This is a genomic window from Corynebacterium meridianum (genome assembly GCF_016342265.1).
Lineage (GTDB): Bacteria > Actinomycetota > Actinomycetes > Mycobacteriales > Mycobacteriaceae > Corynebacterium > Corynebacterium meridianum.
This window is the reverse complement of sequence record NZ_JAEIOS010000011.1, coordinates 288,357-403,699: the sequence shown is the minus strand read 5'-3', so window position 1 is coordinate 403,699 and position 115,343 is coordinate 288,357. Positions and strand designations below refer to the sequence as shown.

The following is a 115,343-nucleotide window of genomic DNA, read 5'->3' as shown; positions in this document are numbered from 1 at the left end:
GTTCTCCCAGTAGCTCTGGATGTCCTCCAGCTTGCGGCCCTTCGTTTCGGGGGCGTAGCGGAACACCGCGATGAAGGCGACGAAGGCCAGTACACCGAAGATCCCGAAGACTCCGGCACCACCGACGGCCTCCAGCAGCGACGGGAAGAGCTGCGCAACGATCGCGTTGGCGATCAGGTCAGCGGTCAGCACCAGTGACGCACCGAGGGCGCGGTAACGGGTGGGGAACAGCTCGCCCGCGTAGACCCAGACGATGGCACCGAAGCCACCGGTGAAGCCCATCGTGAACAGGACGATACCGATGAATCCGAGAACCAGGAAAGCGGTCGAGGAGTCCGCGCTCATGCGGTAGACCAGGACCAGCAGGATGTCGGCGAAGATCATGGTGCCGATGCCGCTGAGCAGGACCTTCCGGCGACCGAAGGAGTCGATGACGACCATGGAGACGAGGACGGCGGCCAGTCCGAAGGTCTGCACCACAGCGGGGAGCAGCAGCTGCTGCGCGGTTCCGTGGAACCCCATCTGCTCGAAGATCCGGGGTGCATAGTAGATGGTGGCGTTGATGCCGGTGATCTGGATGAAGAAGCCGAGGGCGATGGCGAAGATCGTGGCCCGGGAGATCGGTCCACGGAACATCTCGCCCAGACGTTTGAAGTCGTTTCCGCCACGGTTCTGGTTGACGGATTCGGATATGGACCGGAGCTCCTCCTCGGCTTCCTCCGGGGGATTGATGTTCAGCAGGACCGCCCGTGCTTCCGAGACCCGTCCCTTCAGGACGAGCCACTGCGGGGTCTCACTGATCTTCAACAGTGCTACGAACACGATGGCCGCCGGGATCGCGGCGGCGCCGAGCATCCAGCGCCAGCTCTCGAAGAAGGACAGGCCCCAACCGACGAGGTATCCGACGATGATACCGAGGACCGTGGTCACCTGGTAGGCGGTCAGGAGACCGCCACGGATCCGGTTGGGGGAGGATTCCGCGATGAACACGGGAACAACAGTGATAGACAAACCGATGGTCAAGCCAAGCAGTGCACGGAGGAACACCAGGATGCCGGCGGTCGGGGCGAAGGCGCTCGCCACGGAGAACACCACGTATCCGGCGGCGACGATGAGCATCGTCTTCTTTCGGCCTATGGCGTTCGCGAGCGGGCCGCCGGCGACGGCACCGAAGATCTGACCGATGACGACCGCGGTGGCCATGGTCGCCTGTCCGGTGGTATCAAGACCGAAGTCTTTCTCGAGGTACAGCAGCGCGGCGGCGATGTTGGAGATGTCGTAGCCGTAGGTGATTCCGAGGGCCGCCGCGGTGAGCGCGATGGCACGCCCGACCGGGGGAGCGGACTTTAGATCACTGATGAAGGACATGACTGACCTTTCAGGGTTCGCGTGCGGGTAACCGCAGGAAGAAGTGGTGGGTGAAGCTTGATCAGGGTGACGGCGATTGAAGATCGGATGGGCATCGAATCCGTATGGTGTCCGGCGTCGATGAACCCATCCGCCCACTGTCGCCGATTGAACCGTCCGGTTCAGGGAACGGGACGGGCGGTTTTCTAGGGGGAGAGGTGGATACCCGTGCCAGCCGACCTCGGACGGATCTCGCATCCGGAGGAGTCGAAGGCCCTCAGTGCGGCACCCCTGACCTGCGCATCGATACCGAGTTTCGCGGATTCGATGCGGCCCGGTGCGGGGACCACCCCGAGGTATCGGGTCAACGCCTCCCGGATGGGGGCGAGCAGTTTCTCACCGCGGGCGACCATGCCGCCGCTGATGACGATCGGGATAGGGCCGAGGGTCGCGACGACCGGAGCGAGGAATCTGCCGAGCGTCTCGCAGGCGTAGTCCGCGATTTCCATTGCTCTGTCATCGCCCCGGTCCACAAGTTCGAAGACCTCCCGCGAGCCGGAGCCCTCGGGGACGAGACCGAGACGTGCACCCCGCCGTCCGATACCGGCAGCGGAGCACACGTGCTCGAGCGGGACGAGGTCGCCGTCGTACCCGGGTACGAGTACCTGCCCTATCTCGCCGGCCCACTGCCAGGTGGTGGTGGGCTGGTGGCCGCTGATCACGACCGAGGAGATGCCAGTTCCGATGGCGAGGAAGAAGAAATCGGGATAGGCCACGCCCCACCGGGACTCGGCGAAGGCGCCACTGCGCACATCGTGTCCGAGAGTCACGGGTCGACGCAGAGCCTCCTCGAGCATCCCGGCGATCGGTTCGTTGCGCCAGCCGAGATTGGCCGAGAATACCGAGATACCGCGAACCTCGTCGATGATGCCGGGTATGTTGACGCCGACCGTGTCGACGAGGTCGACCCCGTTCGACCGGGCCCATCCAGTCAGTTCGGTCGCCGCTCCGGCGGCCGTGTCGGCGAGGCGGCGAGGGTCGGTGGGGGTGGGGATGTTGAGCTGATGATGGGTGTCACCGGAAGGATCGACGACCGCGGCCTTGATCGCGGTGCCCCCCACATCGATTCCCAGTGCCCATGGCGTTTTGGTATTCGCTTCGCGGGGTGTCGCTGACATTGTGGCTCCCGGGGTTGAGCTGAATCTATCTGCTGATTTGTGTGTGCCCATGTTGTCCCCGGCCACCGCAACACATCCCGGGCGGCCGCCTGTTGATCATCCCGAAGAACATCAGGGCCAAGCGCTAGAGTATTACCAACTGATTGTCTCCGGTGGTCATGCAGCGGAATTAAGGCCCTAGAACGGGGGTAGAGGCGGTGGTGAGCTGCGAAAACAGTGAATGTGAAGCATGGTGTGCTGATTGGTGGCTATGTAGGGCCGGGCGGAAATGTTTGATTTTGCTGTGGGGTCACTGAACGGTAATTCGGATGGCACGGGTCGCCCCGGGTGGGATGGGCGCGAAGTCCTTGCACCCTGGGCGGGTGGTTGCATGAGCGGTGGGGGTGGTCACACGACCAGTGTGAGAGACGTTCTCCCGGTGATCTCGACGGTGAGTCCGGTGGTCCCGGCGACGTCCGCGATCTCGTCCGCGCCGGTGCCGGGTCCGAGGTCATGCCCGGCCTGTGCGAGTGCCCGGGCGAGGATTCCCTTGTAGTGCTTGTTGAAATGGCTGACAACCTTCCGGGTTCCGTCCTCCCGCAGGGACTCCACGCGGACGGTGATGGCCCCCGGTAGGGGGCCGAGGGTGAGATACGCGCCGGACCGCAGATCCACGACCGGTCCCTCCGCCGGGGTCACACCCTTGAGGGCCGCGGTGATGTCTCCTCCCCACCGGGCCTTCATCGTCGGTGCTTTGGAGGGTCCGGGATCCGGGATCTTCGAGCCGGCCGAGAGTCGGTACCGGGGAATCGGGTCGGTGGCCCGGACGATCCCGAAGAGTGCCGATCCGACAGCGAGCCGGGACAGGGTGGTGGCATCCAGGGTGTCGGCGTCGAGGGCGTCGTAGAGCACGCCCGTGTACCGCCGGACCGCGGGCATCGTCGGGGCGTGCCACAGTTCACGGTTGGCGGCGATCTCGGCGTCCATCTTCGGGCTGATGCCCAGCGCCCCGCGCATCGTCGTGTCATCGAGTGCGAGCAGCGCATCGGCGATCGCGCGTCGGCGTGGGTTGAGTTCCGGGAAGGACAGTGAATCGAGGTCGAGCGGGGCACCGTCCCCACCATCTGCCTTGGTCTCGGAAGGGGGCAGCACAATGAGCATGGTCACCACCCTAACCTGTGGCGTCGGGCGGGTATATTGGCGCTCATGATCACACGCATGTCCACTCTGTTCCTGCGCACCCTGCGCGATGACCCGGCTGAGGCCGAGGTTCCCAGCCACAAGCTCCTGGTCCGCGCCGGTTACATCCGACGCGCGGCTCCCGGTGTGTACTCCTGGCTCCCGCTCGGACTGCGCACACTCCGGAAGATCGAGGGCATCGTCCGCGAGGAGATGGAGGCCATCGGGGGGCAGGAGATCTGTCTGCCGGCCCTTCTTCCCCGCGAGCCGTACGAGCAGACGGGCCGGTGGACCGAGTACGGGGACAACCTGTTCCGGCTCAAGGACCGCAAGGGCGGTGACTACCTGCTCGGACCGACGCACGAGGAGATGTTCACCGGACTGGTCAAGGACATGTACTCCTCGTACAAGGATTTCCCCGCGGTCCTCTTCCAGATTCAGACGAAGTACCGCGACGAGGAGCGCCCGCGTGCGGGGATTCTCCGCGGACGTGAGTTCACCATGAAGGACTCGTACTCCTTCGACATGGATGACGCAGGGCTGGACGCCGCCTACCGGAGGCACCGTCAGGCGTACATCAACTCCTTCGACCGCATGGGCATCGAGTACGTCATCTGCGCCGCCACGTCGGGCGCGATGGGGGGATCGGCCTCCGAGGAGTTCCTCGCCGTCTGCGAGAACGGCGAGGACACCTTCGTCCGTGCCACGGAGGGTGACTACGCGGCGAATGCGGAGGCCGTGATCACTCCGCGGGCCGAGGAGAGGCCCATCGACGGTCAGCCCGCAGCGCTGGAGTACGACAGTCCGGACTGCGAGACCATCGACAAGCTGGTCGACTGGGCCAACGGCGCGGGAATCAACGTCGACGGTCGTGAGGTCACCGCCGCGGACACGCTGAAGTGCATCGTGGTGAAGATCACCCGTCCGGGTGAGGAACCGGAACTGACCGGCATTCTCGTTCCTGGCGACCGCGAGGTCGACATGAAGCGGCTGGAGGCATCCGTCGAGCCGGCCGCCGTGGAACTCGCGTCCGACAGGGATTTCGCCACCACCCCGTTCCTGGTCAAGGGGTATGTCGGTCCACGTGGACTGGCCGCCAACGGGGTGCCGGTTCTCGCCGACCCGCGGGTCGTCTCCGGGACGTCCTGGATCACGGGTGCCGATGCGGAGGGGCGCCACGTGGTCAACTGTGTCGCGGGCCGGGACTTCACCCCGGACGGTCACATCGAGGCCGCCGAGATCCGCGAGGGGGATCCCGCACCGGACGGCCAGGGCTCACTGCGCCTCGCCCGGGGCATCGAGATCGGCCACATCTTCCAGCTCGGGCGCAAGTACTCCGAGGCCCTTGAGCTGCAGATCCTGGACGAGAACGGCAAGCGATCCGTACCCACCATGGGATCCTACGGAATCGGCATCTCGCGCCTGGTCGCGGTCATCGCCGAGCAGCGTTACGACGACAAGGGACTGAACTGGCCCGTGTCGGTCGCCCCGTACCAGGTGCACGTCGTCGTGGCGAACAAGAACGCCGAGGCCGCCGAGGCCGCCGAGAGGCTCGCGGGGGAGCTCTCGGATTCCGGCATCGAGGTGATCTTCGACGACCGCCCGAAGGTGAGTCCGGGTGTGAAGTTCAAGGACTCCGAGTTGCTGGGCATGCCGTTCGTCGTCGTCCTCGGGCGCAGCTTCGCCGACGGCGTGGTGGAGCTGCGGATCCGCGAGTCCGGCGAGGTCCGGGAGGTTCCCGTGGCTGACATTCTCGACGAAGTCAGGAATCTTGTCTGACAACTAGAGATCTCGTGGGACTCAAGCTGAAAAAACGGCGGAAGAATCTCTCTTCCGCCGTTTTCCTGTCTGACACGCTGGCGCTAGTGTTGAATTGAAGGGTGTCGCCACAGAGCGGCTCTTCCCACCGGTCTCCAACCGGTGATCAGGATCCCCGAGGAGAAAGGACGGCCCCCGCCATGGAGGTCATCATCCAACCGGACGCCGAGTCCGTCGCGCGCGTCGCCGCCGACGTTTTCACCGACTACGCCCGTCGCGAATCCGCCACCCTGGGGCTGGCCACCGGCTCCACGCCGCTGGCCATGTACCTGGAGCTCATCCGCAGGCACCGTGACGAAGGCCTCAGCTTCGCCCGCTGCCGCGCCTTCCTCCTCGACGAGTACGTCGGCCTGCCCCGCACCCACGAACAGAGCTACTACCGTTTCATCAGGGACAACTTCACCTCGCACATCGACATTCCGGACGATGACGTGCACAGCCCCGACGGCCTGGCCGATGATCCGACGGCGGCCGGTCTCGCCTACGACCGGGCGATCGCTGAGGCCGGGGGAGTGGATGTCCAGCTTCTCGGTATCGGCACCGACGGTCACATCGGGTTCAATGAGCCCGGTTCGTCGCTCCGTTCCCGAACCCGGTTGAAGACCCTCCATCCGCAGACCATCGCGGACAACGCCCGGTTCTTCGGTGACGACGAGAGCCAGGTTCCCCACCATGTGCTGACCCAGGGACTCGGGACGATCAGCGATGCGGGCCATCTGCTCCTGCTGGCCACCGGATCCGGCAAGGCTGACGCCGTGGCGGCGACGGTCGAGGGGCCGGTTTCCGCGCTGTGCCCCGCATCGATACTCCAGTTCCACCAGCACGCGACCGTCATCGTCGACGAGGAGGCAGGGAGCGGACTGGCAAACGCGGACTACTACCGCTACGCGTTCGAAAACAAGCCCGCCTGGCAGCACATCTGACGGCTCCGGAAAGGCGTCACCCGAGATCGAACAGCCCCGTGGAGGCGGGATCCGTCCCCGCAGCCGCCAGAAGCGGTGCCGACCGCAGCGCCGCGGTCGAACCCGCGAGGACGCACCACACGCGCCACACAGGCTGTTCGGCGGTCGTCGCATTCGCCTGCCACATGAACACGGAGTCGGTCTCGATGCTGACGGCTGTCGCGAGCGCTGAGCCCGTGTCGGTCGGCGCCTTGCCCTCAGGCATCCCGTAGCCGGCAGCGGGCACGGGTAGCCGGGACTCCGGAACCCCGGACAACAGTTCACGCAGCTGTTCCGCCAGCTCCCGGTGTCCCGCCACCGCCTCCCCGATCGATGCCGCCACCGGTGGATCGGCCCACGCCTGCGCGACTTCGAGACCGTAGATCGCAGAGTACTGCCACTCCAGCGCCCGCAGGGCCGCCTCCAGATCGGCCGAATCCGGGTCGAACTCGGCCTGATCGACGAGACCTCTGACGGTCGACGACTCCGGCTCGGGCGTCGTTCCGGTGAGCACGGCGAGTTCGCCGTGCATTCGGGCGAGTTTCAGCACCGACTCCTGCGGTACGGACGCGACCTCACGGGCGATCAGCTCCGCGGATTCCGGAAGGACGTCCGCGGCCCCGATGGTCGCTGAAACCGTCGCATCCGTCGCTTCCGGCACGGTGCAGGAATCGGGGACCGTCCCGTCCTCCAGGACACCGCACAGCCTCCGGATCTCGGCATCGAGCGCCTCGGCGTGCCGCTCCCGTACCTCCGCGCCCCGGGGATCGGTGCCGGAGAGTTTCGCCACATTCGCGTGCGCGTCGGCCGACAGCGTGGAGAGCGTCGGGTCGGCTTCCGGTGTCGGACTGATCGTGCAGGCGGCGAGCCCCCCGGCGAGAAAAAGCGTGGCGACGGGGGTGGTCATTGTGCGGCTTGGGCTGCGGAGTTTCACGGCGCATCAGTGTACCCGGGTCGGTGCCCCGGCACGGTAGGGTTGGGCCCATGGCATTTCCAACTGAACAAGTCCTGGCCGATCTGGTCGCACCGGTCGCGGAGGAACACTCTCTCGATGTCGAGCGGGTCCGGGTGAATCGGGCCGGCTCGAAGTCCTCCGTCACCGTCGCCCTCGACGGGGAGGAGCGTCCCGATCTCGACCTTCTGGAGAACGTGTCCCGGGAGATCTCCGCCGTATTCGACGCCGCGGAGGAACGGGGCGACATCGATTTCGGTGGGCAGGGATACACGCTCGAGGTTGGAACGCCCGGAGTTGACCACCCACTGACCCATCCCAGGCACTGGCGTCGCAACCGGGGCCGGCTCGTCGCACTCACCAGGAACGGAAAGACGGAGTTCGGGCGTGTCGGTGCCCTCGACGAAACGGAGAGCTCGGTCATCCTCATCCGCAGGCCGGAGAAGGGACTCAGGGACGTCCGTATCGACGTCCTACAGCTCTCGGAGATTGGAGCCGGTACCACCGCGGTGGTAGAAATTGAGTTCTCACAACCGCCGGCGGCAGAAGCCGCGCTGGCGGAACTCAGTTACGGAGACGCGCTTACCAAGCGAGAGGAAGACAAGTGAATATTGATGTAGCTGCACTGAGGAGCATCGAGAAGGAACGCGGAATCAGCGTCAACGACATGCTCACCACGATCGGCCGGGCTCTCCTGCAGGCCTATCACATGCACACCGGGGACTCCTCCGGGGAGAATACCCGGGCCCGGATCGACATCGACCCCGCCACCGGATCCGTCGCGGTCATCGTCACCGAGTTCGACGACGAGGGGGAGGTCGTGTCCGAGTTCGACGACACACCCAACAACTTCGCCCGGGTGTCTGCGGGAGCCGTTCGCGAAGCGATCATCCGCCGCATGCGTGACGCGGAGAATGAACGCGCCTTCGGGGAGTACTCGGAGTTCGAGGGCAAGGTCATCAGCGGCATCGTGCAGGCCGACGCCCGGGCCAACGAGCGGGGCATAGTCGTCGTGCGCCTCGGCACCGAGATTGACGGGCAGGATGGCGTCCTGCTGCCTGCGGAGCAGATCCCCGGGGAGAAACTGAAGCATGGTGACAGGGTGAAGTGCTACATCGTCGGGGTTACCAAGGGACAGCGCAATCTGCAGATCAACCTCTCGCGGACCCATCCTGAACTGGTCCGTCGCCTGTTCGAACTGGAGGTGCCGGAGGTCGCCGACGGTTCCGTCGAGATCACCGGGATCGCACGGGAGGCCGGGCACCGGTCCAAGATCGCCGTCCGTGCGACCGTCAAGGGGCTCAACGCCAAGGGTGCCTGCATCGGGCCCCGCGGACAACGCGTCTCCAACGTCATGGGTGAACTGGACGGCGAGAAACTCGACATAATCGATTATTCCGGGGATCCGGCGGAGTTCGTCGGTAATGCCCTCGCGCCGTCGAAGGTGGTGCGCGTCGAGGTGATAGATCCTGAAATGCAGGTCGCCCGGGTGACCGTGCCCGACTACCAGCTCTCGCTGGCGATCGGAAAAGAAGGGCAGAACGCACGTCTCGCGGCCCGCCTCACTGGTTGGAAGATCGACATCCACTCGGACGCGGACACCGACGAACGCTGAACGAAGGTCCGGTACGTCCGATCGCCCGCGGAGAAGCACATCGCTGTCGTTCAGTGGGTTCCTTTTCGCGCAGCCCGCCCGCTCGCCCCGTCCCCGGGGGAGTCGGGCGGGTTCACATTTGCGGGCGTTTTCGCGTAGGGTTGTATAAGGCCCGTGCCGACGAAGGCGCATGGCCTCGGGCTTCTCTGGTCACACCTGTCTCGAATTGAAGGCTGCGTGGCCAGGGGTTCCCGGGACATGACCATGACATTGTGACATTGTCGCATTGTCACATCGTCACCATCGGAGGATCATCACCCGATGGAAGCGTGAGGCGACACCAAAGTACGTCGTGGCAGATAGCCGGTTCCCGTCGGGTTCCGGACACCTGCCCGGCACACCGCCGGGTGACACCGACGGTGACGAAAGCAAAGAGGAGACAAATGCGGACAACCGGAAGCAGTGCCGAGGCACCGACCGGTATCCGTGTACGTACCTGTATAGCGACCCGTGACCGCAAGGCGGACACACAGTTGCTGCGGATAGTCGTCGATCCTTCCCGATCCGATCGCCTCATCCCCGATCCGGCCCGCCGGAGACAGGGACGTGGCGCCTGGCTCACCCCGAGCCTGGAGGCACTGGAGCTGGCAGAGAAGAGGCGCGCATTCAACCGCGCGCTACGGGTGTCCACCCCCGTGGACACCGAGGCGGTGCGTACCTGGATACAGGAACACGCCGCTGAACCACCTACCCCAGGAAAGACACGAACACTGATGAGCACACGATGAAGCATCAGCGATGAACGTCACACGCTACATCTTCAGGCGCTCGGAGAACCCGGCAGCCTGCTGATCTGAAGAACGCGCGGTCCGCCGGCCTTCGATCCGCCTGGAGCTAAACCTACAAGGAGAGAAGTGCCCGGAAAGCTACGTGTACATGAGCTCGCAAAGAAGCTCGGTATTACAAGCAAGGAACTGCTTGCCTCGCTCAAAGAGCAGGGCGAGTTCGTCAAGACAGCATCCTCGACCGTCGAATCGCCGGTCGTCAAGAAGATGCAGGCCTATTACGCCGAGAAGGGGATAGGTGTCGAGAAGGACGGCGGTGACAAGCCCGCCGCCGACACCAAGACCTCCACCGGCTCGAAGCCGGGTGCGAAGCCCGGCTCCGCGCCGAAGCCCGGCTCCGCCGCCGCGAAGCCCGCTGCGGAGAAGCCCGCCGACAAGAAGTCGGTGCCGACCCCCGCAGAAGCAGTCGCCAAGGCGAAGAACGAGACCCCGGCGGCCCAGGAATTCTCCAAGCCGACCCCGGCTGATGCGGCGCCCGCGGCAGCCAAGGTAACCCCGTCTTCTGCCGCGCCGAAGAAGGATGAGGCCGAAAAGCCCGCATCCGAGGGGCGCTCCCCGATGCCGCGCCCCATGGCGAAGCCCGGCCCCAAGCCCGGGGCTCGTGCCCCACGTGTCGCGAACAACCCCTTCTCCACCGGTACGGAACGCACTCAGCCGCGCCCCGGTGGCGGTCCCCGCCCCGGTGGCCCCCGTCCGGGTGGTCCCCGTCCGGGTGGCGCCCAGGGCGGTCGTGCCGGTACCGGTGGTCCGCGTCCCGGTGGTGGTCCCCGTCCGGGTGGCGCCCAGGGCGCCCGCCCCGGTGGACGTCCCGGTACCGGTTCCTCCCCCGAGCGTCAGGGCGGCGGACGTCGTCCGACCCCCGCGATGATGCCCGAACGCCCGAGCCCCGGTGCGATGCCGCAGAAGTCCGCCGGTGGCGGACGCTCCGGTGGCCCCGGCGGTCGTGGTCCCGGTGGTCCCGGCGGCTTCGGTCGCGGAGGCGGCGGTCGCGGTGGACGCCGCGGTGGCACCGCAGGTGCCTTCGGACGCCCCGGTGGCGCTCCGCGTCGTGGACGCAAGTCCAAGCGGCAGAAGCGCAACGAGTACGAGGCGATGCAGGCGCCGAACGTCGTCAGCGGCGTTCGCCTGCCGGACGGTCGCGGTGCCAAGCTGCGCCTCGCCCGTGGTGCCTCCCTCGCGGACTTCGCCGACAAGATCGACACCGATGCGTCGAGCCTGGTCCAGGTCCTGTTCAATCTCGGCGAGATGGTTACCGCGACCCAGTCCGTGTCGGACGAGATCCTGGTGCTGCTCGGCGAGGAGATGAACTTCAAGATCGAGGTCGTCTCCCCCGAAGACGAGGACCGGGAGCTGCTCGAGTCCTTCGACCTGCAGTTCGGTGAGGACGAGGGCGACGAGGAAGAACTCGCCAAGCGTCCCCCGGTGGTCACCGTCATGGGTCACGTCGACCACGGTAAGACCCGGCTGCTCGACACGATCCGCAAGACCAACGTGGGCGGTGACGAGGCCGGTGGAATCACTCAGGGCATCGGCGCCTACCAGGTGACGGTCACCCTCGAGGATCAACCGCGTACCCTGACGCTGCTGGACACCCCCGGCCACGAGGCGTTCACCGCCATGCGTGCCCGTGGTGCGAAGGCAACCGACATCGCGATCCTCGTGGTCGCGGCCGACGACGGCGTCATGCCGCAGACGGTTGAGGCGATCAACCACGCCAAGGCCGCCGATGTCCCGGTCGTCGTCGCGGTGAACAAGATCGACAAGGAGGGTGCGTCGCCGGAGAAGATCCGCGGACAGCTCACCGAGTACGGTCTCGTACCCGAGGAATACGGCGGCGACACCCAGTTCGTCGACATCTCCGCGAAGCAGGGCACGAACATCGAGGCTCTCCTCGAGGCAGTGCTGCTGACGGCCGACGCCGAACTCGAACTCGTCGCCAACCCCGACATGGACGCCCAGGGTGTCGCCATCGAGGCGCACCTCGACCGCGGCCGCGGTCCGGTCGCCACCGTGATCGTCCACCGCGGTACCCTCCGCGTCGGTGACTCCATCGTCGCCGGTGACGCCCACGGTCGTGTCCGTCGCATGGTCGACGAGTACGGCAACGACGTCGAGGAGGCCGGTCCGTCGCGGCCGGTCCAGGTGCAGGGACTCAACGCAGTCTGCGGCGCCGGGGACAACCTCCTCGTGGTCGAGGACGACCGCATGGCCCGTCAGATCGCCGACAAGCGGGCCGCCCGCAAGCGCAACGCGCTCGCCGCGCGGAGCCGCAAGCGCGTCTCCCTCGAGGATCTGGATGCGGTGCTCAAGGAGACCTCGACACTCAACCTCATTCTCAAGGGCGACAACGCCGGCTCCGTCGAGGCGCTGGAGGAGGCCCTGCTCAAGATCGAGGTCGACGACGAGGTTCAGCTGAACATCATCGACCGCGGTGTCGGTGCGATCACGCAGACCAACGTCTCGCTGGCCGCGGCGTCCGATGCCGTGATCATCGGCTTCAACGTCCGCGCCGAGGGCAAGGCCACGGAAGAAGCCAACACCGAAGGCGTCGAGATCCGCTACTACTCGGTCATCTACCGGGTAATCGAGGAGATCGAGCAGGCCCTGAAGGGCATGCTGAAGCCGGTGTACGAGGAGCGCGAGATCGGCCGTGCCGAGATCCGTGCGCTGTTCAAGGCGTCCTCCGTCGGTCTCATCGCAGGCTGCATGGTCGAGTCCGGCAAGGTCCGGCGCAATGCGTCCGTCCGTCTCATCCGTGACGGCAACGTCATCGCGGAGAAGGCGACGATCGTGTCGCTGCGTCGCGAGAAGGACGACGCCACCGAGGTGTCCGCCGGCTACGAGTGCGGCATGGTGCTGTCCTACCCGGACATCTCCGTCGGTGACATCGTCGAGGCCTACGAGCAGGTCGAGGTTCCCCGCGACTAGTCCGTAGAACCCCGTAAAAACCACCCCGGCACCGGAATCATTCCGGTGCCGGGGTGGTTTCCGTCTCTCGTCCGGGGATCTCCGGACATGTGTCGGTGGAGCCCGCGCGTTCCCTCGGGAGGCCGCATCCGTCGGGGGCGACACGGGCGCCCCGGCTCTTCCGGTCCGCGAGCGGGGCGGGAATCACCGGTGCCGGGGGCGGCGACGGACAAGTCGGTACCTACGGGTAGGATCGGGCACCGTACAACCCCGGACCGGGGATACCCGGACACCGGCAGTGATCCCCGGGACGCGACGTGTCCCTTGAAACGTGAGGAGTCCCGACCATGGTCGACCACGCCCGCGCCGCCCGCATGGCCAAGCGCATCCAGATGATCGTCGCGACCGCGATCGAGAACGAGATCAACGACCGGAAGCTGGAGCTGATCACGATCACGGACTGCAAGGTGACCGGGGACCTGCACGAGGCGACCGTCTACTACACCGTCCGTGGCGCTACCCTCGACGAGGAACCGGACGTCCCCGCGGCAGCGGAGGCACTCAAGCGCTACCGGGGACAACTCCGGAAGATCGTCGGTGATGATCTCGGCGTCCGGTTCACACCGACCCTCGTCTTCGCGCACGACACCGTGCCGCAGACAGCGAGCCACATGGAACAGCTTCTCGCCAAGGCCCGGGCGCGCGACGAGGAACTCGCGAAACTCCGCGAGAACGCGAAGCCGGTGGGCGACGAGAACCCGTACCGCACCGAGGAGGACTGACACCGTGGCGGATCCGTTCTTCACCGCCGCCGAGGAACTGATCGACCCGGAAACGGTCTCCACCGCGGTCGTGGTCGGTCACATCCGTCCCGACGCCGACGCGATCGGCAGCGTGTGTGCCACCGTCGCCATGCTCCGGCGGCGTGGTATCAGCGCGAGCGGCGTCATCGGCCAAACTGAACCCATCGCGGCGAACCTGTACACCATCCCGGGGTGTGGAGACATCCGTCTGGTGGATCGACTTCCCGTCGCGGATCTGGTGGTGACCGTCGATTGCGGTGACCTCGGACGTACCGGAACCTGTGCGGAGGACATACGTCGGCACCGACGTGTCCTCGTCGTCGACCATCACTCGTCGAACAGCGGTTTCGGGACCGTCGACCTCATCGACCCGACCGCGGAATCGACCACCGCGATCCTCCACCGGTGGTTCACCGGTTCCGGTGACCGGATCGACAGGGAGATGGCGCACGCCCTCTACGCGGGACTGGTCACGGACACCGGGAGTTTCCGCTGGGGTGGCCCCGGGATGCACCTGATGGCAGCTGATCTCATGGGCCGCGGCGTCGACACGCGGGCGATCGCCGTCGACCTCATGGACGCCACCACACCGGATTCCCTGAAGATCATCGGCCGGGTCCTGGCCGGGGTGGAGACCCACCCCGACGGTCCCGGGATGACGGTCCTCACCGCCGACCACGGGACCATCTCCCGGACGAACCCCGAGACGATCGAATCCCTCACCGAGTTCATCCGCGCCACTGGGCAGGGGGTGGGGGTGCTGCTCAAGGAGAACCACCCCGACGTCTGGTCCGTCTCTCTGCGGTCCACGGACCACGATGTGGCCTCAGTGGCGACGTCGCTCGGCGGAGGGGGACACCTGCTGGCCGCCGGCGCAACGGTCCGGGGGACCCGGGACGCGGTCCTGGCGACCGTGCGCCGTGCGGTGGCCGGACACGCGTCCGCCCTCCGCGTGGGGGACGGGGCGTGACGGAGACGGCGCCCCGGAATCTGGAGAAGGTCAGTCTCGGTCAGATACTGGGACTGGCGCTACCCGCACTCGGTGTCCTCGCCGCCACACCGCTCTATCTCCTCCTCGACACGGCGGTTGTCGGGCGGCTCGGGCAACACGAACTCGCCGCGCTCGGAGCGGCGACCACCATCCAGGCGATGGTCACCACGCAGCTGACCTTCCTGAGCTACGGGACGACCGCGCGCTCCGCCCGGCTCTACGGCGCGGGAAGGAAACCGGCGGCGATCGGTGAGGGGGTTCAGGCCACGTGGGTGGCGCTCGCCGTCGGCGCCGTGATCGCGGTCGTGATCCTCACCGGTGCACCCCGGTTGACCATGTGGCTTGCCGGCGACGCGGTCGTCGCCGCGGAAGCCACGACCTGGTTGCGGGTCGCAGGTGCGGGTATTCCCCTCATACTGGTGACCATGGCGGGGAACGGGTGGCTGCGCGGTATCCAGAACACCCGGCTGCCGTTGTGGTTCACGCTCGCGGGAGTACTGCCCTCCGCAGGACTCGTGCCCTATCTCGTCGGTTACCTCGGGATCGTTGGCTCCGCCTGGGCGAATCTCACCGGCGAGTCGATCACCGCCGTTCTCTTTCTCGTCTGCCTCGCCCGGATGCACGGAGGGGACTGGCGGCCGAACCCGGGGATCATGGCAAAACAGCTGGTCATGGGCCGGGATCTCATCGCCCGCTCCCTGTCCTTCCAGGTCGCTTTCATCTCCGCCGCGGCGGTGGCCGCCAGGTTCGGGGCGGCTTCTCTCGCCGCGCACCAGGTGCTGCTGCAGTTGTGGAACTTCATCTCCCTCGTTCTGGATTCCCTCGCGATCGCGGCCCAGGCGTTGACGGGTGCCGCCCTCGGCGCCGGAACCTCCCTGCTCGCGCGGCGGGTGGGGACCCGGGTGACCGTGTTCTCCTGCGGTCTGGCGGTTGTTCTGGCCATGGTTTTCACTCTCGGTCATTCGATCATTCCGGGGCTGTTCACCACAGACGGGGAAACCCTGGCCATCATGGTCGGGCCGTGGTGGCTGATGGTCGGAATGATCATCGCCGGAGGCGTGGTCTTCGCCCTCGACGGTGTTCTGCTGGGTGCGGGGGATGTCGCCTATCTGCGGAACGCGACGATCGCCGCGGTGCTGCTCGGGTTCGTGCCCGGGGTCTGGCTCGCGCTGTTCACGGGGACCGGGCTCACCGGCGTCTGGTGCGGACTGGCCGCCTTCATGGTTCTGCGCCTCGGATTCGTGGTGTGGCGGTTCCATTCGATGCGCTGGGCACGGGGGAGTACCCCGGCGGAGCACGACGAAGAAGGGGACCGTCCCGGCACGGGTACGGCATAATGAACCTCATGCCCCGGTCCTCCAGCACACCCGGCGCCCCTGAATCGCCGGGTAGAGTCACGCAGACGCTGTGGGCTGTCGCTGATCTGCACGGTGCGGTGAAGGACAACGCGGAGATGATTGACTCCATCCGGCCCCGCGACCCGTCTGACTGGCTGATCGTCGCCGGTGACGTGGCCGAGCGCACCGAGCTCGTGCTGCAGATCCTCAACCGGCTCCGGAAGCACTTCGCGTGCGTGATCTGGGTTCCGGGAAACCACGAGTTGTTCTGCCGCTCCACGGACAGGTACCAGGGTCGGGCCAAGTACGACGAGCTGGTCGCCGGGTGCAGGAGGATCGACGTCCTCACTCCGGAGGACCCGTACCCGGTGTTCGACGGCGTCACCGTGGTGCCCCTGTTCACCCTCTACGACTATTCGTTCCGCAAGACGGGTTACACGGTGGAACAGGCGGTGGAGGCCGCGCACGACCGCCAGGTCGTGATGACCGACCAGTTCGCCATCGCCCCCTTCGTCGATATCCGGGCCTGGTGCTGGGACCGTCTGGCGTACTCGATCAAGCGACTCAGCAAGGTCAACGGTCCGACCATCCTGATCAACCACTGGCCCCTGGTCATCGAACCGGTGAAGAAGATGGCCTTCCCCGAGCTGTCACTCTGGTGCGGTACCCGGCACACACGTACCTGGGCGCAGCGGTACGGGGCCCGGGCCGTGGTCTACGGGCACCTGCACACCCCCGGCAAGACGGTGGTCGACGGGATCCCGCACATAGAGGTCTCGCTCGGCTATCCACGGGAGTGGAACCGGCACCTGTCCGGTGGCGGGTGGACCTGGCCGTACCCGGTGATGGAGGTGCGCGATGCTTGACCGTGCCCTGTTCCCGAACTCGGCGAAATTCTGCTGGGTGAAGACCGAGATCGGGGTGAACGATCTGACCAACTTCAACGGACTGCACCCACTCGAGAAGGCACTGGTCACGCACGCCCTCGATGTCCGGAAGGCGGAGTTCGGAGATGCCCGCTGGTGCGCGCACCGCGCCCTCGAACAACTCGGAAGGGAAACGGGGACCCCGATCCTGCGTGGCGAGCGGGGGATGCCGCTCCTCCCGCCCGCGGTATCCGGCTCGCTCACGCACACCGAGGGATTCCGCGCGGCGGTGGTCGCCCCGTCCCTGCTGGTCCGTTCGATCGGAATCGACGCGGAGCCCATCGAGGCACTCCCCGAGGGGATCCTCGGCTCAATCGCACGGGAAGGTGAACTACCGCAGCTGGAGAAGTTCCGCGACGCCGGAATCGATGGCGCGGACCGTCTGCTGTTCTGTACGAAGGAAGCCACCTACAAGGCGTGGTTCCCGCTGACCCACAGGTGGCTGGGATTCGAACAGGCGGAGGTCGACCTGCGCCTCGACGGTACCTTCGTCTCCTATCTGCTGGTCCGTCCGACGCCAGTGCCGTTCATCTCCGGTAGATGGGTCATGCGGGGCGGCTACGTCATCGCGACCACCGCGATCACCTAGCCGGGGTCACAGGGTCGACGGGCGGGCGACGAACACCGTCGCCAGGCGTTTGCGGCCCTCCTTCACCAGGGCCACCGCCCGGCCGTCAGGTGTGACAGCCGCATGTACACCCGTCAGACCGCGGGGTTCCAACCATTTGCCCATCGCGAGCGCGGCCCCCTCATCGTCGGTTACCTCGAGAACCGGGAATGACGCGGCGAGAGCCTCGTCGAGGCTCAGGGACAACTTGGGCCGGTCCATGATCTCCGCCAGGGGGAGGGCACGGGAAATGTCGAACGGACCCACCGACGTGCGGCGGAGCGCGGTGAGGTGGCCCCCCACCCCGAGTGCGTCCCCGAGGTCCCGTGCCAGGGAACGAATGTAGGTACCGGAGGAACAGAGAACGTCGATGTCAAGGTCGATGTGTTCCCCACAGCGCCGCAGATCCGTGAGATCGAGTCGGTGGATGGTCACCGGACGGGCCGGTATGTCCACGGTCTCTCCCGCCCGAACCCGCTCATGTGCGCGTTTTCCGTCGATCTTGATGGCACTGACGGCACTCGGTTTCTGCATGATCTCGCCCCGCAGTTCTGCGAGCCCTGCGGCGATCGCCGCGTCATCGACTCCGGTCACGGCTCCCGGTGTCGCTGTGGAGACGATCTCACCTTCCGCATCATCCGTCGATGTCGAGGCGCCCAGCCGGATCGTGCCCGTGTAGGACTTCGTTTCCGCCACCAGGTGCGCCAGAAATCGGGTGCCACGCTCGATACCGACGACCAGCACCCCGGTGGCCATCGGATCGAGGGTGCCGGCGTGCCCGACCTTCCGTGTACCGAAGGCCCGGCGGAGGCGGGCGATCACATCGTGTGAGGTCAGACCCGCGGGCTTGTCCACGACAACGAGCCCGGATGTGGCGAGGGGATCAGTCATGCGGACAGTTTAGGCGATCACGTAACCTGTACCGGTGGACATTTGGCACGGACTGGAGCAGATACCCGCCGACCTCGAAGGCTCGGTGGTGACGATCGGTGTGTTCGACGGGGTCCACCGCGGTCACCGCAGGCTCATCGGGGCGGCGACCCGGCGTGCGCGGGAGCTGGACCTTCCCGCGGTCCTCATGACCTTCGATCCGCATCCCATGTCGGTTTTCGCCCCTGACAGACTTCCCCCGATGCTCGGTACCGTGACCACCCGCGCGGACCTGGCCAGGGAACTCGGGGTGGACCACATGCTCGTCGCCCCTTTCACCGCGGAAATGGCGAAGCTGACACCGGAGGAGTTCGTCGACGGAGTCCTCGTGGAAAAGCTCCGTGCCGCGGCCGTCGTGGTGGGGGAGAACTTCACCTTCGGACACCGCGCCGCGGGAACCACCGACACCCTCCGTGAGCTCGGTTCCGGGCGCGGTATCGAGGTGGACGTCCAGGGGCTGCTCACCGAGGACGGGACGACCATCTCATCCTCGGTCATCCGGGGCCTGCTGCGCGAGGGGGATGTAGCCAGAGCGAACTGGGCGCTCGGGCGGCCCTTCCGGCTGTCCGGTGAGGTGGTCCGGGGTGCTGGCCGGGGCGGCCGGGAACTCGGCTATCCCACCGCGAACCTCTACTTCCCGGAAACCGTCGCCGTTCCAGCTGACGGCGTGTACTGCGGTTGGTTCACGGTCACCGACGATCCCGACGCGGGTCCGCTGGAGGGCGACATGGTTCCCGGAACCCGGTACATCACCGCGATCTCAGTCGGCACTAACCCGACCTTCGGCGATGAACGGCGTAGCGTCGAGGCCTTCGTCCTGGACCGGGAGGCGGATCTCTACGGCAGGCACTGCGAGATCGAGTTCATCGAGCATCTGCGGGGCATGGAGAAGTTCGACGGAGTCGATGATCTCCTCACGGCGATGGACCGTGACGTCCGGCGGACCCGTGGGATCATGGCACCGCACCAGCCGACCGAGTGAGATCATCGGAGTTCGTGCTATAGTTTTCCGAGGTTTGCGACTGCGGTCCACAGCAGTTGCTCCCCGTGTGCGGGCCGAACCCGTGATCCGGTGGATGTCGGAGATCGTTGAGGTCGGGCACACGGAATTTTCATGTGGACTGAAATTATGTAAGAGGAGAATACTCCGTGGCACTTTCCACCGAGAAGAAGAAGTCAATCCTGGCCGAGTTTGGCCTGCACGAGTCCGACACTGGTTCGCCGGAGGCTCAGATCGCGCTGCTGACCACCCGCATCCGTGAGCTCACCGAGCACCTCAAGTTCCACAAGCACGACCACCACTCCCGCCGCGGCCTTCTCCTCATGGTCGGTCGTCGTCGTGGCCTGCTGAAGTACCTCAAGGAGAACAACGTCGATCGCTACCGTGATCTGATCTCCCGCTTGGGTCTGCGCCGCTAACAGAAGCCTCTGGGCCCACGAGGACCGCCACCCCGGATTTGTCCGGGGTGGCGGTCCTCTCACATTTCCGGGGCTTTATATTCACCGGGTCATCAACTGTCCGAACGATGGGATCCCGCGGCCCCGGTCGGTGATGAAAGAACGGGTGAAAGCAGCATGTGTGAAGGTAGGGGGACTGCTGGTGGTCTGTGTCTCACTGTCTGCAGGTTGCCCGGTGTTCGCCGGCGGGTGTTGTTCCGCGCGGGGGGGGGCGTGGAGTTTCGGTTGACGGGGTGCAGCAGCCGCTCTACGGTTGTTGTTATATCAACAAGCAGGTTTTCGCACTTCGCGAAGCCATTACCGATCCATTACCCCGGGAGATTCACCAGTGAACAACATTCACCGCATTTTCACCGGCGCCGTCGCCGTCACCATCCTCACCGGCGCTGTCGCTACGGCACCCGCCGCCTTCGGTGCCGACAATTCGAGCTCAATGTCCACCGGAATGACGACTGTCCAGAAGTTCACTCCGCTCCTTTCCGGGATGTTTGAGTCGGTCGGGGACCACGAGGTCTCCGGTGAGGCCGTCGTGGTCAGTCACGGGGATGGGACCCGTGCGCTGCACCTGAAGGGCTTTTCCTCGGACAGGGGACCGGACCTCAAGGTGGTCCTCGCCTCCGTCAAGGGTGACGCCACTGAGCTGACCCCGGAGCAGTACGTCGATCTGGGCCCGCTGAAGAGCCTCACTGGCGATCAGATCTACACCATTTCTCCGGAGGTGATCCTCGACGAGGTCGCTTCCGTGGTCATCTGGTGTGATGAGTTCGATGTCGCTTTCGGCACCGCGGAACTCAAAACCGGGGCCGAGGCCCCGCTCAGCACGTCTGTCGAGGGCAGTTCCGGGACGACCGGCACCGGTAGCCTCGGTGACATGCTCGGAAAGCTGTTCAAGAGTGGAAACCTCACCTCTGTTCTCGGTGTCTCCGCGGTCATTGCCCTGATCGCGGGAATCATCCACTACTTTCAGGCCATGATGCCCCGCTGACAGCAGCTGGGGGATCAGGTGAGCATCTGAATCCGTGAATCCGGACTGCACGAACGAGCGGGTCGACCGTCAGCGGGAGCTGCGGCCGGCTCGCTTTTTCGCGTCCGGTCCCCCGGAACCGGTTCCACGGGTGTCTGACGGTTCGTGGGAAACGGCGGGTTTCGGGGGTATCTGATCTTCTGTCCCCGGCTGTGGGGATCCCGTGCTGGTACTCTGGTGCGGAGCCTTCCACGAAGAAGACATGAACGGCGACACCGAAGATCGCCGAGCAGAAGGCTGAGAAAAGGAGAACTCGCTTGCGCGACGTTACAATCAACAATGACACCGAATTCGGAATCGTCGAGGCCACCGCCACGATCGACAACGGCGATTTCGGTACCCGCACCATTCGCCTCGAGACGGGCCAGCTGGCCCGCCAGGCAGGTGGATCAGTCACCGCGTACCTCGATGAGGGCACGATGCTGCTGGCCACCACCACCGCCTCCAGCAATCCCCGAGAGGGATTCGACTTCTTCCCCCTGACGGTCGATGTCGAGGAGCGGATGTACGCCGCCGGCCGGATCCCCGGCTCGTTCTTCCGCAGGGAGGGACGCCCCTCCACCGAGGCCGTACTCGCCTGCCGTCTGATCGACCGCCCGTTGCGCCCGACCTTCGTCAAGGGCCTGCGCAACGAGGTCCAGTGCGTCATCACAGTCCTGTCGATGGACCCGAAGGACATGTACGACGTCGTGGCGATCAACGCCGCGTCCGCCGCCACCCAGCTCTCCGGTCTGCCGGTGTCCGGGCCCGTCGGTGGCGTCCGGATGGCCCTCGTCGTCGACGAGAAGCACCCGAAGGGTCAGTGGGTCGCGTTCCCGACCCACGAGCAGCACGCCCAGGCACTGTTCGAGATCGTCGTCGCGGGACGCATCGTCCCCGGCAAGAAGGGCGGCGGTGACGACGTCGCGATCATGATGGTCGAGGCCGGTGCCACCGAGAACGTCATCGCCCGGGTCGCCGAGGGGGCACCCGCACCGACGGAGTCCGTCGTGGCCGAGGGACTCGAGGCGGCGAAGCCCTTCATCGAGAAGCTCTGCGAGGCCCAGCGCCTGCTGGCCAAGGAAGCGGCCAAGGAGACCCAGGAGTTCCCGCTCTTCCCGCCGTACGCCGACGACGTCTACGCCGCGGTGGAGAAGAAGGCTAAGTCCAAGCTGACGAAGCTGATGTCCATCGCCGGCAAGCAGGACCGCGACGACGCCACGAACGAGCACATGGCCGAGATCGAGGCCGCGCTCATCGAGGAGTTCCCGGAGCGCGGCAAGGAGATCCGCAACGCCTACAACGCCGTGATGAAGGCCGTCGTCCGGCACCGCATCCTCACGGATCACTTCCGCATCGACGGTCGCGGAATCACCGATATCCGTGATCTCGGCGTCGAGGTCGATCTCATCCCCCGCGCGCACGGATCCTCGCTCTTCGAGCGCGGTGAGACGCAGATCCTCGGTGTCACCACCCTGGACATGCTGAAGATGGAGCAGCAGATCGACTCGCTGTCGCCCGTCGACCACAAGCGCTACATGCACCACTACAACTTCCCGCCGTACTCCGTCGGTGAGACCGGTCGTGTCGGTTCCCCGAAGCGCCGCGAGATCGGCCACGGGGCGCTCGCCGAGCGCGCCGTCCTGCCGGTGCTCCCGACCCGCGAGGAGTTCCCGTACTCGATCCGCCAGGTGTCCGAGGCCCTCGGCTCCAACGGATCGACCTCCATGGGGTCCGTCTGCGCGTCGACGCTGTCGCTCTACAACGCCGGTGTCCCGCTGAAGGCCCCCGTCGCCGGTATCGCGATGGGTCTCGTGTCCGACGAGGTCGACGGAGAGACCCGCTACGTGGCGCTAACCGACATCCTCGGCGCCGAGGACGCGTTCGGCGACATGGACTTCAAGGTCGCTGGCACGGAGGACTTCATCACCGCCCTCCAGCTCGACACCAAGCTCGACGGTATCCCGTCCGAGGTCCTCGCCGGTGCGCTGTCCCAGGCCCGGGACGCCCGTCTGGCGATCCTCGAGACCATGTCCGAGGTCATCGACGGTCCCGACGAGATGAGCGCCCTCGCGCCGCGCATCGTCACGGTCACCGTGCCGCAGTCCAAGATCGGTGAGGTTATCGGCCCGAAGGGCAAGACCATCAACTCGATCACCGAGGACACCGGCGCGAACATCTCCATCGAGGATGACGGCACCATCTACGTGTCCGCGTTCTCCGGAGAGGCCGCCGATGCCGCGATCGAGAAGATCAACTCGATCGCTAACCCGCAGATGCCGAAGGTGGGGGAGCGGTTCCTCGGAACCGTCGTCAAGACCACCAACTTCGGTGCCTTCGTCTCCCTGCTGCCGGGACGTGACGGACTCGTCCACATCTCCAAGCTGGGCGGCAAGAAGCGGATCGAACGCGTCGAGGACGTCGTCAACGTCGGCGACAAGATCCAGGTCGAGATCCTGGACATCGACAACCGCGGGAAGATCTCCCTCGCGCCCGTCGATGAGGACGCTGCGGAGTAGTCCCCACCCCGGCGGGAACGCCGGCCAGAGCCACCGCCCCGGGCGGGTGGATTCCCAAGGAATCCGCTCCGCCCGGGGCGGTGGTGCGTTTCGTGCGGCATGGGGCCGACCCACACCGGCATCCCGTACCGCGGGTACCTCTCCACCCACCGGCACACACCCCGGGAGGAACCGGCCGGGAGAGGTGCCTACACTGGTCCGGGAGAACGGTGCACCGACGCCCGGGGCCCACGGCCGTGGGGCGGTATCGGTCCACCGGGAGACCCAGAGAAGGACTTGAGGAGCAGACATGACACACAGTGGATCCACGAAGGTTGGAGTTCTCGGAGCCGGCGGCCGCGTCGGGCAGGCGGTTGTCGAGGGGGTCCGTGATGCAGCGGATCTGGAACTGGTCGCGGAGATCGACCGGGACGACGATCTCGGTGCACTGGTCGAGGCCGGGACTGAGGTCATCGTCGACTTCACCGCACCCTCCGCGGTGATGGACAACCTCGAGTTCTGCATCGGTAACGGGATCTCCTGTGTCGTCGGGACGACGGGCTTCACCCCGGAGCGCCTGGATCAGGTACGCACATGGATAGCTGACTCTGGCCATGAGGGCGTCGGTGTTCTCATCGCCCCGAACTTCGCCATCTCCGCTGTGCTGACCATGCAGTTCGCGAAACAGGCGGCCAGGTTCTTCGAATCCGCAGAGGTCGTCGAATACCACCACCCGAACAAGCTCGACGCCCCCTCGGGCACCGCGATCCACACCGCGGAGGGGATCGCGGCCGCCCGCCGCGGCGCCGACATGGGGGACCAGCCGGACGCCACCGATCAGTCCCTCGACGGCGCCCGCGGTGCCGATGTCGACGGGGTCAAGGTACACGCCGTTCGGATGACCGGGATGGTCGCCCACGAGGAGGTCATCTTCGGTTCGCAGGGGCAGTCACTGACGATCCGGCAGGATTCCTATGACCGGACGAGCTTCGTCCCGGGTGTCCTGGTCGGCGTCCGACGGATCCACGAGTTCCCGGGCCTCACCGTCGGGCTGGAGAAGTACCTGGATCTCTGATCCGGAAACCGTTCACCCTGTTACCCGATTCAACCGAGGAGACACCACCCGTGGCCCGACCCGTCGACCTGAAGGTGCAGTTGATCGCGCACACCACCTTCACACCACCCGAGGACATCGACTGGGAGACCGATGCGTCGGACGGTGAGGCGCTCGCCGAATTCGCAGGGCGCGCCTGCTACGAGACCTTCGACAAGCCGAACCCACGTACCGCGTCGAACGCCGCGTACCTGCGGCACATCATGGAGGTCGGGCACACCGCGCTGTTCGAGCATTCCAGTGCGACCATGTACATCCGGGGTATTTCACGCTCCGCCACCCACGAGCTCGTGCGGCACCGGCACTTCTCCTTCTCCCAACTCTCCCAGCGGTTCGTGCACTCGGAGCAGAGCGACGTCGTGGTCCCACGTCTGATCGCCGAGGACGAGGAACTCACCCGGCTCTTCATGCAGGGGGTCGACGAGGCGCGTTTCACATTCAACGAGATGCTCGCGGCGCTGGAGGAGAAACTGGCGGAAGAACCGAACGCCCTGCTGCGCCGGAAACAGGCGCGGCAGGCGGCCCGGGCGGTCCTCCCGAACGCGACGGAGTCCCGGATCGTCGTGACCGGAAACTACCGGGCCTGGCGCCATTTCATCGGGATGCGGGCGACCGAGCACGCCGACATCGAGATCCGGACCGTCGCCGTCGAATGCCTCCGGTTGCTCAAGGGGATGGCCCCAACCATCTTCGGGGACTTCGACATCGCCACGCTCTCGGACGGGTCGGAGATGGCGGTCAGCCCGTACGTGACCGACTTCTGACCGCCGGATCAGCTGATCCAGGGGGCCGGTACCACACGCCGGAGGGGCCGCAATGCCCGGCACGGTCAGCTGACCGGGTAACCTCGTGTGACATGAGCACAGGTATGACAGTCAGCACCGGAGCCGAGCACTTCGGCACCGTAGCCGTCGCAATGGTCACCCCTTTCAACCGTGACGGTGACCTCGACATCGAAACCGGTCGCCGCCTCGCCGCGCACCTCGTCGACGAGGGCTGCGACGCCCTCGTTCTCGCCGGCACCACCGGAGAGTCCCCGACGACGACCGTCGACGAGAAGCTCACCCTGCTGCGCGAGGTCAAGGCCGAGGTCGGCGATCGGGCGAAGATCATCGCCGGGGCCGGAAGCTATGACACCGCGGCCTCGGTCGCACTCGCGAAGGCATCCGCGGACGCGGGAGCTGACTCGCTGCTCGTGGTCACACCGTACTACTCGAAACCAGTGCAGGAGGGCATCTACCGGCACTTCGTCGCCGTGGCCGACGCCACCGATCTGCCGGTGTGCCTGTACGATATTCCGCCCCGTTCGGTGATTCCGATTGAATCTGATACCATTCGACGTCTGGCTGAACACCGCACGATTGTGGCCGTCAAGGATGCCAAAGGTGACCTCGCCGCCGCCACACCCCTGATCAACGAGACCGGTCTCGCCTGGTACTCGGGAGATGATCCACTCAACCTCCCCTGGCTGTCGCTGGGGGCCACAGGCTTCATCTCGGTGATCGGGCATGTCGCCGCTCGCCAACTGCGCGAGCTGCACACGAGTTTCGTCGAAGGCGATCTCGTCCGTGCGCGGGCAATCAACAACAAACTTTCCCCGCTGACCCGCGCCCAGGCTCGCCTGGGTGGAGTCAGCTTCTCAAAGGGGGCTCTGCGACTGCAGGGCCTCGACGCCGGAGAACCCCGGCTGCCGCAGATCCCCGTGGATCAGGCGCAGCTCGAGGTACTCCGCACCGATCTAGAACAGGCTGGAGTCCTATAAATATGTCTGACACCCGTAATCGATCCCGGAAGGTGACCCGCAAGGCGGGTCCGCCGGAGGCCCCCGAGTTCAAGGCCCCCGAGCAGCCCGCACCCACGGAGGGTAACGCCGGAACCGACAACCGGGACACGAAGAAGTCCGAAACCGGTTCCCCGAACGAGGAGCGCGGCAACCGCAGGGACAACCGCGGCGGAAACAGCGACCGCAATTCCGGCGGCAACCGACGTGGCCGCAGCAGCAACTCATCCGGTGGCGGCCGGAGCGGCAACGGTGGAAACGAGCGCTCCCAGGGCAACCGGGGCAACACCCGCAACTCAGGCAACGAGAACCACGGCCGGAACGTCGTCAAGTCCATGCAGGGCGCTGACCTCTCCCGTCGTCTCCCGGAGCCCCCGAACGCGCCGAAGAACGGTCTGCGGGTCATCGCCCTCGGCGGTATCTCGGAGATCGGCCGAAACATGACGGTCTTCGAGTACAATAACCGCATCCTCATCGTGGACTGCGGCGTGCTCTTCCCGTCCTCCGGTGAACCCGGCGTCGACCTGATCCTGCCCGACTTCTCGTACCTCGAGGACAAGCTCGACCGCATCGACGCCCTCGTGATCACCCACGGGCACGAGGACCACATCGGCGCCATCCCGTGGCTGCTGAAGATGCGCCCCGATCTGCCGATCGTCGGTTCCAAGTTCACGCTCGCGCTCATCGCGGCCAAGTGCCGCGAACACCGCCTGCGCCCGAAGCTGATCGAGGTCGACCAGGCCTCGGAAAAGGATTACGGCCCCTTCAACGTCCGCTTCTTCGCGGTGAACCACTCGATCCCGGACTGCCTCGGCATCGTGCTGAAGACGAAGGCCGGTACGGTCCTTCTCACCGGCGACATCAAACTGGACCAGACGCCGACCGACGGCCGGCCGACCGATCTGCCCGCGATCTCGCGCTACGGTGACGAGGGCATCGATCTGTTCCTCTGCGATTCGACGAACGCGACGACGCCCGGCATGTCCGGCTCGGAATCCGAGATCGCCCCGACCCTGCGTCGGCTGATCAGCGAGGCGAAGCAGCGGGTCATCCTCGCGTCCTTCGCGTCGAACGTCTACCGCGTCCAGGCAGCCGTCGACGCCGCGGTCGCCTCCGGCCGCAAGGTCGCCTTCAATGGTCGTTCCATGATCCGCAACATGGAGATCGCAGAGAAGCTCGGCTACCTGAAGGCACCCAAGGGAACCTTCATAAGCATGGATGAAGCGGGCCGGATGGCCCCGCACAAGGTCATGCTGATCACCACGGGTACGCAGGGTGAGCCCATGGCGGCGCTGTCCCGCATGGCGCGTCGGGAGCACCGCCAGGTCACGGTCCGCGACGGTGACCTGATCATCCTCTCCTCGTCGCTCGTCCCCGGTAACGAGGAGGCCGTGTTCGGCGTCATCAACATGCTCGCGCAGATCGGTGCCACGGTTATCACCGGTAAGGACGCCAAGGTTCACACCTCGGGCCACGGCTATGCCGGGGAGCTGCTGTTCCTCTACAACGCCGTTCGTCCGAAGAACGCGATGCCGGTCCACGGTGAGTGGCGACACCTCCGCGCCAACAAGGAGCTCGCCGTCTCCACCGGCGTCGACCGCGAGCGTGTCATGCTCGCGCAGAACGGTGTCGTCGTCGACCTCGTCGACGGTAAGGCCGAGGTCGTCGGGCAGATCCCGATCGGTAACCTCTACGTCGACGGCGTCACCATGGGTGACATCGACGACGAGGTCCTCGCGGACCGTACCGAGATGGGCGAGGGTGGCCTCATCTCGATCACGGTCGTCATCGACAACCGAACCGGTCGCCCGCTGGAGCGCCCGACCGTCCAGGCCAAGGGCTTCTCCGAGGACGCGAAGGCGATGATGCCCGAGATCACCGAGCTGGTCGACAACACCATGCGGCAGCTCGCCGGTGAAGGGGAGAACGACCCCTACCGCATGGTCCGTCAGCTGCGCCGCAAGGTGTCGCGCTTCGTCGAGCAGAAGTGGCGTCGTAAGCCCATGGTCATCCCGACCGTCGTGCCGATGAACTCGGACAGCCACAGCCCGGTCCCGGACGAAGCCGTCCGCAAGGCCCGCGAGACCCGCTGATCCACCACGCGGATCACTGACATGGCCCCGGCCCGGTCGAATCGGTTCACTGAACCGGTACGACTAGGCTGGGGCCATGACTTTCGCCGCCACCGAGCGTGCCGAACTCGGTTCGCTCCTCCTCGAACTCGGTCCCGCCGCACCAACCCTCTGCGAGGGCTGGACCACGAAGGACCTGGCGATCCATCTCCTCGTCCGGGAGAACCGTCCCGATGCTGCCGCCGGAATGTTCCTGCCGGCACTCCGGGGGCATCTCCGCTCGGTCAGCGAGCAGGTCGGATCGCGTGACTACGCGGACATCGTGCGGGAATGGGCCTCCGGGCCACCACGTTTCAGTCCACTGCGGTTCCTCGACGCCCAGGTGAATGCCGGGGAGCACTTCGTGCATCATGAGGATGTGCGTAGGGCCCAGCCCGAATGGGAACCGCGTTCGTTCGCGGCTGAGGATGAGCGTACGCTGCTCAGCGTGTTGCACCGCATCGGTGCCCGACTTCTGCGTAACTCAGACATTCCGGTGATTATCGATCCGGACGGAGCGGCTTCTTTCGTCGCCGCCGATCGGCGGGGCGTCGCCCGTTCCGGGTCCGACGTTGTGCGGGTCGCAGGCTCGGCCGGGGAGATCCTGCTGTTCTGTTTCGGCAGGAAAGCCGCCCGGGTCACCGTCACCGGCGACCGGGACAGGATTCGGTTCACGAGCATCTGACGGTTACAACACTGCGTTGGGGGTAGAGGAGCGACAGGCTTCTCGGTCACGTGTCGGTGTGGCAGCTGTGACTGGAGTGTCGGATGCGTCTATCCTTTCAGTCATGCCAGCCAAGAGTCGCCCCGGAACAACACGACGAGACACCAAACGCCCCGGTACCTCCCGCAGTCAGCGGAGCGGTCCCAGGGCGGCTCAGACCCGTCCGGCACAGCGCGCGGCAGTGACCTCCGAGGAACGGACCGGAAGCGCCTTTCGGGCCGTCGGAGGAGGAATCCGGGGAATGTTCGGCGCGGCGGCGAGAGGAATCGGCGACGCCACCCGCTCCATGGGCTCCCGCGACGACGCGGTGGCGGACGAACCGGGCGACGATAAGACGGAGGAAATTACGGATTCGGGCAACCGGAATGGGCGGAGGAAACGCGCGGACACCGGTGGCGACACCCGGGGGAGCGAGCGTGAGACCCGCCGCAGCGACGCCGCGGCCGATGCGAACGATGCTCCGGAGCCCGGTCCCGGGGTGCCGCAGGGCTCCCCGCATGACGGGCTCGGTCTGGCGCTCATCGCGCTGGCCGTCGTTCTCGGCGGCGCGGTCTGGCTCGATGTGGCGGGGCCCGTCGGGCGTGCCGTCGACGATGGCGTCCGCTGGCTCATCGGTGCGGGCGCGCTGGTCCTTCCACTCGTTCTCATCGTCGGTGCGGTCGCCCTTATGATCGGTCGGACCGGGGAAAGGAACGGAGCGTCGTCGGCGACACCCCGCATCACTGTGGGCGCCGTACTCATCATCGTCTCCATGCTGGGGCTCATCCACATTTTCGCGGGTCTCCCCACCGACATCGCCGGCCGACGCAACGCCGGAGGAACGATCGGTGTACTCGTCGGCGATGTGGTGGCCAAGGGATTCACCCCGTACATCGCGGTGCCCCTTCTAGTCCTCCTCATCATCTACGGGGCGCTGAAGGTCACCGGTATCACGGTCCGGGAATTCACCGGTTACCTCGGTGGATTGCTCGAACGAAGCGGCAGCGAGGAACTGGCTACCGGACGTCCGTCCTTCCTCGGGGGCATAGCCACCTTCTTCGGTTTCGGTTCAGCATCGGACGGCGCTCCCGAGAGGACTGACGGAGATTACGCGGACGACGGTGACGCCGACTTCACGGAGTACGAGGAGACCTATCGCCCACCGCGGACCCGGGCTTCCCGTCGTCGCCCCGTCACCCCGATGGAAGCTTATCCGCTGCCCGATTCCGACGATGACGAGCACACGCTGTTCTCCGCGCCCACGGTCGAGCAACCCGCGCGCACCGCGCGCACGACGACTCCTTCCGCATCCGACACCAACGAGCTTCCCGTTGTGCCGGAAACAGTCCGCCCCGCGGTGAAACGGGGTTCCATCGGCCGCCCGGTTGCCGGCGCGGCAGCCGGAGGCGAGGCCGTCGCGGGTGCCGGTGCCGCCGCGCGGACGATCACCGGCGCGGCTGAAACCGCAGCGGCGACGGGCGCCGCGACCGCCGCGGCCGCCGGTGCCGCCGCCAGGGGCGTGGATGACGCCGTGTCCGCCTCGAGAAAGGCGATGCGCGACGCGATCATCGCCCGGTCGGGTGTCGACGCTGCCGCGGTACCCGCATCAGTTCCGGCCAGCGAACGGAAGACCGAACAGAAGTCAGGAACCGCACCGGAACCGCAATCCGCGGTGGCCGGATCGGACGACTACGTCATTCCGAGTGCCGACATGCTCATTCCCGGGAACCGGCCGAAGACCCGCTCCGAGGCCAACGACCGGATGATCGAGGCGATCACCGAGGTTTTCAGTGAGTTCAACGTCGATGCCTCGGTCGTCGGGTTCTCCCGCGGACCGACGGTCACCCGATACGAGGTCCAGCTCGGCCCCGGTGTGAAGGTCTCGAAGATCACCAACCTGCAGTCGAACCTCGCGTACGCCGCGGCCACGGACAACGTCCGGATCCTGGCGCCCATCCCGGGTAAGTCACTCGTCGGCATCGAGGTCCCGAACACCGACCGGGAGATGGTCCGGCTGGGTGATGTGCTCAACGCACCCGCGACCGTCGACAACCACGATCCGATGCTCATCGGACTCGGCAAGGACATCGAGGGTGAATTCGTCTCGCACTCGATGCAGAAGATGCCCCACCTCCTCGTCGCAGGTGCGACGGGTTCGGGTAAGTCCGCCTTCGTCAACTCACTGCTCGTCTCCCTGCTGACCCGGGCGACACCCGAGCAGGTGCGGCTCATCCTCGTCGACCCCAAGATGGTGGAACTCACCCCCTACGAAGGCATCCCACACCTGATCACGCCGATCATCACGCAGCCGAAGAAGGCCGCGTCGGCGCTTCAGTGGCTCGTGGAGGAGATGGAACAGCGCTACATGGACATGAAGTCCGCGCGCGTGCGGCACATCAAGGATTTCAACCGCAAGGTTCTGTCCGGGGAGGTCTCCGCCCCGCAGGGCTCCCAACGTGAGTACCGTCCGTACCCCTACATCGTGTGCGTCGTCGATGAGCTCGCCGACCTGATGATGACCGCACCGAAGGAGATCGAGGACTCGATCGTCCGGATCACCCAGAAGGCGCGTGCCGCGGGTATCCACCTCGTGCTCGCCACGCAACGTCCGTCCGTCGATGTGGTCACCGGACTGATCAAGACGAACGTTCCCTCCAGGCTCGCGTTCGCCACCTCGTCGCTCACCGATTCCCGGGTGATCCTGGACCAGGCGGGTGCGGAGAAACTGATCGGGATGGGGGACGCGCTGTTCATTCCGCAGGGCGCCGGCAAACCCCAGCGCATCCAGGGCGCCTTCGTCACCGATGAGGAGGTTCAGGCAGTCGTCGATGCAGCGAAGGCACAGGCTGAACCGGACTACACCGAGGGAGTGACCGAGGACAAGTCCGCGGAGGCGAAGAAGGACATCGACGACGACATCGGAGATGATCTCGAGGATCTGCTCCAGGCCGTTGAACTCGTCGTCACGAGCCAGTTCGGGTCCACGTCGATGCTGCAGCGCAAACTCCGTATCGGTTTCGCCAAGGCCGGCCGCCTCATGGATCTGATGGAGACCCGCGGTGTCGTCGGCCCCTCCGAGGGGTCCAAGGCCCGGGAAGTGCTCGTCAAGCCGGAGGAGCTGGACACCGTCATCTGGATGATCAAGGGAGCCGACCCGGCGGAGGCCCCCAAGGAGGACGATTTCGGTGGCGATGCGTCAGCCGACGATGGTGACGATGACCCGGCGACCGTCACCACCAATCCAGCCGGCGGAGTGTTCTGACAGCCAGCGTGAGTATCGCGCGCCGCACCGTTGGCGTCGCCGCACGGCGCCGCTGTAGAGTGGTCTCGTTCATGGAGGGGAGTACCCCACCCAACGGCACCGGTCGTCAGCACGGTGGCCGTCCCGTGCCGCCTGTGGCGGTGCCGGCACGGTCCCCGGCCGTGTCGGCTACGGCATCGACGTAGCGGGGGAGACCTCCGGTTTTCACGTCACACCCTGAGACCGGAGGTCTTTTTCCAAGTGGAAGTCAACACCCTCACCTGGGTCATCACCGTCATCGTCCTGCTCGGCTTCATCGCGTTCGACTTCGTCAGTCACGTGCGTAGTCCCCACGAGCCCACCATGAAGGAGGCCGCGGGATGGATGATCTTCTATGTGCTGCTCGCGTGCCTGTTCGGGGGCTTCCTCTGGCTCACCTGGGGCGGTCCGGACGGAAACCACCAGCACGGTATCGAGTTCTTCGCCGGGTACATCACCGAGCTCTCACTGAGCGTGGACAACCTGTTCATCTTCGCCCTGATCATCGGGTCCTTCAGGGTTCCTCGCGCGTACCAGCAGAAGGTACTGCTCATCGGCATCGCCCTGGCACTGCTCTTCCGGGGTGTATTCATCGGGCTCGGTGCGGCGGCGATCAACGCGGCCAGCTGGGTGTTCTACATCTTCGGTGTCTTCCTGCTCTACACCGCAATCAAACTCATCGTCGACGAGATCCGTGGTGCGGAGGAGACCGAGGTCGATGACATGCTCGTGGTCAGGACGGTGCGCCGGGCGGTTCCGGTGTCGAGCGGCTTCGACCGGGACAAGCTGTTCACCAGGGTGGACGGGCGCAAGATGGTGACACCACTCATGATCTGCCTGGTGTGCATCGGTTTCATCGACCTGATGTTCGCGTTCGACTCGATCCCCGCCATCTTCGGCCTGACCCAGGAGCCCTACATCGTATTCACCGCGAACGCCTTCGCGCTGATGGGACTCCGCCAGATGTACTTCCTGCTGGACGGCCTTCTGGACCGTCTCGTGTTCCTGCCCTACGGACTCGGTGCCATCCTGGCCTTCATCGGTGTGAAACTCACGCTCCACGCCATGCACGAGAACAGTCTCCCGTTCCTCAACGGGGGTGAGTCGATCCACGTCCCCGAGGTCTCGACGGCGGTCTCTCTGGTGTTCATCGTCGTCACCCTGGTCATCACCACGGTGGCATCGGTGATCAAGACGAAACGGGATGAGGCACAGGGGGCCGTCGCCCCGAAGTGGAACAGGGCGAAGGACATCCACGACGACGCAGCGGTGAACTGACCGGGCCGTCGAACCCCGGGGTTACGGAGAGACCGATCACCGGGTCACGCCGGTGATCGGTCTCCGGCTCCGATTCCGCGGAGCCACCGGGGGCATCGGTTGTGTCAGTCGCCGAAGACGTTGAGCACCGGGTTCCAGGTGTGGAAGACCCGCCCGGAGAGTGCCCCTCCGGTGTGGAACGGATCCCGGTCCATCAGCTCGCGCGCGTCGTCGATTGAGGCGGGCTCCGCCAGCCGGATCACGATGAGCGCACCGCCGTCACCGTCGGTGTAGGGACCCGATCCGATCAGCTGCCCCTTCTCCTTGAGGGCAGCCAGAAACTCACGGTGGCGCGGCCGGATCTCGGTGATCAGATCGGAATCGGGGGAATAGGAGTACTCAACGGCGAAGGTATTCATGTCCACCGATTGTAGTGACCGCGGCCTCCGACGGCGCGAGTCGCCGATGTGAGTAGTGTAGAGGACTGTGAGTGGTCCCATGAGTAAATCCAGCGGTACGGCGGAGTCGCCGTCGAATCTCAACCTGCCCAACGTGCTCACCTCGCTGCGGATCATCGCCATTCCGTTGTTCGCCTGGTTGGTGCTGCGCAGCGCCAGTGAACACGCGGGGTGGATGTGGGCTTCCTTCGCGCTGTTCATCGCGCTGATGATCACCGACAAACTCGACGGGGACATCGCCCGCGCCCGGGGGCTGGTGACGAACTTCGGGAAGATCGCCGACCCCATAGCGGACAAGGCGCTGATGATCGCCGCACTGGTCTGCCTGAACGTCACCGGAGCCCTGTGGTGGTGGGTCACCGTCGTCATCGTCGTCCGGGAGCTCGGCATCACCTTCTGGCGTATGGGCCAGCTCCGGGCCGGTCGGGTCGTACCCGCCTCCCGGGGAGGGAAACTCAAGACCGTTCTGCAGTCGGTCGCCGTCGCTCTCTACCTCGTGCCGCTGCCGGGATTCCTGCACCCTGTCGTGGTACTCGTGATGCTCGCGGCTGTGGCGGTCACCGTCGCGACCGGCGTCCAGTACCTGCTTGCCTCGCGGCGCCGGTGAAAATCCGGCCGTGAAGGAAGCTGATCTCGATGCGGTAGCCGCTGATGTGGTCGCCACGCTGGCGGCCCGGCGGCAGACGGTCGCCTTCTGTGAATCCCTGACCGCAGGCCTGGCCGCAGCCACCCTGGCCGGGGTGCCCGGCGCATCCAAGGTGCTCCGGGGCGGTCTCGTCACGTACGCCACCGACCTGAAGATCAGTCTCGCGGGGGTCGCTCCGAATCTCATCGCCCGCCACGGTGTCATCTCAGCGCACTGCGCGAAAGCCATGGCCGTAGGGGGGCGGGACCGCTGCGACTCGAGTTGGGGGGTGAGCCTGACAGGGGTGGCGGGCCCGGATTCCCAGGACGGTCACCCGGTCGGTGAGGTCTGGATCGGGCTGGCCTCACCCACAGGTGGGGTTACGGCTACCCGGGCGACCGGGGATGGGGCCGAAGGGCTGCTGCCGGGAGATCGGTGTGCAATCCGCTCCGCAGCCGTCGCCGAGGCCCTGCGCCAACTGCGCCGGGCGGTGGCCGGAGAGGACACGGGAGCTGTACCGTCCTGAAACACGAGCTCAGGCCCCATAGGGTGCGGCCCGGTGGGGCGGGGAACAAAATCGGCACCTGGGACGTTGGTTACAGTGATGGCTACTTACACTGCTCTACTCGATCAGCCGGTTCACGCACCGTCATGCGCCGACGAATCCCGTGGACCCCGCGAACCCAGGGAACCCGGGGAACCGCTGCTCCGCGAGGCACTCGGCTCGGCTCTGCGTGCGTTCCGGGCGGACCGGGGCATAACCCTCCGGGAACTGGCCGAGACTTCACGGGTCTCGCCGGGCTACCTGTCGGAACTGGAACGCGGTAGGAAGGAAGTGTCCTCCGAACTGCTCGCGGCCGTCTGCCACGCCCTCGGTGCCACTGTGTCCGACGTTCTCATCGAGGCGGCCGGATCAATGGCGGTTCACACCGCCGAGGCGGACCTCGCTGCGGTGTAGAGTCATAGCGGCTAGATTGGTAGCAGTACCGAGCCGCAACGGCCCGGAATAGGTCCGCAGTTAACCGGCACGTTTCGTGCCCCACCCCGCATCATCAGCCCACAGTCGCAGCTACCGTGGGCGTTACGTAAATGAACGGAAGGCTCGACTCTCACAATGGCTAACCCCTTCGTCAAAGCATGGAAGTACTTCATCGCGCTGTTCGACTCGAAGATCGAGGAGCACGCCGATCCCAAGATCCAGATCCAGCAGGCCATCGAGGACGCGCAGCGCCAGCACCAGGCGCTTTCCCAGCAGGCCGCGACCGTCATCGGAAACCAGCGCCAGCTGGAGATGCAGCTGAATCGGCGACTGGCGGAGATCGAGAAGCTCCAAGCGAATACGCGACAGGCCCTCCAGCTCGCGGACAAGGCGGCAGCGGAAGGCGACACCGCGAAAGCCACGGAGTACACCAACGCCGCCGAGGCCTTCTCCGCTCAGCTCGTCACCGCGGAGCAGTCCGTCGAGGACACCAAGCAGCTCCACGACCAGGCCCTTCAGCAGGCCGCACAGGCGAAGAAGGCCGTCGAGCGGAATGCGATGATGCTGCAGCAGAAGGTCGGTGAGCGCACCAAACTGCTCAGCCAGCTCGAGCAGGCGAAGATGCAGGAGAAGGTCTCAGAGTCACTCCGGTCCATGAACTCGATGACCGCCTCCGGGAGTACACCGAACCTGGATCAGGTCCGGGAGAAGATCGAACGCCGCTACGCCAACGCACTGGGCCAGGCGGAACTGGCCGAGAATTCGGTGGAGAACCGGATGGCCGAGGTCGAGCAGGCCGGGGTTCAGCTCGCCGGACACAGTCGACTCGAGCAGATCCGCGCCCAGATGGCCGCCGAGAAGCTCGAGAGCGGCAGCCCCGGCCCCGACAAGGCACTCGAGTGGGACACGCAGTCGAACACCCCGAACATCGCCGATGCCGCGGTCGAAGAGAAGATGCGTCAGCTGCGCGAGGAGAAGTAACACGTCCGGCCCCGGAACATGCGGACGGCCCCACCGGGTGGTGGGGCCGTCCGCATGTGTGTCCGTACCGTCCGTGGCACCGGCGAGACCTCAGTCGTCGACTCCCCGGGCGAGCAGTGCGTCGGAGATGCGTTGCGCCTGGCGAATGGACCTGACGATGACGGGGGTCCCGAAGGCCGCCACGGACATGGTCGCTCCCCGGGCCTTCCTCGCATCGAGGACCTCGTGCACCGTCGCCAGCTGAAGGGGGATCAGCCGGATCGTCAGTGACATCGCGAGGCTCACCTTCGCCGCGGGAACCCCGAACCGTTCCAGTGGTCGGAGGCTGTCCTCGAGTGCATCCATCATGGCGGAAACCCTGGTCGTCAGGGTCAGGAGCGTCGCCGCCATGATCGACGAGGAGATCAGCAGGAAGACCACCGCGGCGGGTTCGAAGCCCTGCTGCCACCACTGGAAGGCCGCGAAGAACCCCAGCAGGGGAAGAGCCGGCCACACCTGCCCCCACGCGACCCGAACGGGGATCCGCGCGACCGCGACGAGCGCGACGACCCCGAGTACACAGGCCACAGCCCCCGGGAGCGAATGGATGAGCAGTGTGGAAGCGATGATGTAGACGATGAGCAGGACGAACTTCCAGGTCGGGTTCAGCCGGTGGACCCGGGTATCCCCGGGAACATACACCCCCATCGGAATTGACGACATGACGACCCGTGCCATCAGTTTCCTTCCCGGAACATGAGATCGCGGTAGAAGGACACGACATCGTCGGGCGCACCGTCAGCGACTATCTTCCTGGCGTGGACACAGATCACCCGATCGAACCCGGACAGGAACCCGAGATCGTGGGTGACGACGATCAGCTGCTGCTCCAGCCGGTCGAACTCCTGTCTGATCCGTAGCCGGTTCCGCAGGTCCAGCAGGGTTGTCGGTTCATCGGCGATGATCACGTCGGGTTCCATGATGAGTACCGCCGCGAGGGCGAGGAGTTGCTTCTCCCCACCGGAGAGGACGTGCGGAGACGAATCCGCCAGATGTCCGAGACCGAACCTGTCGAGCATGGCCTCCACCCGGGAGTCCCGGTCCCGTCTGCTGAGTCCCATACGACGGAGGGAGAACGCGACATCCTCGCGGACCGTCGGCATGATGATCTGGTTCTCCGCGTCCGAGAACACGAATCCGACCCTGCGCCGGATGTCGCGGCCGTGTTTCGCGGGGTCGGTTCCGTCGACCGTGACCGTTCCTGTCGTCGGTTCACCCAGGCCGTTGATCATGCGTATGAGCGTGGATTTTCCGCCGCCGTTTGCACCTATGACACCGATCCGGGATTCGGTCAGTTCAAGTGAGACGGAATCAAGGACGATCCGACCGTCGAACACGGCCGATACCTCGTCGAAGACGATCCGGGGCATGTGGCGTCGACCTTTCGTGTGTTCCCGCAACCCCGGGAGGTGAGTGAATCAGGGGATCCGGCGGAGTACGGCGGATCACTGGACATGAGGTCCGGCGAAGGCCCAGAACGGTTCGCCGCGTTCGCCGGTGGTCCGGACCGGGGCTGCGGTGCCGGGGACCCCCGGGGGTTAGGTGTGGTGCTACCGGGGTGTCGCAGGTTCGGCGTTCTCCGGGGCTGATGTCGTGCCGGAACCGAACCTGCGGAGGTCCGGGAGTGCGGAGTGGACGCCGACGGCGATGATCACGCCCACAACCAGCTTGATGACGGCTCCCGGGATGAACGGGATCTGGACCTTCAGGGCGTCGATGAGCGTCATGTCGAGTCGCCACATGAGACCGAGCACACCGAAGAAGTACTGGACCAGCATCGCGGCGACGAATGCGAAGGTGAAGTTGACGGCCATGCCCGCGCGGTTCCGCGGGGCGCGGGCACTCAGGATACCGGCGATGAGGGGGGCGAGGAGGTAGCCGAGCAGGTAGCCGATGGTGGGGCCGCTCAGCGCGGTGAGGACGCTCTTTCCCTGGGAGAGGACCGGGAGCCCGACGATTCCGAGCAGGAACACGATCAGGAGGGCAAGGAAACCCCTCCGCGGTCCGAGGATGAGGCCGGCCAGGATGCACGCGGCATTCTGCAGGACGATGGGGACCCCTGCGCCGCCCACAGGTATGGAGATGTAACCGAGGACGATGATGAGTGCGGCGAACACCGCAGAGTAGGCGAGATCACGGACATTGAATATGCTTTTGTCATTCACAGGTGCTGACAGTACCCGGATGTGCGGCCCTTGAACAGTGTTCATGTCGGGCGGGGGGCCGGTCGTCCGGCGGGGTTGTCCGGAGGCGACTGTAGGATCGCGGTATGCGCCTGCATCAGTTCGACCGACTCATCGACGCGGAATTCGGCCACTCGCACGGTATGTGGATCATGCGGTCCCACGTTCTGTCCCGCCGGGGCCGGACGGCTGCCGCACTCATCGAGGACGGGATGGATCCGCGGGAGGTGTGGTGGGAGATCTGCCGTGATTTCGAGATCCCGGAGGAGCGTCGCCTGGGGCCGGATGAGTGACCCCGTGGGCAGGGAAACGACACCTGCGGGAAGACCCGTGCCGCGTTGATATCGAACACCTGTGCGTGTACGATCGAACCGTGTCACACACCACGGGTACCTTCCGGAGCGGATCCCGGGTGAATCCCCCGGGGTCCCGTGACGTGGTCCGGATCCAACCGGTCCCCCGGTCGTGGCGGAGAGCCGGACCATGTCGGGGGTGGCCCGGAGTCCCCGGGGATCCTTTTCGTACCGGCGGGCGGTCTCATGCTCGACGGATCCCGGCCCGCCGCGGACCGGGGCCGGGCACAGCCCCTGATAGCCCGTTCACCTGAATATTCCAGAAAAACCGAGAACAGAGCACGAGGTTCCCACCGCAATGGCAACGAAGAAGAAGACCAACGCAGCGTCCACCGGCGATGAGCGTCGCAAGGCCCTTGATGTGGCCATGTCGCGGATCGAGAAGGACTTCGGCAAGGGTGCCGTGATGCGTCTGGGGGATGACAACCGGCCACCGGTGAAGGCGATCTCCTCGGGAAACACCGCCATCGACATCGCGCTCGGTGTCGGTGGGTTCCCCCGGGGCCGCATCATCGAGATCTACGGTCCGGAATCCTCCGGTAAAACGACCGTGGCGCTCCACGCGGTGGCGCAGGCGCAGAAGGAGGGGGGCATCGCCGCGTTCATCGACGCGGAGCACGCCCTGGACCCCGACTACGCCCGCAAGCTGGGGGTCGACACGGACAACCTGCTGGTGAGTCAGCCGGATACCGGCGAACAGGCACTGGAGATCACGGACATGCTCGTCCGTTCCGGTGCGATCGACATCATCGTCATCGACTCGGTGGCCGCTCTGACCCCGAAGGCCGAGATCGAGGGCGAGATGGGTGATTCCCACGTGGGGCTCCAGGCGAGGCTTATGAGTCAGGCCCTGCGGAAGATGACAGGTGCCCTGCACAACTCGGGGACGACCGCGATCTTCATCAACCAGCTCCGCGAGAAGATCGGTGTGATGTTCGGATCCCCGGAGACCACCACGGGTGGTAAGGCACTGAAGTTCTACGCCTCGGTCCGGTGCGATGTCCGACGAATCCAGACACTCAAGGACGGACAGGACGCGATCGGCAACCGCACCCGGTTGAAGGTGGCGAAGAACAAGGTCGCTCCGCCGTTCAAGCTCGCCGAGTTCGACATCATCTACGGTGAGGGCATCTCGAGGGAGTCCTCGATCATCGATCTCGGAGTGGAAAACGGGATCGTCAAGAAATCCGGCTCATGGTTCACCTACAACGGTGATCAACTGGGCCAGGGCAAGGAGAAGGTCCGGCTCTACCTGAAGGACAATCCGGACATCTCCGACGAGATCGAGCACAAGATCTTCGCCAAGTTGGGTGTCGCGGGTCATACCGACGATGATGCGCTGAGCGATGATCCGGTGGATGTCATCCCCAACGTCGACTTCGACGACATCGACGACTCCGACGACAGTTAACCATCGGAGGTCGGTACCGGGGTGTGCGGAGGAGAGATTCAGGAACGAGATGCGAGAGCAATGCACCGCTGACGGAGACCATGGCGACCAGAGGCTCATCGTGGACAGGCTCCGGACCGCCGTCGCCGCCGTGGAATCGGAGTCGTCCGGGTTCATCGACATCGAGGCGGAGAAGGACAGGGCGAAGGTCCGGCACAGGGCGCTGCTGCTTCTCGACCACAGGTCAAGGTCGAGACACGAACTCGACCGGCGGCTACGTGACCTGGAGTTCCCCGCCGGTGTGATCTCGGATGTACTGGATGACCTGGAACGGGTGGGTCTCCTGGATGACGGGGCCTTCGCGTACGAGTGGGTGCGGCAACGCCACCTGCGGCGCGGGAAATCACGCGAGGTCCTGGACCGGGAACTACGGGAGAAGGGCGTCGACGCTGAGCTCCGCGACCGCGCGTTGGGACAGATCGAGGAATCGGACGAGCGGGCCATGGCCCTTCAATTGGCCAGAAAGAAGGCCCGCACCGCGGTGACAAGGGCGCAGCTGGACCGCGCGGACAGGGACCGCGCCCTGAGGCGTGTGCTCGGGGTGCTCGCGCGCAGGGGGTTTCCGCAGGGAATGTCGATGGAGCTGGCCCGGCTGGCGATCGAGGAGCGGATCTCCGAGATCTCCTGACCGGGGTGGGGTCGCAGTGGACGGGAGTTCGGCCGTCACCCGAACGTTGTTGTCCGGGGCGACGGGCCATTTCAAGTTCCGGGAGAGGACGACTTCACGTCGGCCCGGGGCAACCTCGGCCCCCGGGGAATCACTCTCCCTGCGTCTGCGTGCGCAGGTCGCGGTGGGATGGCTCGTGCCAGTCGACGACAGCCCGGTCCTTCGTCTCCACACCCTGATCGGGATGTTCCGGGACCTTCGCGACGATCAGCTTGCGTGCGCGTCCGGCACGCAGCTGGCGTTCGATCCGCTCGGCCAGGCGGGTCAGGGCGTAGTTGATCAGTATCATGACGACCGCGACCATGATGAGCGCCGGGAAGTAGTTCCGGTAGGCGGACGCCGACTGCAGGCCGGAGCGGACGATCTCGATGTAGCCGATCTGGTATCCGAGGGCGGCGTCCTTGAGTGCGATGACCATCTGCGAGATCAGGGCCGGCAGCATCGCCGCGACCGACTGCGGCAGGAGAATCGACCAGGTCGCCTTCCGGTGGGACAGCCCCAACGCCCGAGCGGCCTCCATCTGCCCCTTCGGCAGGGAACGGATCCCGGAACGCAGGATCTCGGCGATCACCGAGCCGTTGTACATCGTCAGGCCGAAAACCACGGCCGAGAAGGCCAGCTGGGAGGACGGTACGAGGTTGTAGAGCGCGAACATCTGGTAGGCGAAGATCATGAGGATCAGCACAGGGATCGCGCGGAAGAACTCCACGATGATTCCGCAGAACACCGAGATCAGCCGGTTGGGGGAGAGGCGCCCCAGTCCGAGCAGGGTACCGAGCACGAGTGCCAGGATGATCGAACAGAAGGCCGATTTGAGTGTTCCCCACAGACCGGGGAGGAGATAGGTCGTCCAGGTGGTCGATTTCAGGAAGGGGGTCCACTTCTCTCCTTCGAGCTGACCGTTGTCGTTGAGAACCTGGAGGATCCAGATCCCGATCGCCAGTGCCCCCAGGACCGTGATGACCGTGAGGACCCGGTTCATCCGTCGGCCCTTCGGCCCCGGAGCGTCGTAGAGAACCGTTGCGCGTACGCTGCTCATCTAGTTCTTCACCGCCAATTTCATGGAGTAGTGGCTGACCAGGAGACCCATGGGCAGCGTGAGGATGAGGAAACCGAGGGCGAAGATCCCGAATATCAGGAATCCCTGCGCGGCATGGTTCTCGATGGTCGCCTTCATCAGCAGCGAGGCTTCGGCGACACCGATCACCGAGGCGACGGTCGTGTTCTTCGTCAGGGCGATCAGGGTGTTGCCCAGCGGCACGATCGCCGCCCGCAGGGCCTGGGGGAAGATCACCGATCCGAAGATCTGGGGGAAGGTCAGGCCCAGCGACCGGGCGGCCTCCGACTGTCCGAAGTGCACGGTGTTGATACCGGACCGAAGGGACTCCGCGACGAAGGCCGAGGTGTAGAGAACGAATCCCAGGACCGCGAGGCGGAAGTTGTTCGACTCGATGAAGTGGGAGTTGTCCGGGGCGAGCGTCAGCCCGAGATTGCCGTACAGCCCTATCGAACAGAAAAGGACGATCAGCGTCAGCGGCGTGTTCCGTACCGTGTTGATGTAGAGAACGGACAGTCGGCGCATGATCGAGACCGGGGAGACCCGCATCGCGGTGAGCACCGTACCGAGCAGAAAACTGCCGATGGCCGACAGGACCGTCAGTTGAATGGTGACCCAGAACGCGGGCCAGATGGCCGGCGCGAGATCGTTCCACATGGCGTTCATAAGCGAGGCAGACTCCTTGTGGGTGTCGAGGAGGGGCCGGTGTGCGCCGGCCCCCTCCCGGTCTTCGTTCTACTTGGCGGTCAGGAAGGCGAGGTCGCCGGGGGTGCCCTCTTCGACCACGGATGCATCGTCGCCGAGATTCTTCTTCAGGAGCTTCGTGAACTCACCGGAGGAGTACATTTCGGACAGCGCCTCGTTGACGGCGTCGGTCGCGGCCGCGTCGTCCTTCATCATCCCGATGCCGTAGTACTCGTCGGTGAAGGCCTTGCCGTCGGGCTTGACCATCTCGATGACCCGGAACTGGCCGTCGTACTGGGAGGCGTAGCCGTAGAGGATCGTCGCGTCCGTGCTGACCGCGTCGACCTTGCCCTGGCTGAGTGCCTCGACACAGGATGCGTAGGTGTCATATTCCTGCAGCTGGACCCCGGGCAGAGCGTCCTTGACCTTCTGCGCGGGAGTCGAGCCGGACACGGAGCAGAGCTTTCCACCGCGATCCAGGTCCTCGAGGGACGAGATCTTGTCGTCGCCCTTGCGCACCAGGAGTGCCTGGTGGGTGATCAGGTACGGACCGGCGAAGTTCACTGCTTCGGCGCGGGAGGCGTTGATCGAGTAGGTGGCGGCGATCATGTCGACCTCGCCGTTCTTGATCATGGTCTCACGCTGCGCGGAAGGGGTCTCCTTCCAGGTGATCTCCGGGGTGTCCCAGCTGTTCTCCTCGGCGATGTGGTTGACGACGTAGGTCGCGACGTCGACATCGAGACCCGTGAAGCTACCGTCGGGCGTGCGCAGGCCGAGACCCGGCTGATCGAACTTGGTTCCGACGTTGACCTTGCCCGACTCGATGGCCCCGAGCAGGCCTGCGCTGTCGGCGTCGTTGCTGTCGCCGCACGCCGCGAGGGTGAGGGCCATGGCTCCGGCGGAGGTGATGGCGAGGGTGTTTCTGATGAACTTGTTCATGAGTGTCCTTAAATGTTCGTGGAGCGGGATTCCCGCTCCGATCCAGGGGCGTCGGTGACGCCCTCGGAAGAATGTGGGGGAGAGAAGACCCGGGGGACTCAGTGGCCGAGGATCTTCCCGAGGAAGTCCTTGGCCCGGTCTGACGCGGGGCTGTCGAAGAAGGTGGTGGGATCGGTGTCCTCGACGATTGTTCCGGCGTCCATGAACAGCACCCGGTCGGCGGCCTTGCGTGCGAAACCCATTTCGTGGGTCACGACGACCATGGTCATGCCACCACCGGCGAGGTCGGTCATGACGTCGAGGACCTCGTTGACCATCTCCGGATCGAGAGCCGAGGTCGGCTCGTCGAAGAGCATGACCTTCGGATTCATCGCCAACGCCCGCGCGATGGCGACACGCTGCTGCTGGCCTCCGGACAACTGCGCCGGGTACTTGTCGGCCTGTTCGGCGATGCCCACTCTCTCGAGCAGGCGCATCGCCTCGGCGTCCGCCTCCTCCCGCTTCATCCCGCGGACCTTCATCGGCGCAAGTGTCACGTTGCGTTTGATGGTCAGGTGGGGAAACAGGTTGAAGGACTGGAAACACATACCGACGTCCGCACGCAGACGTGCGAGCTCCTTCCCCTCCTCGGGGAGGAGTTCGCCGTCGATGTAGATTTCGCCGGAGTCGATCGTCTCCAGACGGTTGATCGTGCGGCACAGAGTGGACTTACCCGAACCGGACGGGCCCAGTACGACGACGACCTGTCCTCTGGGGACGTCGAGGTTGATGTCCTTCAACGCGTGGAAGTCATCGAAGTACTTTTCCACGTTCCGCATGCGGATCATGGTGTCGGTAGTGTTGTTCGCCATAGATGAAGCCTAATGTAATACAGGACACAATTTCCCATCGGGGGGGTGACCATCCCCTTGGTGGGTGCGGCTTTTCAGCGCTTTTGTCGTATCGGGGGTATTCTTCTTCCCCGCTGTCCAGCCCTGTTTCAGGCGTCACCCTCGACGACCGTCCGCGGTTGCATATGGGGAGTGCCGCGGGTCGGTTTACGGGGGTATGTGGGGTTATGATTGTCCATTGTGTTGCAGCAGAACCTGACATCCCAGCCCAGCCGTACCTACGAGGTCCGTACCTTCGGCTGCCAGATGAACGTCCATGATTCGGAACGGCTAGCCGGCCTCCTCGAGGAGGCCGGCTACGAACGGGCCCGGACCGGCGCCGATCCGGACCTCGTCGTATTCAACACGTGCGCGGTCCGGGAGAACGCCGACCAGCGTCTCTACGGCAGCCTCGGTGCGCTGCGCGCCGTGAAGCGCACAAAGCCGGACATGCAGATCGCGGTCGGTGGGTGCCTCGCCCAGAAGGACAAGCAGGTCGTCGTGGAGAAGGCCCCCTGGGTCGACGTAGTCTTCGGTACCCACAACATCGGCTCGCTCCCCGCCCTGCTGGACCGGGCGGCCCACAACCGGGAGGCCGCGGTCGAGATCGTCGACTCCCTGGAGCAGTTCCCCTCGGTCCTTCCCGCGAAACGGGAGTCCGCCTACGCCGGATGGGTCAGTGTCTCCGTCGGATGCAACAACACCTGCACGTTCTGCATCGTCCCCTCACTCCGCGGCAAAGAGGCCGACCGGCGTCCCGGGGACATCCTCGCCGAGGTGCAGGCCCTGGTCGACCAGGGCGTCGTCGAGGTGACGCTCCTCGGACAGAACGTCAACGCCTACGGCGTGCACTTCGCCGATCCGGAGCTCGAACGTGACCGCTCGGCGTTCTCGAAACTGCTGCGGGCCTGCGGCGGTATCGAGGGACTGGAGCGTGTGCGCTTCACCTCCCCGCACCCCGCGGAGTTCACCTCCGACGTCATCGACGCGATGGCCGAGACCCCCAACATCTGCCCGCAGCTGCACATGCCGCTACAGTCCGGTTCCGACCGGGTGCTGAAGGCCATGCGGCGCAGCTACCGGTCGAAGAAGTTCCTCGGGATCCTCGAGGAGGTCCGGTCCAAGATCCCGCACGCCGCGATCACCACCGACATCATCGTCGGATTCCCCGGGGAGACCGAGGAGGACTTCCAGGCGACCCTGGATGTGGTGGAGGCCAGCCGATTCAGTTCCGCATTCACCTTCCAGTACAGCCCCCGCCCCGGAACCCCGGCGGCCGAATACGAGGACCAGATTCCCAAGGAGATCGTCCAGGAGCGCTTCGAACGGCTCATGGCGCTCCAGGAACGCATCTGCGCAGAGGAGAACGCCGCCCTCGTCGGTACCGGGGTGGAGCTGTTGATCCAGGCCGACGGCGGCAGGAAGAACGACCGGACGAACCGGATCTCGGGACGCGCCCGGGACGGCCGTCTCGTCCACCTCAATCCCGTCGCGGCCTCGGAGGCACCCGGTGCGATCGACCGGGAGATCCGCCCCGGTGACATCGTCACCGCTACCGTGACATCCTCGGCACCGCACTACCTGATCGCGGACGCCGGTGTACTGACCCACCGTCGGACCACCGCCGGTGACATGTCCGCCGCGGGTAGGACACCCACCACCGGAGCAACGGGGGTCGGACTGGGGCTGCCCGCGTTCGGACGCCCCACCGAACGGATCACGGCGCCGTCCGACTCCGGTTGCGGGTGCTGAACCCCGCAACCGGAGTCGACAGGTGGCATAGTTGAATCTGTCCGACGCACGAAGATAACCACCGAATGAAGGAGCACCCCGACGCCGTGAGTGACAACAACCCCTCCCGGGAGCACTCCGTTGCCGGAGACCCGGAAGAATCCGCGGTCGAGAAGCGCCGACGTCTGCGGGCCGAGAAGCTCGCCCCCTACATGGACGATCTGCCGAACGCCGAGAAGCGGGCGGCACAGACCCTTTATCTCGGCCCGCAGCAGGTGTTCCTCGGACTCGGGATGCTCGGGTTCTTCATGTCGATCTTCCTGCCGCACTCGGGTCAGGTTCTCGGACTGGACGTGCTGTTCTTCTCCGACACCGCGAGAGCTTTCGTCACCACCTGGCCGGAACGCATCTACGTCTGGACCGGGGTTACCGGTGTCATCTTGCTCACCGGTGCGACAATCTTCACCCGGTCCTCGTTGATCGCCTACCTGGCCTGGTTCTGCTCCGGTGCGTCCATGTTCTATTCGCTGTTCGCCATCTGGATGCGTCAGTCACGTCCGCCGACCGAACCCGGTGTCGGACCGTCGTACGGTCTGATCCTCGGTGCGGTCAGCGTGACTGTCGTCGCGTTGACCCTGACCCGCATCGTGCTCCGGCGCTCCAGCTTTCAGAGCGCGCTCGCCGAAGCCCGGAGGCAGGCGCCCCAGGACAGCGCGGTGCACAAAATGCAGGAGGAGCTGCTCGCGGCACAGGTGGACCGCGACAGCCATGACGTCTACGCCGATGACCGACGCTCGCGCGCGGCTCAGCGTCGTCGCGCGAACCGTGACCGCGCCCGACGTGAGGGTCGGGATCGCCCGGAGGGGCCCGTCGAGGGAACCGTCTGACGCGCTCCGGACCCCGGCCCGGGGGTCAGGCGCGTTTCTGCCAGTAGACGTTGCGGGCCCGCACCTCCGCGCCGCATTCCGCGTTCAGTGCACGGATCGCCGACGCGCCGGTGGCTGTGGATGTGTGGATGCGGCGGATCCCCATGTCCCCGGCGGCCCCGAACAGGGCGTTCTTAACCGCGCGGGCGAGGCCCGAACCGTGGAGGTCGCGGTGGACCACGGTCATCATCTGCGCTGCTGTATCGGGGGAGTCCGCGGGATCCCGCGATAGGGCGGATGCCGCCACGGGTGTCCCGGATCCGTCGAGGACCACCGCCCAGACGACCGCACGCCCGGTGCAACGGGTGTCGGCGTCGACCCGCTCCAATCGGGCGCTGTCCCACCGCTGTGGCCCAGAGACGAGATCCTCCAGCGGCAGATCGGCGGAGAACATCTCGAGCAACCTGCACAGACCGTCTGTGACACGCGGTTCCGCATCCACCGGATTCATGCCGGTGAGGATCCGGGTCGAATACCCGCTCGGGAGGTCGCATCGGTGCGGTCGCGGGGGGACCGGAACCGCAGCCTGCTCCTCGACCAGTACGGGAACGAATCCACGGGCGCGGTAGAGGACATCCAGGGGATCGTCGACCGCAGGATCCGCTTCCGTCAACTGCCGTATCTGGATCACATCCCGGCCGAGAACCCCGCAGATCCGCCCGATCTCGGTGATGATCGCGTCGACCGCAGCCTCACCCTCGTCGCCCACCCGTTCACCGGGCAGAGGCAGGAACGGCACGTCGAGGGTGATCTCCACACCGCACACGGACCGGTTCTCCCGGAGCGGAACCGAGATCAACGCCCACGCGTAAACCACGGGTGCGGGATCGTCGCCGGTGGAGGGGATCAGCGGGTACCCGAGATCGGATATGTCGGCGGTCGCGATGGTCCGGGCTGTCACGGGGTCGTCATCGTCGATGACGGCTAGGCCGATCACCCGGACATCCGGGCCACCAGACAGCGTGTTCAGCAGCGAATCGACCGATATGGAGGCGTCGGTGGTCCCGGTGACCTGTTGTCCGTGGACACCCAGCATCAGTGTCCAGTTGCGGACCGAATCCGCCGCGGCGTCCGGGGAGGATCCGAGTGGGGGAGTGGTGAATTGGACGGGGCGCATGGGAGGACAGTCTATCGTCCCTCCACGCGCCCCGGGGTGTCCCGTGTCTAGCGTTCCTCGATCGCCGCTCTGGCAGCCGCGGCCCATTCGGACCACTGCGCGGCCTGGGCCCGGAGCTTCTCCGCCTTCTTCGCGTCGCCGCGGGCCTCCGCGGTCTCCGCCTGGACGGTGAAGTCGCGCACCTTCTCCTCGAACTGTGCCGCACGGGCCTGAGCCGCCGGGTCCGTACGGCGCCACCGATCATCCGCCGCGTCCGAGACCCGCCGTTCGACGGCCCCGATCTTGTCCTCGAACTCGCGGATGCGTCCACGCGGGACGAAGCCGATCTCCTCCCACTTCTCCTGGAGTTCGCGCAGTTTCGCACGCGCACCCTCGAGATCCCGGTCCGGCTGGATCTGGGGGTCGTACTCGGAGAGCAGAGCATCCTTGCGGGAGGCGTTCTCCTCGAACTCACGGTCCCGTTCCTCGTTGAGGGCGTTCCGCGCCTCGAAGAAATGGTCCTGTGCGGCCTTGAACGCGGCCCAGAGCTTGTCATCGACGTCGCGGGGTGCGCGCCCGGCGGCCTTCCATTCGGTCATGAGATCGCGGAAGGCGCGGGCCGTCTCATTCCAGTCCGTCGAATCCTTGAGCGCCTCCGCGCGCTCGACGAGTGCCTCCTTCGCGCGTCGGGCCGCGGCCCGACCACGGTCGAGTTCGGCGAAATGGGAACCCCGGCGGCGGTTGAAGGCGTCTCGGGCGCGGGAGTACCGCTTCCAGAGAGCGTCATCGGTCTTCCGGTCGATGCCCCGGATCGACTTCCATTCGGTGAGAATGTCCCGGAGCCGGTCCCCGGCGGCCTTCCACTCCGTCGAGTTCTCCCCGATGTCCTCCGCTTCGGTGGCGAGCTCCTCCTTGCGTGAGATCGCTTCTGCGCGGCGCTGTTCCTTCTCGGCCTTCGCCCGCTCGCCGGCTTCCTCGGACTCCCGGATGATCTCACCGAGTCGGCGATCGAGTCCATCGAGATCGCCGACGACCGTCGCGGTCGGCAGTCCTTCCCGGAGCTGCACCGCCGTATCCCGGATGTTCTGGGCCTCATCCGGGTGAGCCTTCAGACGGGTCTCGAGCAGCTCCACCTCGGTGGCCAGATCGTCGAACCGGACGCCGTAGTGGGCGAGTCCCTCCTCCGGGGTTCCCGCCTGCCAGGACCCGACGAGGCGTTCACCTTCACCGGTGGTGACGTACACGTTTCCACTCTCATCGACCCGACCCCACTTGCTCGGATCGCTCCGCGAGATCAAAGGCGCGGCCGGCTTCTGGGACCGGACCGCGGGCATGGCGCCGGGCCGGGGGCCCGGTCGGGGGACGGGCTTTGGAGTGGAGTTCGTGCTCATGGTCAACGTCCTTAGGGAATCATCGCCGCGCGACACGGCAGCCGTGAAAGGTGGGAGTACCAGAGATAAAGGTACCTTCCAACCGAGAATACAGCCCGCGGGTTAGCAGCGTGAAGATAAGCGTGACGATTGCTGTGGTCGGGAGCCCGCGGAACCCGTGGTTTAGTCTGGTCCCGTGACCGAAACAGCAGCCTCCGATGCCGGATCGCGGTACCGCCCCCTGATCGTCGTGCCCGCCAGCCCGGCTCTCGTTCTGTCCCGTGACGCCGACCCCGCCGGAGTCCACCTGCGGGCCGCGGTCGAGCGGACTCTCTCCCGGCACCGGAATCTTCCCGTGCATCTCGTCGGTTCCCGGGATCCCCGATGGCGGACCGGCCACCGGGGATCTTTCGCCGGATGGGGGGATGCCACGGTGAACGTCGGTGAGGGACACCATCTCCCGGAGCTGGTTCAGCGGTTTCTGCTCGGACCGGCGGGCGCGGAACGGATCGTCGATGTCCGGGGGAAACTCGGCGAACCGGCACCCGGGGTTCTCACCCTCGTCGCACTCGACGGATCCGCCGGTCTCACCGGGCGGGCGCCGTTGGCGCTGATCGACGGCGCGGATTCGGTCGACGCCTGGTGCCGGGCACTCCTCGCCGGAAATCGACCACCGGGAAAGAATCCGGACTCGTTGCGGACGGCCGGGGTCCTCGAACCGGATCTCTGGCTCGAACTCGCCGGTATCCGTCCGGCCCGGGCAGAGCTCATCGCGGCGGACGTGACGTCCGGGGTCGGGCGTTACGTCGCGGAATGGGAGGTCGGCGTATGACCGCCCGGAAACCGGTCGCCGTCGTGGGACCCACCGCCTCGGGAAAATCGGCCCTCGGACTGGCTCTGGCCCACGCGTTGGACGGCGAGGTGGTGAATGTCGATTCGATGCAGCTTTACCGGGGGATGGACATCGGCACGGCCAAACTCCCGGTCCCGGACAGGGAAGGGATCGCGCATCACCAGATCGACGTCATGGACGTGACCGAGAGTGCCAGCGTGGCCCGCTATCAGCGGGAGGCGATCGCCGATGTCGAGGGGATCCTCGCTCGGGGGAAGACCCCTGTTCTCGTCGGGGGGTCGATGCTCTATGTCCAGGCTCTCGTCGACGACTGGAGTTTTCCGCCCACGGACCAGGCGGTCCGCGAAAGGTACCGGCGACGACTCGATGAGATCGGTGTCACGGCGCTGCACGCTGAACTCGCGGCGGTGGACCCCGCTGCGGCCTCCGTGATCGAGACCAACGATCCGCGCCGGACGGTGCGGGCGCTCGAGGTCATCGAACTGACGGGGCGCCCGTTCGCCGCCTCCCAACCGCCGATCGACGCCCCACCCCGTTGGGGGACGAGAATCCTGGGCCTGGCGACGGAACCGGACTGGTTGAACCCACGGATCGAGGTGCGGACACGCGACATGTTCGACGGGGGCCTCGTCGACGAGGTCGAGCGACTGCGGGAGTCGGGACTCGTCGCCCGGTCCACGGCAGGGCGGGCGATCGGCTACGCACAGGTGTTCGCCCACCTCCGGGGAGAGCTCACGTCCGAGGAGATGGTCGAACGGACGATCACCGCCACCAGACGCTACGTGCGACGGCAGCGGAGCTGGTTCCGTCGAGATCCACGAACCATCTGGCTGGACGCGAAGGGGGACACGGTGGCCCGTGCACTCGAATCGCTAGACTCTTGAGCCATGACGAACCAGCGACGACAGCTCATCTTCGCGAAAGGCCACGGGACGGGCAACGACTTCATCATCCTCCCCGATCCCGAGGCCCGGATCGACCTCTCACCGGACCTCATCCGCGCGCTCTGTGACCGGCACCGGGGTATCGGCGCGGACGGTGTTCTGCGGGTCTGCAGGGCCGGGGACCTTGTGGCCTCCGGAGCGCTGCGGGAGCTGCCGGGCGGGGTCGCCGCCGGGGACTGGTTCATGGACTACCGGAACGCGGACGGAACAACAGCGGAGATGTGCGGCAACGGAGTGCGGGTCTTCGCGCACTGGCTCCGCTCGAGCGGGGCCACCGACTCCGACACCGTACGTGTCGGCACCCGAGCCGGACTCAGGACGGTCCGGATCAACGACTGCGTCGGCACCTCCGCGGAGATCACCGTCGAGATGGGGCTGCCGGAGGTGACGGGGGTGAGTACGTGCGCGGTATCGGACCAGCGCTTCGCAGGCATCGGTGTCGACATGGGCAACCCCCATCTCGCGTGCGTCCTTCCGGGGCTTTCAGCGGGGGAACTGGCGGAACTCCCGGTGGACCGGCTCTTCACCCTCGACCCCGAGTTCTTCCCGGAGGGGGCGAACATCGAGATCCTCACTGAGCTCGTCGACGGTCGCGTCCACATGCGGGTCCACGAACGTGGCGCAGGTGAGACACTCTCCTGCGGTACGGGAACGGTGGCTGCCGCCGTCGCTGCGCTCGCGGACGCGGGGGAGGTCACCGGCGAGGTCACCGTCGTCGTACCGGGTGGGGAACTCACCGTGGTCATCCGGGAGGACGGGGCGACCCTGACCGGGCCGTCGTTGATCGTCGCTGAAGGGACCATCGACGGCGACGCGCTCCTCGCCGACAGGTCGGTGGGCTAGTCCCCTCTGCGGGCCGGGTGCTCCGGGATTCAGTCCTGCCCCGGCACAGTCACGAACTGCTCGAGCCCCGGGATCGGGTTGCCGCCCCGGATGACGTAGAACTCCAGCCAGATGGTGAAGCACAGCATGAACAGTGAGATGAGTACAGCCGCGATCGACATCACGAGTCTGCGGCCGTGCTGGCCGCGGGGTATCTGCAGTGCCCTCCGTACCGCGAGCAGCCCCAGCAGTGCCGACAGGCTGAACAGGATCCACTGGAGGAGCGGATGCTCCTGGTAGAGCGGGAAACCCACGCCCAGAAGCCCCGCAACGCACAGGGCGAAGATCGCGACACCGTTGCCGTCCGGAATGTGGGCGAGGGCCTCGGGGGTTGAGCCTCGGGCTGGCTCGGACCCGGGGGCGGTGTGCGGACGTGGATAAACGGGATCGGACATGATGGTCATCCTAGGGGTCGTTGCGGGATCAGTCGTAGTCGACGCCGAGTCGGAGAGCCGTTCGGCGGGCCCGTGCCCAGGCGTCCCGGAGATCGAGCGCCCTCCTGTCGGTGACCCCGAGCAGGGTCTCCAGCTGAGGGATGCTCAGATCACCGGTGAGCCGCTCGTCGAGACGGCCGATGAAGCGACAGGCGGTGCCGTACTCGAAATAGAAGGTCTCGATGTCCGGGTGGGCGCAGTCCGGGTCCGCGAGCGCGGGCCGCTTCTGCGAACGGTCGGTGACCGAATCCGGGTCTGTTCCGCTTCGGAATCTCTCGAACTCATCGATGACGTCGCTGATGTCTTCGGCGGATAACCTGATCGATGTGGCGAGTGATTCGGCCTCCGCACCGTCCGGTCTGTGACGGAGCACGAAGTAGGCCATGGACATGATCAGTGCTCCGAGAATGATGCCCTCGAGTTTCAGCCATGCGGTGAGGACCATGCAGAGTAGGCCCGTGGCCACGAGTGGCCACGGGGAGACGGGACTGCCGCTGCCGGTCCGTTCCGGAAGTGCATCATCGTCCATGGTCGCTCACATCCTCACTGTTCGGGAGAGTGACGGTGAAACCGCCGTCCGTGCTCGTCCGGGTAGCGGTGTTACCCGCATCCGCCGGATCCGCAACCACAGCCGCCACCCCCGGAACCGCAGCCGGCGGGCATCTTGACCGCAGCGGTCAGCATGACGGTACCGGCGACGACCGAACCACGTTCAGGGAGCTGTGGTGAATCGGGGAGACAGAGGTCCATCGGGAACGGTGCCTCGATGGCACAGTGGATGAACCGCTGGCCGGAGAGTGCCGTCGTCCGGTACTCGGCGGATCGGACTTCAGCGGTGAGCGTCGCACCGGCGTCGGGGACGCGCGATCCGTCCCCGGCGAGGACCACCGCAGCTCCGTGACTGACCAGCATCCCGACCTCGCCGCCCTTCTCCGCGGTGAATTCCTCTGCGGAGGGGTACACGGTGGTGTCCACACCAAGGGCGGTGATGGCGAGCTGCTGCCACTGCTGGGCATTCTCGTCAACGAGGAGCGGACCCTGCGCGAGGTTCGCGGTGATGGAGGCGATCTGCTCGCCATCCCCGGTCACGACGTCACAGAACGCCAGCACATCGGTGATCATGTTGACGTGCCCGAGAGCGTCGGTGGTGGACTCGAACCCGGCCCAGGTGGCGAAGGGTTCCACCGCGAGAATGTTGATGCAGGCCCCCGAAGGGTCGGCGAACTGGATCAGCTGCCCGCCGCGGACCTCACCTGTCACGGAGAGTTGACCAGATGCGATGGCGGCTTCCACGGCGTCCTGCCAACGGTCGTAGCGGAGGCCGATGCTTGCGAGATCTTCACTCATGTCACCGATTCTAGGTGCTGATGTTCCGTTCGGTCGCGTCGGGGACCCACAGCCGCGGAGACCTGTTCGGGTGTCATCTGTGCCGGCGCCCCCTGAATCGACGCGACACCTGCCCTGGGATGGTTTGTGCCACAATGGATGACAATGACTCAGAGAAACAACGATGACCTGCTCGCCGCCGCCTTCAAGGACCATGTCGCGGGCTACGCCCCGGAGGAATCCGGTCGCGCCAACCCGGAGCATGAACTCGAGGCCGTCGGGCATGCTCCGTCCGCCGCGGAACCGGGCGATCAGGTGCACGATCCGACGACCGGTGAACTCGATCTGGAGGCACGCGCCAGTCTCCGGAAATTGACCCGTGGTGCCAACACCCACACCACCGAGCAGTCCGACGGCTACGACGTCGAGTACCGCAAGCTGCGGCTCGAGCGCGTCGTCCTCGCCGGTGTCTGGACGGAGGGCACGACCGCGGAAATCGAGGCCACGATGGCCGAGTTGAAGGCGCTCGCCGAAACGGCGGGCTCCGAGGTTGTCGAGATGATCTACCAGAAGCGGGATCGGCCGGACGCCGGCACCTACATCGGTTCCGGGAAGGTACGGGAACTCAAGGAGATCGTGACCGCCACCGGAGCCGACACCGTCGTGTGCGACGGTGAACTGTCCTCGGGACAGCTCATCGCCCTCGAGAAGGCGCTCGATGTCAAGGTCATCGACCGGACCATGCTCATCCTGGACATCTTCGCCCAGCACGCGAAATCCAAGGAGGGCAAGGCGCAGGTTTCCCTGGCGCAGATGGAGTACCTGATCACGCGGGTACGCGGCTGGGGCTCCGCACTGTCCCGGCAGGCCGGTGGCCGCGCCGGTTCCAACGGCGGGGTGGGACTGCGTGGACCCGGTGAGACGAAGATCGAGGCCGATCGTCGGCGGCTCCGCCAGGACATGGCCAGGCTTCGTCGTGAGCTCTCCGGCATGAAGACATCGCGGGACGTCAAGAGGGCCAAGCGCAGGAACTCGACCATCCCCCAGATCGCCATCGCCGGATACACCAACGCCGGCAAGTCCTCGCTGATCAACGCGATGACGGGCGCGGGCGTTCTCGTGGAGGACGCCCTGTTCGCGACCCTGGACCCCACAACGAGGCGTGCGGAACTCGCCGACGGCCGGGCGGTCGTGTTCACCGACACCGTCGGATTCGTCCGGCACCTGCCGACCCAGCTCGTCGAGGCCTTCCGCTCCACGCTCGAGGAGGTCGTGGAGGCGGATCTCGTCCTGCACGTCGTCGACGGTTCCGATCCGTTCCCGCTCAAACAGATCGAGGCCGTGAACGGGGTGATCACCGACATCGTCCGCGAACTCGATGTGCCGGCTCCGCCGGAACTCATCGTCGTCAACAAGATCGATGCCGCGGACCCGCTGGTCCTCGCGGAGCTCCGGCACGCCATCGATGATGTGGTCTTCGTCTCGGCGTTGACCGGCGAGGGGATACCCGAGCTGGAACAGCGGGTCGAGGCGTTCCTGAACTCGCTCGACGCCCACGTCCATCTCGAGATCCCCTTCAGTCGGGGTGACATCGTCGCCCGACTGCATGAACACGGGACCGTACTGTCGGAGACATACGGTGAGAGCGGTGCTCTCGTGGATGTCCGGCTACCGCAGTCGGTTGCCGCCGAACTCGCGGAATTCGCCGTCCAACCGGATCCCGTCGCCGAGTGATCCACCGGTTCCGGGGGAGTGGAACCCCGAAAATCTCCACGCCGTTTCGTCCGGACAGGTAGAAACGGTGTGGTGATGCCTGGAATGACGGTTCGACGTGTGGCGTCACCCGAACCGGACCTCTTTCCCGGCGCAGTCAACCCGTCCAAGAGAAACGAGCCGGATCATGCGCACGATAACCAGAGTCGTCACCTCGATAGTCGCCATCGGCGTCATCGCGGTCGGTGGCGTCATAACCTACAACAATCTCAGCAGCCGGGACGGGTCTCTCCATCGGCGGGTCGACGGTGACTTCACCCTCGACGAGGAGGTGAATACGTACGCCGGCCAGACGGAGATCGACTACGCGCCCTATGACGCCATTCTCGCGGATCTGAGCCCGGAGAGGCGCCATCAGATATCTGTAGCCTTCGAGGGGCGCGATCTGGCCGGGCGGGCGCAGGCGCGGCGGGAACTCGGCGTGACGAACACCGAGGCCCTGGCCTACTACGTGGCGAACATGCGGGAATCAAACAGCTACTACCGTTCGGTCCTGCAACTCGATCCCGAAGCGATCACGGTCGCCGCGAAGCTCGACGCCGGTGGTGTCGGTCCGAGCGAGGGCCAGCCTCTCCGCGGTGCCATCGTCCTCGTCAAGGGGAACATCGCCGTCGCGGGACTGCCGAACGATGCCGGCTCGAGGGCGCTGCACTCCGCTGTGGCGGAGACGGATTCGCCGCTCGTCGCCCAACTCCGGGAGGCCGGCGCGATCGTCGCGGGTAGGGCCAACCTCAGTGAACTCGCCAACTTCCTCACGGTCGACAACCCCAACGGATTCAGTGCGGTCGGGGGACAGACCCTCGACGCGCGGGATCCGTTGAACCGGGACCCCCACGGCAGTTCGACCGGATCGGCCACCGCGATAGCCCTCGACTACGCCGACCTGACCTTCGGCACCGAGACCCAGGGCTCCGTCATCGCGCCCGCCGTCGCCGCCGGGGTTTACGGTGCCAGGGCCGGCTGGGGCGAATGCGACATCAGCGGCATCGTGCCGATTGACGACCGCGTTGATTCCCCCGGCGTATTCGGGCGCAGCGCAGCCGACCTCGCGATCGGGTTCAGGTCGGCCTGCGGCATCGAACCGGTGGTCCCATCGGATACCGAGCTCACCGTCATAGGCATGGGGCTGGATCCGATTCTGGTGGCGGCGCTCGAGCGCGCCCGGATCACCGTCGTCGAGCCGACCCCGGAGCTCGAGGAGAGTATCGAGGAACTGAAGGAGGTGCCGTTCATGGACGCTCTCGTGGCCGGTGTCGGACCTTCCATGGAGACCTACTTCGCCGCCAATGCCTCCGGCCGCATCAGCAATCTCCACGATCTCGTCGAGTACTACCGGCAGCATCCGGAGGCCGCGCCCTACGGACTCACTCTCATCGAGGCGGGCCTGACACCACCGATGAGTTTCGGGGAATCGGACGAGGTCCTCGACCGCGGGCGCGAGATCGTCAGGAGGATCAGGGAGCAGATGGAGGATCAGGGGGCTGTGGCCCTGGTCGGCAGATCCGAGGGTCTGCCGCAGATCACCACGGGCGGTTCCGCGCGGGCTACCGTACCGCTGATCCCGGTGACCCAGAATCTCGCGGTTGACGTGTTCGGAAAGTACGCCGTCACCATCGAAACCGCGAACGGTGATACGTCGGCGGTGGTCGAGATAGCACGTCGGGTCGAGGCAGCCCGTCCCTTCGACGGATAGATGACAACCCGGCACTCCAGCGCCTGAAAGCACCCTGAATGGCCTCTCCGGGCGCCGTGAATTGCCCGCGGAGACCCATGAAGCGGATAATGGCACGCTGTGAGCCAAATATTCGGATGGACCGTCCACGGTGACGGCAAGAAGATCAGCCCCGGTGCCGTCGTCAACCCTGAGGAAAGGCTGAGCTGGCCACGGACCATCGGCATCGGCATGCAGCATGTCATAGCGATGTTCGGTGCCACGCTGCTCGTCCCGACGCTCACCGGGTTCCCCGTCAACACAACCCTGCTGTTCTCGGGCCTCGGCACGATGCTCTTCCTCATGATCACGAGGAACCGGCTCCCCAGCTATCTGGGGAGCTCCTTCGCGTTCATCGCACCCCTCATCGCGGCCCAGGGGGAGGGGATCGCGGTCCAGCTCGGCGGGATCGTTGCCGCGGGTCTGGTTCTGGTCGGTGTGGGGGTGATCGTCAGGCTCGCCGGCAAGCGGGTCCTCGACGCCGTGATGCCGCCCGCCGTGACCGGTGCCATCGTCGCGCTCATCGGGTTGAACCTCGCCCCCGTGGCGGCCTCGGACTTCGCCTCACAACCCGGTGTCGCCGCCGTGACCCTGGCGGTGATCCTGCTCTGTTCGGTGGCCGGTCGCGGAATGGTCGCCAGACTGGGGATCCTCATCGGGGTAATCGTCGGTTGGGTGTTCGCCGCGGTCACCGGGCAACTACGTGAGGGCGCCACGGAAGCCGTCGCCGGAGCCGACTGGATCGGTTTCCCGACGTTCCACGCACCGTCGTTCCAGGTTTCCGCCGTTCTCGTTACCCTGCCTGTGGTGATCGTGCTCATCGCGGAGAACGTCGGTCACGTGAAGGCGGTGTCCGCCATGACGGGACGGGACCTCGATGATGTCGCGGGTGACGCGCTGATCGCGGACGGTCTGGCGACGACTCTCGCCGGCGGATTCGGAGGCTCGGGTACGACGACGTACGCGGAGAACATCGGCGTGATGGCTGCGACCAGGGTCTACTCGACCGCGGCCTACTGGGTGGCCGCGTCCACCGCGGTCGCGCTCGCCTTCGTCCCGAAGTTCGGGGCCCTGATCAACACCGTCCCCGGGGGCGTCATGGGCGGGGCCACCATCGTTCTCTACGGTCTCATCGGGATGCTGGGCGTGCGCATCTGGCAGGACAACAGGGTTGACTTCAGCAACCCGGTCAATCTGATGGCGGCCGCGGTCGCGATGATCGCGGGCATCGGTAACCTGACGCTGACCGTATTCGGTCTGGAACTCCAGGGCATCGCCTGGGGCTCCGCCGGGATCATCATCGTCTACCCGATCCTGAACCGGCTCTACCGGCACATAGGCGAAGGCCAGTTCCTCTGAGGAGCCTCGCACACGCGCTCTTGAACCGAGAGGGCCCCGGCACCGTGATGAGCGGTACCGGGGCCCTCGTCCGGTCCGGTGACTGACGCCACCGGACCGGGACAGGGAAATCAGGCGTCGAGATCCTTCTCGATCAGAGCGGCGATCTTCTCGACAGCTTCCGCGTTCTCGGATGTGACGGTGACACGGTCTCCGGAGTTGGCGCCCATCGCCATGATCATCATCGACGATGCGGCCTCGGTGGGATCCTCGTCCGCGTCCTCTCCCTCGAGGGACAGGAAGATGTCCTCGTCGTATTCGGCCGCTGCTTCAGCGACGATGGTTGCGGGTCGGGCGTGGAGGCCGACGGAAGAGCCGACGGTAACGGTCTTGGAAGCCATGTGGCAGTCCTTTCTTACCTCGTGCTCGGGGCACGGGCGGAGTGTTTCCTGTTAGCGTTCATGAACCTCTGCCGCCCACCGGGGCACTGGGAGACACTTGCGATCTGTCCCGACCGTCGGGCAACGAGGTACCGGTTACAACTCTACGCACTATCCGGCGACGGCCGCCACATCGGGGACGGGTGAGTCGCCTGGACCACACAGTGATCCGGGCTGACCACCGGGTTTAGCGCGAGCACGGGACGGCCGTGGTCTGTGGGCGCCGGTCCAGGTATCCGGGACCGGCGGCTACACCGGAAGACCTCCGGCGGCTACACCGGAAGACCTTCAGTGCAGCTTCCGGACGAGACCCGAATCGGGTATGACCATTCCCGGATGGGGAATCGACGTGCCGGGCAGACTCGCCGCCGCGGCCCCCAGTGCCACGGCCTCCGCGAGTGCGACGGCCGGTACCTCCCCCCTCGAGTCAGCCATGAGGTATCCGGCCAGGGTGCAGTCGCCCGCACCGACAGTGGAGACCGGTCGGATCGGATGCGCCGGTGTGGTCCAGGTTCCCTCGGTGGTGACGAGGGCGGCGCCCGCGGCCCCCAGAGTCACGAGAACCCGTTGCACCCCGTGGCGGAGAATTCGGCGGGCCCCGTCCACGGCGGGGGAAAAGTCACCGTCGAGCGCGGCTCTTTCGATCGCCGCACCGTCGGTTCCGGTGATCTGCCCGAGTTCGAGCCCGTTGGGTTTGATGAGTGTCGGTGCGGGCGCTCCGTGCCGGATCCGGTCCGCCAGCTCAAGAAGTGGACCGTCCGATGTGTCCACGGCGACCGGGACATCGGGGAAGGTGTCGTGGACGAGCCCGAGCAGATCCTGGTACCAGCCGTGCGGGGCGCCGGGGGGCAGGGACCCGCTCAGGACAACCCACTCCGCCGCGCCCGCGGCGATGATCAGTGCTTCCTCGACGGCCTTCACCGCACCGGGCGACAGGGGGTTGCCGGGGCCGTTGAGCTTCGTCGTAGTTCCATCCGGCTCAGTCACCGTGGTGTTGGTCCGGACCGAGACACCTCCCGGGATGATCCGGTAGGGGATCCCGGTCTCCGCCATCAGTCTGACGAACGTCCCCTCGGCCGGGGCGGGGAACAGTGCCAGGGTGTCCACCCCGGCGCAATGGCAGGCGTGTGCGACGTTGATCCCTTTTCCGCCCGGTGACTGGGTCACCGAGGTGAGACGCTGTACCCCGCCCGGTCGGAGGGGAGCCGGGAGGCTCAGACTCAGATCGATGCTCGGGTTCGGGGTCAGGGTGAGAATCAAGGGGAGGTCCTCGGATTCGTTCGGTGGTGCAGAGGGATTCGCCGGGAATGTCCGGTGCGCGGGAGGAGATCGCCTCCCGCAGCTCGGAAAGTCGTCCGACGCCCGCGGATGGGCGGTCCCGCTCCCGGGAACCTTCGCCGGCTTCGGGGAGGAGACGATGCCGGTCTCTCTGCCGAGACTGCGACAACCGTAGCAGGCGACCGCGGAGGTCGTTGTCTCGAGATCCGGGCGGTTCAAGCTCCGTATGCCCCCGTCCGAGCTTCCGTGTGGGGTCCCGTGCGTTGCCGGGCGCAGGTGAAGGCGTATCCCGGGGATGGACGCGGACCTGAGGTACGCCTGATCAACCACCCCTCGATATTGTGTTTCTGCCCGGATTCTCCCGTTCCTGTGTGGGATATGTGGGAACCCACAGCGGTTCGGTACTGGGGGTGGTATCTTCGGAACCACTGAAGCAATAGTGAGGACAGGGACTGGATAATGGATAATGTGACGCAAGACACGAAAAACACCGTACTCCACGGGACGGCGGTCGTACCGGGAATCCGCTACGCGAAGGCGGTGTGGATCAAGCCCCGCCCCAAGCTCCCGCAGGCCGGTGCGCAGGTCGACGAGGCCCAGCGCGAAGCCGAGTACGAGCGTTTCGTGGCTGCCGCTGACACGGTGGCTGAACGGCTCTCCTCCCGGGGGGAGCGGGCCGTTGGTGCGGCCAGTGAGGTGCTCAATGCGACGGCCGGCCTGGTCCGCGACCGTGGTTGGCGCAAAGCGGTGAAGAAGAACACCACCGCCGGGCATCCCGCCGACTACGCTGTCGTCGCGGCGACGACCAAGTTCATCTCGATGTTCGAGGCCGCCGGCGGAATCATGGCGGAACGCGTCACGGACCTGAGGGACATCCGCGACCGCACCATCGCAGAGATCCGGGGCGAGGACGAGCCCGGCCTTCCTGAGGTCGAAGGCGAGGTCGTGCTGTTCGCGGATGACCTTTCCCCCGCTGACACGGCCGCATTGGACACCACGCAGTTCACGGCTCTCGTCACCGAACTCGGCGGTCCGACGAGCCACACGGCCATCATCGCTCGTCAGCTGAACGTCCCGTGCATCGTCGCCGTCGGTTCCGACCTGAACAAGATCGCCGCCGGCGAGATGGTCCTCGTCGACGGGAGTGAGGGAAGCATCGAGATCGGCGCTGATGCGGAGGACGCGAAGCGTCAGGTCGCCGAGTCCAAGGCACTGGCCGAGAAGGTGGCGCTGTGGCGTGGCCCGGCGCAGACGAGTGACGGACACCGTGTGCAGCTGCTCGCCAACGTCCAGGACGGAAAGGCCGCTGTGACGGCGGCGGAAACGGAAGCCGAGGGAATCGGCCTGTTCCGCACCGAGATGTGCTTCCTGTCCGCAACCTCCGAGCCCTCCGTCGAGGAACAGGCGAAGGTCTACACAAAGGTTCTGGAGGCGTTCCCGGATTCCAAGGTCGTCGTCCGTTCGTTGGACGCCGGATCGGACAAGCCGGTCGCTTTCGCGACTCTCGCCGATGAGATGAACCCGGCCCTCGGTGTGCGTGGACTACGCATCGCCCGGGCCAACGAGGGCCTGCTGATCAGGCAGCTCGACGCCATCGCCAAGGCCGCTGCGGACCTCGGCCGGGGCGAAGACACCCCGACCTGGGTCATGGCACCGATGGTCGCTACCGCGCGCGAGGCCAAGTGGTTCGCCGGACTCTGTGCCGAACGAGGCCTGACCGCCGGTGCGATGATCGAGGTTCCCGCTGCGGCCCTCATGGCGGACAAGATCATGCCGCATCTCGACTTCGTCTCGATCGGAACGAATGACCTCACCCAGTACGCCATGGCGGCGGACCGGATGTCCCCGCAGCTCGCCTACCTGACCGATCCGTGGCAGCCCGCGGTGCTGCGGCTGATCAAGATGACCTGTGATGAAGGAAAGCGGACCGACACTCCGGTCGGCGTGTGTGGTGAGGCCGCGGCTGACCCGCTGCTTGCCTGCGTGCTGACGGGTCTCGGGGTCAACTCACTGTCCGCGGCATCGACGGCGTTGGCTGCTGTCGGGGCCCAGTTGGCCGAGGTTGATCTCGAGACCTGTGTCCGGGCCGCCGAAGCCGCGCTCAACGCGGAAGGGGCGATCGCGGCCCGAGAGGCCGTCCGGGAGATCATCCCGCTGCCCCAGGCATAGGCAGGACCCCCGGTTGAAAGGGCCGGGCCGGGAACCTAGGCGAGGTTCCCGGCCCGGCCCTTTCCGGTGCCCCACCGGGGAGGAATCAGTTCCGCAGAACGGTGCAGTTCACGGTTGTCGGATCAACCAGGTCCGGGGTGGGTAGTCTCCCGTCCGGGAGGGAGCCATCGGCGATGACGAACCCGAGGGCCGCGGAAAGGCGTTCCTCGCGGCCTCCGGGAGTGTCATCCAGGAGATAGCCGGCGAGCAGAACATCCCGGAAGCGTTCGGGACCGGATCCCGAAGGCGAGGTCGACCGGGCGACGACACCACCGTCCCCGCTGAACACCACCGCGGTGTCCGGCGGGCAGCTGAGGAGGACCTCGGAAACGCCGGCCTCCAAAAGGGGCCGGACGGCGGGTTCGACCGCAGACGTGTCTCCGGACCGGAGAGCGGTCCCGATCGCCGATGCGTCCGCGTCGGGGATCAGCTCGGCGATATCACCCGCGGTGAGGGTCAGCAGGTACGGCGTGATCGTCGACAGCTGCCGGAGTAGCGCGCGGAGTGGACCCCCAGAGGTGGCCACCGCGACCCTGGTCTCCGGGTGGTAGAGGGAAAGCGCTCTGATGACCTCCACGTACCATCCGTTCGGGGCGACATCGGGCAGCTGGCCTCCCAGGACGACCCACGTCGCGTCCTCCGCTTCAGTGACGGCGAGATCTCTGAGTTGTGCCAGCTGTGCCGCATCAAGGGGCATCGCCGGGTCCAGGAACTGAGTGGACTGGCCTGTGCTGTCCGTGACCAGAAACCTGGTCTGGATCGGGCCGGCGACCGGTACATAGTCGTGCGGCAGTCCCAGAAGGGCCAACATGCGTAGGTACTGGCTGATCTCGGGTGCGGGAAAAAGAGCGCGTGTCCGGTGTCCGGCGAGGTACGCCAGCCTGGACACCGTCACCCCGCTCCCGGAGGGGAAGGTGTCCACCTGCTCCAGGCGGAGGACGGTTCCGCCTGTGAGCGGGGCCCCGATTGTCCCGGAGCGCTCGAGTACGGGGGTCGGTGTCACGGTGAGGATCATTGCGCTATGACGACCTCGATGTTGCGTTCACGGAGCGCATCCACGAATGACTGGGGCGCCGCCGAATCGGTGATCACGACGTCGATGTCGTCGATACTCGCGAAACTGACCATGTAGTCACAGCCCATCTTGGTGGCATCGCAGAGAACGACCACCTTCCGCGCGTTGATGATCATGGATCGCTTGACGGCGGCCTCCTGGCTGTCTGCGGTGGACAATCCATGATCGAGGGTCAGGGCGTTGGTGCCGATGAATGCGACATCCGCGCGCATGAGCGCCAGTGTCCGGAGTGCGGTGTCTCCGACGACGGCCTGTGTGATGGACCGAACGGAACCACCGAGCAGCTGAACCTCATCCAGTCCCGCCGATGCCATCTTCAGCGCTATCGGAAGACAGTTGGTCACGATCGACCACCGCGGGCCCATCGGATGGGCCGAAATCAGATCGGCGAGTGCGGCGAGTGTCGTCCCGGCATCCAGGAACATTCCTCCCTGGGGATCCGGGAGATAGTCCACCGCAGCACGTGCGATGGCGGATTTGGCTGATGAAGCGCTCTTGGCCCTGACATCTACGGCCAGTTCGGCCGTCTGGAAGTTCTGGCTGGCGACTGCGCCACCGTGAACCCTGTGAACGGTCCCCTCGCTGTCGAGCACCGCGAGATCACGCCGGATCGTCTCCGCGGTCACCTCAAACCGCTCGGCGAGTTCAGTGACGTTCACACGGCCTTCCACAGCCGTCAGCGACGCGATCTGTCTGCGGCGTTCCTCTGCGTACATGGGTCCTCCTCGGTACACGGCAGGAACCAGTCGTGGTGGGGACACTGGTCCACCTCCGGAAACAACGACGGGATGAAGGACGCGTCGCGGTGCTGATGAGTGCTTCGGGTGCGACGCGGGGGAGGATCATCGACCACCGGTGCCTCGGCCTGCGTTTCTAGTTAACTGTTTCAGTCTCCCACAAAAGCGAAACAAACGGGCGGAATGGGACGCTCCTGGGAGACCAAAACCACAGATCCACAGGCTCGCCGCAGGTTCATAGCGTGCAAATATTGCCCGCGCATGGCGGATAAGCGCAGTTTAACGGGCGTTTGTTGGTTTGTGTCGGCGCAGCGGGCGGGTGGGGGTGTGCTACCGGAGAAACAGACAACCACCCCCCGATTGTGTGTGGTGCCGACGTCAGTGGCGCGGCCCCGGTGCAGGGCCGCCGAAAGCCTCCATTAGAGCTTCCGGATGACGGAGACGACTTTCCCCATTATCTCCGCGTTATCGCCGTTGATCGGTGAGAACGCGTCATTGCGGGGGAGCAGCCAGACGCCGGACGTATCGCGGTGGAATTCCTTGACCGTGGCCTCACCGTCAATCATTGCCGCGACGAACTCGCCCTGCTCGGCAACGGGTTGACTCCTGATGATGACCCAGTCGCCGTCGAGGATGGCGGCATCGCGCATGGACTCGCCGACGACCTCCAACATGAACAACTCGCCGTCGCCGACGAAATCGGTCGGGAGCGGGTAGTACTCCTGGACATTCTGTTCCGCGAGGATCGGGCTACCCGCTGCGATCGCCCCGAGGGCCGGAACCAAGCTCGTCTGGATTTGATCGCCCACGTCTGGCTGCTCGGGCTTCTTTCCCCTACGGCGTGCGGTTTCAGGCATGTTCCTCACATCCACCGCACGGGGTTTGTTCGGGTCCCGGCGCAGGAATCCCTTCTTCTCCAGCTCCTTCAACTGGTAGGCCACCGAGGACGTGGACTGGAGCCCCGCCGCGTCGCCGATCTCCCGGATGCTCGGTGGATACCCGCGGAGAACCACCGCATCCCGGATGACCTCGAGTATCCGGCGTTGCCTCGGGGACAGTTCGGAGGGGTCGTGCTTGTTCGCTGTCGACATCGGGGACTCCTGGGTGTCTTCGTCGTTCATCGTGGGAAGTGGTCGCTGTCACCGGTGTTTGTCCGGTACATCCGGGTCCGCCGCCTCCGGCTCACCGTGTCCCGGTACCGGTTCGGACTGTTCCGTGGTCGGGACCCGGTACGCCGGTTCCACGGTGGAACGTGATCACCGGGCGTTCGAAAAGCCGTCTTACGCGGAGTGGATGATGCACTCCACCATACATAATTTTGTTCGATCCTGACACGGGTGTTCGAAGAATTCAGGTGCGCTCTGGACAATCGCCGGGCAGGGTGTTATAAATCGAACATACGAACGAGTTCGAACAGGTGAACGATAGTTCTGTTCGAAACGTCCGATGGCCCGGGTACTCTCCGTACACATGACGAAGGAACAGCAGATGAATCTCTCAATCAACCATGTAACGGCATCTCACGTAGCTGAAAGGCCACATGCTGCGGTTGTTCCCGCTGCGTCTGTCTGGAATGGCCGTTGTCGCCCGACTTTCCCCGATGGGGGCCATGGTGTTCGAAAAATCGATTCGGGTTATAGAACACCAGGGCCAATTTCTCCGGCGCGCGGTGGGGTGTCCGGGGCGGATACCCACCGGGATACCGGGCGGGAGGCGGGCCGCGGTGCAGCGCTGCGTACATATGCCACTGGGATCCTCATCGGCGGTGCGCTGTTCGCCGGTTTCTTCATCGCCACTCCCTCGGAGGATGCGGTGGTCGGACAGGATGTTTACTCCACGGCGAGTTCCGCCGCCTTGTCGCGGTAGAACGGGTGGGGTTCTTCGCCGGCCGGTCAGCCAACTAGAATGGGACCCAGGTCCGGCCCCGGACCATCCGACCAGACGAGGACGAACCCGTGCACTGCCCTTTCTGCCACCAGTCAACCTCCCGGGTGATCGACTCCCGCACCGTAGACGGAGGTTCGGCGGTACGACGCCGTCGGGAGTGCAGCAGCTGTCACGGGCGTTTCACGACGGTTGAGAAGGCTGTGCTCATGGTGGTCAAACGCAACGGCGTCTCGGAACCGTTCAGCCGGGAGAAGGTCATAACCGGCGTCCGGCGGGCCTGCCAGGGTAGGGACGTCTCGGATGACGCGCTCAAGAGACTCGCGCAGCAGGTCGAGGAAACCGTCCGCCAGCACGGCAGTTCACAGGTGCCCGCCAACACGATCGGCCTGGCGATCCTGAAACCGCTGAAGGAACTGGATGAGGTCGCCTACCTGCGTTTCGCCTCGGTCTACAAGTCCTTCGAATCGGCCGCGGACTTCGAGTCGGAGATACGCCTGATGCGCCGTCGCTTCCGGGAGCCGTAGCCGGCCCGGAATTCAGCGGAGTCCGTCAACCGCCTTCTGGATTCGTTTCAGACTCACGGGACGCGGAGTTCCCAGCCGTTGTGCGAAGAGGCTCACACGGAGCTCCTCGATCATCCACCGGATCTCCTTGACCTCCGCGGTCTTCGAGCGACCCGCGGGGAATTTACGTAGCTTGTTTCCGAGGTAGTCTTTCGCGGCCTGCACGGTCTCCTGGTTGTCCGCATCCCGATCGGGATCGAGTTCCATTGAGTCCAGCCTGATCACCATCGCCTCCAGATAACGGGGGAGATGCCTGAGGTGGCTTACACCGTGAATTGACACCGCATGCTCGGGAAGAAGGAAACTCAGCTGGCCGCGCATGTCATCGATGGCGTCGCCCGTCCACCGGGCGAGTTCGTCGGCGACGCGGTGATAGTCCACGAGCCCGGGCGCCAGAGCCGTCACCGTCTGGCGTACCCGTCGTGGTACCTCCGGTGCGATCCGTGCGACGAGCTCACGGAAGGCCTCGGGTGTGCGCACAGGTCCCCCGGCTTCGATGAGTGCGTCCCGTATTGAGGCGATCCGGGCATCGTTGACCAGCCCGTCGGCACCTCCGTGCGGATAGTTCTCGACGGCGACCCGCTGCTTCAACGGCAGGCCCTTGAGCATCTGTCTGGTCGAGACCTTGATCTCCCGCATCAGCAGAGTGAGCGTGGCGGTGAGCATCGAGGAGTCCGCGGCCTGCTTCGTCGGCATGACCCGAACGGCGACCCCTTCGGGCGTGGCGACCAGAGCCGGGTAAGCGGTGACCTCCTGGCCATCGACCCGGGTCAGGACCTCGGGCTCGATGGTTCCGATGGTCTCTGCGTCCCAGTTCTCGGCGGCGGCCCGCTGGATACCCCTGCTGACTCGGTTGACGGAGGCGTTGATCTGTTCCACGTTGCGTCGCTTGAGAGCCTCGAGGCTCCGGTCCCGGTCCAGGACGGTTCCCCGTTTGTCCACCGCCGCGAAACTGACCCGCAGGTGGTCCGGGAGCGTCCGGGGACGGAAGTCGGTGTCGTTGATGCCGGTGCCGCCGAGACTGCGGAGGATGTCGGCGAGCTGACCGCAGATCGACCCCGAATACGGTTGGAGGTGGGGAAGTGCACGTTCCGCGAAGTCCGGTGCCGGGACAACAGATCGCCGCAGGGCCTTCGGCAGAGTCCTGATCAGCTCGGTGACGAGCTCCCGGCGGAGACCCGGGACCAACCAGTCGAATCCCTCGTCAGACACGCCCGCGAGAAGCGGGATCGGTATCCGGACGGTGACCCCGTCGTCGTCGGCGCCGGGTTCGAAGTGGTACGTCAGCGCGTAGTCGAGGCTGCCCTGTCGCCAGAGATCGGGGAACGCCTCCTCGTCGATAGCCGCGCTTCCCTCATTGATGAGGGCGTCGGGATCGAAGCTGAGGAGTTCCGGCTCGTTCCTTCGGGTCTTCTTCCACCAGGAATCGAAGGTCCGACCGGTGGTCACGGTCTCCGGCAGGCGGGAATCGTAGAAATCGAAGAGGGTGTCCTCGTCGACGACGATGTCGCGACGGCGTGCCTTGTCCTCGAGACCGGCGGCATCCTCGAGCATCGCGCGATTCTCGTGGAAGAAGCTGTGGTGGGTCGTCCAGTCGCCCTCGATGAGGGCATGACGGATGAACATGTCCCTGGCGGCGGTCGGATCAACGCGGTGGTACGGCACGGTCCGGTCGGCGATGATGGTGACCCCGTAGAGCGTCGACTTCTGGTGGACCATCGCAGCCGTCCGCTTGGCCGACCAGAACGGCTCCGAATAGGAGTGGCGCAGCAGATGTGGTGCGATCCGCTCGACCGCCTCGGGTTCGATGCTCGCCACATCACGGGCCCACAACCGCGAGGTCTCCACGAGCTCGGCAGCCATGACGAACTGCGGCGGTTTCCTGGCTAGGGCGGAACCCGGGAATACCATGAACTTTGTTCCGCGGGCGCCCTGGAACTCCCGGGAATCGCCGATCCTCATCCCGATGTGTGAGAGCAGACCGGAGAGCAACGCGGTGTGAACGGAGCGCGGGTCGGTCTTCGTCGCCACATCCTCGGTCGCTGTCCAGCCGAGTTGTCTGGCGACACCGCGTAGTTGTCTGACGAGGTCGAACCACTCGCGGATACGGACGTAGTGCAGGAACTCCTTCTTCATCCGTTTCCGGAACGCGTTTCCGCTCATCTCGTCACGGGTGTCGTGGAGGTACCCCCACAGCTTGAGATAGCCGAGAAAGTCCGAGGTGGTGTCCTTGAACCGGGCGTGCGCCTGATCGGCCTGTGCCTGATGGTCGAGGGGGCGCTCCCGGACATCCTGGATCGTGAGTGCCGCGACGATGACGACGACCTCATGCAGGCAGCCGAGCTTCTCCGCCTCGACGAGCATGCGGGCCATGCGTGGATCGACCGGGATACGGGCGAGCTGCCGCCCCACCGGGGTGAGCTCGGGCGCGCCGTTGTCCTCGCCGTCGGCAAGCGCTCCGAGTTCGTGGAGGAGGAGAAGCCCGTCGCGGACCGATCTGTTGTCGGGTGCCTGGATGAACGGGAAATCGGTGATGTCCCCGAGTCGGAGGGACGCCATCTGCAGGATGACGCTCGCCAGGTTCGTCCGGAGTATCTCCGGATCCGTGAACTCCGGTCGGGTGGTGAAGTCGTCCTCCGAGTAGAGACGGATGGCGACGCCGTCGGCGACGCGTCCACAACGACCGGACCGTTGGTTGGCTGAGGCCTGCGAGATCGGTTCGATGGGAAGACGCTGAACCTTGGTCCGGACGGAGTACCGCGATATCCGGGCCAGGCCGGTGTCGACGACATAGTGGATACCGGGGACGGTCAGCGAGGTCTCGGCGATGTTGGTGGCGAGGACGATCCTGCGGCCCCGGTGACTGGAGAACACCCGGTGCTGTTCCGCATTGGAGAGTCGGCCGAACAGGGGAGTGACCTCCACACCACGCCACCGGCGGCCCTCGATGGCCTCCATCGCGTCGCGGATGTCACTCTCCCCGGCGAAGAAACAGAGGATGTCACCGGGACCGACGGACATGAGCTCCTCGATGGCCTCGAGGAGACCATCGAGTGGATCCTGGTCGACGGTCTTCCCGTCCACCTCGAACTCGAGGGGCCGGTACCGGATCTCGACGGGGAAGGTGCGTCCCGAAACCTCGATGATCGGGGCCGGATTACCGTCGGAGTCGTGGAAGTGCTCCGCGAACGCCTCAGGGTCGATGGTCGCGGAGGTGACGATGACCTTGAGATCCGGACGTCGGGGAAGCAGCTGTCGGAGATACCCGAGGAGGAAGTCGATGTTGAGGCTGCGCTCGTGGGCCTCGTCGATGATGATCGTGTCGTAGGCGTTGAGATCCCGGTCCCGCTGCATCTCGGCGAGGAGGATGCCGTCCGTCATGAGCTTGACCGACGTCGACGCGGAGACACGGTCATCGAAACGGATGGCGTAGCCGACGGCTTCGCCGACGCTCTGACCGAGCTCGTCGGCGATCCGTTCGGCGACGGTCCTGGCGGCGAGCCGACGCGGCTGCGTGTGGCCGATGAGCCCACGACGTCCGCGGCCCAGTTCGAGGCAGATCTTCGGGATCTGGGTGGTCTTGCCGGACCCCGTTTCCCCGGCGATGATCACGACCTGATTGTCTCGGATCGCCTCGGCGATGTCCCCCCGACGGGCGGTGACCGGAAGCTGCTCCGGGAAGGTGACCGCGGGAACCGCGGCCTCACGGGCGGCCAGCTTCACGCGGGCGGAGTCGATGTCGCGCGCGATGGCCGTCAGAGCCTTGGGGGAGCGTGCCTTGCGGAGCCGTCGACGGAGCGCCCGTTCGTCGGCGATCGTCACGCCGTCGAGCCGTGCGATGAGGTCCTTCTTCGACGGAGGAGCGGAGTGGGTGCTGGAGTCAGTCTGTGTCATCACTAGGCGTTCATCTTAACCGGCCGGGCGCCTGCGGGCGTTGCCGTCGTCGGGCTGCCCGTCAGTCGGGGTTCGTTGATCGGGGGAGTGAGGTGCCGTCGAGCCCGGACACGGTCTCCGCGTACGCCGCGCGGATGAGCTCGCCGAGCTGCTGGAACTCCTCACGACGCGCCGATGAGGCACGGTAGGCGAGTCCTATGGTCCGTCGTGCGTCGACGCCCGGGGCGAAACGCGCGACGGCGAGACCCGGGCGGTCGCACTCCGAGGGGACCGCGCTGCCCGGAACCAGCGTCGTGCCCAGTCCACCGGCCACACACTGCATCACCGTCGCCAGGCTCGCGGCCCGTGTCGTCGCTTTCCCGGGGCCGGAGGTGGCGGGGGAGAAGTCCTGGCTCTGGCAGAGATCGATGATCTGGTCCCGCAGGCAGTGACCGTCGTCGAGGAGCAGCAGGTTGAGCTGCTTGAGTTCCGGGAGGGTGACGTCCTCCCGGCCCGCCATCGGCGAGGTGTCCGGAACAACGATCGCGAAATCCTCCTCATAGAGGGGCATGGTGGTCAGTCCGGTGCCGGACACCGGTAGCGCCACGACTGCGCAGTCGATCTGGCCGTCACGGAGCTGCTCCAGCAGGTGTCGGGTCTGGTCCTCGATGATGCACGGTTGGAGATCCGGTAGCTCCGAGGCCGTGCGGTGGAGCATGGTCGGCAGGATGTACGGGGCGACGGTCGGGATCATGCCCAGGGCCAGAGGTCCAGTGAGGCTCCCGCAGGCACCCCGTGCCATGGCGAGGAACGTTTCGGCGGCGTCGAGCGTTGCCTTGGCCGAGGGGAGGAGCTCCTCACCGGTTGGAGTGACGATGACGCGTCTCGTGGAACGTTCTATCAGCTGCACCCCCAGTCCCGTCTCGAGGGCCACGAGAGCCTGGGACAGACTCGGCTGGGAAATGGACAGCTTCGCTGCAGCCGTCCCGAAGTGGCGGTTCTCGGCGATCGTGACGAAGGTTCGTAGCTGTGCGAGTGTCGGACGGTACTCTTTATTGCTCATGCCTATTACTATATAACACACCCTAAAGTTAAACCTTTTGACGTCGCCGCCGGATGTGGGCATACTCGTGGGTGACCGACGGCGACACCATCAACGGGTCGCGGTCCGGGACCAATGAAAGAACAGACCATCACCACCCATATCATCACCAGGAGGCACGACATGGCACTGCTGACCATCGGCGACAAGTTCCCGGAGTTCTCACTCACCGCACTCAAGGGGGGTTCGCTCCACGACGTGAAGGCCAACCAGCCCGAGGATTACTTCGAGACCGTCACCAATGACTCCTACGAGGGCAAGTGGAAGGTGTTCTTCTTCTACCCGAAGGACTTCACCTTCGTCTGCCCCACCGAGATCGCCGCGTTCGGCAAGCTGGACGAGGACTTCCAGGACCGCGACACCCAGATTCTCGGCGGCTCCGGTGACAACGAGTTCTCCCACTTCAACTGGCGCGCGACCCACCCCGAGTTGAAGACCGTTCCGTTCCCGATGTTCGCCGACATCCGGCACGACCTCATGCGCGCCCTCGGCGTCGAGAACGCCGACGGTGTCGCCGATCGCGCGACGTTCATCGTGGATCCCGACGGCATCATCCAGTTCGTCTCGGTCACGCCGGATGCCGTCGGCCGTAACGTCGACGAGGTGCTCCGTGTCCTCGACGCGCTGCAGTCCGAAGAGGTCTGCGCCTGCAACTGGCAGAAGAACGACCCCACCAAGAACATCGACAAGATGGATGTCCTGAAGGAGGAACTCAAGTAAATGTCGATCGACAACCTGAAGTCCGGACTCCCTGAGTATGCCAAGGACCTGAAGCTCAACCTGAGCAGCCTCGCCCGCAGCACCGAGCTCAGCGAGCAGCAGCTCTGGGGAACCTTCCTCGCCTGCGCCGCGGCGACCCGCAACGACACCGTCTTCTCCGAGATCTCCGAGGAAGCCTCGAGTCACCTCTCGGATGAGGCCGTGGAGGCCGCCCTCGGCGCTGCGTCCATCATGGCGATGAACAACGTCGCCTACCGCGCCAAGGACTTCCTCGGCGATGACTACACCCAGGTCAAGATGGGCCTGCGGATGAACATCATCGGCAAGCCCGGCGTCGACAAGGTCGACTTCGAGCTGTGGTCCCTGGCGGTCTCCACGATCAACGGCTGCCCCGACTGCACCATGGCCCACGACAAGACCGTCCGCGGCGAGGGGCTGACCAAGGAGCAGGTCTTCGAGGCCGTCAAGATCGCCGCGACGATCTCCGGTGTCGCCCAGGCCGTCCAGATCGAGGCCGCGCGCTGACAACCGTCGACCGGTCCCAGCCGGTTACGGTTCGCACGAACCACGCGAACCCCTCTCCCGCGGATAGTATCCGCGAAGGAGAGGGGTTTTCGCGTTTCTGCGTCTCAGACCCCGATCCAGGAGACCGCGGCGGCCACACCCGAATACCCGTGCGGGGGTACCAAGTCGCGGCGCAGGAGCTTTTATACAGCGAAACAACTACCGTTGATTCTTATGTCAATCAATGTCGTCGCAGTCGATGACCACGATGTTGCACTGGTGGGTATCCGGGGCGTACTCGCGGACTCGGAGGAGTGCACCCTGATCGGAGGATTCTCCGACGTCGATTCCCTGGAGAAGTTCCTGGGAAGCCCGGATGCACCCGCGGTCGATCTCGTGCTCCTCGATCTCCGCCTCGGGGACGATTCGGACCCGTACATGAACGTCACCCGGCTTCGTGAACTCGGACTCAAGGTCCTCGTGTTCTCCGCGATGGAGAGTCCCTTCTACATGCGTCGCGCACTGTTGGCTGACGTCAACGGCATGGTTCAGAAGTCAGTCGACGCCTCCGAGCTCATCGGGGCGATCAAAACCGCAGCCGCAGGCGCCACGTACGCCACCAGCGACTGGGCGTCCCTGATCGACTCCGATCCGTTGGCTGAATCGATCGAACTCACCGAACGACAACAGGAGATCCTCGTCCTCTACGCCAGTGGAATGACCGCGGATTCCGTGGCCCGTGCCACAGGTCTGAAGGACCCCACGGTCCAGGACCACCTGAACCGGATACGGCGAAAGTACGTCGAGGCGGGACGTCGGGCGAACACAAAGGTCGAGCTCTACCGCCGTGCCCAACAGGACGGTTACATCCGCGGGCCAGTGGACCACTGAACAGGCCATGCCATCTCAGTTCCGTGGAGATCTGGACCATGATCCGGTGCGGGGCCGCCCGACGGGTGGGTCGGCACCGGATGAAAAACCGGCCCCCACTCTTCCGGAGGAGCTTTTCACTTCAGCACCCGGCAGGTCCGATGTCCGGATCTCGGATGACTTTCTCGATCGCCTCTCACGCAATCAGGATGCCGAGGTGGCGGTCCTTCGGATAACCGCCTTGATGACCGGCATCTCACTGCTCCTGCATCTGGTCTCCTCCCACACATCCCGGTTGATCATGACCGGCGCAGGGCCTGCTCGAAACGATGAGCTCGTCACCGCGGCATACTGGGCTCTGGTCGCCGGCGCTCTGATCCAGCTGCCCGCCTGTCTGTCAAGACGAGCGTCCATCTACCGGATCACCATGGCTCTCGGCGGCGGGATCTACCTGCTTATGCTGGCGACCGACGTTGTTCTGTCACTTTTCCAGGGAAGTTCACCGCTTTCCCCGGTGCATCTCGGCGACTATTGCGGGATCCCGGCGATCATGCTGGCGGCGGCGCTCGGTCCTCCCGTGGGTTTCATCCTCGCCCTCCTCATGTCCGCGGCCGCGGCAATCGTCAACAACCACGCCGACACACTCATGCTCCAACTGTTGTCCGTGGGCCACGGTTGGATCGTTCCACTGCCCTTCTTCGTGGCATTCACCCTCGCCCGCAGCACTGCGAGGAAGCTGGACACCCGTATCAGCCGCGTACACCGGGACACACTGCGTGAGATACGGTCCCGGGAACTGCGCGAGACCGAGACCCACTTCCTCGCCCACATTCACGACACGGTACTCACGCTCCTGCGCGCGGTGGGCTCCGGGACGCTCCACGCGGACAAGGAGGTCATCCTGTCGCATCTCTCACCCGCCGAGATCTCGGCGGGTGATGCGGAGATCCCCGTGGCGGATGCCTTACGGGATGTCCACGATGTCATCGCGAAGTCTGCACCGGACACCGGGATAACCGCTACGGGAGATTTCCCGAAGAGCGGAAGGGGAATACCCGCCCAGGCGGTCGCGGCGATCTGTGGCGCGCTGGCGGAGGCTGCACTGAACTCGCGACGCCATGCGCTGACGAACGAGCGGCACTGCACCATCAGCTGCGTCGCGACCGACGGAGAAATCAGCGGTTTCTGCGTGGATTTCACCGACGAAGGTGTGGGATTCGACCCGGAAACCGTTCCCGAGAACCGCGCCGGTGTCAGGGTCGCCATAACCGGACGGGTCTCCGACACCCCCGGGTGTTCCGTCGACCTGCGATCTTCGCCCGGCTCGGGCACCCGGGTGACCCTGTGCTGGCGTCGGGATCCCGGGGACCCCGTGGAATCGGCAAACGAAACGAAGCAACCCGCGCTTCCACCACTTTTTCGGCTCATCGGAATGTACATCACCCACAGCCCCTGGTTTGCGCTGGCGACGGTGGCGGTGTTCACGGGGCTCTCCGTCGTCGACGAGAGCTGCGTTCACGGTCCCGCATGGGTACTCGGGATTCTGGCGCTGGCAACGTCGGTGTTCGCGGTCACCTCCGGTACCTCCGAGAAACTACGTCCGTTGCCTACGGTCGTCGTCGTCCTGGGCGTGATCACCATGATCGTCGCCGGGGTGTCGACGGGAACCTCGGTCATCTCCGGCTGGCCCGCCGGGTGGTGGGCTTTCGCCGTGCAGGTTCCACTCCCTCTGCTGGCCATCCGATGCCGTGCCCGGGTCGCGCTGGCCACGTTGTTCGTGTGTACCGCGATCCTCCGCGTTCTTGAGGTTGCGGGTTTCGCGATCCCCGGTGACGCCATGGTGATCCTCATGTTCGGCGCCACCATCATCGCCGGTTCGCTGGTTCCACTGCTCGTCCGTCGGGCGACCGCGGGAATTCCCGTCGCGGTCGAAGCGAGTCGCATACGCAGCGTGGGACTGTCCAGGGACACCGCCCGATCAAGCTACCTCGGAGAGAGCTGCAGATGGGTCGGGGAGCTGGTCCGCGTCATTCTGGACGAGTCCCGTCCGGAGGCCGACAGGAGGAGGGACTCGCGCCTCCTCGAACTGCGGCTCCGGGACTCGATCAGATCTCCACTTCTCGACAGGACCGCGTTGAATCGGGCCGTCTGGTTCGCACGGTCACGGGGAGTTCGCATCGCACTTCTGGATGAACGATCGGAGTCATTCCCGCGGTGCAGGGGGACCGGCGGAGACCCGCCGTCGCAGGCGACGGCGTTGGACATGGTCCGGTCGGCTGCAGCCGAGATCATCGACGCCGCTGTGGAGGGGCAGGTCACGGTCCGCCTGCTACCGGAGGGGAGAACGAATCTCGCGACGGTGGTCTCGGAGGTCCGTGGCGAGGTCCACTACGTCACGTACGACCACGAGGGGCGGGCAACCACCCGCCGCATGCGGGCAGGCGACTAGTTGTGCTCCAGGGTGAGCTCCGCGAAACGGACCTCGCCGGCAGCATCTGATGCATCCAGATCGACGATCGCGACGAATGCGAAGGCGTTGTCGCCCTCGGGATCCTTGAGGATCTGCCGGACCTTCCACAGCCGACCTTCCGGGGACAACCGGAAGAACTCGGGTCCACGGGCAGCGGGGCCGGTGTCCATGTCCGCGTACTCCTCGAAGTAGGCATCCATACCCGCTCCGAAATCCGGCGGGGTGTCGAGGTATTCCGTGAACTCCGCGAGCTGATCCTCCTTCTCGAAGGCAAACAGCTCCACCAGCCGGAACATGGCGTTGCGCACCATGATCGTGAAGGCTCGACGGTTGGCGGTGAGCGCCGTAGGGTCCTCGACACCGTAGGCCAGTTCCCGCTCCAGGGTCTCCTTCGACACCGGTGCATCCGGATCCGCCAGCTGCGCCCACTCGTCGACGAGCGAGGAGTCGACCTGCCGGATCATCTCACCGAGCCAGACGATGATGTCCTCCAGCTCCTCCGGTGTGTGCTCGGGAGGAACAGACTGGCGTAGCGTGCGCCACGCATCCGTCAGGTAGCGCAGTACGATGCCCTCGCTGCGGGCTAGGCCGTAGGTCGCGATCACATCGGAGAAGGTCATGCCGTGCTCGATCATGTCGCGCACCACGGACTTCGGACGCAGCTCGAACTCCCTGACCCAGGGATGACCTTCCGCATAGGACTCGTAACCCGCTTCGAGCAGCTCCTCGAGTGGCTTCGGCCACGTGATGTCCTCGACGATGGACATCCGCTCCGTGTAGTCCACCCCCTCGGATTTCAGGGCGGCGATCTCCTCACCGCGTTCGGCGCGCTGCTGTGCGACGAGCAGCTGGCGGGGATCGTCGAGGATCGCCTCGAAGACACTGATGATGTCGAGGACGTAGGTGTCGGATTCGGGGTCGAGCAGGTCGAGAGCGGCCAGGGCGAACGGGGCCAGCGGCTGATTGAGAGCGAAGTCCCGCTGGAGATCCTCGGTCAGGTGCCAGTGGCGCCCGGTGCGATCCGGCCCGTCGGTGACCCGTTCGACGATGCCGGCGGAGACCAGGCCACGGAACAGCTCGATCGCCGTCAGGATGTCCCTGTTCTGTTTCCGGCGGGTGTCGTGGTTGTCCCGCAGGAGGTGGCGCATGTGCGCGAATCCGTCGCCCGGGCGGGCGATGACGTTGAGCAGCATCGAGGTGGAGATCCGGAACTGACTGCTCAGCGCCTCCGGCTCCGCGGTGGTCAGTCGCTGGTACGTCTTCTCCGTCCAGCTCACCTCACCCGGGCGGGCGGCCTTCTTGCGTAGCTTCTTGAGTTTCTTGGGGTCACTCCCGGCCCGCTGCCGCAGGCGGTAGTTCTCTATCTCGTGTTCCGGCGCCTCAACGACGACGTGCCCGACCGTGTCATATCCGGCGCGTCCCGCGCGCCCGGCGATCTGGTGGAACTCACGGGACTTGATCATCCGTTGGTTCGTCCCGTCGAATTTCGACAGGCCGGTGAGCAGGACGGTCCGGATCGGGACGTTGATTCCCACGCCCAGGGTGTCGGTTCCGCAGATCACCTTGAGGAGACCGGTCTGCGAGAGTTTCTCCACGAGACGCCGGTACTTCGGTAGCATCCCGGCGTGGTGGACGCCGATGCCCTTGCGGAGCAGTTTCGACAGCGTGCGGCCGAACGTGGTGGTGAAACGGAAGTCACCGATCTCGGCGACGATCCGCTCTTTCGTTTCCTTGTCGATGATGGCCATCGATGTCAGTGCCTGCGCACGTTCGATCGCCTCACGTTGGGCGAAATGAACGACGTAGACGGGCGCCTTGTTCTCTTCGATGAGCTGCTCGATGGTCTCGTGGACCGGTGTGTACACGTAGGAGAATTCGAGCGGGACCGGGCGCTCGCTGCCCGACACGAGCTCGGTGTCGCGGCCGGTCCGTCGGGTCAGGTCGTCTTCGAGCCAGGCCGTGTCGCCGAGCGTCGCGGACATGAGGAGGAACTGGGCGCGTGGAAGCTCCAGCAGGGGTACCTGCCATGCCCAGCCACGGTCCGGCTCCGAGTAGTAGTGGAATTCATCCATTACCACCTGGTCGATGGCGGCGTCCGCTCCGTCACGTAAGGCGATGTTGGCGACGATCTCCGCCGTGGCACAGATGATGGGCGCGCCGCCGTTGACGGTGGCGTCGCCGGTCATCATGCCCACGGACTCGGGGCCGAAGATGTCGCAGAGGGCGAAGAACTTCTCACTCACCAGCGCCTTGATCGGCGCGGTGTAGAAGGCTCGTTGGCCCCGGGCGAGAGCGATGAAGTGCGCGGCCGTGGCCACCAGAGACTTGCCGGATCCGGTGGGGGTCGCCAGGATCACGTTGTTGTTGGCCAGAATCCCGAGAGCCGCCTCCTCCTGGGCCGGATAAAGCTGTATCCCCTTCTCCCTGGTCCACCCGGTGAAGGAATCCCAGATGCAGTCGTCGATCAGGGAGTCGGGGACATCGGACAGGTCGGGGAGAATCTGGGTGAGGGTCACATCGTCCAGCGTAACCGTCCGATGCGCCGAGACGCCATCAGTCGGATCCGGTCACTGGTCCTTGTCGTCGCCCCCGGATGGCTGACCATTCTCCTGATCCGGGTTCTCGGACGGTGCCCCGGAGGAATCCGGGTCGTCGCTGTGGGGATCTTCCGTGTCGACAGTGGCGAGGAACCGCTCGAACTCTTCCGCAAGGGCTTCCCGATCGGTGGCCTCCGTTTCGCCGGGAAGAAGGGCCTCGGGGTTGTCCTCCCGGTACGACTCGAGTTCCTCGTCGTAGCTCTGCTCCATGGACTCGACCATCGCGGCGATCTCCCCGGAATCGTCGACCTGCTCGCGGAGGAGTGTCATCATCTTCGCGGAATCCCGCTCGAGACTGCCCAGCGGCAGTGAGAGGGCACCGGCGGTCTCGACCGCGCGCAGGAGTTTCAGCGTCGCCTCAGGATAGTTGGAGGCGGCGATGTAATGGGGGACGTGAGCGGTGAAGCCCGCGACCGAACGCCCCTTGGAACCCAGCGTGTACTCGAGCTGGAGGGAAGCCGATCCGGGGAGCGTCATGTTGCTGTTGACCCGGAAGTGCCTGCGGGTGATCTCCTCGGAGTTGCCGTGTGCGGTGACGAGCAGTGGCCTGGTGTGGGGAACCGTCATCGGAGCGGAGTAGAGGCAGATCGTCCGACTGACGTTGAAGCGCTCCGAGAGGTCGATCACGGCGTCCGTGAACGCGTTCCAGCGCATGTCGGGCTCCGGTCCTGCCAGCAGCAGGAAGGGATGGCCCGCCGAATCCCGCATCGCGTAGAGACCGAGAGTGAGATCGTCCATGCCGACGACCTCGTGATCGGTGATGCGGACCGCGGGACGGCGCGAACGGTAGTCGATCAGCTCGTCGTTGTTGAAGGCCGCGACGGGACTGTTCTCCAGGGAACTGAGGAGGTGGCTGGCTGAGGAATCCACGGCATGACCGGCGTCCGCGTAGCCCTGGAGGGCGACCACGAGTGTGGTTCCGTTCTTGGGTTTCATCTCGGGCGCGGGGTACTCCAGCTCATACATGCGGCGACTGTTGTCCTGCATGCGTTTTCCTCCTTCGTACATCGTTGCGCTCGTCCTCTGGATCCGGGGGCCTGATTGTGTCGCCTACTGCGTCCCGGATCCGGGGCCCCACATCCGTCAACAAGAACCGACGGGTGGATATTCCGGGTGGAATTACCGCCCTGTCGTTCTGCCCGGGTCAGCGGGGGACCGGACGAGAAAAGTCCGGACGGCCGGTTCTCCGTAGCTTCTCCGGTGGTTCCTCACCGGTATCTCGTGCCTGTTTCAGCGACCACCCGGACGCCAACCCGGATGGTGGAGGCTGACCCACAAGGATACACCGTTTCAACGACAATCTGCCACGATTGGATTCGTCACCTGTGGACCACTCTGCGTTGGGAGCCGTCATGTGCGGCAGGGGCCGCCCCGCGGGCACGGTGTCCGTCCACCGTTGCACGGTGGGGCCCATGACGCAGACACTGTCCATGCCGGCCGATCTGATTGCGAGCATTCCCGCGTTCCTGGGTTTCTACCCGACGGATTCTCTGGTGATGGTGGCCCTGGACCCCCGACAAACGCTGGAACGGTATTCCCGCGTGGGCCCGGTCACCCGGGCGGATCTGTTCGACGGTGATGCGGTGGCGGGCACCGTCGGTGCCCTCGCCGACGTCGGTGTCACCGCGGCGTTCGCGTTCTTCGTCGGGGAGGACCCTGGCGAGGGACTCTCGCACACAGGTACCGCGGCCGTCCTCCACCGGGAAGCCGCCTACCGGGGCATCCGTATGCTCGGTGCCTGGTGGGTACCGAGCATCATCTCGGGTGCGCCCTACCGGATTCTCGCGGACGTGACAGGGGGCACCCCGGGCGTCACGGGGAGTAGTGGGACGGATCGGTGGCGGGAAGGTGTCATCCCGGACATAATCACCGCGGCGGCCATGCGTGAGCTGGTGTCGGACGGAGGAACGCTGCCTGAGCTCACCAGGCGGGAAGCGCTGGATTTCTTCGCGCGGAGTACCTCGGGTCCCCCCGAACACCTGGTGCGGTGCATCGCGGAGAGAGCTGAATCCTGGGGGAGGGAGGTCGTGGAAGGGGGCCACCAGGCTGGTGGTGAGAGTTCTCCCGCTGACTTCCTGGACAATTATCTGTCGGACCTCATGCGGGAGATCGGTCGGATACTTGATTCCGGAGGGAACCCGACGGAGAACGTCAGTCTGCTCTCCGGCGCCGCCCGACTCATGACGCAGCGAAAGATCCGGGACCTCGTCCTACGACGAGCGGTGTGCCCGGAGAACACCGTTCCACTGGCCGAACTCATGCTGGCCGTGGCGCGGACATTCAGCGGGGACATCCGGTGCAATGCCCTGTGCGTCTACGCGGTGGCCTTGATCGCCCGAGGTCGGACAACCCGGGTCTGGTCAGCCCTGAGGAGCGCCTCTGACGAGAACCCGCACCACAGGTTGACCGGTCTGCTGCTTTCGGCATACGGGCGTGGCCGCTTCGATCTCATCCTGGAGAGCTGTCGGTGAACCCGGGCAGCGTCCCGGGTTGGGGGAGTCGGTGGTACGACGACGCGACTTCGGGATCAGCCGAGGCGCTCCAGCCGGACGGCGTGGCCGAGATCATGATCGACGGTGACGCTGTTGCCGTCGCGGGTCAGCGTGACGATGCCGTCGACGTTGCTGACCTCGACCTCGGCACCGATGGTGATCTCCGCGTCGATGAGGGCCTTGAGCTGTGCCACGTCAACCTGGAGGATCTCGTTGAACTGCAGTACGCGGCACTTCAGGTTCTCGCCCTGCGGGAGATCGACGGCACGTTCCCCGAAGGTGGCCTCGTCCGCATTCTCGACGCCGAGTTCCTCGAGCCCCGGAATCGGGTTGCCGAAGGGACTCGAAGAGATGTCGTCCAGGACATCGACGAGGCGCTGTTCGACCTCGACGCTCATGACGTGTTCCCAGCGGCATGCCTCGGCGTGCACCTTGAGGATGTCGAGTCCGATCTTGTCGGTGAGAAGCCGCTCGGCGAGTCTGTGCTTCCGCATGACGGCGATGGCCGTCGATCGGCCCGTTTCGGTCATCTTGAGGCTCCGGTCGGGGGCGACGTGGACGAGACCGTCGCGTTCCATCCGTGCCACTGTCTGGCTCACCGTGGGGCCAGACTGTTCGAGACGCTCCGCGATGCGCGCGCGCAGCGGGACGACGCCCTCCTCCTCCAGCTCGTAGATGGTGCGGAGATACATTTCGGTGGTGTCGACCAGATCCTTCACGGGGATAATGCCTTTCCTCAGTTTTTATGCGCTCGAAAAATACGGCTGTGTTCGCGTTCGACTTCGTCGAGCACCGGTAGTCCGGCGGCCCGATACACCCCGGACAACGCCCCGGACGCGTACCAACGCCGCACTAGGAGCAACGAGAGAAGCCCGGGCGTTGTTCCCACGGAAACGTCAGGCTCACCCCCGTTCCACCCCGTGTACACCGGCTTCTCCCGGACAGGACAGCCACGCGGAGATAGGTGAGGCGCTGATCGCTGGAATTCAGCCGTTACCGAACAAGAGTAGCGTTTCGGCGGCGGAAACGGTTCAAAAACGCGGAGATGAGAGAATGCGGGAACCGACACGTCGGGGAAATCAGTTCGCGTAGGCGCGGAGCTTGTCGGCGCGTTCTCCGTCGCGGAGTTTGCTCATGACCTCACGTTCGATCTGGCGGACGCGCTCCCGGGACAACCCGAACCGTCGGCCGATCTGATCGAGGGTGCGCGGTACGCCGTCATCGAGTCCGTAGCGGAGTCGAATCACCTCCTGCTCACGAACCTCGAGCGACGCGAGTACGGCGCGAACATCCGAGTGCCTCAGGGAGGCGACCACGGCCGCTTCCGCGTCGGTTGCGTCAGAATCCTCGATGAAATCCCCGAGCGGGGCCTCCTCATCCGCGCCCACCGGCATGTCCAGGCTCACCGGGTCCCGCGATTGGCGTAGCAGCATCTCGATCTTCGACTCGTCGATGCCGCTCTCCTCGGCCAGTTCCTCGTTGGTGGCTTCGCGACCGAGGCTCTGATAGAGCTCCCGCTTGATCCGGGAGAGCTTGTTGACCTGTTCGACCAGATGAACCGGGAGCCGGATCGTGCGCGACTGGTCCGCCATGCCGCGGGTGATGGCCTGGCGGATCCACCAGGTCGCGTACGTGGAGAACTTGAAGCCCTTGGTATAGTCGAATTTCTCCATGGCGCGGATCAACCCGAGGTTGCCCTCCTGGATGAGATCCAGGAGGGGCATGCCGCGTCCCGTGTAGCGTTTGGCCAGACTGACCACGAGGCGCAGGTTCGCCTCCAACAGATGCGATCGCGCCTGCTTACCCTGCTTCGACAGAACCTTCAGATCCCGTTTCTTCGCCCGGGTCAGCTTCGTGTCGGGATCCGCGAGGAGGTGGTCGGCGTAGAGGCCGATCTCGATCGTCTGGGCCAGATGAACCTCGTCCTCAGCGGTGAGCAGTGCCGTCTTGCCGATCCCGTTGAGGTAGACGCGGACCAGATCAGCTGACGGATTGTCATTGGTCTGGCCCCGGCGTGACCCCCGGTCCGGCTCCTCGACTTCGATGCCCTGCTGGGACGTGGTCGTCATACTGGCCTCCTGCTTTCATCGGGTTCTCAATCCGTTCAACGGACGACACGACGGGAAAGTTCCCGGGGTGGAGACGACGTCCGTCTCCGCAGGTGGATGCCGTGGAGCGTCGGTTTCAGCAGTCGACAAGAACGGTGAAAGGTCCCTCATTGACGGAGGACACCCGCATCATCGCCCCGAACCGTCCCTCCGCGACCGTTATCCCGCGGGCACGGAGCCCTGCGGCAATGGCGGCGATCACGGGTTCGGCCTCATCACCGGGGGCGGCGTCGGACCAGCTCGGCCGACGGCCCTTCGCGGTCCGGCCCTGGAGCGTGAATTGGCTGACCAGGAGGACGGGCGCTCCCTTCGACTCCACGGATTCCTCGTCCGGAAGGATCCGCAGCTCGGCGATCTTCCGCACCATGGTATCCACCCGTGCGGGATCCTCGCCGTCGCCGCGGGCCACACCGACGAGGGCGAGCAGTCCGCAGGTGTCCGGGCAGTTGATCTCACCCACCACCTCATTGTCGACGGTGACGCTGGCACTGGAGACTCGGGTCAGAACAGCTTTCAAGGAATCCTCCTCACAAACTACCGGGGCACCTCATGTGCCCCGTCGTCGCTGACGGTGATGTCCGTGGGCAACACCATACCGTGACGGATGAGATCGACGACCGCGGCGGTGGCTTCGGGCAGGACCCTGGTGGGATCCAACCCCCGTGCGGCACAGTAGAGTTCCACGGTCTCCGCCAGGCTGAGTCCCTCCGGGTGGAGTCCGGAGAGGATCGCCCGCAGGTGTTCGTCGATGTCGTGGGAGAAGCGTGGCCCCTCGGTCCGGCTGATGCGCAGGGCAGCTGCGCGGAACCCCAGGCGGGCGTCGTCATCGGTGGTGCGGACATCTTCCACGGCGAGGCCGGGACGCACGAGGAACCGGGAACCGGCCACCTCGTCGGCGGTCCTGCCGCGGAGCCACGCGGAACGGGTGAAGAACTCGGTCACCTCATCGCCGAGACCGGAAGTGTCATTCATCCGGAAGTCCTCCGCCGTGACCTCGGAGGGCAGGTTGTCATCGATCCTCTGGAGGGCGATGAACCCGAACCCGACACCGGTCACGCCGTTCTCCGCGAAGTGGTCCAGCCATTCGGCCGTCCGTCGTGTCCCGTCCGGTGACCGGGGATCCACGGAGCCGTCCCGCAGCCAGGTGCCTACGTACAGCTCCGGATCGGCGATGTCGCGCTGGAGGACCCACGCGGCCACTCCGGTGTCCGGGATCCATGACGCCACGCGCTGGGTCCACGAACTTTCACCGGTGTGCACCCAGGAGGCCAGAAGATGCGCGGTGCCACCCGGCTTCAGATGTTCCACGGCACCCGACACGACGAGCTGACTCGCGGCATCCAGGTCGAGTCCGGAATCCCGGTAGACGAAACCGCCGCCGGGGCTGATCACGAAAGGTGGGTTCGCGATGATCCGGTCGAAGCGCAGTCCGGAAACCGGCTCGAACCAGGGTCCCCGGCGCAGGTCCACCATCGTCACGCCACCGTTGTGTGACTCGGTGCGGCTCACCCGGCGCCCCTCCCTCGTCACAGGGACCCCTGTACCGGCTAGGGTCGCCTCCGCGAAGTCGAGCGCACGGTCGTGGATGTCGGTGCCGATCATCCGCTCCGCGCAGTGGAGCTGCCCGAGCAGTTGAATCCCGCACCCCGTACCGAGATCGAGAACGCTGTCCACCGGGGTCGTAGGGGTCGACTGCAGGAGGGAAAGCGATGCCGCCCCGACTCCCGGGACATGATCCGCGCCCGGGGGTCGGGCGCTCAGCGCCGGGTCCGGGTCAGCGAATACCCACCGGTCGGAGCCGTCAATGGCGCGGGGGCGGATGTCGACGGAGATCCGGACTCCACCGGATTCGCCGTCGTGTTCCAGCGCCCCGGCGTCGTCCAGAAGTTCGACCGTCCTCGTGCCGAGAAGGTCGGTGAGTTCCCGGAACCCCGTGGGACGCCGGAGCAGGAAAACCCGGATGAGCTCCGCCCGCCCCGGGTCGCCCGTATCGTTGGTCGCGCGCAGTACCGCCGCCGGTTCGCCCCGGTACAGTGCCGCGACCGCCGCTCCGCCCAACTGGGCAGAGACCCCGCTCTCGGTGAAACCGTGCTCGCCGAAGACCCGGATGAGGTGGGGCACAGCTGCGGAAAGGGCGTCGGGCAATGGATACTCCTCAGATAGCGGTGTGTTGTTTCCGCCGGTGTTCCTCCGGCGGGTCAGTCATGGTCGATGACGGGCCCACCCGGATCCGTGGTTCCGGGTGCAGGCCTTCCGTCTTCATCGGACTCCAGGACGGTGGGCCCCAGTTCGGGGGCCCTGTCGGCCTGCAGTATATGTTGGGCGTTCCGTTCGCGGACGACAGCAGGCTTGTAGATCTGCTTCACCCTGGGATCCCGCGGTTCACCGGCGCCGTTGCCGATGACGACCGCGATCCACGGTAGCGGAACCGAAATGAGGAAGAGGATCGCGGAGACCCAGGTGTTCTCCCACCAGACCCAGGTCACGGCACTCGCGAGGAGAAACGGGATCCGGGAGCCCTGCAGGATCGCGTACTTCCTGCGTCTCGCGTTCAGGTTGTCCAGTGGGGTCTGGCGGGCATCGGTGATCAGCTCGACCCGGCCGCGCCTGCGGAACAGCCGCCGCAGTCCCCTGCGTCGCGGGGACACGGGTGTCACGGTGGCGACCCGGCTGCCGGCAGGTCGGCCCGCGGACTCGTGACCACGGGAATCACCTCCGGGTTCGTCGCCGCTCCGCTGCTGCACCATGATCCCACGATAACCCTGTTGTGCCCGGGGGGCCGCGATTGGGGCATGATGGGTTGAGTGAACACCACGACGAAAACCATTGAACGTCCCGATGTCCGGGAAGACACGACGACGTCCGACGACACCCCGAAGTTCTTCCACTACGTCAAGAAGAACAAGATCGTCGAGTCGGCCGTCTCCGGTCGCATGGTGGTTGCGCTGTGCGGAGAGACCTTTCCCGTGACCAAGCAGGCCAAGCCCGGATCGCCGGTATGCCCCGACTGTGAGCGTGTCTACCGGTCCCTGCGCAAGAAGTGAGCGGCGGCAGACTACGCGCCTGGCAGCGCGCGGCACTGGACAAGTACATGGCCGCCCAGCCGAAGGACTTCCTCGCCGTCGCGACCCCGGGCGCAGGCAAGACCACGTTTGCGCTGCGGCTCGCCACCGAACTCGTCGGAAACAGGACGGTCGACCGCGTGATCGTCGTCGTTCCGACCGAACACCTCAAGGTGCAGTGGTCCCAGGCGGCCGCGCGGGTGGGGCTTTCACTGGACCCTCACTTCACCAACACCGCCGGTGTGGTCAATCCCGAGTACCACGGCATCGTGGTCACCTATGCACAGGTGGCGATGCACCCCTACAAGCACCGTGCCGTAGCCACCGCGCAGAGATCACTGGTGATCCTCGACGAGATCCACCACGGTGGTGACGCGAAGAGCTGGGGCGACGGTATCCGGGAGGCCTACGACGACGCCGAACGCCGGCTCGCGCTGACCGGTACCCCGTTCCGTTCGGATGATGCGGCGATCCCGTTCGTCCGGTACACCGACGACGGGGAGGGTTACCTCAAGTCCCGGGCCGACCACATCTACGGGTACGCCGAGGCGCTCGCCGACGGAGTGGTGCGTCCGGTCGTGTTCCTCGCCTACTCCGGTGAGGCCCGCTGGCGTACCTCGGCGGGGGAGGAGTTCGCCGCCCGGCTCGGCGAGCCGCTGAACGCCGAGCAGACCGCCCGTGCCTGGAAGACCGCCCTCGACCCCAGGGGTGACTGGATTCCGGCGGTCCTCCGTGGTGCGCACACGCGGTTGATGCAGCTGCGTGAGCGGATGCCGGACGCCGGTGGGCTGGTCATCGCCACGGACAAGACCACGGCGCGCGCCTACGCGAAGATCCTCGGGACCATGTCCTCGACCCCGGTGACCGTCGTGCTCTCCGACGAGATCGGGGCGTCGCAACGCATCGAGGACTTCTCCAACTCGACCGACGAGTGGATGGTCGCGGTCCGGATGGTCTCCGAGGGCGTCGACGTGCCGCGTCTCGCAGTCGGTGTCTACGCCACCTCCGCATCAACCCCGCTGTTCTTCGCACAGGCCATCGGGCGTTTCGTGCGTTCCCGGATGCCCGGGGAGACCGCGTCGGTGTTCCTGCCGTCGGTCCCCGTTCTCCTGGACCTCGCCTCCCGGCTGGAGACCCAGCGGGACCACGTTCTCGGGAAACCGGACCGGGTGAAGGAGGGCTGGGACGACGAGCTCCTCGCCGAGGCGAACAGGGAGAAGAACGAGCCGGACGACACGAAGTCCTACGAGTCGATCGGGGCGGAGGCGGAACTCGATTCGCTGATCTACGACGGTTCAACCTACGGAACCGGCACGATCGCCGGTTCCGCCGAAGAAGCCGACTACCTCGGTCTCCCCGGGCTGCTCGATGCGGAGCAGATGCGTCAGCTGCTGAAGCAGCGCCAGGCCGAACAGGTGGAGGCACGCGCCGGGGAACACCGCCACGAGCAGGAGATGAAGGCCGTCCAGCGGAACCAGTCGGCGGAGGAGACTAAATCCACGGCGTCGGACGAGATTCCCCGGCTGCGTAAAGAACTGAACACGCTGGTGTCCATCACGTCCGGCCGGACCGGGCGCCCACATGGAGCCATCCACAACGAGGCCCGGCAGAACTGCGGCGGCCCGCCGACCGCACTGTGCACGGCGGAGCAGCTCCGCGACCGGATCGCCTACCTGCGGGACTGGTGAGAACTCCCCGCCACCGGGGTGTGTGGAACGGGCGTAGGCTCGACGCCTCGTGAGATCAACGTCCCCGACATCGCTACCAGGAGAACAGTGAGCACATCCCCCTCGCACAGACCGCCGGAGAAGTCCGGATACGACTCACACCGCGCGGCCGGCGCATCAACGGTGTCCCCGCGGGCGCGGCTCGTGAGCCCGGACCTCGCCCGGGGACTCATGCTCCTCGGGATCGCGATCGCGAACATTACCAGTACCTGGCTGGCCCCGGTCGGCGACGAACCCGATCTGGCGGCGGCGGGTGGAATCGCGGACGGCAGCCTCTATGACCGTCTCGCCGTGGTGTTCGGGGCACTGTTCATCCACGTCCGCGGTGTCGCGATGTTCTCCACGCTCCTCGGCTACGGATTCGGGCTCCTCGCCCTCAGTCTGTGGCGCCGGGGTTTCCCGGTCAATGGGGCGCGGTCGGTCCTCGCCCGGCGCTACGGATTCCTCGCCGCGTTCGGTGCCGTGCACATGCTCGTGCTCTACTACGGCGACATCATGACCTTCTACGGGCTGACGGGTGTGATCCTCGCCTTCCTCCTCCCTCTCAGGGACCGGACGCTGCTGATCATCGCCGCGGTGCTCCAGTCGATCGCGCTGCTGTTCCTTATCCCGATGATCATGTTCAGCTCGGAATTCGACTTGCACGGATCGTTGGACTTCGGCAGCTACGGTGAATACGTCGCGGTCGGCGGGATCACCCTCATCGGCTCCCTGTTCGTGTTCCCCGCCGAGGCCGCCACGGTCGCGCCCGTGATCATCGTCGGGTTCGTCGCCGCGAGAAAGGGCGTTCTCACGCATCCGGAGAGGCATCTCCGGGTGTTGTGGACCGCAGTCGGGGTCGCGGTCGCCGTCATGGTCCTCGTCGGGCTTCCGTGGGGCCTGTCGATGGCGGGTTGGGCTCCGGCCGGCTGGGCGCCACGACTGGGGTCGATCAACATGATCGTCGGGATGTTCACCGGTCCCGGACTCGTCGCGGCGATCGCCCTGGGCAGCCTGCCCCTCCAGCGGAAGATCGATGCCGCGCGCGCGGCGGGGGATGAGCACCGGCCGGGCTTCTTCACGAGCGCCCTGATCGCCCTCGGGCGGCGGTCCATGACCGGCTACGTCCTCCAGTCGGTGCTGTGCGTGGTGTTCCTCTCCTCCTTCGGGCTCCACCTGGTCACCCCGGGCAGCGCTGCCGCGGGAACCACGGCAGGAATCGTCGTCTGGCTCGTGACGGTGGTGATCGCCGTGGTACTCGAGCGTTTCGGTCGCCCCGGCCCGCTGGAGTGGCTGCACCGCAGGCTCGCCTACGGGAGAGCCGGGCTTCCACGGCGCTGGAGCCCGCCGGTGTCCGGTCGTCGATGACCGGGGAGAGCCGGGCGAGTCCGAGCGCTGACCCCTAGCCGGAAGATTCCACGCCTCGGCACGAGACAACAGCACGGCCCGTATCCGCGATACCGGTGATCGCGGATACGGGCCGTCGCTACGGGTGCTCGGGTGGGGTACCCCTCTAGTCGAGGTAGTCCCGGAGCACCTGGGACCGTGATGGGTGACGGAGTTTGGACATCGTCTTGGACTCGATCTGGCGGATTCGTTCGCGGGTAACGCCGTACACCTGACCGATCTCGTCCAGGGTGCGGGGCATACCGTCGGTCAGACCGAAACGCAGCTTGACCACGCCAGCCTCACGTTCGGAAAGCGTCTGAAGGACATCCTGCAGTTGATCCTGGAGCAGTGTGAAGCTCACGGCGTCGACCGCGACGACGGCCTCGGAGTCCTCGATGAAGTCGCCCAGCTGGCTGTCACCCTCGTCTCCGATCGTCTGATCGAGCGAGATGGGTTCGCGGGCGTACTGCTGGATCTCGAGGACCTTGTCCTCCGAGATGTCCATCTCCTTCGCGAGCTCCTCCGGGGTGGGTTCGCGGCCCAGGTCCTGGAGCAGTTCCCGCTGGATACGACCGAGTTTGTTGATGACCTCGACCATGTGGACCGGGATGCGGATCGTCCGGGCCTGGTCCGCCATCGCACGGGTGATCGCCTGGCGGATCCACCAGGTTGCGTACGTCGAGAACTTGTAGCCCTTGGTGTAGTCGAACTTCTCCACCGCACGGATCAGACCGAGGTTGCCCTCCTGGATCAGATCGAGGAAGGCCATGCCGCGTCCGGTGTAGCGCTTGGCCAGGCTGACCACGAGGCGGAGGTTCGCCTCGAGCAGGTGGTTCTTCGCCTTCCTGCCGTCGCGCGCGATGGCCCTGAGGTCGCGTTTCACCGCGGGGGTGAGCTTGGCGTCCTTGTCGCCGGCGGCGAAGGCCTCCTGCATCTGCTCGATACGGTAGGTGGCGTAGAGCCCCGCCTCGATCCGCTTCGCGAGAGAAACCTCCTGCTCGGCGTTGAGCAGGGCGACCTTGCCGATCTGCTTGAGATACGCGCGAACCGAGTCCGCGGAAGCCGTGAGCTCCGCATCCTTGCGGGCCTGACGGAGAGCCGCTGATTCGTCCTCGTCCCAGACGGAGGAACCGTCCTCGTCATCGTCGCCGTCGGATTCCACCACGTCATCCGCGTCGGTGTCTTCATTGTCCTCGTCCGCGGGAAGATCCGTGGCGGGGAAGTCGTCGTCGTCCGCGGAGCCGACGGCGATCAACACCTCATCCGCGTCCTCGGGAGGCGTGTCGGAGTCCTTGCCGGACTTCGCCGTCGTGGCCTTCTTCGGGGCCGTCTTCTTCGCCGGAGCCTTGCGGGCGGTCTTCTTCGCCGTTTTTTTCGCCGGAGCCTTGCGGGCGGTCTTCTTCGTACTCTTCTTGGGTGCGTCCTTCGCGCCGTCTTCCGCGGCATCGGGAGTGGAGTCGGCTTCGGTAGCTGACGGGGAAGTGGTCTTCTTCGGTGCGGCCTTCCGGGTGGTTTTCCGTGCCGTCTTCTTCGCCGGTTCTGTGGTGGTTTCCGGGGCGTCCCCGGCGTCATCGGTCCCTGTGATGGACTGCGCTGACGCCGCCCGTGCGGTCCGGGGTGCGGCCTTTCGGGCCGACGACTTGCGTGCGGTCTTCCGGGCTGTCTTCTTTGCCGTTTTGCGTGCTGCGGGTGTGTCCGGGGAGGAGTTGTCGGCATCCTCCGGTCGGGCCAGGTCTGAAGAATCAGTGGCTGCCACGTGCGCCCTTTCGCCTTGAGATCGTGTTCTGTGTCCGGTGCCGGATGATTGTCCGGGGCCGGACTCCACCTGGAGTTCAGCTCCGGAACGGACGGTGGCCGCAGAACGATGAGCTCCGCGAACGCCGACGCCGGTCACATGGGTGAATCAGGTGCGCTCACTGTGCCCCATCCGAAGCAGTGGGCTGTACTACCACCGGTCTTCAGCCGGTTTTCTGATCGGGTGCGATGGTTACAGTGAGACGAAGTTAATTCACGGTCAACTCGCCAGTATAGATCAACTGTCAGGCCGACGTCGCCGACGGTACACCCGTGCCCGGGGTGCCCACCGTCCGAAGCCTGGTTTCGCGTCGTGGTACGCCTCGGGTCAGTCCGCCCGTTACGGGGTCAGGTCGCGGTCGACGGCCATCGCTGCGCCGACGATTCCGGCACGGTTACGCAGCTCGGCGGGAACCACACGGGTCGAGCACTCGAGTTTCGGAACCCATTTGTGGGCCTTCCGTGAAATGCCCCCACCGACGATGAAGAGCGACGGCCAGAACAGCCGCTCGAACTCCCGGAGAACCGGCGAGACCCGCTCGCGGGCCCATTGCCCGTACCGGAGGTCCTCCCGTTCCTTCACCGCGGAGGACGCGAGATGCTCGGCCTCGACTCCGTCGACCAGCAGATGACCGAGCTCGGTGTTGGGGAACAGTTCGCCGTCCATCAGGAAGGCACTGCCGATACCGGTGCCGAAGGTCAACAGGATCACCGAACCACTCCGGGCCTCGGGGTTACCGAAGGAGACCTCGGCCAGGCCCGCGGCGTCCGCGTCGTTGAGGACACTGATGCGACGGTGCCCGAGGGTCTCGTGGAAGAGGGAGTTGACATCGGTGTCGACCCACGACGGGTCGATGTTGGCGGCGGTCAGGGCCCGTTGATTCCTGATGACGGAGGGAAGCGTGATCCCGACCGGGCCGTCCCAGTCCGCCAGACGAACGATCTCCTCCACTGTCGCTGCGACGGCCCCGGGCGTCGCAGGTTGAGGCGTGGGGATCTTGATCCGGTCGTCGATGAACTCGCCGGTGTCCAGGTTGACCCGGGCGCCCTTGATGCCCGACCCGCCGACGTCTATTCCAAAACCGATGTTCGTCATGGACCCATTGTACAAAGCTGACCGGTTGCGCCCGCCGGTTACGCCACCATGACGTCCGGGGGGAGACAGCGGCACAATGGGGTCATGACTCACATCAACGCTTCGGCAGACGGACAGGAACAGCAGAGCACGGATCCGCGGATGCTCCGTGACATCGCGGTCGGCTGGGCACGGCAGGCCCACCGGCTCATCGTCGACGAGCTTGCCCGGATCGACGACCTCAGTGCATCCGTCACATTCAAATCCTCGGAGGTGGATCCGGTCACCGTGGTGGACAGGGCCGTCGAGGAACTGGTGACCTCACTCATCGCCGAGGAACGTCCGGGGGACGGACTCATCGGTGAAGAGGGCGCCCACAGAGAATCATCGACCTCAGTCGACTGGGTGGTCGATCCCATCGACGGCACAGTCAACTTCCTCTACGGCGTACCGATGTACGCGGTGTCGATTGCCGCGGCGGTCGACGGGATACCCGCCGCGGGCGTCGTGCTGAATGCCGCGACCGGTGAGCTCTACTCCGCGGCCGCGGGGCACGGGGCTCACGTGACCGACGGTGACGGACGGACCCGCCGGCTCAGGTGCACAGGGGTCAGGGAGACGAACCTCGCGCTCGTCGCCACCGGTTTCTCCTATGATTCCGGACTCCGCGGGCGGCAGGCGGAGATGCTCACCCGGATGCTGCCCCGCATACGGGACATCAGGCGGACGGGCAGTGCCGCGCTCGATCTCTGCCAACTCGCCGCAGGCAGGGTGGACGCCTACTACGAGCACGCGCTCAACGGGTGGGACTTCGCCGCGGGAATCGTGATCGCCCGTGAATCGGGTGCCCGGGTCGAGGCGCCGGAACTGGGTTCAAGGTCCGCGGACGGGGAACTGATCTGGGCCGCTGCGGGCGGTGTCGCTGACGACTTCGGTGCTCTCCTCGAGCGATGCGGCATCATCGGCGCGGTTCGCAGCGTGGAATGACACAGCCGTACTCCCGGTTGTTCTGTAGAGGCTCTGCTTCCGTGCCCGTGACGTGCTGAAACCCTCGTGTGGACACGTGAATATGACAAGGGCGGGTTTAGGGCTTAATATGCGCGTCGACATGCAATACGATGGCGGGTCAGGTCCCGCTGCCCGATCTGCCCCGCCCGACCACATTGTGAGACAAAAAGGAGCCGACATCATGGCTACCGATTACGACGCCCCGAGGCTGCGGCCCGATGACGACATTGAGACGGATTCCCTCGAGGGGCTGAAGGCCTCCGAGAGTGCGCAGACCGTCCTCGACGATGACGGAGAGATCGTCGAGCCCTTCGAACTGCCCGCCATGGATCTCTCCGGGGAGGAACTCAACATTCAGGTGGTACCCCGCCGGGCTGATGAGTTCACGTGTGGGAGTTGTTTCCTCGTGCAACGCCAGAACCGGTTGTCGCACGTCGAGGACAACGGCGACGAGATCTGCCTCGACTGCGCCTGACCTCCCGACAGTCACCGTCGCGGTGGGGCAACCGTCCACCGCCCCGAGGGCCCGGATGCAATCATCCGGGTCCTCTTCCCGTCTGGTGGGGACGGCGGTCCGGGAACGTCGGATTGGTTCAGTCGGTGTCGTGGCCGTGGCGTTCCGGCAGGAACGCGGCGATCAACGCCTCCGGGTCCTTGGATCCGATCAGCCAGTACGGGGTCGGATCCTCCGGGTCATCGAGAACGAACATGGCCATCTCCGGTACCCATCCGTGGGAGACCACGAAGGCGGCCGGGTCGAGTTGTCGCCCCATCGCGTTCCGCTTCGCGGATGCCGGGACGGCCAGCGTCCGGGAAATCGCGTCGTCCGGCAGCATCGCGTCACCTGCGTGCAGCCAACGCACGCCCTCCTCGTCCTGTTCGACCGAGATGACGGTCCCAGAGAGTGAGAGCAGCACCCAGACCGCGGTCCCCGTCAGAATGATCCCGGGGGCCCACAACCAGATCTCGGATCGGTTGTGGGCGAGCTGTCCGGTGAGGAGTGCCACGATCAGGGCACCGAAGATCCACCACGACCACGGTACCCACTGCCGCTCGCGGTAGACGACCCTGGTGGCGTTCGATACGGATTCACTCACGCGGGCCATTCTACTGCACCCGTACCCGCGCCGGTCCGGGTGTGGGGAGGGTGGTGCCGTGGTGTGTTGCGTAGTGTTGGGTGGGTGACTGATACGACCCCCACCGTCCCGACCATCCGTTTCCGCAAGCTCGACCCGGGTGCCGTCAGCCCGCGCCGCGCCCACCGTGGCGATGCGGGAGTTGACCTCGCCGCACTGCAACGAACCGTCATCGAACCAGGTGAACGGGCCCTGGTCGGTACCGGGCTAGCTCTCGCCCTTCCGCTGGGCTACGTCGGACTCATCCACCCCAGGAGCGGACTGGCTCTGCGCCGCGGACTGTCGATAGTCAATACTCCCGGAACGATCGACGCCGACTACAGGGGAGAGATCAAGGTCTGTCTGATCAACCTCGACCCGCGTGAGGTGATCACGATCGAACCCGGGGACCGGATCGCGCAACTGCTGATCCAACGGGTTGAACTCTGTGACTTCACGGAGACAGACGCACTCGATGAAACAGTGCGGGGTGCCTCCGGGTACGGTTCCACCGGTGTCGGTGATACTTCCGGAGGCAGCTAGCGGACTGCGGGCCGCTTCACCGGTCAACGATGACCGTCCGGTCGGCTGCATAATGGAGTCGGTACCGTAGACCGGTCGCGTGATGTCCAGGTGGACCGGCCCGGGCTACGACGACAAGACAACTAAAACCGTGACTGATCCGGCGTGCCCCAAGGCAGCTGAACTCAGGAGGCACGGGGAAGGAGACTGAACGGCACATGGCGCTATTCGGATTCGGAAAGAAAAAGGAACACCGTGACGATGACCCGGTTGAGGGTTCCCGGCACACTCCCATGACCGATGAGGCTTCGTCGTCAGTAGATGACGGGGTACCGGCCGAGGCACCTCCCGAGGCCCTTGAACCCGCCGGCGTCGCAGCCCCGGAACAGGGGAACACCGTGGTCGACGGCCCGGATCCCGTCCATGATGCGGTTGCCGGTGATGTCGGACCATTCGACGGCGGATCGGTCGACATCGGGCAGTTCGATTTCTCCGACTTCGCGGATGGCGTGCTCAACCTCGGGTCGCTCGCGGTTCCGCTGCCACGGGGCTCCGAGGTACAGGTGGAGATGGGGCCGAACGGCCCGCGGATGCTGCACATCATCACGGCGTACGGGCGGATAACCCCGGTGGCTTTTGCGGCACCCCGGTCGGCCGGTCAGTGGCGGGAGTCGACGAAGGAGATCGCCGAGGGGATGCGCGGGGACGGCCTCACCGTGCACATCGAGCACGGCCCGTGGGGGCGTGAGGTCGTCGGGGCCGCAGGCGAAGCAGCCATCCGGATCATCGGTGTCGACGGTCCGCGGTGGATGCTCCGAATGACGCTCGCGGCACCCTCCGGATCGGCCGATGAACTGGCCCAGTTGGGCCGGGACGTCACGGCGCGGACCTTCGTCTACCGCGGTGACGGGCCGATGCCCGCCGGACAATCCCTCCCCGTCGCGCTTCCGGAGGCACTGGCAAAGCAGGTCACCCAGGCGATGCAGGAGCGCCTGAAGAAGGCGCAGGAGACCGGGAAGATGGACACGCGCGACCTCCGTGCGCGTACCGCGACACCGGAGGAGGCCGCACAGCAGCAGGCCGCGGAGGCCGCAGCGTCCGACGACCGGAGTGCCGGTGCCGGTCCAGGCACCGACACCCGTCAGCCAGTGGTGGATCCGAACCCGGATCGAGGAGCTGAGGCATCCGCGATGCACCAGATCCGGAAGACGGAGCGCTAGTGTCCTTCGACGACCGTCGCCCCGGGGCGCAGGACACGGGGGAGGAGGGGACCGGAGCGGTGGAACCGGCGGCCCCGACGCTACTTGAGCAGATGGGCGGGCTCGGGGGACTGGTCTCATCGACGCTCCCGATTCTCGTCCTCATCCCGGTCAACAACAGGTTCGGGTTGATGTGGGCGCTGATCGCCTCACTCACGGTCGCCATCGCGATCTTCGTCTGGCGGCTCGCCCGGAGGGAGAATCTCCAACCGGCGATCTCGGGTCTCCTCGGTGTCGCCATCGGTGCCGCTTTCGCCCTGTTCACCGGCGACGCGAAAGCCTACTTCCTCTACGGAATCTGGATGTCGCTGATCTTCGCCGTCGTCTTCATAATCTCCGTCGTGGTTCGCTGGCCCATGGTTGGCGTCGCCTGGCGCGGTGTGAACGGGCATGACATGACCTGGCGCATGGTTCCCGGTGCGCGACGCGCCTACGCCTGGGCGACGATCGCCTGGTCGCTGGTTTTCCTCGCCAGATTCCTCGTGCAGAGGAATCTCTACGATGCCGATGCGACGAACGCACTCGCTCTCGCCCGCATCGCCATGGGATGGCCGCTAACCGGTGTCGCCGCGCTCCTGACCGTGTGGGCGGTCCGGCACGCCTCGAAGGCCATTGAAGATGCATCGCCGGAACCAGCAGATTCCGTGGAATCCGCGCCCTCCGAACCCGGGTGACGCTGCCCGGCTGATGTCCCGGCCCCGGCCGACGCCTCCCCATTCCCAACCCCTGAACCGACTCGAACCGATTGGATCCACAGTGACCGAAAACTACTCCCCCGACAGTTCCCGCGAGGCGGGTCAGAGCACCGTCGGAGTCGGTGACCGCGTCACCGTGAGCGTCGACCGGCCGGCCCACGGTGGCGAGGGGATCGCACAGCTGCAGGACGGCCGCATCGTGTTCGTCCGGGGTGGGTTACCCGGGGACGTCCTGCGGGTGGAGATAATCAAGGTGAAGAAGCGTTTCACCGCCGCGCGGATCATCGATGTGGTCCAGTCGTCACAACACCGGGTCGAACAGCGTTGCCCGGCCGCGGCACGGGGCGCCGGCTGCTGCGACTACGGTCATGTCGACCCCGCATCCGAGGACGAACTCAAACGCGCGGTGCTGCTCGACCAACTGCGCCGCATCGGGCACATCGGCACCGGTGACGATCTCCCGGCCGTCGCTGGCATCCCCCTTCAACCGGTCACCGGTTGGCGCACGCGCGTCCGGCTCGGAGTCGACGCCACCGGTCACGCCGGAACCAGAATTGCCGGTAGTCACGACCTGATCTCAATCCCGTGCATGCAGGCGCTGCCGGGCATGCTCGACGGCATCGTCGGTCCCGGTTCCGGGCGTTTCACCCCCGGTGCCGAACTCATCGTCGCCGTGGACTCCACCGGTGACCGGCACGTGGTCGAATCGCGACGCGCCGCGCGCGGACGAAGAACGGAGGCGATCCGACGCACCCTTGAGGGGAGCGGCATCTGCACGGAGGCGGTCGGTGGGCACACGTACCACCTCCCGGCCACCGCCTTCTGGCAGGCACACCAGAAAGCTCCCGAAACGTTCACCGCGACGGTCCGGTCATGGCTCACGGAGGCGCTGGACCAGGCCACCGACACGGAATCCCCGGACTCCGGTGCACCTGTCGGGTGGGACCTCTACGGCGGTGCAGGTCTGTTCGCGCCCACGCTGCTCGACGTTCTCCGGGAGACCACCGGTGGTGCCGATGCCTCCGTCATATCCGTCGAGCAGTCGAGGATGGCGGCCGAATGCGGTCGCGCCGCGCTCTCGGATCTGCCGGTCGAGTTCAGGACGGGGGAGGTCGCCGCGGAGGTCCCACAGCTGCCCGCACCGCGGGCTGTGGTGCTCGATCCACCGCGGACCGGAGCGGGCACGGAAACCGTGTCAGCCATCGCCGCCGCGCACCCCGCCGCTGTGGTCCACGTCGGTTGTGATCCCGCCACGTTCGCCCGGGACATCGCCGCCTGGTACTCGAGCGGATACCACCTGTCCAGGCTGGCTGTCGCCGGCGCGTTCCCCGGTACCCACCATCTGGAGGCCTTCGGTCTGCTCGTCCCGGACGCCCGCTGACGCGACCACTCATCGACGGACGCGTCGATTTCCGAGGCGGGGAATCCCCGTCCCCTGATGGCAGCTGCCGACGCCCACGGGGTAGGATTGACGGAACAATCGCACCCGGGTTTCCCGCGGCATTCCGACAGCTGCGGTCCAGCCGGACCCAGCTACCACGGTGTGGGTCGGTGACGGACCACGCCACGGGTACCGGCGGGGACCGCAGTGTCCCTGATGCGGGGCGGTGACTCGAGTGCGAACGAGTTGTCCCACGACCACGCCGTTCCCAGCCGGACGGCACGCCCGACCCGGGTTCCCGGCCACCCACCGACCGAGCCCAATGAAAGAAAAGGTGTCTGACTCACGCCAATGGAGATCCTCAACCGCATCCACGCTCCCGCTGACCTCCGCACCCTCAGTGATCTCGAGCTCGAGGGATTGGTGGTGGAGATTCGCGACTTCCTCGTGGAGAAGGTCTCCGCAACCGGTGGACACCTCGGGCCCAACCTCGGCGTCATCGAACTGACCATCGCGCTGCACCGGGTGTTCGACTCCCCGGATGATCCGATGATCTTCGACACGAGCCACCAGTCCTACGTGCACAAGATCCTCACGGGGCGTGCGGACCGGTTCGACTCGCTGCGGCAGAAGGGTGGTCTGTCGGGCTACACCAGCCGGAGCGAGAGCGAGCACGACTGGACGGAGTCATCCCACGCGTCGGCGTCACTGAGCTACGCCGACGGACTGGCCAAGGCATTCGAGATCACCGGTCAGACCGATCGCACCGTCGTCGCGGTGGTGGGCGATGGCGCCCTCACCGGCGGCATGTGCTGGGAGGCCCTCAACAACATAGCGGCGGGGTACGACCGCAGGGTAGTGATCGTCGTCAACGACAACGGTCGCAGCTATTCGCCCACCATCGGGGGGCTAGCCGAGAATCTCGCCTCGCTGAGGATGCAACCCTTCTACGACCGTGTCATGGAACAGGGGAAAACCACCCTGAATTCGATGGGGTGGGTTGGACGACGGACGTTCGAGGCGCTCCGCACGGTCAAGGAGAGTGTCAGGCACTCGGTAATCCCCAGCGAGATGTTCCCCGAACTGGGGATGAAGTACATCGGTCCGGTCGACGGACACGACCTGGAGAGCCTGGAGAATGCCTTCCGCTACGCGCGGGAACACCAGGGACCGATCATCGTGCACTGCGTGACCGAGAAGGGCCGCGGCTACGCGCCCGCGGAGAACAACGTCGCCGACCTGATGCACTCCACCGGAGTCATGGACCCCGCGACGGGGCTGGCGGTGGGTGTCTCAGCCCCCGGTTGGACGGGGTTGTTCGCCCGTGATCTCGTCGAGATCGGTGCGGAGAGGGACGACATCGTCGCGATCACGGCGGCGATGGCGGGCCCCACTGGCCTGGCCAGGTTCGGGGAAGCCTATCCGGACCGTTTCTTCGATGTAGGTATCGCGGAACAGCACGCGCTGACCTCTGCGGCCGGTCTCGCGCTGGGGGGCCTGCACCCGGTGGTGGCGGTCTACTCGACCTTTCTCAACCGGGCGTTCGACCAGCTGCTGATGGATGTGGCACTCCTCGGATTACCCGTCACGCTGGTGCTCGACCGGGCGGGCGTCACCGGCTCGGACGGAGCGAGCCACAACGGGGTGTGGGACATGGTGGTCACGGGCATCGTCCCGGGCATCCGGGTGGCCGCGCCCCGCGACGGTCGGCAGTTGTCGGAGCTGCTCCGCGAGGCCACGGACATCGACGACGGTCCCACCGTCGTCCGCTTCCCGAAAGGCCCGTTGCCCGACGAGCTCACGGCGGCATTCACGCTCGGTGACGGGGTGGATGTTCTCGTCTACTCGGATTGCGTCGACCCGGAGGCGGATCCGAACGCGGCCGAGAACGACGATCCCGCAGCGCCCTCCGTTCTCATCGTCTCCGTGGGAGCGATGGCGCACACCGCGGTCGCGGCGGCGACCGAGCTGAGGGAGCGTGGCGTGGACGTGACCGTCGTCGACCCAAGGTGGGTGATCCCCGTGGCGCCGTCGATCCTAGCGCTGGCCGCCGACCACGATCTCGTGGTCACGCTCGAGGACGGGGTAATCCACGGAGGAATCGGATCCCTGATCTCCGAGGCGCTCGGCGCCAGTGAGATCGATACCCCGCTCCGGCGTCTCGCCGTCCCGGAACGGTTCCTCGAGCACGCCTCCCGTGGGGAGATTCTGCGGGAACTCGGTCTGGACGCGGACGGGGTGGTCGTGCAGGTCGAATCCTGGCTCCGGACCATCGGCTTCGGTGAATCTCCGGTGGAACCGGAGGCGCCGGGCGGCGACGCCTGATCCACGTTTTACTCAGAGCAGCTCGCGGGCCAGCACCGGAACCGTGAGTTCGACCTGCCAGGGTCGGGCCTCCAGCGCCTGCAGGTGGTCCACCAGCTGTCCGGTCGACCGGATCCGGCCGGTCTCAACCGTGTGCCACACGACCGCCCTTAGGGTGGCGGGGGCGAGAATGTTCTCCACCGGCACCTCGACCTCACCGGAGACCTCCGAGAGAACCTCCCGGGCCCGCGACAGGCTTTCCTTGACCTCCGGGTAGGAAGCCAGCGCCGATCGCCCCGGCACATGGTCGGAATCGTGTCGTGGGGGTTCGGGCCAGGTGGCGCGGGGACTCCGCCGGGCTTTGTCGATGACGGACATCCATCGGGTCCGCGCCCGTTCATCGCGCCTCGGAAAGCCACTGATGGTGGCGAGATCCCCGCTTGATCCGGGGAGTCTGCGCGCGATCTCGATCATGGTCCGCGTCTTCAGTATCCGGTGGACCGCACAGTCGCGTTGCCGTGCGATCCGGTCCCGCTCAAGCCACAGCTCCCGCACGACCGCGCGTTGCTCGGGGCGATTCAGCCCGTTTACCCCCTTGGCCTGCGTCCACGTCGCGGGTTCGACCGGAGTGCTCGGCCCGTGGGTTCGTCTGATGTGCTGGAATTCCTGTACCGCCCAGTCCAGCTTTCCGGCGGCGTCGAGTATCTCCGCCATCGCCTCGGCGAGCTCGTTGAGCAGCTCGACGTCCAGGGCTGCGTAGTCCAGCCACTCGGCAGGTAGCGGTCTCGTCGACCAGTCCTCCTGCCCGTGGCCCTTGGACAGGGTGAAACCGAGGATGTCCTCTACCATCGCGGCCAGGTTGACTCGGTGAATTCCCGCGAGCCTGCCGGCGAGCTCGGTGTCGAACAGATCGGCGGGATAGAGTCCGAGCCGGGCCAGGCACGGCAGATCACTGGGGGCGGCGTGGATGACCCATCCCGCGGAGTTGAGGACAGGGGCGAGTGCCTCCCGGAGCTCGGCGCGCCGCCCCTCCGGGTCGATGAGTATGGTTCCGGTGTCGCGTCGGCGCAGCTGGACCAGAAACGCCCGCTCGTCATAGCGGTAGCCGGAGGCGCGTTCGGTGTCGATGGCGATGGGGCCACGTCCCGAGGCCAGGGCGTCCGCGGCGTCGCTGAGTGCTCCGGCGGAGTCGATCAGAGCCGGAGTTCCCCCGGTGGGTGAGATCAGCGGTACAGGCATGACACCCAAGTGTAGTGGGCGAGATCCCGCTCATGGTCCACCCAGGGGATCGTGTGAACATTTCCGATCCAGGCCAGGATACGTTTAGCCTATGTTAAGAAAAGTGAACGTTCGGGGGTGGTCACGCCGGATGCGATGTCTCGCGGTGGAGAGCTCAGGGGAGCCTGCGCTATCCTGGCACGGCCGTCCACAAATGGATTGATGTTGTGCCGTTCGTTCGACTGTGTGCCGTCAGATCGACGAATGGCTCTCTGTTTGCGTGCGGTATGTACATGGGGCGCCCCGTCGATGCGTGGTACCGGTTGATTCCGGTGCCGCCCAATGGTGTGAGAAGGGTGGCCCCGACATCGCGATCAGCTGAAGGAAAAGGAAGAACATGACAATCAGGACCCGTGTCACCGCTGTTGCGGTGGTCGCAGCATTCGCACTCGCAGGTTGCTCGTCCGCCGGCGATGACGCAGACCAGAACGCCACCACCGGTTCCAGCAGCGCCAGCTCGGCTGCCGCTAAGGCGGACGACGGGAAGGTCGCGGCCCAGTACCCCGTCACGGTGAAGCACCGGCAGGGCGAGACCGAGATTGAATCTGAACCGCAGAGGATCGTCGTCATGAACTACTCCGGCGTCGACTACCTGGTCTCGCTCGGCTACGGCGACCGCATCGTCGGTGTCACCTCCGCCGGCGCTCCTCCGGAGATCCTCAAGGGTTTCGAGGACAAGCAGACCATCGGTTCCTTCCGTGAGCCCGACTACGAGGCCATCGCCTCCCTCGAACCGGACCTGATCGTCATCGGCGGCCGCACGGCCGGTACCTATGAGCAGATGTCCGAGATCGCCCCGACGATCGACGTCACGGTCGAGTACGACGACTACCTCGAGTCCAACGCCGAATCCGCCGAGATGGTCGGCGCCGCATTCGGTGTCGGCGACAAGGCCGAGGAGAAGGGCGAGGAGCTCGAGAAGAAGGCCGACGACTACAAGGAGAAGATCTCCGCCGGTGCGCCGACCGCGCTCGTAATCATGACCAACGGCGGAGAGCTGTCGACCTACTCCGAGGAGTCCCGCTTCGGCATGATCTTCGACCTCGGCTACACCCCCGCGGCGAAACTGGACGAAGCCGGGCCGCACGGTGATCCCGTGAGCTTCGAGTTCGTGGCGGACGCCGACCCCGACTACCTCTTTGTCGTCGACCGGGACTCTGCGATCGGGCGTGACGGGAACACCGCCGAGGCGACCCTGGACAACGAGCTGATCAACAACACGAAGGCTGCCAGGAACGGCAACATCGTCTACCTGAACTCCAACGACTGGTACCTCGTCGTCGGTGGGCTGACCACGATGTCCAAGATGATCGACGCCGCAGGCTCCGCGTACAAGGGCTGACCCCGAGGAAATGAGATTCAACTCAACGACGCTGCTGCTTCCCGCGGTACTGACGCTGGCGGCACTGTCCGCCGTCAGTCTGCTGGTTGGCGTCGCCGACTCCGAATGGCGGATCATGGTGGTCTCGCGGATACCGCGGACCGTCGCCATCCTGCTCTCGGGTGCGACCATCGCCGTGGCCGGGCTGCTCATGCAGCTCCTGGCACGCAACCGGTTCGTCGAACCGTCGACGGTCGGCACGACGGAGTCCGCGGCACTCGGCCTACTTCTGGTCACCCTTTTCTTCCCGGCCGCGCCGATCGGGTGGAAGATGGTGGCGGCGTCGTTGACGGCTCTCGCGGGAACAGCCCTGTTTCTCGGGGCCATCCGGCGGATACCGAACCCCGGCCTGTTCACCGTCCCGCTGGTGGGCATCATGCTCGGCAGCGTCATCGGGGCGGTGGCCACCTTCATCGCCTACAACTACGGGCTGCTCCAGTCCCTCGGTTCATGGCAGTTGGGCAGCTACGCGGGCGTGCTCCGGGGTCGCTACGAGCTGCTGTGGATCATCGGGATCCTGGTGATCGTCAGCTACGTGGCCGCCGACCGATTCACGATCCTCGGACTCGGCCACTCCTACGCCGTCAACGCCGGCATCAACGCCCGCGCCGTGGAGGCGTTCGGTCTCGCCGTCGTCGCGGTCGTCTCCGCGGTGACGGTCACCGTCGTCGGCGCGATTCCGTTCCTCGGACTCGTCGTACCGAACCTGGTGAGCGCCGTGATGGGGGACAACACCAGGCGCTCCCTACCCTGGGTCGCCCTGGTCGGGGCGATGATGTGCATGGTCTGCGACATCCTCGGCCGGACGATCCGTTTCCCCTACGAGATGCCCGTCGGCACCGTCATGGGTGTCCTCGGAGCCGCCATCTTCCTGGCGATCCTGTACCGGAGGAATGCCCGTGTCCGCTGCTGAAACCGCGAGCCCGAACTCCCTCGCCGAGGCCCGGAGGGCCCGGCGCCGCAGGGCCGACAGATTCCGCACACTCCTCGTCACCGGACTGGTCCTGCTGTCCGTGCTGGGGGTCGTCTTCTTCCTGACCTGGGACCTTCCCTCGGCGTGGATGTTCGCGTTCAAACTGCGCTTCTCCACCGTCGCCGGTCTCGTGATCGTCGGCGTCGCGATCGGGGCGTCGACGGTGGTGTTCCAGACGATCACCGCGAACAGGATCCTTACACCCGCGTTGATGGGCTTCGACAGCCTCTATCTGCTCATTCAGACGATCATCGTCTACTGGCTGGGGTCGTTGTATTTCTCGACGGTGCCGTCCGCCGCGATGTTCCTGGTAAACACGGTCATCATGGTGGGATTCTCGCTCCTGCTGTTCGGGACGGTGTTCGCCGGCGGCCGCACCTCCATCGACCTGCTCCTGCTCATCGGGATCGTGGTCGGTGTGTTCTTCCGCTCGCTGTCCGCGCTGCTCCAGCGCATGCTGGACCCGGGGGAGTACCAGGTGCTCCAGGACGTGTTCTTCGCTACGTTCTCGGTGGTCGACAAGAACCTGCTGCCCTGGGCGGGGTTGGTGACCCTCGTGTGCGTCGGGATCTTCCTGCGTCGCCGCAGGCAGCTCGACGTACTGCTGCTCGGGCGGGACACCGCGGTGTCTCTGGGGGTGAACCACCGCCGTGAGGTGATCACGGCCCTCGTGCTGTGCTCCGTGCTGGTCAGTGTGTCCACGTCGCTCGTTGGGCCGGTGACCTTCTTCGGGCTCCTCGTCGCCAATCTCGCATACCTGCTGGTCCGGAGCGACCGGCACGGGTGGACGATTCCCGTGGCATCCGCGCTGGGCGTCGTGTTCCTCGTCGTCGGCCAGTGGGTGCTCGGCCGACTCTTCTCCTTCGACACCTCACTGTCGGTGATCATCGAGTTCGCCGGCGGAATGCTGTTCCTCTACCTGCTGCTGTCAAAGAAAGGCCTGGGCCGTTGATCCGGATTTCCGGTGTGACCAAGACATACGACTCCGAGAAGGTCGTCGATGACGTCAGCGTGGACATCCCAGCCGGGGGAGTGACCAGCGTCATCGGCCCCAACGGCGCAGGCAAGTCGACCCTGCTCGGAATAGTGAGCCGGCTGATCCAGTCCGACGGTGGGTCGGTGAGCGTCGACGGGCACGACGTGTCGACCACCCCGTCGAAGAAGCTCTCCCGGATCCTCTCCGTGCTCCGCCAGGACAACCGGGTGGCCGTACGACTGACCGTGCGGGAACTCGTCGCCTTCGGTCGCTTCCCGCACAGCGCCGGGCGGCTGACACGGGAGGACGAGGAAGCGATCGATCGGGCCATGGCGTACCTGGAACTCGAGGAGTTCTCGGAGCGCAACCTCGATGAACTCTCCGGCGGTCAGCGGCAGCGCGCCTTCGTCGCGATGGTGCTCGCCCAGGAGACCGACTACATCCTGCTCGACGAGCCGCTCAACAACCTCGACATCAAGCACTCGCTCGCGATGATGAAGCTGCTGCGCCGGACGGCGGAGGACTTGGGACGCACCGTCGTCGTGGTGATCCACGACATCAACTTCGCGGCCGCGTACTCAGACCGGATTCTCGCCATGAAGGACGGGCGGCTGGTGCACAGCTGCACGCCCGCCGAGCTGATGACCACGGAGAACCTGGCCTCCCTCTACGACGTCGATCTGACTGTCACGGAAGTGGCTGGCCGGCCGGTGGCCGTGTACTTCTGAGCGGGGGAACGCCGCTCAGGACCGGGGAGTGCCGCGGAGATTGGTGAGCGGGATGACACCCTCCGGAGGCAGTCCGGCGACATGTCCGAGCAACTCGCCGAAAGCGGTGACGTGGCCCGACAGATCGTCGTCGACGGCCGTCCACGAGGCCCGCATCTCCACCTGGAAAGCGCGGGGTGGGCCACCGATGTCCCCGAACCGCACCGAGGCGGTCGACGTGACCGTACCGCCGAGGTTCGTGTAGGTGGCACCGGAATGCCCGAGGGATTCCTTCAGCCAGTCCCAGGCGACATCGGGAAGGAGTGGGTCAGCCGCCACAGAATCATCCATGTCCGCCTGAATGTAGGCGACGAGACGCATCCTGCCTTCCCAGGTTTCCTCGGCACCGGGATCATGGAGAAGGATGAGTCGACCGAAGGCGTCGCCCTCGCTGTCCGTCGCGACCCCGTCCCCGTCCGTGGGGCGTTCCACCTCAAGGCCCACGGCATGGCTGTACGGGGCGAGCCGCTGAGGTGGACGGATCGTCCCCAGTGTCACCTCTGGGCGGAGCTGTGCGCGGTGCATCGACTCGACAGCCTCATTGAACAGCTGCGGTGAGTCGGTATCGGCCGATGTCCCGGCGGCCGCGGGATGCTTGGGGGCTTCGGATTCGGTCACGGTTCCCAAATTAACCCTCTCCGACGTGACGGACGTGGAGGCGCGCCGACCGGGGTGGTGGCGGCAGGGGCCGGACAACCAACTTATGATGGAGGGCAGCGGCCGTCGCAGGGCACCACGTGTCGACGGCGTCCACCGGAGGCCCCGCGACGGGGACCACCCCACCACGAAAGGAGCCCGAACACCGTGGCCCAGCGCAAGGATTTCGAGAAACTCAACTCGATGCAGCAGTACTCCCAGTTCGCCACCTTCCGGATCATTCCCGGGGCCCTCGGCGATGACCGGACGCAGGCGGTCGCGGACACCAGAGAGTTCTTCCGTGGGCTCGGGGAGGGGCCGGTGACCGTTCGCGGAATCTACGACATCTCCGGACTCCGGGCGGAGGCCGACGTGATGATCTGGTGGCACTCCGAGGAGATCGAGGACATCCAGCGGGCGTACAACGACTTCCGCCGCACCACGACCCTCGGCCGGTGCACTGAGCCGTTCTGGACCGGTACCGCGCTGCACCGCCCGGCGGAGTTCAACAAGTCCCATCTCCCGAGCTTCATCATGGGGGAGGATCCGGGGCGCTGGATCTCGGTCTACCCCTTCGTCCGTTCCTACGACTGGTACCTGCTCGACGACGCCGAGCGTCGGAAGATCCTCGTCGAACACGGAATGGCCGCACGTGACTTCCCGGATGTGCGAGCCAACACAGTGCCCGCGTTCTCCCTCGGTGACTACGAGTGGATCCTCGCCTTCGAGGCCCCGGAGATGCACCGTATCGTCGATCTGATGTACCGGATGCGGTACACCGAGGCGCGTCGACACGTCCGCGAGGAGATCCCGTTCTTCTCCGGCCGTCGCGTCGACGACGTCGAGGAGATCATCTCGGTCCTCCCGTGACCGTGACCTGAACCGACCTGGACGAACTGCGCCCGTCTGCCCCGGAGGGGCGGCGGGCGTCTTTTCTGCACGGTGTTAGGTGACGGGCTTCTCATCGAGGGTGAGGCAGATTGAGTTGATGCAGTACCGCTGATCCGTGGGGGTGTCGTATCCCTCGCCGGTGAATACGTGTCCGAGATGTGATCCGCAGGTCGCGCAGAGTACCTCGACGCGGGGCCGCCCGGGCAGCGAGGTGTCCCGACGTTCGATGACGCGGTCTTCGGCCAGGGGGGAGAAGAACGCGGGCCAGCCGCAGTGCGCCGCGAACTTCTCCGTCGAGCGGAAGAGCTCCGTTCCGCACGCGCGGCAGGAATACACGCCCTCGGTGAAGGTGTCGGTGTACTCGCCGGTGTGCGGTGCCTCGGTTCCGGAGCCCCTGAGTACCCGGTACTCCTCGGCGCTCAGTCGCCGGCGCCACTCGTCGTCACTGATCAGTTTGAAGTCGGTCATCGTCATCTTTCCGGTTGCGGTCCGGGTGGGGTACTCCCGGGGTGCGGATGGGGTGGGCCGGGACAGTCGGGGGTTCCGATGCGGTGGCCGCCCGGCCGTCGCGTTCCTGCCACCACCAGACCACCGCGGCGACGGTGATCGTCAGCACGATCAGCGCCCAGCCCACCGTGGGCTTGAGATAGTGCATCGCCCGGCCGAGGTCCAACCATTCGTCGGAGAACCACACATCGGCGGACAGGAAACAGTAGACGGCGATCCAGGCCACGGGGGAGTGCATCGCGGAGCGACGGAGCAGCACCGTGAACAAAAGGGGGAACAGCAGCATCGAATAGTACATCTGCCCGAGGGAGGAGAGCAGGAAGACGCCGGCGAGCAGCAGCCCGCTCGTGGTGCTGACCCAGAGCAGGGGATCGGTGTACCGCCAGCGCAGGAGAACGACCACTCCCACGGCGACCACGGCGGCGAAGAAGAAGAACCAGAACTTCTCCTGCCACCACGGCATGCCGTAGTAGGTTGCGATGCCGGGCAGCGAGCTGTTGGCGTAGTCCCGCACCTCGCCGAGGTACGGCATGGTCCGGGTGACGTAGTCGCCGGCACCGGGAACGATCGGCCAGGCGACGACGTTCATGATCACGGGGACCAGTACACCGGTGCCGACGGTGCGCCAATTCAACTTGACGAGGGGGAGAAAGAGCAGGGGGGCGAAGATCGGCTTGATGAGGATGGCGAGACCGATGAGGAGGCCGGCCGCCCACCGCCGCTCGTGGAGCAGGCAGTAGAGGTACCCGGCGAAGGCGAGGAGCAGGACGCCGTTGATGTTCGAGAACACCAGTGTGTTCCGGACCGCCTCCGTGAGGAACGCGAAGAACACGGCCCCGGGGTACACGGCCGAGGAAAGGGCGTAGCCGAACATCCGGGTGAGTACACCGAGGCCCGCCACGATCGCCGCCGCGTTGAGGCAGATGAACCACATCCTGGCGGAATCGAAGTCCGTCAGGAGACCGAGCGGTGACAGTGCGAGCGTGGCGCCCGGGGAGTACAGGTAGTGGGGATCGACGTGATGGTAGACCTCGTTGTAGATCGGAACACCGTCGTGGAACCTGCGGAGAGCGAAATAGACCGTGGAGAAGTCGTCGGTCACCGACCCGTTGACGGACAGCACTAGGATGCGGTGGATGATCAGCATGAGCGACAGTGGCCAGAAGACCATACGGGCGACACGATCGAAACCGGTGGATCTGGGCGTCGGAGTCGTCGGGGACACCCGCGGGCCGGGTGAGGTCCAGAGCGTGGTCAAACGGGAGTGGGCTAGGTCGGTCACCGCCCCACCATACCGCGGAGAGACCGCTGATCAGGGAACGCGACCGGAGTGTTTGCCGCTGTACCGGAGAAACACACACCCGTCCGACGTCGCCCTGATGCCCTCGAGCCGGAGGTGATGGCGTTCCGGAGGGTCGCCCGCCCCGGTGCCCGGACCGGCGATCAACGGCGGATGAGCGGGCAGGCTGAGACTGGGATCGATGGTGATGTGGTGCACGTCGATCAGCTCGGCGCGCACCAGTTGCCCGAGCAGGCGCGCCCCACCCTCGCAGATGATCCTGCTGTACCCGAGGTCATGGAGACACTCAACCATCTCATCTGGTGTTCCGGTTCCCGTCGACACTATCCGGCCACCCGCAGCGGTGATCTCCTGTCGGGCACCCGACAGTGCAGGGTCTTGGCATGCGGAAGCCGGTGCGAGAATCAGCGGGGCCGCCTCGGTGCCGCGGAACAGCCTGGAATCCCGTGCCAGATTGAAGGAGCGGGTCACTACGGCGACAGGTGGTACCGGTTCCCGACCTTCAGCCCGCCTGCGGGACCGGTCGCGGCGGGCGACCGAAACACCGCCGTAGTTCTCGGCCCTGACGGTTTCCGCACCGACGAGGACGACGTCGCTCCAGATGCGTAGGGCCTGGAGAAGTGTCGTATCGGTGCCGTTACCCAGTGCGCCCGACGTTCCGGACATCGCGGTGGCCCCGGTCAGCGTGGTGGCTGACACGGCCCGAATCTGGTTGTGTCCCGTCGGTTCCACCGGTCCGATCAGCTCCGCCGGAGGGATTTCGGGGGGAAAATCGCTCATGGGGTGTGAGGGTAGTCGGTACGGGGACGCCCCGGAAGATGGTGGCGGAGTGGGTGGTGCAACGAGACAGCGGCCCGGGCGTTGTACGCCGGGCCGCTGCAGGGTGGAGCGGATGACGAGACTCGAACTCGCGACCCTCACCTTGGCAAGGTGATGCGCTACCAACTGCGCTACATCCGCATGCACTGTTTTAGGGAGCTGTGCTACTCCGGTGCGCGATACTGGGATCGAACCAGTGACCTCTTCCGTGTCAGGGAAGCGCTCTCCCGCTGAGCTAAACGCGCGGGAAGAAACACCGCGGACGGCATTTCCTGAGCGGATGACGAGACTCGAACTCGCGACCCTCACCTTGGCAAGGTGATGCGCTACCAACTGCGCTACATCCGCATGCACTGTATTTAGGGAGCTGTGCTACTCCGGTGCGCGATACTGGGATCGAACCAGTGACCTCTTCCGTGTCAGGGAAGCGCTCTCCCGCTGAGCTAAACGCGCAGGACTGTAAAACTGGAGGTGGAAACGGGAATCGAACCCGTGTGCACGGTTTTGCAGACCGTTGCCTCACCACTCGGCCATTCCACCGTGGCTGTGCAGGTACGAAAACCATACCAGAGCGGATGACGAGACTCGAACTCGCGACCCTCACCTTGGCAAGGTGATGCGCTACCAACTGCGCTACATCCGCATCGCAACAAACGCGTGGGTCCGTGGACCCGATGTGGTGCGAGACCAAACTCTAGCCCTAGTCGGGACCCGGGCACAAATCAGCAGCTGACGCGCCTGGGCCGGAGGTTGTCGACCACGGGCTTCCGGGACGGGCTCGACTGGGCCCTGCGGTGAGCTTCGTCGGGGAGCGGTGGCCGACCGTCGGCCGTGAAGTGCGGTCGGGTTGGTGTGGTGCTCGGTGGACTGGAGTGATCAACCAGCGGATTAGGTATGGACTCGGCAGCCGTGTTAGTTTTCTAGGCAGGCGAGCCACCCTCGTCCTAGGTCCCATGGCTCAGTGGAAGAGCGTTCCGTTCACACCGGAAAGGTCGCTGGTTCGATCCCAGCTGGGACCACCGCAAAACAGCCCGGACACCGCATGGTGTCCGGGCTGTTCCCGTATCCGTGGGAGCCTTCGGGGGAGAGGCAAGTCCCCGGCAGCAGGCGCGTACCATCGGTTGGGGGAAACAGACATGTGGTGGTTCCCCGGAGGTGACGCGGACGAACCGCAGAGCGCGGCTCCGGCGATCGGTCGGAGGATATCCCGGTGAGCATTGGCTTTGGGGTGGAACGACCTCCCCGGCCGGGCTTGCGGGAACTATTCCTCCGCCGTATCCGACTTCTGGAAGAGGCTCTCAAAAAAGGGGAGACGGTCCGCGTCCCACGACGGCGTCCCCGGCGCCACGGAACGCCACCCACCAACGACGATGGAGTTGATTGTGACCGGACACCACGGACATCGCTGCAGACGCAGCCACCGCAGGCGCGCGGCCGTTCTCGCTGCGACGGTTTGCACCCCCGTCGTGATCCTGGGGTGCCAGGTGGGTTTCGGACCGGAGTGGTCCGGCAGTTACGCCGTCGCGCACGACGTCGTCCTCGACTCGACGCCCGCGGACGGCGCCACGGTCGAGGAGTTTCCCCGTGAGATCGTCCTCGAGTTCTCGGGAATTCCCCGGGACAGTTTCAACACCGTGGCGGTGAGTGACACCACGACCGCAACCGTCCTGTTCAGCGATGAGCCGGTGCTGGAGAACCAGATCGTGCGGATAACCGTGCCCGATGACATCCACCCGGGACCGGGGGAGTACACGGTGGGTTTCCAGATCACCTCCTCCGACGGTCACGCCACCCGGGGAAGAACCACGTTCACGGTCTCCGACGGCGCCGCAGGCGCCTCCCGGGGATCCTCCGACACCTCGGAGATGACCGATCCGGGGCAATCCGCTGACAGTACCGGGTCAGCGGAGTCCTCACCGTCCGTCAACACCACTACCGCCGTCGCCGTCGGCGGCGGCCTGCTCCTGCTCCTAGCCGCAGGTCTGATCATCAAAAAGAGAAAGTGAGTTCACATGACCACCCGCACACTCAGCCGTATGTCCTTCGCAACCCTCGCTGTCGCGACGCTCGCGCTCGCAGGTTGCTCCGACTCCACCAAGGAATCCGTGGACGATGCCGCGTCAGCCGTCACCTCCGCGGCCGCCGAGGCCGGTGACGACGCCAAGGACGCGGCCAAGGATGCGGGGGACAAGGTGAAGGAAGGTGCCGCAGATGCCAAGGACGCCGCCGAGGCGGCGGGCAAGAAGGCGAAGGACAGCGCCGAGGACGCGCACAACGACACCATGGGGACCCTCACGTCCGAGGACGTCCACCTGCACGACGGATTCGTCAAGGCCATGCCCGCGGGCGCCGGTATGACGGCGATCTTCGGGACGTTGGAGAACCACACGGACCGCGAAATCAACCTGATCGGCTTCACCACATCACTCGGCGCGGCGGACTACGAGATCCACGAGGTCGTCGACGGCAAGATGCAGGAGAAGAAGGGGGGAATCACCATCAAGGCCGGTGGCGAGCACGTCCTCGAACCGGGTGCCGACCACCTGATGATCCTCAACCATGACTCCGCGATCGAGGCCGGAGCAACCGTCGACATCACCCTGAAGTTCTCCGACGGGTCGAAGGTCGTCGTCAGGGACGTTCCGGTCCGTGCGATCGCGGCCGGCGAAGAAGACTACGGTTCCGACTCGGCACACGGTGACCACGACATGGACCACAAGCACGACAAGTAGTCCCTGGTACGCCTCCCCGTCCCGGCACGCCCGGCCGTAGGCGGGGAAACCCAGACCAGCCCACAACCGCTTCACCCCGAAAGACCGGCGATATCTCATGCCCCACGAGAGCAAATCCTGTCCCGTTCCGCATTCCCTGACCCGCCGCGGATTTCTGGCGGGGCTGTCCGCGGGTGCCGCCGGAGCCGGCCTCGTCGCCTGCGCTCCACGCGCCACCGGTGATCTGGAACCGGGGGTCGTGGTACCCGGTGACCGTGAGGGCGAGGATTCGCGGCTCGGAAATGAGAAGGTCGCGTTCGGTGGAGAGCATCAGGCGGGTATAGCGACCCCGTTCCAGGCCCACCTGAATCTGGTCGCCTTCACGTTCCGCGGGGACGCGGACCGTGGTGCCGCCCGCCGGATCATGCGACTGTGGACGGAGGACGCCCGGCGCCTGTGCGAAGGTAGGGCGCCTCTGGGTGATCTCGAACCGGAGATGGTGGATGCCCCCGCGAACCTCACCGTCACCTGTGGCTTCGGCGGCACCTTCTTCGACATCATCGGGCGCCCGGAAGCCCGACCGGAATGGCTCGGGCCGCTCCCGGCGTTCTCCCGTGACCGGCTCGATGACCGCTGGGGTGAGGCCGACGTCGTACTGCAGCTGTGCTCCGATGATCCGGTGACGCTGTCCCACGCCACCCGCCACATGATCAGGGCCGGCGTCGATTACGTCTCGGTACGGTGGTTCCAGCAGGGTTTCCTCAACTCGGACGGGACCCGGCCGGACAATGCCACGCCGAGGAACCTGTTCGGTCAGAAGGACGGGACGGTGAACCCGCGGACTCGGGACGAGTTCGACGACATCGTCTGGATCGACGAGGGACCCGGTTGGCTCCGTGGCGGAACCGCACTGGTCGTCCGCCGGGTCGCGATGAACCTCGATGAATGGGAGATGCTCGACCGGAACTCGCGCGAGGTCGTCATGGGGCGCACGCTCGACAGCGGGGCACCGTTGACGGGCGAGCGGGAGTTCGACACGCCGGATTTCGCTGCGACGGACTCCTACGGTCTACCGGTGATCGATCCGGCGAGCCACATCGCGCGTTCCACGAACCCGGCCGATGCACCGCACCAGAAGATCCGGAGACGCGCCTTCAACTACGACCTGCCACCGGAACCCGGCAGCGGACAGACGTCGAACGCAGGACTGATCTTCATCTGTTTCCAGAAGAACCCCCTGGACCAGTTCGTGCCGATCCAGCGGCGGCTCGACGAGAAGGACAGGCTCAACCAGTGGATCACCCACATCGGTTCCGCGGTCTTCGCCTGCCCGCCCGGGGTGGCGGACGAGGAACGTGGAACAGGCCGGAACGACGCCGGGCGGGACGCCTACTGGGGAGCCACGCTGTTCGAGGATTGATCGGGCGGGCTAAGATGATGGCTGACAGTTCGGCCGGTCCGGTCCAACCGCCGTGACGCGTCGCGCCACGCGACGGTGAACCGGGTCGGCGTCGGTCCACCTGACGTCCTGGCGCGGGGGCCGTTCGCAACCGGTGAACACCGTTGCCGGACGGGACTGTCCCACCACCGTGAACGGGAGCCGGCCAGGTATGCCGGTCCCGCCGAGCGCAAGAAGGAGCGCGACCAGCATCGTGTGCACGACA

101 protein-coding genes, 7 tRNA genes and 2 pseudogenes (1 of these 110 only partly in view) are annotated in these 115,343 nt (G+C 65.7%); 64 read left to right on the top strand and 46 right to left on the bottom strand.

Translation table 11 applies throughout. The features are described from left to right. The 3 genes from JDV75_RS05045 to JDV75_RS05035 all read right to left on the bottom strand — a co-directional run. A protein-coding gene (locus JDV75_RS05045) for a sugar porter family MFS transporter (protein ID WP_198738140.1) crosses the window boundary here: on the bottom strand, window positions 1-1,368 show its 5' portion. Its footprint begins 33 nt before the window's first position; only the first 1,368 of its 1,401 coding nucleotides appear in the window; the start codon lies at window positions 1,366-1,368; the stop codon falls past the left edge of the window. A gap of 185 nt (window positions 1,369-1,553) precedes the next feature. After that, window positions 1,554-2,525, bottom strand: coding sequence for an ROK family protein (locus JDV75_RS05040; RefSeq protein ID WP_198738139.1), 972 nt, complete (start codon window positions 2,523-2,525; stop codon window positions 1,554-1,556). 387 nt (window positions 2,526-2,912) lie between these two features. Beyond that, entirely contained in the window at window positions 2,913-3,665 is a 753-nt protein-coding gene (locus JDV75_RS05035; RefSeq protein ID WP_198738138.1) for a YaaA family protein, read from the bottom strand. A gap of 45 nt (window positions 3,666-3,710) precedes the next feature. Here JDV75_RS05035 and JDV75_RS05030 point away from each other — a divergent pair, with 45 nt between their 5' ends. Together JDV75_RS05030 and nagB are read left to right on the top strand one after the other, a co-directional pair. Further along, window positions 3,711-5,462 (top strand): proline--tRNA ligase, encoded by a 1,752-nt coding sequence (locus JDV75_RS05030; protein ID WP_198738137.1) that lies wholly within the window; start codon window positions 3,711-3,713, stop codon window positions 5,460-5,462. 179 nt (window positions 5,463-5,641) lie between these two features. Continuing rightward, on the top strand, window positions 5,642-6,424 hold the full coding sequence (gene nagB, locus JDV75_RS05025; protein WP_198738136.1) for a glucosamine-6-phosphate deaminase: 783 nt from the start codon (window positions 5,642-5,644) through the stop codon (window positions 6,422-6,424). Between the two features lie 16 nt (window positions 6,425-6,440). Here the strand turns inward: nagB and JDV75_RS12205 are convergent, their stop codons facing one another. After that, window positions 6,441-7,376 (bottom strand): DUF4439 domain-containing protein, encoded by a 936-nt coding sequence (locus JDV75_RS12205; RefSeq protein ID WP_198738135.1) that lies wholly within the window; start codon window positions 7,374-7,376, stop codon window positions 6,441-6,443. Window positions 7,377-7,426: 50 nt separating this feature from the next. Here JDV75_RS12205 and rimP point away from each other — a divergent pair, with 50 nt between their 5' ends. The 9 genes from rimP to JDV75_RS04975 all read left to right on the top strand — a co-directional run bounded on the left by rimP (window position 7,427) and on the right by JDV75_RS04975 (window position 17,386). Beyond that, window positions 7,427-8,002, top strand: coding sequence for a ribosome maturation factor RimP (rimP, locus tag JDV75_RS05015; RefSeq protein WP_198738134.1), 576 nt, complete (start codon window positions 7,427-7,429; stop codon window positions 8,000-8,002). Further along, entirely contained in the window at window positions 7,999-9,009 is a 1,011-nt protein-coding gene (gene nusA / locus JDV75_RS05010) for a transcription termination factor NusA (protein ID WP_198738133.1), read from the top strand. Before rimP ends, nusA begins: the two co-directional genes overlap by 4 nt. A gap of 422 nt (window positions 9,010-9,431) precedes the next feature. After that, on the top strand, window positions 9,432-9,776 hold the full coding sequence (locus tag JDV75_RS05005) for a YlxR family protein (protein ID WP_198738132.1): 345 nt from the start codon (window positions 9,432-9,434) through the stop codon (window positions 9,774-9,776). A 126-nt stretch (window positions 9,777-9,902) separates the two neighbouring features. Further along, window positions 9,903-12,761: a translation initiation factor IF-2 gene (gene infB / locus JDV75_RS05000; RefSeq protein WP_198738131.1), complete on the top strand. Its 2,859-nt coding sequence runs from the start codon at window positions 9,903-9,905 to the stop codon at window positions 12,759-12,761. A 326-nt stretch (window positions 12,762-13,087) separates the two neighbouring features. Continuing rightward, window positions 13,088-13,522, top strand: a complete 435-nt coding sequence (gene rbfA, locus JDV75_RS04995) for a 30S ribosome-binding factor RbfA (protein WP_198738130.1) — start codon at window positions 13,088-13,090, stop codon at window positions 13,520-13,522. A 4-nt stretch (window positions 13,523-13,526) separates the two neighbouring features. After that, window positions 13,527-14,513, top strand: coding sequence for a DHH family phosphoesterase (locus JDV75_RS04990; protein WP_198738129.1), 987 nt, complete (start codon window positions 13,527-13,529; stop codon window positions 14,511-14,513). Continuing rightward, on the top strand, window positions 14,510-15,871 hold the full coding sequence (locus JDV75_RS04985; protein ID WP_198738128.1) for an MATE family efflux transporter: 1,362 nt from the start codon (window positions 14,510-14,512) through the stop codon (window positions 15,869-15,871). The genes JDV75_RS04990 and JDV75_RS04985 overlap by 4 nt, the downstream gene beginning before the upstream one ends. Window positions 15,872-15,879: 8 nt before the next feature. Then, entirely contained in the window at window positions 15,880-16,737 is an 858-nt protein-coding gene (locus JDV75_RS04980; RefSeq protein WP_198738127.1) for a metallophosphoesterase family protein, read from the top strand. After that, entirely contained in the window at window positions 16,730-17,386 is a 657-nt protein-coding gene (locus tag JDV75_RS04975; RefSeq protein ID WP_198738126.1) for a 4'-phosphopantetheinyl transferase family protein, read from the top strand. The genes JDV75_RS04980 and JDV75_RS04975 overlap by 8 nt, the downstream gene beginning before the upstream one ends. Before the next feature lie 6 nt (window positions 17,387-17,392). Here JDV75_RS04975 and truB read toward each other — a convergent pair whose 3' ends face one another. Continuing rightward, entirely contained in the window at window positions 17,393-18,295 is a 903-nt protein-coding gene (truB, locus tag JDV75_RS04970) for a tRNA pseudouridine(55) synthase TruB (RefSeq protein WP_198738125.1), read from the bottom strand. Window positions 18,296-18,329: 34 nt separating this feature from the next. Between truB and JDV75_RS04965 the strand changes: the two genes are divergently transcribed. From JDV75_RS04965 to JDV75_RS04915, 11 genes are all read left to right on the top strand, one after another. Next, the gene (locus JDV75_RS04965) at window positions 18,330-19,316 is read left to right on the top strand and encodes a bifunctional riboflavin kinase/FAD synthetase (protein ID WP_198738124.1); all 987 of its coding nucleotides are present in this window, start codon (window positions 18,330-18,332) and stop codon (window positions 19,314-19,316) included. A gap of 167 nt (window positions 19,317-19,483) precedes the next feature. Next, complete coding sequence (gene rpsO / locus JDV75_RS04960) at window positions 19,484-19,753, top strand: 30S ribosomal protein S15 (protein ID WP_198736110.1); 270 nt, start codon at window positions 19,484-19,486, stop codon at window positions 19,751-19,753. Window positions 19,754-20,120: 367 nt separating this feature from the next. Next, window positions 20,121-20,777: a DM13 domain-containing protein gene (locus JDV75_RS04955; protein ID WP_198738123.1), complete on the top strand. Its 657-nt coding sequence runs from the start codon at window positions 20,121-20,123 to the stop codon at window positions 20,775-20,777. Window positions 20,778-21,073: 296 nt separating this feature from the next. Further along, complete coding sequence (locus tag JDV75_RS04950) at window positions 21,074-23,314, top strand: polyribonucleotide nucleotidyltransferase (protein ID WP_232958174.1); 2,241 nt, start codon at window positions 21,074-21,076, stop codon at window positions 23,312-23,314. Window positions 23,315-23,603: 289 nt separating this feature from the next. Then, complete coding sequence (gene dapB / locus JDV75_RS04945; RefSeq protein ID WP_198738122.1) at window positions 23,604-24,368, top strand: 4-hydroxy-tetrahydrodipicolinate reductase; 765 nt, start codon at window positions 23,604-23,606, stop codon at window positions 24,366-24,368. Between the two features lie 50 nt (window positions 24,369-24,418). Continuing rightward, the gene (gene thyX, locus JDV75_RS04940; RefSeq protein WP_198738121.1) at window positions 24,419-25,171 is read left to right on the top strand and encodes an FAD-dependent thymidylate synthase; all 753 of its coding nucleotides are present in this window, start codon (window positions 24,419-24,421) and stop codon (window positions 25,169-25,171) included. Window positions 25,172-25,263: 92 nt separating this feature from the next. Further along, a complete protein-coding gene (dapA, locus tag JDV75_RS04935) occupies window positions 25,264-26,169 on the top strand; it encodes a 4-hydroxy-tetrahydrodipicolinate synthase (RefSeq protein ID WP_198738120.1) in 906 nt (301 codons plus the stop codon). Between the two features lie 2 nt (window positions 26,170-26,171). Further along, window positions 26,172-28,280 carry a ribonuclease J gene (locus tag JDV75_RS04930; protein ID WP_198738119.1) on the top strand — a complete coding sequence of 703 codons (2,109 nt, stop codon included), beginning with the start codon at window positions 26,172-26,174 and terminating at the stop codon, window positions 28,278-28,280. Between the two features lie 76 nt (window positions 28,281-28,356). Then, window positions 28,357-28,983 carry a TIGR03085 family metal-binding protein gene (locus JDV75_RS04925; RefSeq protein WP_198738118.1) on the top strand — a complete coding sequence of 209 codons (627 nt, stop codon included), beginning with the start codon at window positions 28,357-28,359 and terminating at the stop codon, window positions 28,981-28,983. A 103-nt stretch (window positions 28,984-29,086) separates the two neighbouring features. After that, a complete protein-coding gene (locus tag JDV75_RS04920) occupies window positions 29,087-32,263 on the top strand; it encodes an FtsK/SpoIIIE family DNA translocase (protein ID WP_198738117.1) in 3,177 nt (1,058 codons plus the stop codon). A 240-nt stretch (window positions 32,264-32,503) separates the two neighbouring features. Next, window positions 32,504-33,559, top strand: coding sequence for a TerC/Alx family metal homeostasis membrane protein (locus JDV75_RS04915; RefSeq protein WP_198738116.1), 1,056 nt, complete (start codon window positions 32,504-32,506; stop codon window positions 33,557-33,559). Between the two features lie 104 nt (window positions 33,560-33,663). Here JDV75_RS04915 and JDV75_RS04910 read toward each other — a convergent pair whose 3' ends face one another. Further along, a complete protein-coding gene (locus JDV75_RS04910) occupies window positions 33,664-33,957 on the bottom strand; it encodes a YciI family protein (RefSeq protein WP_198738115.1) in 294 nt (97 codons plus the stop codon). Window positions 33,958-34,036: 79 nt separating this feature from the next. On the opposite strand from JDV75_RS04910, the gene pgsA reads away from it, so the two are divergent. The 4 genes from pgsA to JDV75_RS04890 all read left to right on the top strand — a co-directional run bounded on the left by pgsA (window position 34,037) and on the right by JDV75_RS04890 (window position 36,581). After that, window positions 34,037-34,603 (top strand): CDP-diacylglycerol--glycerol-3-phosphate 3-phosphatidyltransferase, encoded by a 567-nt coding sequence (gene pgsA / locus JDV75_RS04905; protein ID WP_198738114.1) that lies wholly within the window; start codon window positions 34,037-34,039, stop codon window positions 34,601-34,603. A 10-nt stretch (window positions 34,604-34,613) separates the two neighbouring features. Next, a complete protein-coding gene (locus JDV75_RS04900; protein WP_198738113.1) occupies window positions 34,614-35,147 on the top strand; it encodes a nicotinamide-nucleotide amidohydrolase family protein in 534 nt (177 codons plus the stop codon). A gap of 78 nt (window positions 35,148-35,225) precedes the next feature. Continuing rightward, entirely contained in the window at window positions 35,226-35,579 is a 354-nt protein-coding gene (locus JDV75_RS04895) for a helix-turn-helix domain-containing protein (RefSeq protein WP_198738112.1), read from the top strand. Window positions 35,580-35,735: 156 nt separating this feature from the next. Further along, a complete protein-coding gene (locus JDV75_RS04890) occupies window positions 35,736-36,581 on the top strand; it encodes a PspA/IM30 family protein (protein ID WP_198738111.1) in 846 nt (281 codons plus the stop codon). A gap of 90 nt (window positions 36,582-36,671) precedes the next feature. Here JDV75_RS04890 and JDV75_RS04885 read toward each other — a convergent pair whose 3' ends face one another. From JDV75_RS04885 to JDV75_RS04875, 3 genes are all read right to left on the bottom strand, one after another. Then, on the bottom strand, window positions 36,672-37,298 hold the full coding sequence (locus JDV75_RS04885) for an energy-coupling factor transporter transmembrane component T family protein (protein ID WP_232958173.1): 627 nt from the start codon (window positions 37,296-37,298) through the stop codon (window positions 36,672-36,674). Next, window positions 37,298-37,990 (bottom strand): energy-coupling factor ABC transporter ATP-binding protein, encoded by a 693-nt coding sequence (locus JDV75_RS04880; RefSeq protein ID WP_198738110.1) that lies wholly within the window; start codon window positions 37,988-37,990, stop codon window positions 37,298-37,300. The genes JDV75_RS04885 and JDV75_RS04880 overlap by 1 nt, the downstream gene beginning before the upstream one ends. Window positions 37,991-38,170: 180 nt before the next feature. Then, on the bottom strand, window positions 38,171-38,785 hold the full coding sequence (locus JDV75_RS04875; protein ID WP_248095106.1) for a biotin transporter BioY: 615 nt from the start codon (window positions 38,783-38,785) through the stop codon (window positions 38,171-38,173). Window positions 38,786-38,889: 104 nt separating this feature from the next. Here JDV75_RS04875 and JDV75_RS04870 point away from each other — a divergent pair, with 104 nt between their 5' ends. The 3 genes from JDV75_RS04870 (at window position 38,890) to JDV75_RS04860 (ending at window position 41,234) form a co-directional block, all read left to right on the top strand. Beyond that, window positions 38,890-39,096, top strand: coding sequence for a DUF3046 domain-containing protein (locus JDV75_RS04870; protein ID WP_198738108.1), 207 nt, complete (start codon window positions 38,890-38,892; stop codon window positions 39,094-39,096). A gap of 358 nt (window positions 39,097-39,454) precedes the next feature. Then, the gene (gene recA / locus JDV75_RS04865) at window positions 39,455-40,567 is read left to right on the top strand and encodes a recombinase RecA (protein ID WP_198738107.1); all 1,113 of its coding nucleotides are present in this window, start codon (window positions 39,455-39,457) and stop codon (window positions 40,565-40,567) included. A gap of 49 nt (window positions 40,568-40,616) precedes the next feature. Beyond that, complete coding sequence (locus JDV75_RS04860; protein WP_198738106.1) at window positions 40,617-41,234, top strand: regulatory protein RecX; 618 nt, start codon at window positions 40,617-40,619, stop codon at window positions 41,232-41,234. Window positions 41,235-41,364: 130 nt separating this feature from the next. Here the strand turns inward: JDV75_RS04860 and JDV75_RS04855 are convergent, their stop codons facing one another. The 4 genes from JDV75_RS04855 to gluA all read right to left on the bottom strand — a co-directional run bounded on the left by JDV75_RS04855 (window position 41,365) and on the right by gluA (window position 44,780). Next, window positions 41,365-42,312: an amino acid ABC transporter permease gene (locus JDV75_RS04855; RefSeq protein WP_198738105.1), complete on the bottom strand. Its 948-nt coding sequence runs from the start codon at window positions 42,310-42,312 to the stop codon at window positions 41,365-41,367. Further along, window positions 42,313-42,996 carry an amino acid ABC transporter permease gene (locus tag JDV75_RS04850; protein WP_198738104.1) on the bottom strand — a complete coding sequence of 228 codons (684 nt, stop codon included), beginning with the start codon at window positions 42,994-42,996 and terminating at the stop codon, window positions 42,313-42,315. Window positions 42,997-43,065: 69 nt separating this feature from the next. Then, entirely contained in the window at window positions 43,066-43,953 is an 888-nt protein-coding gene (locus JDV75_RS04845; protein ID WP_198738103.1) for a glutamate ABC transporter substrate-binding protein, read from the bottom strand. Window positions 43,954-44,051: 98 nt separating this feature from the next. Further along, window positions 44,052-44,780: a glutamate ABC transporter ATP-binding protein GluA gene (gene gluA / locus JDV75_RS04840; protein WP_198738455.1), complete on the bottom strand. Its 729-nt coding sequence runs from the start codon at window positions 44,778-44,780 to the stop codon at window positions 44,052-44,054. A gap of 243 nt (window positions 44,781-45,023) precedes the next feature. Here gluA and miaB point away from each other — a divergent pair, with 243 nt between their 5' ends. Both miaB and JDV75_RS04830 read left to right on the top strand, forming a co-directional pair. Beyond that, window positions 45,024-46,574, top strand: coding sequence for a tRNA (N6-isopentenyl adenosine(37)-C2)-methylthiotransferase MiaB (gene miaB, locus JDV75_RS04835; protein WP_198738102.1), 1,551 nt, complete (start codon window positions 45,024-45,026; stop codon window positions 46,572-46,574). Window positions 46,575-46,660: 86 nt separating this feature from the next. Further along, on the top strand, window positions 46,661-47,440 hold the full coding sequence (locus JDV75_RS04830; protein ID WP_198738101.1) for an Rv2732c family membrane protein: 780 nt from the start codon (window positions 46,661-46,663) through the stop codon (window positions 47,438-47,440). Window positions 47,441-47,465: 25 nt separating this feature from the next. Here JDV75_RS04830 and JDV75_RS04825 read toward each other — a convergent pair whose 3' ends face one another. Both JDV75_RS04825 and JDV75_RS04820 read right to left on the bottom strand, forming a co-directional pair. Further along, a complete protein-coding gene (locus tag JDV75_RS04825) occupies window positions 47,466-48,596 on the bottom strand; it encodes a hypothetical protein (RefSeq protein WP_198738100.1) in 1,131 nt (376 codons plus the stop codon). A 47-nt stretch (window positions 48,597-48,643) separates the two neighbouring features. Beyond that, a complete protein-coding gene (locus tag JDV75_RS04820) occupies window positions 48,644-49,966 on the bottom strand; it encodes a DUF349 domain-containing protein (protein WP_198738099.1) in 1,323 nt (440 codons plus the stop codon). A 175-nt stretch (window positions 49,967-50,141) separates the two neighbouring features. On the opposite strand from JDV75_RS04820, the gene JDV75_RS04815 reads away from it, so the two are divergent. From JDV75_RS04815 to dapF, 3 genes are read left to right on the top strand one after another with little or no spacing between them, the layout of a single operon-like run. After that, a complete protein-coding gene (locus JDV75_RS04815) occupies window positions 50,142-50,777 on the top strand; it encodes a hypothetical protein (protein ID WP_248095098.1) in 636 nt (211 codons plus the stop codon). After that, on the top strand, window positions 50,774-51,682 hold the full coding sequence (gene miaA / locus JDV75_RS04810; RefSeq protein WP_198738098.1) for a tRNA (adenosine(37)-N6)-dimethylallyltransferase MiaA: 909 nt from the start codon (window positions 50,774-50,776) through the stop codon (window positions 51,680-51,682). Before JDV75_RS04815 ends, miaA begins: the two co-directional genes overlap by 4 nt. Window positions 51,683-51,685: 3 nt before the next feature. After that, complete coding sequence (gene dapF, locus JDV75_RS04805) at window positions 51,686-52,585, top strand: diaminopimelate epimerase (protein WP_198738097.1); 900 nt, start codon at window positions 51,686-51,688, stop codon at window positions 52,583-52,585. Window positions 52,586-52,614: 29 nt separating this feature from the next. On the opposite strand, the gene JDV75_RS04800 is transcribed toward dapF, so the two are convergent. From JDV75_RS04800 to JDV75_RS04790, 3 genes are all read right to left on the bottom strand, one after another. Then, on the bottom strand, window positions 52,615-53,019 hold the full coding sequence (locus tag JDV75_RS04800) for a hypothetical protein (protein ID WP_198738096.1): 405 nt from the start codon (window positions 53,017-53,019) through the stop codon (window positions 52,615-52,617). Window positions 53,020-53,047: 28 nt separating this feature from the next. Next, entirely contained in the window at window positions 53,048-53,587 is a 540-nt protein-coding gene (locus JDV75_RS04795) for a hypothetical protein (protein WP_198738095.1), read from the bottom strand. 71 nt (window positions 53,588-53,658) lie between these two features. Further along, on the bottom strand, window positions 53,659-54,405 hold the full coding sequence (locus JDV75_RS04790) for a hypothetical protein (protein ID WP_198738094.1): 747 nt from the start codon (window positions 54,403-54,405) through the stop codon (window positions 53,659-53,661). Window positions 54,406-54,549: 144 nt separating this feature from the next. On the opposite strand from JDV75_RS04790, the gene hflX reads away from it, so the two are divergent. From hflX to JDV75_RS04775, 3 genes are all read left to right on the top strand, one after another. Further along, window positions 54,550-56,118: a GTPase HflX gene (gene hflX, locus JDV75_RS04785; RefSeq protein ID WP_198738093.1), complete on the top strand. Its 1,569-nt coding sequence runs from the start codon at window positions 54,550-54,552 to the stop codon at window positions 56,116-56,118. A 166-nt stretch (window positions 56,119-56,284) separates the two neighbouring features. Continuing rightward, the gene (locus JDV75_RS04780; RefSeq protein WP_198738092.1) at window positions 56,285-57,850 is read left to right on the top strand and encodes an amidase family protein; all 1,566 of its coding nucleotides are present in this window, start codon (window positions 56,285-56,287) and stop codon (window positions 57,848-57,850) included. A gap of 99 nt (window positions 57,851-57,949) precedes the next feature. Next, complete coding sequence (locus tag JDV75_RS04775; RefSeq protein ID WP_198738091.1) at window positions 57,950-59,227, top strand: solute carrier family 23 protein; 1,278 nt, start codon at window positions 57,950-57,952, stop codon at window positions 59,225-59,227. Between the two features lie 110 nt (window positions 59,228-59,337). Here the strand turns inward: JDV75_RS04775 and JDV75_RS04770 are convergent, their stop codons facing one another. Together JDV75_RS04770 and JDV75_RS04765 are read right to left on the bottom strand one after the other, a co-directional pair. Next, a complete protein-coding gene (locus tag JDV75_RS04770) occupies window positions 59,338-59,607 on the bottom strand; it encodes an HPr family phosphocarrier protein (RefSeq protein WP_198738090.1) in 270 nt (89 codons plus the stop codon). 327 nt (window positions 59,608-59,934) lie between these two features. Further along, the gene (locus JDV75_RS04765) at window positions 59,935-60,906 is read right to left on the bottom strand and encodes a 1-phosphofructokinase family hexose kinase (RefSeq protein WP_198738089.1); all 972 of its coding nucleotides are present in this window, start codon (window positions 60,904-60,906) and stop codon (window positions 59,935-59,937) included. A 477-nt stretch (window positions 60,907-61,383) separates the two neighbouring features. On the opposite strand from JDV75_RS04765, the gene ptsP reads away from it, so the two are divergent. Next, on the top strand, window positions 61,384-63,093 hold the full coding sequence (gene ptsP, locus JDV75_RS04760; RefSeq protein WP_198738088.1) for a phosphoenolpyruvate--protein phosphotransferase: 1,710 nt from the start codon (window positions 61,384-61,386) through the stop codon (window positions 63,091-63,093). An 85-nt stretch (window positions 63,094-63,178) separates the two neighbouring features. On the opposite strand, the gene JDV75_RS04755 is transcribed toward ptsP, so the two are convergent. The 3 genes from JDV75_RS04755 to lexA form a co-directional block, all read right to left on the bottom strand. Further along, window positions 63,179-64,135 carry a carbohydrate kinase family protein gene (locus tag JDV75_RS04755; RefSeq protein WP_198738087.1) on the bottom strand — a complete coding sequence of 319 codons (957 nt, stop codon included), beginning with the start codon at window positions 64,133-64,135 and terminating at the stop codon, window positions 63,179-63,181. An 8-nt stretch (window positions 64,136-64,143) separates the two neighbouring features. Further along, on the bottom strand, window positions 64,144-64,923 hold the full coding sequence (locus JDV75_RS04750) for a DeoR/GlpR family DNA-binding transcription regulator (RefSeq protein ID WP_198738086.1): 780 nt from the start codon (window positions 64,921-64,923) through the stop codon (window positions 64,144-64,146). Window positions 64,924-65,363: 440 nt separating this feature from the next. After that, the gene (gene lexA, locus JDV75_RS04745) at window positions 65,364-66,035 is read right to left on the bottom strand and encodes a transcriptional repressor LexA (RefSeq protein ID WP_418884385.1); all 672 of its coding nucleotides are present in this window, start codon (window positions 66,033-66,035) and stop codon (window positions 65,364-65,366) included. An 864-nt stretch (window positions 66,036-66,899) separates the two neighbouring features. Here lexA and nrdR point away from each other — a divergent pair. Continuing rightward, window positions 66,900-67,355 (top strand): transcriptional regulator NrdR, encoded by a 456-nt coding sequence (nrdR, locus tag JDV75_RS04740; protein ID WP_198738084.1) that lies wholly within the window; start codon window positions 66,900-66,902, stop codon window positions 67,353-67,355. Window positions 67,356-67,367: 12 nt separating this feature from the next. Here the strand turns inward: nrdR and hrpA are convergent, their stop codons facing one another. Beyond that, on the bottom strand, window positions 67,368-71,288 hold the full coding sequence (hrpA, locus tag JDV75_RS04735) for an ATP-dependent RNA helicase HrpA (protein WP_198738083.1): 3,921 nt from the start codon (window positions 71,286-71,288) through the stop codon (window positions 67,368-67,370). A gap of 61 nt (window positions 71,289-71,349) precedes the next feature. Next, on the bottom strand, window positions 71,350-72,330 hold the full coding sequence (locus JDV75_RS04730; protein ID WP_198738082.1) for a hydrogen peroxide-inducible genes activator: 981 nt from the start codon (window positions 72,328-72,330) through the stop codon (window positions 71,350-71,352). 162 nt (window positions 72,331-72,492) lie between these two features. Here JDV75_RS04730 and JDV75_RS04725 point away from each other — a divergent pair, with 162 nt between their 5' ends. The 4 genes from JDV75_RS04725 (at window position 72,493) to JDV75_RS04710 (ending at window position 76,912) form a co-directional block, all read left to right on the top strand. Further along, window positions 72,493-73,089 carry a peroxiredoxin gene (locus JDV75_RS04725; protein WP_198738081.1) on the top strand — a complete coding sequence of 199 codons (597 nt, stop codon included), beginning with the start codon at window positions 72,493-72,495 and terminating at the stop codon, window positions 73,087-73,089. Beyond that, complete coding sequence (gene ahpD, locus JDV75_RS04720; protein WP_198738080.1) at window positions 73,090-73,614, top strand: alkylhydroperoxidase, AhpD family; 525 nt, start codon at window positions 73,090-73,092, stop codon at window positions 73,612-73,614. Between the two features lie 213 nt (window positions 73,615-73,827). Beyond that, window positions 73,828-74,484 (top strand): DNA-binding response regulator, encoded by a 657-nt coding sequence (locus tag JDV75_RS04715; protein WP_198738079.1) that lies wholly within the window; start codon window positions 73,828-73,830, stop codon window positions 74,482-74,484. 223 nt (window positions 74,485-74,707) lie between these two features. After that, entirely contained in the window at window positions 74,708-76,912 is a 2,205-nt protein-coding gene (locus tag JDV75_RS04710) for a sensor histidine kinase (protein ID WP_198738078.1), read from the top strand. Here the strand turns inward: JDV75_RS04710 and JDV75_RS04705 are convergent. Both JDV75_RS04705 and JDV75_RS04700 read right to left on the bottom strand, forming a co-directional pair. Then, a complete protein-coding gene (locus JDV75_RS04705) occupies window positions 76,909-79,449 on the bottom strand; it encodes a DUF3516 domain-containing protein (RefSeq protein WP_198738077.1) in 2,541 nt (846 codons plus the stop codon). The genes JDV75_RS04710 and JDV75_RS04705 overlap by 4 nt on opposite strands. 51 nt (window positions 79,450-79,500) lie before the next feature. Then, window positions 79,501-80,517, bottom strand: coding sequence for a PAC2 family protein (locus JDV75_RS04700; protein WP_198738076.1), 1,017 nt, complete (start codon window positions 80,515-80,517; stop codon window positions 79,501-79,503). A 425-nt stretch (window positions 80,518-80,942) separates the two neighbouring features. Between JDV75_RS04700 and JDV75_RS04695 the strand changes: the two genes are divergently transcribed. Further along, window positions 80,943-82,001, top strand: a complete 1,059-nt coding sequence (locus JDV75_RS04695; protein WP_198738075.1) for a DUF4192 domain-containing protein — start codon at window positions 80,943-80,945, stop codon at window positions 81,999-82,001. A 56-nt stretch (window positions 82,002-82,057) separates the two neighbouring features. Here the strand turns inward: JDV75_RS04695 and JDV75_RS04690 are convergent, their stop codons facing one another. The 5 genes from JDV75_RS04690 to JDV75_RS04670 form a co-directional block, all read right to left on the bottom strand. Beyond that, window positions 82,058-82,741: an iron dependent repressor, metal binding and dimerization domain protein gene (locus tag JDV75_RS04690; protein ID WP_198738074.1), complete on the bottom strand. Its 684-nt coding sequence runs from the start codon at window positions 82,739-82,741 to the stop codon at window positions 82,058-82,060. Between the two features lie 360 nt (window positions 82,742-83,101). Then, on the bottom strand, window positions 83,102-84,091 hold the full coding sequence (locus JDV75_RS04685; RefSeq protein ID WP_232958172.1) for a sigma-70 family RNA polymerase sigma factor: 990 nt from the start codon (window positions 84,089-84,091) through the stop codon (window positions 83,102-83,104). A gap of 115 nt (window positions 84,092-84,206) precedes the next feature. Continuing rightward, window positions 84,207-84,647, bottom strand: a complete 441-nt coding sequence (dtd, locus tag JDV75_RS04680; RefSeq protein WP_198738073.1) for a D-aminoacyl-tRNA deacylase — start codon at window positions 84,645-84,647, stop codon at window positions 84,207-84,209. A 17-nt stretch (window positions 84,648-84,664) separates the two neighbouring features. Further along, window positions 84,665-86,275 carry a DUF7782 domain-containing protein gene (locus tag JDV75_RS04675; protein WP_198738072.1) on the bottom strand — a complete coding sequence of 537 codons (1,611 nt, stop codon included), beginning with the start codon at window positions 86,273-86,275 and terminating at the stop codon, window positions 84,665-84,667. Between the two features lie 53 nt (window positions 86,276-86,328). Beyond that, on the bottom strand, window positions 86,329-86,877 hold the full coding sequence (locus tag JDV75_RS04670) for a DUF3099 domain-containing protein (RefSeq protein WP_198738071.1): 549 nt from the start codon (window positions 86,875-86,877) through the stop codon (window positions 86,329-86,331). Between the two features lie 57 nt (window positions 86,878-86,934). On the opposite strand from JDV75_RS04670, the gene JDV75_RS04665 reads away from it, so the two are divergent. From JDV75_RS04665 to JDV75_RS12200, 4 genes and pseudogenes are all read left to right on the top strand, one after another. Continuing rightward, complete coding sequence (locus tag JDV75_RS04665) at window positions 86,935-87,174, top strand: DUF3039 domain-containing protein (protein ID WP_198736052.1); 240 nt, start codon at window positions 86,935-86,937, stop codon at window positions 87,172-87,174. A 47-nt stretch (window positions 87,175-87,221) separates the two neighbouring features. Then, window positions 87,222-88,629: pseudogene (locus tag JDV75_RS04660) on the top strand (DEAD/DEAH box helicase); the annotation flags it as partial. Between the two features lie 65 nt (window positions 88,630-88,694). Then, window positions 88,695-88,880, top strand: a pseudogene (locus JDV75_RS12310) (ATP-dependent helicase); the annotation flags it as partial. Between the two features lie 87 nt (window positions 88,881-88,967). Continuing rightward, window positions 88,968-90,266 (top strand): DUF418 domain-containing protein, encoded by a 1,299-nt coding sequence (locus JDV75_RS12200; RefSeq protein ID WP_198738069.1) that lies wholly within the window; start codon window positions 88,968-88,970, stop codon window positions 90,264-90,266. A gap of 145 nt (window positions 90,267-90,411) precedes the next feature. Here JDV75_RS12200 and JDV75_RS04650 read toward each other — a convergent pair whose 3' ends face one another. Together JDV75_RS04650 and ppgK are read right to left on the bottom strand one after the other, a co-directional pair. Further along, the gene (locus JDV75_RS04650) at window positions 90,412-92,043 is read right to left on the bottom strand and encodes an RNA polymerase sigma factor (protein WP_198738068.1); all 1,632 of its coding nucleotides are present in this window, start codon (window positions 92,041-92,043) and stop codon (window positions 90,412-90,414) included. Between the two features lie 378 nt (window positions 92,044-92,421). Beyond that, the gene (gene ppgK, locus JDV75_RS04645) at window positions 92,422-93,177 is read right to left on the bottom strand and encodes a polyphosphate--glucose phosphotransferase (RefSeq protein ID WP_198738067.1); all 756 of its coding nucleotides are present in this window, start codon (window positions 93,175-93,177) and stop codon (window positions 92,422-92,424) included. Between the two features lie 84 nt (window positions 93,178-93,261). On the opposite strand from ppgK, the gene JDV75_RS04640 reads away from it, so the two are divergent. Both JDV75_RS04640 and JDV75_RS04635 read left to right on the top strand, forming a co-directional pair. After that, window positions 93,262-94,143, top strand: a complete 882-nt coding sequence (locus JDV75_RS04640; protein WP_198738066.1) for an inositol monophosphatase family protein — start codon at window positions 93,262-93,264, stop codon at window positions 94,141-94,143. A 202-nt stretch (window positions 94,144-94,345) separates the two neighbouring features. Beyond that, window positions 94,346-94,639 (top strand): DUF4193 domain-containing protein, encoded by a 294-nt coding sequence (locus JDV75_RS04635; RefSeq protein WP_198738065.1) that lies wholly within the window; start codon window positions 94,346-94,348, stop codon window positions 94,637-94,639. Window positions 94,640-94,757: 118 nt separating this feature from the next. Here the strand turns inward: JDV75_RS04635 and JDV75_RS04630 are convergent, their stop codons facing one another. After that, window positions 94,758-95,270, bottom strand: coding sequence for a DUF3093 domain-containing protein (locus JDV75_RS04630; protein ID WP_198738064.1), 513 nt, complete (start codon window positions 95,268-95,270; stop codon window positions 94,758-94,760). A gap of 105 nt (window positions 95,271-95,375) precedes the next feature. On the opposite strand from JDV75_RS04630, the gene dut reads away from it, so the two are divergent. The 5 genes from dut to dxs all read left to right on the top strand — a co-directional run bounded on the left by dut (window position 95,376) and on the right by dxs (window position 101,461). Then, a complete protein-coding gene (gene dut / locus JDV75_RS04625; RefSeq protein WP_248095714.1) occupies window positions 95,376-95,822 on the top strand; it encodes a dUTP diphosphatase in 447 nt (148 codons plus the stop codon). A 197-nt stretch (window positions 95,823-96,019) separates the two neighbouring features. Further along, window positions 96,020-97,021 (top strand): DUF3710 domain-containing protein, encoded by a 1,002-nt coding sequence (locus tag JDV75_RS04620; RefSeq protein ID WP_198738062.1) that lies wholly within the window; start codon window positions 96,020-96,022, stop codon window positions 97,019-97,021. Between the two features lie 92 nt (window positions 97,022-97,113). Next, the gene (locus tag JDV75_RS04615; protein ID WP_198738452.1) at window positions 97,114-97,734 is read left to right on the top strand and encodes a DUF3159 domain-containing protein; all 621 of its coding nucleotides are present in this window, start codon (window positions 97,114-97,116) and stop codon (window positions 97,732-97,734) included. A gap of 82 nt (window positions 97,735-97,816) precedes the next feature. Continuing rightward, the gene (locus JDV75_RS04610) at window positions 97,817-99,136 is read left to right on the top strand and encodes a class I SAM-dependent RNA methyltransferase (protein WP_248095061.1); all 1,320 of its coding nucleotides are present in this window, start codon (window positions 97,817-97,819) and stop codon (window positions 99,134-99,136) included. Between the two features lie 351 nt (window positions 99,137-99,487). Beyond that, window positions 99,488-101,461: a 1-deoxy-D-xylulose-5-phosphate synthase gene (gene dxs / locus JDV75_RS04605; protein ID WP_198738060.1), complete on the top strand. Its 1,974-nt coding sequence runs from the start codon at window positions 99,488-99,490 to the stop codon at window positions 101,459-101,461. A gap of 12 nt (window positions 101,462-101,473) precedes the next feature. On the opposite strand, the gene JDV75_RS04600 is transcribed toward dxs, so the two are convergent. Next, the gene (locus JDV75_RS04600) at window positions 101,474-102,679 is read right to left on the bottom strand and encodes an HRDC domain-containing protein (RefSeq protein ID WP_198738059.1); all 1,206 of its coding nucleotides are present in this window, start codon (window positions 102,677-102,679) and stop codon (window positions 101,474-101,476) included. Window positions 102,680-103,055: 376 nt separating this feature from the next. Here JDV75_RS04600 and JDV75_RS04595 point away from each other — a divergent pair, with 376 nt between their 5' ends. The 4 genes from JDV75_RS04595 to JDV75_RS04580 are packed head-to-tail and all read left to right on the top strand — an operon-like array spanning window position 103,056 to window position 106,776. Continuing rightward, on the top strand, window positions 103,056-104,060 hold the full coding sequence (locus tag JDV75_RS04595; RefSeq protein WP_198738058.1) for a siderophore ABC transporter substrate-binding protein: 1,005 nt from the start codon (window positions 103,056-103,058) through the stop codon (window positions 104,058-104,060). A 10-nt stretch (window positions 104,061-104,070) separates the two neighbouring features. Then, on the top strand, window positions 104,071-105,012 hold the full coding sequence (locus JDV75_RS04590) for an ABC transporter permease (RefSeq protein WP_198738057.1): 942 nt from the start codon (window positions 104,071-104,073) through the stop codon (window positions 105,010-105,012). Continuing rightward, window positions 104,999-106,024: an iron chelate uptake ABC transporter family permease subunit gene (locus tag JDV75_RS04585; RefSeq protein ID WP_248095052.1), complete on the top strand. Its 1,026-nt coding sequence runs from the start codon at window positions 104,999-105,001 to the stop codon at window positions 106,022-106,024. The genes JDV75_RS04590 and JDV75_RS04585 overlap by 14 nt, the downstream gene beginning before the upstream one ends. Next, the gene (locus JDV75_RS04580; RefSeq protein ID WP_198738055.1) at window positions 106,021-106,776 is read left to right on the top strand and encodes an iron ABC transporter ATP-binding protein; all 756 of its coding nucleotides are present in this window, start codon (window positions 106,021-106,023) and stop codon (window positions 106,774-106,776) included. Before JDV75_RS04585 ends, JDV75_RS04580 begins: the two co-directional genes overlap by 4 nt. Window positions 106,777-106,791: 15 nt before the next feature. Here the strand turns inward: JDV75_RS04580 and JDV75_RS04575 are convergent, their stop codons facing one another. After that, entirely contained in the window at window positions 106,792-107,433 is a 642-nt protein-coding gene (locus JDV75_RS04575; RefSeq protein ID WP_198738054.1) for a DUF3000 family protein, read from the bottom strand. Between the two features lie 186 nt (window positions 107,434-107,619). Between JDV75_RS04575 and hemQ the strand changes: the two genes are divergently transcribed. Next, entirely contained in the window at window positions 107,620-108,321 is a 702-nt protein-coding gene (gene hemQ, locus JDV75_RS04570) for a hydrogen peroxide-dependent heme synthase (RefSeq protein WP_336244296.1), read from the top strand. A gap of 75 nt (window positions 108,322-108,396) precedes the next feature. On the opposite strand, the gene msrB is transcribed toward hemQ, so the two are convergent. From msrB to JDV75_RS04525, 9 genes are all read right to left on the bottom strand, one after another. After that, on the bottom strand, window positions 108,397-108,810 hold the full coding sequence (msrB, locus tag JDV75_RS04565) for a peptide-methionine (R)-S-oxide reductase MsrB (RefSeq protein WP_198738053.1): 414 nt from the start codon (window positions 108,808-108,810) through the stop codon (window positions 108,397-108,399). Further along, complete coding sequence (locus tag JDV75_RS04560; protein WP_248095048.1) at window positions 108,785-110,131, bottom strand: glycosyltransferase family 87 protein; 1,347 nt, start codon at window positions 110,129-110,131, stop codon at window positions 108,785-108,787. The genes msrB and JDV75_RS04560 overlap by 26 nt, the downstream gene beginning before the upstream one ends. 30 nt (window positions 110,132-110,161) lie before the next feature. Beyond that, complete coding sequence (locus tag JDV75_RS04555; protein WP_198738052.1) at window positions 110,162-110,929, bottom strand: pyrimidine reductase family protein; 768 nt, start codon at window positions 110,927-110,929, stop codon at window positions 110,162-110,164. A gap of 104 nt (window positions 110,930-111,033) precedes the next feature. After that, a tRNA-Gly gene (locus JDV75_RS04550) sits at window positions 111,034-111,109 on the bottom strand. Between the two features lie 32 nt (window positions 111,110-111,141). Beyond that, window positions 111,142-111,213: transfer RNA gene (locus JDV75_RS04545), tRNA-Val, on the bottom strand. Window positions 111,214-111,243: 30 nt separating this feature from the next. Continuing rightward, window positions 111,244-111,316, bottom strand: a tRNA-Gly gene (locus tag JDV75_RS04540). A gap of 33 nt (window positions 111,317-111,349) precedes the next feature. After that, window positions 111,350-111,421, bottom strand: a tRNA-Val gene (locus JDV75_RS04535). Between the two features lie 13 nt (window positions 111,422-111,434). Then, window positions 111,435-111,508: transfer RNA gene (locus JDV75_RS04530), tRNA-Cys, on the bottom strand. 30 nt (window positions 111,509-111,538) lie between these two features. Continuing rightward, window positions 111,539-111,611: transfer RNA gene (locus tag JDV75_RS04525), tRNA-Gly, on the bottom strand. Window positions 111,612-111,915: 304 nt separating this feature from the next. Between JDV75_RS04525 and JDV75_RS04520 the strand changes: the two genes are divergently transcribed. The 4 genes from JDV75_RS04520 to JDV75_RS04505 all read left to right on the top strand — a co-directional run bounded on the left by JDV75_RS04520 (window position 111,916) and on the right by JDV75_RS04505 (window position 115,099). After that, window positions 111,916-111,987: transfer RNA gene (locus JDV75_RS04520), tRNA-Val, on the top strand. A gap of 465 nt (window positions 111,988-112,452) precedes the next feature. Continuing rightward, window positions 112,453-112,974, top strand: a complete 522-nt coding sequence (locus JDV75_RS04515) for a copper resistance CopC family protein (RefSeq protein WP_336244295.1) — start codon at window positions 112,453-112,455, stop codon at window positions 112,972-112,974. Window positions 112,975-113,004: 30 nt separating this feature from the next. Next, window positions 113,005-113,700 (top strand): copper chaperone PCu(A)C, encoded by a 696-nt coding sequence (locus JDV75_RS04510; protein WP_232958171.1) that lies wholly within the window; start codon window positions 113,005-113,007, stop codon window positions 113,698-113,700. 97 nt (window positions 113,701-113,797) lie between these two features. Beyond that, window positions 113,798-115,099 carry a Dyp-type peroxidase gene (locus JDV75_RS04505; RefSeq protein ID WP_198738049.1) on the top strand — a complete coding sequence of 434 codons (1,302 nt, stop codon included), beginning with the start codon at window positions 113,798-113,800 and terminating at the stop codon, window positions 115,097-115,099. The last annotated feature ends 244 nt before the right edge of the window (window positions 115,100-115,343 follow it).

Coding starts and splice junctions, on each gene's coding strand:
- JDV75_RS05040 (WP_198738139.1), bottom strand. CDS start 2,525: ATGTCAGCGACACCCCGCGAAGCGAATACCAAAACGCCATGGGCACTG.
- JDV75_RS05035 (WP_198738138.1), bottom strand. CDS start 3,665: ATGCTCATTGTGCTGCCCCCTTCCGAGACCAAGGCAGATGGTGGGGAC.
- JDV75_RS05030 (WP_198738137.1), top strand. CDS start 3,711: ATGATCACACGCATGTCCACTCTGTTCCTGCGCACCCTGCGCGATGAC.
- nagB (WP_198738136.1), top strand. CDS start 5,642: ATGGAGGTCATCATCCAACCGGACGCCGAGTCCGTCGCGCGCGTCGCC.
- rimP (WP_198738134.1), top strand. CDS start 7,427: ATGGCATTTCCAACTGAACAAGTCCTGGCCGATCTGGTCGCACCGGTC.
- JDV75_RS05005 (WP_198738132.1), top strand. CDS start 9,432: ATGCGGACAACCGGAAGCAGTGCCGAGGCACCGACCGGTATCCGTGTA.
- rbfA (WP_198738130.1), top strand. CDS start 13,088: ATGGTCGACCACGCCCGCGCCGCCCGCATGGCCAAGCGCATCCAGATG.
- JDV75_RS04980 (WP_198738127.1), top strand. CDS start 15,880: ATGCCCCGGTCCTCCAGCACACCCGGCGCCCCTGAATCGCCGGGTAGA.
- JDV75_RS04975 (WP_198738126.1), top strand. CDS start 16,730: ATGCTTGACCGTGCCCTGTTCCCGAACTCGGCGAAATTCTGCTGGGTG.
- truB (WP_198738125.1), bottom strand. CDS start 18,295: ATGACTGATCCCCTCGCCACATCCGGGCTCGTTGTCGTGGACAAGCCC.
- dapB (WP_198738122.1), top strand. CDS start 23,604: ATGACACACAGTGGATCCACGAAGGTTGGAGTTCTCGGAGCCGGCGGC.
- dapA (WP_198738120.1), top strand. CDS start 25,264: ATGAGCACAGGTATGACAGTCAGCACCGGAGCCGAGCACTTCGGCACC.
- JDV75_RS04930 (WP_198738119.1), top strand. CDS start 26,172: ATGTCTGACACCCGTAATCGATCCCGGAAGGTGACCCGCAAGGCGGGT.
- JDV75_RS04925 (WP_198738118.1), top strand. CDS start 28,357: ATGACTTTCGCCGCCACCGAGCGTGCCGAACTCGGTTCGCTCCTCCTC.
- JDV75_RS04920 (WP_198738117.1), top strand. CDS start 29,087: ATGCCAGCCAAGAGTCGCCCCGGAACAACACGACGAGACACCAAACGC.
- JDV75_RS04910 (WP_198738115.1), bottom strand. CDS start 33,957: ATGAATACCTTCGCCGTTGAGTACTCCTATTCCCCCGATTCCGATCTG.
- pgsA (WP_198738114.1), top strand. CDS start 34,037: ATGAGTAAATCCAGCGGTACGGCGGAGTCGCCGTCGAATCTCAACCTG.
- JDV75_RS04895 (WP_198738112.1), top strand. CDS start 35,226: ATGGCTACTTACACTGCTCTACTCGATCAGCCGGTTCACGCACCGTCA.
- JDV75_RS04890 (WP_198738111.1), top strand. CDS start 35,736: ATGGCTAACCCCTTCGTCAAAGCATGGAAGTACTTCATCGCGCTGTTC.
- JDV75_RS04885 (WP_232958173.1), bottom strand. CDS start 37,298: ATGGCACGGGTCGTCATGTCGTCAATTCCGATGGGGGTGTATGTTCCC.
- JDV75_RS04880 (WP_198738110.1), bottom strand. CDS start 37,990: ATGCCCCGGATCGTCTTCGACGAGGTATCGGCCGTGTTCGACGGTCGG.
- JDV75_RS04870 (WP_198738108.1), top strand. CDS start 38,890: ATGCGCCTGCATCAGTTCGACCGACTCATCGACGCGGAATTCGGCCAC.
- recA (WP_198738107.1), top strand. CDS start 39,455: ATGGCAACGAAGAAGAAGACCAACGCAGCGTCCACCGGCGATGAGCGT.
- JDV75_RS04860 (WP_198738106.1), top strand. CDS start 40,617: ATGCGAGAGCAATGCACCGCTGACGGAGACCATGGCGACCAGAGGCTC.
- JDV75_RS04855 (WP_198738105.1), bottom strand. CDS start 42,312: ATGAGCAGCGTACGCGCAACGGTTCTCTACGACGCTCCGGGGCCGAAG.
- JDV75_RS04850 (WP_198738104.1), bottom strand. CDS start 42,996: ATGAACGCCATGTGGAACGATCTCGCGCCGGCCATCTGGCCCGCGTTC.
- JDV75_RS04845 (WP_198738103.1), bottom strand. CDS start 43,953: ATGAACAAGTTCATCAGAAACACCCTCGCCATCACCTCCGCCGGAGCC.
- gluA (WP_198738455.1), bottom strand. CDS start 44,780: ATGATCCGCATGCGGAACGTGGAAAAGTACTTCGATGACTTCCACGCG.
- JDV75_RS04825 (WP_198738100.1), bottom strand. CDS start 48,596: ATGCGCCCCGTCCAATTCACCACTCCCCCACTCGGATCCTCCCCGGAC.
- JDV75_RS04820 (WP_198738099.1), bottom strand. CDS start 49,966: ATGAGCACGAACTCCACTCCAAAGCCCGTCCCCCGACCGGGCCCCCGG.
- miaA (WP_198738098.1), top strand. CDS start 50,774: ATGACCGCCCGGAAACCGGTCGCCGTCGTGGGACCCACCGCCTCGGGA.
- dapF (WP_198738097.1), top strand. CDS start 51,686: ATGACGAACCAGCGACGACAGCTCATCTTCGCGAAAGGCCACGGGACG.
- JDV75_RS04800 (WP_198738096.1), bottom strand. CDS start 53,019: ATGTCCGATCCCGTTTATCCACGTCCGCACACCGCCCCCGGGTCCGAG.
- JDV75_RS04795 (WP_198738095.1), bottom strand. CDS start 53,587: ATGGACGATGATGCACTTCCGGAACGGACCGGCAGCGGCAGTCCCGTC.
- JDV75_RS04790 (WP_198738094.1), bottom strand. CDS start 54,405: ATGAGTGAAGATCTCGCAAGCATCGGCCTCCGCTACGACCGTTGGCAG.
- hflX (WP_198738093.1), top strand. CDS start 54,550: ATGACTCAGAGAAACAACGATGACCTGCTCGCCGCCGCCTTCAAGGAC.
- JDV75_RS04780 (WP_198738092.1), top strand. CDS start 56,285: ATGCGCACGATAACCAGAGTCGTCACCTCGATAGTCGCCATCGGCGTC.
- JDV75_RS04770 (WP_198738090.1), bottom strand. CDS start 59,607: ATGGCTTCCAAGACCGTTACCGTCGGCTCTTCCGTCGGCCTCCACGCC.
- ptsP (WP_198738088.1), top strand. CDS start 61,384: ATGGATAATGTGACGCAAGACACGAAAAACACCGTACTCCACGGGACG.
- JDV75_RS04750 (WP_198738086.1), bottom strand. CDS start 64,923: ATGTACGCAGAGGAACGCCGCAGACAGATCGCGTCGCTGACGGCTGTG.
- lexA (WP_418884385.1), bottom strand. CDS start 66,035: ATGTCGACAGCGAACAAGCACGACCCCTCCGAACTGTCCCCGAGGCAA.
- hrpA (WP_198738083.1), bottom strand. CDS start 71,288: ATGACACAGACTGACTCCAGCACCCACTCCGCTCCTCCGTCGAAGAAG.
- JDV75_RS04730 (WP_198738082.1), bottom strand. CDS start 72,330: ATGAGCAATAAAGAGTACCGTCCGACACTCGCACAGCTACGAACCTTC.
- JDV75_RS04725 (WP_198738081.1), top strand. CDS start 72,493: ATGGCACTGCTGACCATCGGCGACAAGTTCCCGGAGTTCTCACTCACC.
- ahpD (WP_198738080.1), top strand. CDS start 73,090: ATGTCGATCGACAACCTGAAGTCCGGACTCCCTGAGTATGCCAAGGAC.
- JDV75_RS04715 (WP_198738079.1), top strand. CDS start 73,828: ATGTCAATCAATGTCGTCGCAGTCGATGACCACGATGTTGCACTGGTG.
- JDV75_RS04710 (WP_198738078.1), top strand. CDS start 74,708: ATGACCGGCATCTCACTGCTCCTGCATCTGGTCTCCTCCCACACATCC.
- JDV75_RS04700 (WP_198738076.1), bottom strand. CDS start 80,517: ATGCAGGACAACAGTCGCCGCATGTATGAGCTGGAGTACCCCGCGCCC.
- JDV75_RS04695 (WP_198738075.1), top strand. CDS start 80,943: ATGACGCAGACACTGTCCATGCCGGCCGATCTGATTGCGAGCATTCCC.
- JDV75_RS04685 (WP_232958172.1), bottom strand. CDS start 84,091: ATGACGACCACGTCCCAGCAGGGCATCGAAGTCGAGGAGCCGGACCGG.
- JDV75_RS04670 (WP_198738071.1), bottom strand. CDS start 86,877: ATGGTGCAGCAGCGGAGCGGCGACGAACCCGGAGGTGATTCCCGTGGT.
- ppgK (WP_198738067.1), bottom strand. CDS start 93,177: ATGACGAACATCGGTTTTGGAATAGACGTCGGCGGGTCGGGCATCAAG.
- JDV75_RS04640 (WP_198738066.1), top strand. CDS start 93,262: ATGACTCACATCAACGCTTCGGCAGACGGACAGGAACAGCAGAGCACG.
- JDV75_RS04635 (WP_198738065.1), top strand. CDS start 94,346: ATGGCTACCGATTACGACGCCCCGAGGCTGCGGCCCGATGACGACATT.
- JDV75_RS04630 (WP_198738064.1), bottom strand. CDS start 95,270: ATGGCCCGCGTGAGTGAATCCGTATCGAACGCCACCAGGGTCGTCTAC.
- JDV75_RS04620 (WP_198738062.1), top strand. CDS start 96,020: ATGGCGCTATTCGGATTCGGAAAGAAAAAGGAACACCGTGACGATGAC.
- JDV75_RS04615 (WP_198738452.1), top strand. CDS start 97,114: ATGGGCGGGCTCGGGGGACTGGTCTCATCGACGCTCCCGATTCTCGTC.
- dxs (WP_198738060.1), top strand. CDS start 99,488: ATGGAGATCCTCAACCGCATCCACGCTCCCGCTGACCTCCGCACCCTC.
- JDV75_RS04600 (WP_198738059.1), bottom strand. CDS start 102,679: ATGCCTGTACCGCTGATCTCACCCACCGGGGGAACTCCGGCTCTGATC.
- JDV75_RS04595 (WP_198738058.1), top strand. CDS start 103,056: ATGACAATCAGGACCCGTGTCACCGCTGTTGCGGTGGTCGCAGCATTC.
- JDV75_RS04590 (WP_198738057.1), top strand. CDS start 104,071: ATGAGATTCAACTCAACGACGCTGCTGCTTCCCGCGGTACTGACGCTG.
- msrB (WP_198738053.1), bottom strand. CDS start 108,810: ATGACCGACTTCAAACTGATCAGTGACGACGAGTGGCGCCGGCGACTG.
- JDV75_RS04555 (WP_198738052.1), bottom strand. CDS start 110,929: ATGAGCGATTTTCCCCCCGAAATCCCTCCGGCGGAGCTGATCGGACCG.
- JDV75_RS04510 (WP_232958171.1), top strand. CDS start 113,005: ATGTCCTTCGCAACCCTCGCTGTCGCGACGCTCGCGCTCGCAGGTTGC.
- JDV75_RS04505 (WP_198738049.1), top strand. CDS start 113,798: ATGCCCCACGAGAGCAAATCCTGTCCCGTTCCGCATTCCCTGACCCGC.